The sequence below is a fragment of the Streptomyces beigongshangae genome, assembly GCF_019710745.1.
Taxonomy (GTDB): domain Bacteria; phylum Actinomycetota; class Actinomycetes; order Streptomycetales; family Streptomycetaceae; genus Streptomyces; species Streptomyces beigongshangae.
Map to the genome: position 1 here is coordinate 1 of NZ_JAHKJW010000008.1, position 115343 is coordinate 115343.

General features: G+C 72.9%; 87 protein-coding genes, 1 tRNA gene, 4 pseudogenes and 1 riboswitch (1 of these 93 running past the window's edge). Of the genes and pseudogenes, 63 read left to right on the plus strand and 29 right to left on the minus strand.

Annotated features, from left to right (window positions below):
- Window positions 1-289 precede the first annotated feature (289 nt).
- Window positions 290-2485: an OmpL47-type beta-barrel domain-containing protein gene (locus KM933_RS08085; protein ID WP_221349944.1), complete on the minus strand. Its 2196-nt coding sequence runs from the start codon at window positions 2483-2485 to the stop codon at window positions 290-292.
- A 65-nt stretch (window positions 2486-2550) separates the two neighbouring features.
- Entirely contained in the window at window positions 2551-5058 is a 2508-nt protein-coding gene (locus tag KM933_RS08090; protein ID WP_221349678.1) for a ThuA domain-containing protein, read from the minus strand.
- 314 nt (window positions 5059-5372) lie between these two features.
- On the opposite strand from KM933_RS08090, the gene KM933_RS08095 reads away from it, so the two are divergent.
- Both KM933_RS08095 and KM933_RS08100 read left to right on the plus strand, forming a co-directional pair.
- Window positions 5373-6323 (plus strand): multicopper oxidase domain-containing protein, encoded by a 951-nt coding sequence (locus tag KM933_RS08095; RefSeq protein WP_221349946.1) that lies wholly within the window; start codon window positions 5373-5375, stop codon window positions 6321-6323.
- A gap of 206 nt (window positions 6324-6529) precedes the next feature.
- Entirely contained in the window at window positions 6530-7582 is a 1053-nt protein-coding gene (locus KM933_RS08100; protein WP_221349681.1) for a LacI family DNA-binding transcriptional regulator, read from the plus strand.
- 308 nt (window positions 7583-7890) lie between these two features.
- Here the strand turns inward: KM933_RS08100 and KM933_RS08105 are convergent, their stop codons facing one another.
- Window positions 7891-8793, minus strand: coding sequence for a helix-turn-helix domain-containing protein (locus KM933_RS08105; RefSeq protein ID WP_221349683.1), 903 nt, complete (start codon window positions 8791-8793; stop codon window positions 7891-7893).
- A 66-nt stretch (window positions 8794-8859) separates the two neighbouring features.
- Here KM933_RS08105 and KM933_RS08110 point away from each other — a divergent pair, with 66 nt between their 5' ends.
- Both KM933_RS08110 and KM933_RS08115 read left to right on the plus strand, forming a co-directional pair.
- On the plus strand, window positions 8860-10401 hold the full coding sequence (locus KM933_RS08110) for an alpha/beta hydrolase (RefSeq protein WP_221349685.1): 1542 nt from the start codon (window positions 8860-8862) through the stop codon (window positions 10399-10401).
- A 338-nt stretch (window positions 10402-10739) separates the two neighbouring features.
- Window positions 10740-10985, plus strand: a complete 246-nt coding sequence (locus KM933_RS08115) for a WhiB family transcriptional regulator (protein WP_173894502.1) — start codon at window positions 10740-10742, stop codon at window positions 10983-10985.
- Between the two features lie 148 nt (window positions 10986-11133).
- Here the strand turns inward: KM933_RS08115 and KM933_RS08120 are convergent, their stop codons facing one another.
- From KM933_RS08120 to KM933_RS08130, 3 genes are all read right to left on the minus strand, one after another.
- Entirely contained in the window at window positions 11134-12114 is a 981-nt protein-coding gene (locus tag KM933_RS08120; RefSeq protein ID WP_221349688.1) for an acyl-ACP desaturase, read from the minus strand.
- Window positions 12115-12326: 212 nt separating this feature from the next.
- Window positions 12327-13103: a dimethylargininase gene (gene ddaH / locus KM933_RS08125; protein WP_221349690.1), complete on the minus strand. Its 777-nt coding sequence runs from the start codon at window positions 13101-13103 to the stop codon at window positions 12327-12329.
- Window positions 13104-13449: 346 nt separating this feature from the next.
- Entirely contained in the window at window positions 13450-15084 is a 1635-nt protein-coding gene (locus KM933_RS08130; protein WP_221349692.1) for an ABC-F family ATP-binding cassette domain-containing protein, read from the minus strand.
- A 313-nt stretch (window positions 15085-15397) separates the two neighbouring features.
- On the opposite strand from KM933_RS08130, the gene KM933_RS08135 reads away from it, so the two are divergent.
- Window positions 15398-16066, plus strand: a complete 669-nt coding sequence (locus tag KM933_RS08135) for a GOLPH3/VPS74 family protein (protein WP_221349694.1) — start codon at window positions 15398-15400, stop codon at window positions 16064-16066.
- Window positions 16067-16246: 180 nt separating this feature from the next.
- Here KM933_RS08135 and ssgD read toward each other — a convergent pair whose 3' ends face one another.
- Window positions 16247-16663 (minus strand): spore wall synthesis regulator SsgD, encoded by a 417-nt coding sequence (ssgD, locus tag KM933_RS08140; RefSeq protein ID WP_221349696.1) that lies wholly within the window; start codon window positions 16661-16663, stop codon window positions 16247-16249.
- A gap of 279 nt (window positions 16664-16942) precedes the next feature.
- Between ssgD and KM933_RS08145 the strand changes: the two are divergent.
- From KM933_RS08145 to mmpA, 3 genes and pseudogenes are all read left to right on the plus strand, one after another.
- A pseudogene (locus tag KM933_RS08145) lies at window positions 16943-17271 on the plus strand (beta propeller repeat protein); the annotation flags it as partial.
- A 69-nt stretch (window positions 17272-17340) separates the two neighbouring features.
- Window positions 17341-18030, plus strand: a complete 690-nt coding sequence (locus KM933_RS08150) for an endonuclease V (protein WP_221349698.1) — start codon at window positions 17341-17343, stop codon at window positions 18028-18030.
- A 186-nt stretch (window positions 18031-18216) separates the two neighbouring features.
- Window positions 18217-18366: a morphogenic membrane protein MmpA gene (gene mmpA, locus KM933_RS08155; protein WP_221349700.1), complete on the plus strand. Its 150-nt coding sequence runs from the start codon at window positions 18217-18219 to the stop codon at window positions 18364-18366.
- A 7-nt stretch (window positions 18367-18373) separates the two neighbouring features.
- On the opposite strand, the gene KM933_RS08160 is transcribed toward mmpA, so the two are convergent.
- Window positions 18374-19564 carry a saccharopine dehydrogenase family protein gene (locus KM933_RS08160; RefSeq protein ID WP_221349702.1) on the minus strand — a complete coding sequence of 397 codons (1191 nt, stop codon included), beginning with the start codon at window positions 19562-19564 and terminating at the stop codon, window positions 18374-18376.
- 182 nt (window positions 19565-19746) lie between these two features.
- Here KM933_RS08160 and KM933_RS08165 point away from each other — a divergent pair, with 182 nt between their 5' ends.
- The 5 genes from KM933_RS08165 (at window position 19747) to KM933_RS08185 (ending at window position 26469) form a co-directional block, all read left to right on the plus strand.
- The gene (locus KM933_RS08165; RefSeq protein WP_221349704.1) at window positions 19747-20940 is read left to right on the plus strand and encodes a CaiB/BaiF CoA transferase family protein; all 1194 of its coding nucleotides are present in this window, start codon (window positions 19747-19749) and stop codon (window positions 20938-20940) included.
- Window positions 20937-22079, plus strand: coding sequence for an acyl-CoA dehydrogenase family protein (locus KM933_RS08170; protein WP_221349706.1), 1143 nt, complete (start codon window positions 20937-20939; stop codon window positions 22077-22079). Before KM933_RS08165 ends, KM933_RS08170 begins: the two co-directional genes overlap by 4 nt.
- Window positions 22080-22120: 41 nt before the next feature.
- A complete protein-coding gene (locus KM933_RS08175) occupies window positions 22121-23335 on the plus strand; it encodes an acetyl-CoA C-acetyltransferase (RefSeq protein WP_221349708.1) in 1215 nt (404 codons plus the stop codon).
- A 57-nt stretch (window positions 23336-23392) separates the two neighbouring features.
- Window positions 23393-25594 (plus strand): 3-hydroxyacyl-CoA dehydrogenase NAD-binding domain-containing protein, encoded by a 2202-nt coding sequence (locus tag KM933_RS08180; protein ID WP_221349710.1) that lies wholly within the window; start codon window positions 23393-23395, stop codon window positions 25592-25594.
- A 104-nt stretch (window positions 25595-25698) separates the two neighbouring features.
- A complete protein-coding gene (locus KM933_RS08185) occupies window positions 25699-26469 on the plus strand; it encodes an SDR family NAD(P)-dependent oxidoreductase (RefSeq protein WP_221349712.1) in 771 nt (256 codons plus the stop codon).
- 28 nt (window positions 26470-26497) lie between these two features.
- Here the strand turns inward: KM933_RS08185 and KM933_RS08190 are convergent, their stop codons facing one another.
- A complete protein-coding gene (locus KM933_RS08190; protein WP_221349715.1) occupies window positions 26498-27232 on the minus strand; it encodes a MerR family transcriptional regulator in 735 nt (244 codons plus the stop codon).
- 219 nt (window positions 27233-27451) lie between these two features.
- On the opposite strand from KM933_RS08190, the gene KM933_RS08195 reads away from it, so the two are divergent.
- The 4 genes from KM933_RS08195 (at window position 27452) to KM933_RS08210 (ending at window position 32942) form a co-directional block, all read left to right on the plus strand.
- Entirely contained in the window at window positions 27452-27700 is a 249-nt protein-coding gene (locus KM933_RS08195) for a hypothetical protein (protein WP_221349716.1), read from the plus strand.
- A gap of 91 nt (window positions 27701-27791) precedes the next feature.
- Window positions 27792-29783, plus strand: coding sequence for a Xaa-Pro dipeptidyl-peptidase (locus tag KM933_RS08200; RefSeq protein ID WP_221349718.1), 1992 nt, complete (start codon window positions 27792-27794; stop codon window positions 29781-29783).
- Window positions 29780-31144 carry a M14 family metallopeptidase gene (locus KM933_RS08205; protein WP_221349720.1) on the plus strand — a complete coding sequence of 455 codons (1365 nt, stop codon included), beginning with the start codon at window positions 29780-29782 and terminating at the stop codon, window positions 31142-31144. The genes KM933_RS08200 and KM933_RS08205 overlap by 4 nt, the downstream gene beginning before the upstream one ends.
- An 88-nt stretch (window positions 31145-31232) precedes the next feature.
- Entirely contained in the window at window positions 31233-32942 is a 1710-nt protein-coding gene (locus tag KM933_RS08210) for a BCCT family transporter (RefSeq protein WP_221349723.1), read from the plus strand.
- Window positions 32943-33097: 155 nt separating this feature from the next.
- Here the strand turns inward: KM933_RS08210 and KM933_RS39095 are convergent, their stop codons facing one another.
- Window positions 33098-34066 carry an FAD-dependent oxidoreductase gene (locus tag KM933_RS39095; protein WP_308013305.1) on the minus strand — a complete coding sequence of 323 codons (969 nt, stop codon included), beginning with the start codon at window positions 34064-34066 and terminating at the stop codon, window positions 33098-33100.
- 66 nt (window positions 34067-34132) lie between these two features.
- Between KM933_RS39095 and KM933_RS39100 the strand changes: the two genes are divergently transcribed.
- Both KM933_RS39100 and KM933_RS08220 read left to right on the plus strand, forming a co-directional pair.
- A complete protein-coding gene (locus KM933_RS39100; protein ID WP_260333243.1) occupies window positions 34133-35170 on the plus strand; it encodes an oxidoreductase in 1038 nt (345 codons plus the stop codon).
- 136 nt (window positions 35171-35306) lie between these two features.
- Complete coding sequence (locus KM933_RS08220) at window positions 35307-36947, plus strand: ABC-F family ATP-binding cassette domain-containing protein (protein WP_221349725.1); 1641 nt, start codon at window positions 35307-35309, stop codon at window positions 36945-36947.
- 87 nt (window positions 36948-37034) lie between these two features.
- Here KM933_RS08220 and KM933_RS08225 read toward each other — a convergent pair whose 3' ends face one another.
- Both KM933_RS08225 and KM933_RS08230 read right to left on the minus strand, forming a co-directional pair.
- Window positions 37035-39440, minus strand: a complete 2406-nt coding sequence (locus KM933_RS08225; RefSeq protein ID WP_221349727.1) for a Tex family protein — start codon at window positions 39438-39440, stop codon at window positions 37035-37037.
- An 87-nt stretch (window positions 39441-39527) separates the two neighbouring features.
- Window positions 39528-40289 carry an enoyl-CoA hydratase/isomerase family protein gene (locus KM933_RS08230; RefSeq protein ID WP_221349729.1) on the minus strand — a complete coding sequence of 254 codons (762 nt, stop codon included), beginning with the start codon at window positions 40287-40289 and terminating at the stop codon, window positions 39528-39530.
- Window positions 40290-40387: 98 nt separating this feature from the next.
- Here KM933_RS08230 and KM933_RS08235 point away from each other — a divergent pair, with 98 nt between their 5' ends.
- Together KM933_RS08235 and KM933_RS08240 are read left to right on the plus strand one after the other, a co-directional pair.
- Window positions 40388-41074: an HdeD family acid-resistance protein gene (locus KM933_RS08235; RefSeq protein WP_221349731.1), complete on the plus strand. Its 687-nt coding sequence runs from the start codon at window positions 40388-40390 to the stop codon at window positions 41072-41074.
- Between the two features lie 129 nt (window positions 41075-41203).
- Window positions 41204-41713: an ATP-binding protein gene (locus KM933_RS08240; protein WP_221349950.1), complete on the plus strand. Its 510-nt coding sequence runs from the start codon at window positions 41204-41206 to the stop codon at window positions 41711-41713.
- Between the two features lie 81 nt (window positions 41714-41794).
- Here KM933_RS08240 and idi read toward each other — a convergent pair whose 3' ends face one another.
- Both idi and galE read right to left on the minus strand, forming a co-directional pair.
- On the minus strand, window positions 41795-42388 hold the full coding sequence (gene idi, locus KM933_RS08245; RefSeq protein ID WP_221349733.1) for an isopentenyl-diphosphate Delta-isomerase: 594 nt from the start codon (window positions 42386-42388) through the stop codon (window positions 41795-41797).
- A 356-nt stretch (window positions 42389-42744) separates the two neighbouring features.
- Window positions 42745-43713 carry a UDP-glucose 4-epimerase GalE gene (gene galE, locus KM933_RS08250; RefSeq protein ID WP_221349735.1) on the minus strand — a complete coding sequence of 323 codons (969 nt, stop codon included), beginning with the start codon at window positions 43711-43713 and terminating at the stop codon, window positions 42745-42747.
- A 334-nt stretch (window positions 43714-44047) separates the two neighbouring features.
- On the opposite strand from galE, the gene KM933_RS08255 reads away from it, so the two are divergent.
- From KM933_RS08255 to KM933_RS08350, 20 genes and pseudogenes are all read left to right on the plus strand, one after another.
- The gene (locus tag KM933_RS08255; RefSeq protein ID WP_221349952.1) at window positions 44048-45889 is read left to right on the plus strand and encodes a DUF5941 domain-containing protein; all 1842 of its coding nucleotides are present in this window, start codon (window positions 44048-44050) and stop codon (window positions 45887-45889) included.
- On the plus strand, window positions 45886-46638 hold the full coding sequence (locus tag KM933_RS08260) for a phosphocholine cytidylyltransferase family protein (protein ID WP_221349736.1): 753 nt from the start codon (window positions 45886-45888) through the stop codon (window positions 46636-46638). The genes KM933_RS08255 and KM933_RS08260 overlap by 4 nt, the downstream gene beginning before the upstream one ends.
- On the plus strand, window positions 46626-47687 hold the full coding sequence (locus KM933_RS08265) for an iron-containing alcohol dehydrogenase family protein (protein WP_221349738.1): 1062 nt from the start codon (window positions 46626-46628) through the stop codon (window positions 47685-47687). Before KM933_RS08260 ends, KM933_RS08265 begins: the two co-directional genes overlap by 13 nt.
- Window positions 47665-48444, plus strand: coding sequence for a CDP-alcohol phosphatidyltransferase family protein (locus KM933_RS08270; protein ID WP_221349740.1), 780 nt, complete (start codon window positions 47665-47667; stop codon window positions 48442-48444). The genes KM933_RS08265 and KM933_RS08270 overlap by 23 nt, the downstream gene beginning before the upstream one ends.
- A complete protein-coding gene (locus KM933_RS08275) occupies window positions 48441-49334 on the plus strand; it encodes a glycosyltransferase family 2 protein (RefSeq protein ID WP_221349743.1) in 894 nt (297 codons plus the stop codon). Before KM933_RS08270 ends, KM933_RS08275 begins: the two co-directional genes overlap by 4 nt.
- A 98-nt stretch (window positions 49335-49432) precedes the next feature.
- The gene (locus tag KM933_RS08280; protein WP_221349745.1) at window positions 49433-50362 is read left to right on the plus strand and encodes an ABC transporter permease; all 930 of its coding nucleotides are present in this window, start codon (window positions 49433-49435) and stop codon (window positions 50360-50362) included.
- On the plus strand, window positions 50355-51134 hold the full coding sequence (locus KM933_RS08285) for an ABC transporter ATP-binding protein (protein WP_221349747.1): 780 nt from the start codon (window positions 50355-50357) through the stop codon (window positions 51132-51134). The genes KM933_RS08280 and KM933_RS08285 overlap by 8 nt, the downstream gene beginning before the upstream one ends.
- 392 nt (window positions 51135-51526) lie before the next feature.
- A complete protein-coding gene (hpnC, locus tag KM933_RS08290) occupies window positions 51527-52429 on the plus strand; it encodes a squalene synthase HpnC (protein WP_221349749.1) in 903 nt (300 codons plus the stop codon).
- Entirely contained in the window at window positions 52426-53376 is a 951-nt protein-coding gene (gene hpnD, locus KM933_RS08295) for a presqualene diphosphate synthase HpnD (RefSeq protein WP_221349751.1), read from the plus strand. Before hpnC ends, hpnD begins: the two co-directional genes overlap by 4 nt.
- Entirely contained in the window at window positions 53376-53516 is a 141-nt protein-coding gene (locus KM933_RS40550) for a DUF6380 family protein (RefSeq protein ID WP_221349753.1), read from the plus strand. The genes hpnD and KM933_RS40550 overlap by 1 nt, the downstream gene beginning before the upstream one ends.
- Window positions 53513-54937, plus strand: coding sequence for a hydroxysqualene dehydroxylase HpnE (gene hpnE / locus KM933_RS08305; protein WP_221349755.1), 1425 nt, complete (start codon window positions 53513-53515; stop codon window positions 54935-54937). Before KM933_RS40550 ends, hpnE begins: the two co-directional genes overlap by 4 nt.
- Window positions 54934-56070 carry a polyprenyl synthetase family protein gene (locus tag KM933_RS08310; RefSeq protein ID WP_221349757.1) on the plus strand — a complete coding sequence of 379 codons (1137 nt, stop codon included), beginning with the start codon at window positions 54934-54936 and terminating at the stop codon, window positions 56068-56070. Before hpnE ends, KM933_RS08310 begins: the two co-directional genes overlap by 4 nt.
- Before the next feature lie 110 nt (window positions 56071-56180).
- A complete protein-coding gene (gene shc / locus KM933_RS08315; RefSeq protein ID WP_221349759.1) occupies window positions 56181-58199 on the plus strand; it encodes a squalene--hopene cyclase in 2019 nt (672 codons plus the stop codon).
- Entirely contained in the window at window positions 58199-58843 is a 645-nt protein-coding gene (locus KM933_RS08320) for a phosphorylase family protein (protein WP_221349761.1), read from the plus strand. Before shc ends, KM933_RS08320 begins: the two co-directional genes overlap by 1 nt.
- 5 nt (window positions 58844-58848) lie before the next feature.
- Window positions 58849-59871, plus strand: coding sequence for an adenosyl-hopene transferase HpnH (hpnH, locus tag KM933_RS08325; protein WP_221349763.1), 1023 nt, complete (start codon window positions 58849-58851; stop codon window positions 59869-59871).
- A gap of 4 nt (window positions 59872-59875) precedes the next feature.
- A pseudogene (locus KM933_RS08330) lies at window positions 59876-60076 on the plus strand (flavodoxin-dependent (E)-4-hydroxy-3-methylbut-2-enyl-diphosphate synthase); the annotation flags it as partial.
- Window positions 60077-60204: 128 nt separating this feature from the next.
- Window positions 60205-62082 (plus strand): annotated as a pseudogene (dxs, locus tag KM933_RS08335) (1-deoxy-D-xylulose-5-phosphate synthase); the annotation flags it as partial.
- A gap of 407 nt (window positions 62083-62489) precedes the next feature.
- On the plus strand, window positions 62490-63887 hold the full coding sequence (locus tag KM933_RS08340; protein WP_221349765.1) for an aspartate aminotransferase family protein: 1398 nt from the start codon (window positions 62490-62492) through the stop codon (window positions 63885-63887).
- 95 nt (window positions 63888-63982) lie between these two features.
- Complete coding sequence (locus KM933_RS08345; RefSeq protein ID WP_221349767.1) at window positions 63983-64660, plus strand: helix-turn-helix domain-containing protein; 678 nt, start codon at window positions 63983-63985, stop codon at window positions 64658-64660.
- Window positions 64657-64782 carry a DUF6126 family protein gene (locus KM933_RS08350; protein WP_107019948.1) on the plus strand — a complete coding sequence of 42 codons (126 nt, stop codon included), beginning with the start codon at window positions 64657-64659 and terminating at the stop codon, window positions 64780-64782. Before KM933_RS08345 ends, KM933_RS08350 begins: the two co-directional genes overlap by 4 nt.
- Window positions 64783-64806: 24 nt before the next feature.
- Here the strand turns inward: KM933_RS08350 and KM933_RS08355 are convergent, their stop codons facing one another.
- Window positions 64807-65604, minus strand: coding sequence for a tyrosine-protein phosphatase (locus KM933_RS08355; RefSeq protein WP_221349769.1), 798 nt, complete (start codon window positions 65602-65604; stop codon window positions 64807-64809).
- 167 nt (window positions 65605-65771) lie between these two features.
- Here KM933_RS08355 and KM933_RS08360 point away from each other — a divergent pair, with 167 nt between their 5' ends.
- From KM933_RS08360 to KM933_RS08370, 3 genes are all read left to right on the plus strand, one after another.
- A complete protein-coding gene (locus KM933_RS08360) occupies window positions 65772-67898 on the plus strand; it encodes an alpha-galactosidase (protein ID WP_221349771.1) in 2127 nt (708 codons plus the stop codon).
- Window positions 67899-68200: 302 nt separating this feature from the next.
- Window positions 68201-68357, plus strand: a riboswitch (cyclic di-AMP (ydaO/yuaA leader).
- 4 nt (window positions 68358-68361) lie between these two features.
- Window positions 68362-69414, plus strand: a complete 1053-nt coding sequence (locus KM933_RS08365) for a M23 family metallopeptidase (RefSeq protein WP_221349773.1) — start codon at window positions 68362-68364, stop codon at window positions 69412-69414.
- A 286-nt stretch (window positions 69415-69700) separates the two neighbouring features.
- On the plus strand, window positions 69701-70486 hold the full coding sequence (locus KM933_RS08370; RefSeq protein WP_221349954.1) for an SGNH/GDSL hydrolase family protein: 786 nt from the start codon (window positions 69701-69703) through the stop codon (window positions 70484-70486).
- A gap of 98 nt (window positions 70487-70584) precedes the next feature.
- Here KM933_RS08370 and KM933_RS08375 read toward each other — a convergent pair whose 3' ends face one another.
- Window positions 70585-71193, minus strand: a complete 609-nt coding sequence (locus KM933_RS08375) for a TetR/AcrR family transcriptional regulator (RefSeq protein ID WP_221349776.1) — start codon at window positions 71191-71193, stop codon at window positions 70585-70587.
- Window positions 71194-71519: 326 nt separating this feature from the next.
- Here KM933_RS08375 and KM933_RS08380 point away from each other — a divergent pair, with 326 nt between their 5' ends.
- The 9 genes from KM933_RS08380 (at window position 71520) to KM933_RS08420 (ending at window position 80738) form a co-directional block, all read left to right on the plus strand.
- The gene (locus tag KM933_RS08380; RefSeq protein ID WP_260333244.1) at window positions 71520-72779 is read left to right on the plus strand and encodes an MBL fold metallo-hydrolase; all 1260 of its coding nucleotides are present in this window, start codon (window positions 71520-71522) and stop codon (window positions 72777-72779) included.
- Window positions 72780-73149: 370 nt separating this feature from the next.
- Window positions 73150-75144 (plus strand): sensor histidine kinase, encoded by a 1995-nt coding sequence (locus KM933_RS08385; protein ID WP_221349780.1) that lies wholly within the window; start codon window positions 73150-73152, stop codon window positions 75142-75144.
- 92 nt (window positions 75145-75236) lie between these two features.
- The gene (locus KM933_RS08390) at window positions 75237-75671 is read left to right on the plus strand and encodes a roadblock/LC7 domain-containing protein (RefSeq protein WP_221349782.1); all 435 of its coding nucleotides are present in this window, start codon (window positions 75237-75239) and stop codon (window positions 75669-75671) included.
- Between the two features lie 2 nt (window positions 75672-75673).
- Entirely contained in the window at window positions 75674-76045 is a 372-nt protein-coding gene (locus tag KM933_RS08395) for a DUF742 domain-containing protein (RefSeq protein ID WP_221349784.1), read from the plus strand.
- Window positions 76023-76622, plus strand: a complete 600-nt coding sequence (locus tag KM933_RS08400) for a GTP-binding protein (protein WP_221349786.1) — start codon at window positions 76023-76025, stop codon at window positions 76620-76622. Before KM933_RS08395 ends, KM933_RS08400 begins: the two co-directional genes overlap by 23 nt.
- The gene (locus KM933_RS08405; RefSeq protein WP_221349787.1) at window positions 76619-77227 is read left to right on the plus strand and encodes a GAF domain-containing protein; all 609 of its coding nucleotides are present in this window, start codon (window positions 76619-76621) and stop codon (window positions 77225-77227) included. The genes KM933_RS08400 and KM933_RS08405 overlap by 4 nt, the downstream gene beginning before the upstream one ends.
- A 175-nt stretch (window positions 77228-77402) precedes the next feature.
- A complete protein-coding gene (tdh, locus tag KM933_RS08410) occupies window positions 77403-78431 on the plus strand; it encodes an L-threonine 3-dehydrogenase (protein ID WP_221349789.1) in 1029 nt (342 codons plus the stop codon).
- Window positions 78432-78543: 112 nt separating this feature from the next.
- Entirely contained in the window at window positions 78544-79752 is a 1209-nt protein-coding gene (locus tag KM933_RS08415; protein WP_221349956.1) for a glycine C-acetyltransferase, read from the plus strand.
- Between the two features lie 80 nt (window positions 79753-79832).
- Complete coding sequence (locus tag KM933_RS08420) at window positions 79833-80738, plus strand: LysR family transcriptional regulator (protein ID WP_221349791.1); 906 nt, start codon at window positions 79833-79835, stop codon at window positions 80736-80738.
- Between the two features lie 61 nt (window positions 80739-80799).
- On the opposite strand, the gene KM933_RS08425 is transcribed toward KM933_RS08420, so the two are convergent.
- A complete protein-coding gene (locus KM933_RS08425) occupies window positions 80800-82080 on the minus strand; it encodes a ricin-type beta-trefoil lectin domain protein (RefSeq protein ID WP_221349793.1) in 1281 nt (426 codons plus the stop codon).
- A 177-nt stretch (window positions 82081-82257) separates the two neighbouring features.
- Here KM933_RS08425 and KM933_RS08430 point away from each other — a divergent pair, with 177 nt between their 5' ends.
- Window positions 82258-82617 (plus strand): MmcQ/YjbR family DNA-binding protein, encoded by a 360-nt coding sequence (locus KM933_RS08430; protein ID WP_221349794.1) that lies wholly within the window; start codon window positions 82258-82260, stop codon window positions 82615-82617.
- Window positions 82618-82631: 14 nt separating this feature from the next.
- Here the strand turns inward: KM933_RS08430 and KM933_RS08435 are convergent, their stop codons facing one another.
- Together KM933_RS08435 and KM933_RS08440 are read right to left on the minus strand one after the other, a co-directional pair.
- Window positions 82632-83555, minus strand: a complete 924-nt coding sequence (locus tag KM933_RS08435) for a transketolase family protein (protein ID WP_221349796.1) — start codon at window positions 83553-83555, stop codon at window positions 82632-82634.
- A 63-nt stretch (window positions 83556-83618) separates the two neighbouring features.
- Window positions 83619-84356, minus strand: coding sequence for a transketolase (locus KM933_RS08440; RefSeq protein ID WP_430727292.1), 738 nt, complete (start codon window positions 84354-84356; stop codon window positions 83619-83621).
- A gap of 160 nt (window positions 84357-84516) precedes the next feature.
- On the opposite strand from KM933_RS08440, the gene KM933_RS08445 reads away from it, so the two are divergent.
- Window positions 84517-84590, plus strand: a tRNA-Pro gene (locus tag KM933_RS08445).
- A 210-nt stretch (window positions 84591-84800) separates the two neighbouring features.
- On the opposite strand, the gene KM933_RS08450 is transcribed toward KM933_RS08445, so the two are convergent.
- Window positions 84801-85940 (minus strand): PucR family transcriptional regulator, encoded by a 1140-nt coding sequence (locus KM933_RS08450; RefSeq protein WP_221349798.1) that lies wholly within the window; start codon window positions 85938-85940, stop codon window positions 84801-84803.
- 86 nt (window positions 85941-86026) lie between these two features.
- On the opposite strand from KM933_RS08450, the gene KM933_RS08455 reads away from it, so the two are divergent.
- From KM933_RS08455 to KM933_RS40205, 3 genes are all read left to right on the plus strand, one after another.
- Window positions 86027-87085, plus strand: a complete 1059-nt coding sequence (locus KM933_RS08455; RefSeq protein ID WP_260333246.1) for a ferredoxin reductase — start codon at window positions 86027-86029, stop codon at window positions 87083-87085.
- Window positions 87086-87092: 7 nt separating this feature from the next.
- Window positions 87093-88211 carry a fatty acid desaturase family protein gene (locus KM933_RS08460; protein WP_221349800.1) on the plus strand — a complete coding sequence of 373 codons (1119 nt, stop codon included), beginning with the start codon at window positions 87093-87095 and terminating at the stop codon, window positions 88209-88211.
- 213 nt (window positions 88212-88424) lie between these two features.
- Window positions 88425-89279, plus strand: coding sequence for an ATP-grasp domain-containing protein (locus KM933_RS40205; RefSeq protein WP_308013306.1), 855 nt, complete (start codon window positions 88425-88427; stop codon window positions 89277-89279).
- On the opposite strand, the gene KM933_RS08470 is transcribed toward KM933_RS40205, so the two are convergent.
- Entirely contained in the window at window positions 89183-89647 is a 465-nt protein-coding gene (locus KM933_RS08470) for a winged helix-turn-helix transcriptional regulator (protein ID WP_221349802.1), read from the minus strand. The genes KM933_RS40205 and KM933_RS08470 overlap by 97 nt on opposite strands.
- 87 nt (window positions 89648-89734) lie before the next feature.
- On the opposite strand from KM933_RS08470, the gene KM933_RS08475 reads away from it, so the two are divergent.
- Both KM933_RS08475 and KM933_RS40555 read left to right on the plus strand, forming a co-directional pair.
- Window positions 89735-90991 carry an MFS transporter gene (locus tag KM933_RS08475; RefSeq protein WP_221349803.1) on the plus strand — a complete coding sequence of 419 codons (1257 nt, stop codon included), beginning with the start codon at window positions 89735-89737 and terminating at the stop codon, window positions 90989-90991.
- Window positions 90992-91047: 56 nt separating this feature from the next.
- A pseudogene (locus KM933_RS40555) lies at window positions 91048-91230 on the plus strand (winged helix-turn-helix domain-containing protein); the annotation flags it as partial.
- 104 nt (window positions 91231-91334) lie between these two features.
- Here KM933_RS40555 and KM933_RS08480 read toward each other — a convergent pair.
- The 5 genes from KM933_RS08480 to KM933_RS08500 all read right to left on the minus strand — a co-directional run bounded on the left by KM933_RS08480 (window position 91335) and on the right by KM933_RS08500 (window position 98342).
- Window positions 91335-91862 carry an NUDIX hydrolase family protein gene (locus KM933_RS08480; RefSeq protein ID WP_221349963.1) on the minus strand — a complete coding sequence of 176 codons (528 nt, stop codon included), beginning with the start codon at window positions 91860-91862 and terminating at the stop codon, window positions 91335-91337.
- 139 nt (window positions 91863-92001) lie between these two features.
- Complete coding sequence (locus KM933_RS08485) at window positions 92002-93069, minus strand: iron-siderophore ABC transporter substrate-binding protein (RefSeq protein WP_221349805.1); 1068 nt, start codon at window positions 93067-93069, stop codon at window positions 92002-92004.
- Complete coding sequence (locus KM933_RS08490) at window positions 93069-95054, minus strand: ABC transporter ATP-binding protein (RefSeq protein WP_221349807.1); 1986 nt, start codon at window positions 95052-95054, stop codon at window positions 93069-93071. Before KM933_RS08490 ends, KM933_RS08485 begins: the two co-directional genes overlap by 1 nt.
- Window positions 95051-96745 carry an ABC transporter ATP-binding protein gene (locus KM933_RS08495; RefSeq protein ID WP_221349810.1) on the minus strand — a complete coding sequence of 565 codons (1695 nt, stop codon included), beginning with the start codon at window positions 96743-96745 and terminating at the stop codon, window positions 95051-95053. The genes KM933_RS08490 and KM933_RS08495 overlap by 4 nt, the downstream gene beginning before the upstream one ends.
- A 196-nt stretch (window positions 96746-96941) precedes the next feature.
- Window positions 96942-98342 carry a lysine N(6)-hydroxylase/L-ornithine N(5)-oxygenase family protein gene (locus tag KM933_RS08500; protein ID WP_221349812.1) on the minus strand — a complete coding sequence of 467 codons (1401 nt, stop codon included), beginning with the start codon at window positions 98340-98342 and terminating at the stop codon, window positions 96942-96944.
- Window positions 98343-98427: 85 nt separating this feature from the next.
- Between KM933_RS08500 and KM933_RS08505 the strand changes: the two genes are divergently transcribed.
- Both KM933_RS08505 and argB read left to right on the plus strand, forming a co-directional pair.
- Window positions 98428-99375 carry a methionyl-tRNA formyltransferase gene (locus tag KM933_RS08505; RefSeq protein ID WP_221349814.1) on the plus strand — a complete coding sequence of 316 codons (948 nt, stop codon included), beginning with the start codon at window positions 98428-98430 and terminating at the stop codon, window positions 99373-99375.
- Window positions 99372-100277 (plus strand): acetylglutamate kinase, encoded by a 906-nt coding sequence (argB, locus tag KM933_RS08510; RefSeq protein WP_430727293.1) that lies wholly within the window; start codon window positions 99372-99374, stop codon window positions 100275-100277. The genes KM933_RS08505 and argB overlap by 4 nt, the downstream gene beginning before the upstream one ends.
- Before the next feature lie 91 nt (window positions 100278-100368).
- On the opposite strand, the gene KM933_RS08515 is transcribed toward argB, so the two are convergent.
- The 3 genes from KM933_RS08515 to KM933_RS08525 are packed head-to-tail and all read right to left on the minus strand — an operon-like array spanning window position 100369 to window position 103434.
- Window positions 100369-101283 (minus strand): ABC transporter ATP-binding protein, encoded by a 915-nt coding sequence (locus tag KM933_RS08515; RefSeq protein WP_260333247.1) that lies wholly within the window; start codon window positions 101281-101283, stop codon window positions 100369-100371.
- 4 nt (window positions 101284-101287) lie between these two features.
- Complete coding sequence (locus KM933_RS08520; protein ID WP_430727294.1) at window positions 101288-102394, minus strand: FecCD family ABC transporter permease; 1107 nt, start codon at window positions 102392-102394, stop codon at window positions 101288-101290.
- Window positions 102391-103434 (minus strand): FecCD family ABC transporter permease, encoded by a 1044-nt coding sequence (locus tag KM933_RS08525; protein WP_260333248.1) that lies wholly within the window; start codon window positions 103432-103434, stop codon window positions 102391-102393. The genes KM933_RS08520 and KM933_RS08525 overlap by 4 nt, the downstream gene beginning before the upstream one ends.
- 168 nt (window positions 103435-103602) lie before the next feature.
- Here KM933_RS08525 and KM933_RS08530 point away from each other — a divergent pair, with 168 nt between their 5' ends.
- Window positions 103603-115343, plus strand: the 5' portion of a protein-coding gene (locus tag KM933_RS08530; protein WP_221349818.1) for a non-ribosomal peptide synthetase. The gene runs 7144 nt beyond the window's last position; the window shows 11741 of its 18885 coding nt (coding positions 1-11741); its start codon is at window positions 103603-103605; its stop codon lies beyond the right edge, outside the window.

Consider the following 115343-nt stretch of genomic DNA (forward strand, 5'->3'; position numbering starts at 1 on the left):
GGGCCGGGGACCGCGCGGGCCCGGTTCGCCCGCAAGGGGCAGTCGGGAGGGGCCGTTCGGCCCCGTCGTCAGGTCCCCCCACGGGACCGGCCGCACCCGCCGGCCGCCCGGGGGTGCCGGGCGGGCCGAAGCGGGTACGGCCGGGCAGGGCCGGGGAGGACGGCGACCCTGCGACTGTGCGGGGGCCGTGGTCCCCGGGGGACCACGGCCCCCGGGGAGCCGCGGCCCTCGGGAGCCACGGCCTCCGGGGGAGCCACGACCCCTCACGGGCCGGAGCTCCCCCCGGGGATCACAACTCCTTGATCCGGACGTCCCGGTAGGACACCACGTCCGTCGTGCCGTGCACCTGGAGCCCGATGTAGCCGGAGGCGAACCGCCGCCCGTCCGTGCCCGGGTCGTCCGAGCGGGGCGGGGTGAAGTCCTGGCCACCGGTGTTGTCGAACTCGTTGATCAGCACACCGTTGCGGTAGATCGAGTAGTGCTGGTCCACCACGCGGATCTCGTAGTCGTTCCAGGTGCCCTTCTGGGTGACACCGGCACCGGCCAGGCCCACCCGGTCGAAGCCGTAGACCGAACCGGTCTTGTACATGTCGCCGGTGGGACTGTCGAACTCCTGGATCTCGTGCCCGTACTTGATGGCGACCCACTCCGGCCGCGACTCCTCCGGGTGGCCGTGGACCTGCGGGAACCGCACGAACACACCGGAGTTGGCGTTCGCCGTGCCCGGCGCGTCGTCGCGCCACTGGAGCTTCAGCGAGAAGTCCCCGTACTTGCGCTCCGGGAACCACAGCATGCCCAGACCGGCCCTGGAGGTGCCCGAGGTGATGGACCCGTCGCCGTTCAGGCCGAACGAACCGCCGCCCACGTGCTCCCACTTGTCGAAGGACGCCTGCGTACCGTCGAGGATCGTCCGGTACCCCTCGGTCTGGCCCGGCTCACCGATGCCCGACTGCTTGGCCGCCTGGTTGATCAGCCTGTACTCGCGCTGGACGAGGACACCGTCGTCGAGGAGGGCGTCCAGGACCTTCTTCACGTGCTTGAGGAACAGCGCGTGGGACGTCCACTCCTTCTCGTCCTCGATCAGCTCGTTGATGCGGCACCGGCTGTTGGTGATCCGGTTCGGCACACCCGAGTCGACCGTGCCGACGAAGACCGTCAGCCGCTCGTCGTACTCGGCGCAGTTCGGCGCCGGCACCCCGCCGCCCGGGGCGACGGTGAAGCTCACCGTCCGGGCGTCCGAGGTGTTGCCCGCCTTGTCGCGGGCCCGGTACGCCACCGTGTGCGCGCCCGCGCGGTCGACCACCACGGGGGCGGTGTACGCGAGGTACGGGCCGCCGTCGAGCGAGTACTCGATCGCCGCCACGCCCGAACCGCCGTGCGCCTCGGTGGCGGTCACCGTCACCTTGGCGCTGTTGATGTACGCCCCGGCCGCGTTCTTCGTGCCCTCGACGCTCACGCCGGTCACCGGGGGAGTGGTGTCCTCCACGGGCGGCGGCACGACGGTGAACGACACGGACTTCTCGGCGGCCGCGTTGCCCGCCTTGTCCGTCGCCCGGAACCGCACCTTGTGCGCGCCCGTCTCGTGGACCATCACCGGGGCCGTGTACGGCTGCCAGGCACCGGAGTCGCCGAGCGCGTACTCGATGGTGTTGACGCCGGAGCCGGTGTCGGACGCCGTCACCGTGACGGTCGCCATGGACACGTACTCCCCCTGCGGGTTCCGCTCACCGCTCACCGCGGCCGACGTGTCCGGCGGTGTCCTGTCCTCCGTCGACGGGGCCGCCACCGAGAACTCCTCGGTCTTCTCCGCGGAGAGGTTGCCCGCCTTGTCGAGCGCCCGGTGGCGGACCTTGTGGGCGCCGACCTGGTCGACCACCACGGGCGTGGTGTACGGCTGCCAGGCACCCGCGTCGCCGATCGCGTACTCGACGCGCTCCACGCCCGAACCGGCGTCCGTCGCGCCGATCGTCACGGTCGCCGAACCGACGTACGCGCCCTCGGCGTTCTTCACCCCGCTGACCCGGGCGGAGGTCTCCGGCGCGGTGGTGTCCTCGCCGGTGCCCTCCGTGACCACGAGGATGCCCTGCATCTGACCGTGGCCGGGGATGGTGCAGTAGTAGCGGTACCGGCCCGGGGTGAGCGTCACCTCGGCCGTGTGCCGGCCGCCCTGGTCGTCGTTCGGGTTGGCCAGGATGTTCAGCGGGACGTCGTTCTGGTACTCCGGGTCGGACACGTCGAACGTCAGCGTGTGCGGCATGCCCGTCGTGTTGCCGGTCGCCTCGCTGTTCTCGAAGACGATCGTCGTCGGGCCCGCGACCGCCGTGGCGGGCGCGGACGCGTACTTGTCGATGTCGTTCCCGGCCGTCCAGGTGAGCGTCTGCGCGGCGGCGGCCCTCCCGGACGGGGTGCTGTCGCTCTGGCCGGACGCCGAGGTGGCCGCGAGGCCCAGCACCATCAGCAGGGACGCCAGCAGCGCCGTCCACAGCCGGCCGGTTCTCCGGCTTCCCGGCCTTCCCGGCCTTCCCGGCCTTCCGGTGTTCGCCGTGCTCGTCACTGCGCCTCCCGGGCGAGCTGGTCGGCGGCGGGAGTGGGGCCGCCGCCCTTGTACGTCACCTGCCACAGCGCGGACCTGGAGTCCGAGGTGAAGAAGCCACGGCCGTAGTCGAGGACGTACAGCGTGCCGTCCGGGCCGAACTTCCAGTCCATGAGGTTCTTGATGCCGTCGTTGCCGATGGGCACGATCTTCTTCAGGGACTCGGCGTGCACCGGGATGCCGCCCTGTCCGGTCGTCTTCGGGTCCAGGAGCACGGCGTGGCGCGGCTGGTCGGCGTCGTAGAAGTCGCCGACGAACCACTTGCCGTCCCAGTACGCGGGCCACTTCGCGGCGCTCGCCGAGTTCTCGTCGTACCGGTAGACGGGCCCGTCCATGGCCGCCTGGCCGCCGCCCTTCAGCCACGGCAGCAGGAACTTCTGCTCCGCCGCCTTGTACGACGGGATGCCGTTCGCGTCACGCGGGAAGTCCGGGCCGCCGCCCTGGGGCGAGTACCAGATGGTGTTCGACGTGACCGGCGGCAGGTTCACGAGACCGTCGTTGTTCGGCGACTCGTTCTTCGGCGCGTTGCAGTCGTACCAGCCCAGCGGCTTCGTCGGGTCGGGCAGGTTGCGGTCCCGGTAGGGCTGCTTGTTGCCCATGCAGTACGGCCAGCCGTGGTTGCCCGGCTCGGTGATCGCGGCGAACGTGTCGTACTTCGCCGGGCCCCAGGTCGTCGAGGGCGACCCGGCGTCCGGGCCGACCCAGCCCGCGTACAGGGTGTCCGTCTTCTTGTCGACGGAGATGCGCGCCGGGTTCCTGACGCCCATCACGTAGATCTCGCCGCGCGTCTTGCCGCCGCCCTCGGCGGTCTCCTCGCCCGTGAAGAGGTTCCCCTCGGGCAGGGTGTAGGTGCCGTCCTGCTCCGGGTGGATGCGCAGGATCTTGCCGTTCAGGTTGTTGGTGTTGCCCGCCGTGCGGCGCGCGTCCGCGAAGGAGACGCCCTTGTAGTTCGGCTGCGGGTTGTTGCCCGAGTAGCCGTCGCTGAAGCCGCTGGAGTTGTTGTCACCGGTGGCGATGTACAGGTTGCCCTTGGAGTCCCAGGCCATCCCGCCGCCCGCGTGGCAGCAGCTGTGGATCTGCACCGGCCACTTCAGCAGGACCTTCTCGCTGTTCAGGTCCAGCCTGCTCGTCCGCGAGCTGTACGTGAAGCGGGAGACGTACCGCTCCGCCATCCGCTTGTCGCGGTCGATCCGGGAGTGCGGCGTGTAGTGCAGGTACACCCAGCCGTTCTCCGCGAACCGCGGGTCCAGCTCGATGCCGAGCAGGCCCTCCTCGACCTTGGTCAGCTCGTCGCCGCCGCCCTTGTTGCCGAAGACGTCGAGCGTGCCGGCCAGCGTGACCTTCCTGCTCTTCGGGTCGTAGACGTGGATCTCGCCCCTGCCCTTGCCGATGTCCGGGTCGTTCCAGTCCGTGACGACCGGCTGCGAGGAGTCGGCGCCGCCGCGGCCGATGTAGAACACCCGGCCGTCCGGGGCGGTGACCAGGCCGTGCGGCTCGCCGATCTGGTCGTTCTGTCCCGGCTGGTTGGGCTGGGTCAGCCGCTCCGCCTTGTAGTTCGAGTTGATGGTGGCCTTGCAGTCGGCCTGCGAGATCCGGGTCGTCCAGGCGAGCGCGCCGCGCAGGTGCGAGCGGAACTCCGTCTCGTCGTACGAGGACTCCGTGCCGCCCATGCCGGTGTAGAAGGACCGGCCTCCGTCGTAGTCGCGGCACCAGGAGACGGGGTGGTCGGCGCCGTTCGCGCCGGTGCCCGGCTGGTACGTCGACTCGCGGACCCGGGCCACGGTGTGCACGTCGCCGGACGGGTTCTTGGCCCAGTCCAGCCACCGGTCGGGCCGCTTCCACTGGAGCGGGAGGTCCTGGGTGGCCGGATGCCGCCGGTCCCCGACCTCGACGGTGGCCCGCTGCACGTTCGTCGGGCCGCCGGCCGCGGGACGGGCGCCGACGAGCCCGGTGAACCAGTCCGAGTACGGCTCGGCGCGGGCCGCGTCATGGATGCCGAGGAAGCCGCCGCCCGCCTCCATGTACGCCTCCAGACCGGCCTCCTGCTCCGGTCCGAGGACGTCGCCGCCGCCGGTCAGGAAGACGACGGCGTTGAAGCGGCCGAGGCGCGTCCCGTTGGTGAAGACCGAGGCGTCGTCGGTGGCCGTCACCCTGAACCGTCCGGCCGCGGGACCCGTCTGGCCGATCTCCTCGATCGCCTCGATACCGGCGTTGACGACGGGCGACTCCTCGCCGTCCGCCGCGGACCCGTGGTAGATCAGCACCCGGACGTCGGAACTACCGGGGGGCGACGTGATCGACATCGTTGTCAGCGGTGGCTCGGGCGCCGGGCGCGCGCTGACGGCAGGACCCGACAGCACACCTGCGGCGACGACTCCGGCGGCCACCGCGGCCATCCGGCCTCTGCGTCTGTTTCTGGCCAACTTCCTTACGGGCAGTGGCGTTTGATGCGGTGTGGGCCGCATGTGGTCACCCCATCCTCCTCGGTCACAGCAACAGCGCCATGGAAGCTAGACCTTTTCGCGGAGGTCGCCAATAGCTATGACCGGGATCGCACGAACTTTGTCCTGAGTGTGGATAAACGAAGGCGATGCCACTACCGTCTCACCAGTTCGTCTCCGCCACGCGGTTCCGCCAGATCCGTCAAGTCTGTTGATCGCATTGCAGGTTGGGAGAGTTCGGCATGGGCACCACGGACGACATGGGCGCCACGGGCGCGAAGGGCATCACGGGTGCGGGCGCCGCGGACGCGACGGACCGGCGTGGCTTCAGCCGTCGGATGATGCTGGGCGGGGCTGCCGTGGCCACGGTGGCGACATCGTTGTCACTCGTCGCCGCGAAGGACGCCACGTCCGCCGACAGCGCCGCCGGCGCCGACGGGGCGGCCCGTACCGCCCCCGCGGGCGGCGAGGTCAGGCACCTCAAACTCTACATGGAGAAACTCCCCGACGGCCAGATGGGCTACGGACTCCAGAAGGGCGCGGCCACGATCCCCGGCCCGCTGATCGAGCTCAACGAGGGCGACACGCTGCACATCGAGGTCGAGAACACGATGGACGTGGCGGCGAGCCTGCACGTGCACGGCCTGGACTACGAGGTGTCCAGCGACGGCACGAAGCTCAGCGGGTCGCACGTCGAGCCGGGCGGCACCCACACGTACACCTGGCGCACCCACGCCCCGGGCCGCCGCAAGGACGGCACCTGGCGGGCGGGCAGCGCGGGCTACTGGCACTACCACGACCACGTCGTCGGCACCGAGCACGGCACGGGCGGCATCCGCAAGGGCCTCTACGGTCCGGTGATAGTCCGCCGCAAGGGCGACATCCTCCCCGACAGGACCCACACGATCGTCTTCAACGACATGACGATCAACAACAGACCCGGCCACGACAGCCCCGACTTCGAGGCGACCGTGGGGGACCGGGTCGAGTTCGTCTCGATCACGCACGGCGAGTACTACCACACCTTCCATGTGCACGGTCACCGCTGGGCCGACAACCGCACCGGCATGCTGACCGGCCCCGACGACCCGAGCCAGGTCATCGACAACAAGATCGTCGGACCCGCCGACTCGTTCGGCTTCCAGGTGATCGCGGGGGAGGGTGTCGGTCCCGGCGCGTGGATGTACCACTGCCACGTCCAGAGCCACTCCGACATGGGGATGGCGGGCCTGTTCCTGGTGAAGAAGGCGGACGGCACGATCCCGGGGTACGAGCCGCACGAACACTGAGCCGCTCCACGGGGAACCGCGCCCCGCTTTTCAGGGGTGCGGGGAACGGCGCGCCCGGCCACGGCGCACCCGCACCCGACGTGCAGTCCGTTCCCAGGGGCGTGAGGAACCGCGCACCCCCCTTCCCGCCCGCTCGGGAGCGCTCTCAACGACCGGTCGAACGACGGCTATCCTGATCGGCAACCGCCGCCCTGAGGAGCCCCGAGGTGACCGAGCAGTCGACAGAGCCCCGCCCGACGCTGGAGGCCGTGGCCGCCCGGGCCGGAGTCTCCCGGGCCACCGTGTCGCGCGTCGTCAACGGCGGCGACGGCGTGCGCGAACCCCTGGTCGAGCGGGTCAGGCGCGCGGTCGAGGAACTCGGTTACGTCCCGAACCAGGCAGCCCGCAGCCTCGTCACCCGCCGGCACGACGCGGTCGCCGTGGTGATCGCCGAACCGGAGACCCGGGTCTTCGCGGACCCCTTCTTCGCCCTGCAGCTGCGCGGCATCAGCAAGGAACTCACCGCCCACGACTCCCAGCTCGTACTGCTGCTCACCGAAGGGCGCGACGACCACGCCCGCGTGGCGCGCTACCTCGCCGGCGGCCACGTCGACGGCGCGCTCGTCTTCTCGCTGCACCTCGACGACCCGCTGCCGGGCCTGATCCGCGGGGTGCCCACCGTGTACGGGGGACGCCCCGGCTGGAGGGACGGGTCGCGCGGCGCGGTCTACGTCGACTCCGACAACAGGGGCGGCGCCCGGGAGGCCGTCCGGCACCTCGTCGGACTCGGACGCAGGCGCGTCGCCCACATCACCGGCGCCCTCGACCAGACCTCGGCGGTCGACCGACTCGACGGATACCGCGACGTCATGGTGGACGCCGACCCCGGGCTGACCGTGGAGAGCGACTTCACCCTGGGCGGCGGGGAGCGGGCCATGCGGGAGCTCCTGGACCGCTGCCCCGACCTGGACGCCGTGTTCGCCGCGAACGACCTCACCGCGGCGGGGGCCCTGCGGGTGCTGCGTGAGCGGGGGCGGCGGGTGCCGCAGGACGTCGCCGTGGTCGGCTTCGACGACATGCTGCCGTTCACCGAGCAGGCCGATCCGCCGCTCACGACGGTCCGGCAGGACATAGAGGAGATGGGGCGGCTCATGGCGAGGCTGCTGCTGCGCGGACTGGAGCGCACGGGGGCCGCGTCCGCGCGGGCGGGGGAGGACGTGGCGGAAGCACCTTCCAGCGTCGTGCTGCCCACGACGCTGGTCCGGCGGGCCTCCGCGTAGCGCCCGCCCGGCAGGGACCCGCACCCGGCGCGGGGCGCGGCGCTGCGCTGCGCGCCCACCGGGGCCGTGAAGCGACGGGGACTGCCGTCACGGGCCGCGCCGGAGACGCCGGGCCGGGCGTCGGGACGTACGTCGTCGCAGTCGTACGGGAAGGCGTACCCGACCGGGAAGGCGTACCCGACGGGCGGGGCGGCGTGCACGACACGCGCCCGGTGGTCGGTGGCCGGGTCCGTGCAGCAGGCGGACGTGGCCGTATGCCGACGCCGCAGGAGACGCCCCGCCGCCGGTGGCGGCAGCCCTGCGCAGGCTCAGCCCTCCACCGTGCTCGTGGCCAGTGCCCCGCGCAGCCAGGAGTCCGCCCCGCCGAGGGTCAGGCCGGGCGCCGACTGCCCGGCCAGCTCCCAGTAGCGGGTCATCACGGGGTGGTCCTCCACGGTGAGCCGGGCCGCGAGGTCGCGCCGGAAGGCGGGGCTGTCGTGGGTTCCGGCGGCACGGGCGTGGGCGGTGACGTAGCAGTCCAGCGCCTCACCCGGGCCGGGGGCGCCGCGACCGGCCCGCAGGGCGGCGTCCACCAGCCGGTACGCCTCGTGCAGACCGCCGTAGAGCAGGTCCGGGTGCGCGACGCCGGCGGGCCGGTGGGACACGAGGCAGTGGTCCGTGGCGGCCGTCGCGAGGGCGTGCAGGCGGGCGAAGGCGAGCACCTGGTCCGGAGTCGGGTCGGCCGGCGGCTGCGGGACGGCCGCCTCCGTGACGGCACCGCGCAGCCGGGCGGAGAGACGGACCGGCAGCAGGCGGCGCCAGTAGTGCGCGAGGGCGGAGGTGTCGGGCGGCACACTGACCGCCCCGATCAGTTCCAGGCGTTCCGCGAGCTGTTCCGGCGTGCTGTCCTGGACGGCACGCAGCGCGGCCTCGCGCCAGCGCATGGCGGCGAGTTCGGTCCCGAGACCGGCCAGCCGGCGTGCCACGACGGCCTCCAGGGTGTCCCCGCGGTCGAGGAGCCGCCCGATCTCGGGAACGGGCACGTCGAGCGAGCGCAGCGCGCGGATCATCCGCAGCCGGGCCGGCGCCTCGGGACCGTAACGGCGGTGGCCGCCGGCGCTGCGTGCGGCTTCGGGCAGCAGGCCCTGGTCGGAGTAGAAGCGGACGGTCTTGACCGTGGTCCGCGTCCGCGCCGCCAGTTCGCCGATGCTCAGGGTGCCGTCCGGGGCCAAGGGTTGAACCTCCCTCAGGGGGAGTTCCTAGGTTACCCATGACGAACCCACCCCCTGGAGGTACCGATGTCCGTGTTCATCCTGGTCTCCGGTCCGTTCACCGGCGGACGGATCTGGAACGAGGTGACCGGGCGGTTGCGGGAGGCGGGCGCCGAGGCGCACCCGGTGACGCTGAGCAGGGAGGCCGGAGCCGATCTGGAGACGCATGTCGAGGACGTGGTCCGGCTGATCGACTCCCTGGGGCCCTCGAAGTCGTCCGGGGAATTGGTGCTGGTCGGGCACGACTACGCCATCCATCCGGTACTGGGCGCCGCGGACCGCCGTCCGGAGCGGGTCGCGCGGATCGTCCACCTGGACGCGGGAATGCCGCAGGACGGTGAAGCGGCGCTGGCCCTGGTGCCGGACCCGGCGGTGCACGAACTGCTGCGTGCGGAGGGCGGTCCGGGGCCGGTCCCGCCGCCGGACCCGGCGCAGTGGCAGCGGTGGGGCAGCACGGAAGGCCTGTCGGCCCGGCAGCTGGAACTGCTGAGCCGGCAGGCAGCCCCGCAACCGCCGCGCACACTGACACAACCGCTGCGGCTGACCGGCGCCGCCAGTGCCGTCCCGGTCAGCGGCATCCTGTGCACGGCGGGAGGGACGACCCTGGAACTGGTCGAGGCGCTGGTACGCACCGGTCCGCCGCAGTTCCGGAAGCTGGCCGATCCACGAGTCGGTTTCTTCGAACTGGCCACGGGTCACTGGCCGATGCTGTCCCGCCCGGACGAACTGGGCGCACTGCTGCTGCGCGCGGCGGCGGGCGAAGGGCACCGGCTGACCGCGCCCGAGGGCGAGTCCCCGCTCGCCCGGCCCTTCCTCTTCGACCCCCCGGAGCACCCGCGGGTGCGCACCGGACGCGTGGACCTGCACTTCCCCGAACCGGAACCCGAACCCGAACCCGGATCAGGACCAGGAGCAGCACCGGAAGCGCACGGGCCGTGGCCCGCGGTGCTGTTCGTGCACGGCGGTCCCGTGCCGCCCGACGCCGGTCCCGCGCCGCGCGACTCACCCTTCTACCTCGGTTACGCCCGCTGCACGGCGCAGCTGGGCGCGGTGGGAGCCGTCGTGGCGCACCGACTGCACGGCCTCACCGACTACGCGCGGGCCGCGGACGACGTGGCCGAGGCTCTCGAACTGCTGCGGGCCGACCCGCGCGTGGACGCCCGGCGCGTCGCCCTGTGGATCTTCTCCGGCGCGGGACTGCTCGCCGCGGACTGGATCACCGACCCGCCCCCGTGGCTGCGCTGCCTGGCCCTCACCTATCCGATCCTGGCCCCGCTCCCGGGCTGGGGCGCGGTAGGTCCCCGCTTCGACCCGGTCGGCGCGCTCCGGGCCGGCGCCGGGACGCCGCCACCGCTGGTGCTGACCCGGGCGGGCCTGGAGACACCGCAGATCGCCGCCACGGTGGAGGAGTTCATGACAGCGGCGGAGGAGACGAAGACCCCGGTCCGGACGATCGACGTCCCGCACGGCCGGCACGGCTTCGAGACGCACGGACCGACGGACGAGTCCCGCGAGGCCGTCTCCCGGGCTCTGCGTACGGTGCTGACGCAGCTGCGTCAGCCGCTGTGATCCGGTCCGCGTGGACGCCGAGTGGCGGACGGCGGACGGCGGCCGGTCGGTCGGGGGGCCGGCCGGTCGGGTGGCCGGTCGGCCGGACGGTCCGGAGCGACGGCTGTGGATCCGCAGCGCATCACCGTGTGTCACGTCACCTCAGCGCACCTCACCGCACATCGCATCACGTCGCGGCGCGCCGCTGTGCGCCCGCCCGGCGCCGCGGGCATCATCGGGTCCGGTGGCACCCCGGACCGCGGACCGGCGCAGGCCCCGGCGTACGGGAGCCGGCGGGGCGGGCACGCGTTGATGCGGCGTTGATCGAACGTTTTTCGACACGCGGCACGATCGCCGGCATGCGCAATGACACCACCGCCGCAGCCGACCTCTCCTGGCAGGAACAGGCGCTGTGCGCCCAGACCGGATCCGAGTTCTTCTTCCCCGAGCCGGGCAGCTCGGTGCGGGAGGCGAAGCAGATCTGCGGAATGTGCGAGATGCGCTCCGCGTGTCTGGAGTACGCGCTCAGCCATGACGAACGCTTCGGTGTCTGGGGCGGCCTGTCGGAGAAGGAGCGACTCGTGCTCCGGCGCGCCCAGCACTGAGGCGCCGCCGGCCGGTGGCCGGTGTCGGTGACACGACGCGGGCCCGGATGACGGCGCACGAGGGACGCAGACGCCCTGCCCGGGCGCGCGGCATGCACGGCATGCACGGCATGCACGACACCGGGGCAGGGCGCGACGCGGAGCGGGGTTACATCGCGGCGGCGCGGGCCGCCATGCGGGCCTTGCGGGTCGCGAGCTTCTCGTCGAACTTGAGGGCCTCGGCGTCCAGGCCGTTCATGTAGAGGCCGAGCTCCTCCTGGGCCTTGAGTCCCTCGGGGCCCAGACCGTCGAACTCCAGGACCTTGAGGTGACGCAGCACCGGCATCAGCACGTCGTCGTGGTGGATGCGCATGTTGTAGACCTCGCCGATCGCCATCTGGGCGGCGGCGCGCTCGAAGCCGGGCATGCCGTGTCCGGGCATCCGGAAGTTGACGATGACGTCCCGCACGGCCTGCATGGTCAGGTCGGGGGCGAGCTCGAACGCGGCCTTGAGCAGGTTGCGGTAGAAGACCATGTGCAGGTTCTCGTCGGTCGCGATGCGCGCCAGCATGCGGTCGCAGACCGGGTCGCCCGACTGGTGCCCGGTGTTGCGGTGCGAGACGCGGGTCGCGAGCTCCTGGAAGGCGACGTACGCCACGGAGTGCAGCATCGAGTGGCGGTTGTCCGACTCGAAGCCCTCACTCATGTGCTGCATGCGGAAGGCTTCCAGCTGGTCCGGGTCCACGGCGCGCGACGCGAGCAGGTAGTCGCGCATCACGATGCCGTGCCGGCCCTCCTCGGCGGTCCAGCGGTGCACCCAGGTGCCCCAGGCGCCGTCGCGGCCGAACAGGGAAGCGATCTCGTGGTGGTAGCTGGGCAGGTTGTCCTCGGTCAGGAGGTTCACTACCAGCGCGATGCGGCCGAGCTCGGTGACCTTGGACTGCTCCTTGCCCCATGCCTCGCCGTCCTCGAAGAATCCGGGGAAGTTGCGACCGTCGGACCAGGGCACGTACTCGTGCGGCATCCAGTCCTTGGCGACCTTCAGATGACGGTTGAGTTCGGTCTCCACCACTTCTTCCAGCGCGTACAGCAGGCGGGCGTCGGTCCAGTCGGAGGACGGGCTGCCGAGATGGGGAGAAGTGATCGTCACGGTTGCTCCAGGGGGACGGAAATGCTGAGCGGCAATACAAACCTACGGCATCGTAGGCTACGTACCCGTAGGTTACGATGCCGTAGGTTAAGCGCGCCGTAAGGAAGGCTGATCGGCAGAGATCTCTCCGCAAAGCCCCATGCCATGCATACGGGCCCGTTCCTCAGGCGGACGCGCAGGTCCCGGGGCCGTACGGGCGGTCCGCCGGGGTGTCAGTCGTACAGCTCCCGCAACCGTACCGAGAGGCATGTCACACAGCCTTCGAGCTTCTCGAACTCGCTGATGTCCACGAGGACGGGTTCGAGACCGAGGCCGGCGAACAGGTCGGCGGTCCTGGGCGCGCTCGCCGCCATCAGGAGCTTGCCGCCGCCCAGCAGGACGACGTGCGAGCCGGACTCCTCCGGCACCGCCAGGAAGCGCGGGAACAGCGAGGGCGTGTCCACCAGCGGCCCGTACCCGACGACCGTGCCGTCCGGCAGGGCGGTGACGGCCGACTTCAGGTGCAGCACCCGGCTCACCGGCACGGCGACGACGCGGGCGCCGAGCGGTTCGAACGCGGCCCTCAGCTGCTGGATGCCGGCTCCGTTGGTGCGCCCGCCGAGACCCGCGTAGACCGTGTCGCCGACCTTGAGGACGTCGCCGCCCTCGAGGGTGCCCGGTTCCCACACCCAGTTCACCGAGCAGCCGAGCCGCGCGACCGCCTCCTCGACCCCGGCGGTCTCCTCGCGCCGGGACTCCGCGCCGGGGCGGCCGATCAGGGCCACGTTGCGGAAGACGACCACCGCGTCCTCGACGAACACGGAGTCGGGGAGGTCGTCGGCGGGCTCCACCTCGACGGTCTCCCAGCCGTGGGTGCGCAGCGCCTGCGCGTACGCCTCCCACTGCTCGGCCGCCAGGGCGGCGTCGACGGGAGTGCGCTCCAGGTGCGTGACGAGACCTTCGGCCAGGCGGGGACCGGGACGGCGGACGAGGGCTTTCCGGCTGGGCACGTACGGGTCTCCGTCTCGGCAGGGTGTGTTCCCGCACATCATGCAGCCCGCGCCGGGTGGGCGACAGCCTTTCGCGGTGCGGGGGAGGAGAGGGGATCGTGGCGGACGCGCCCGCATCCGCCCCGTGGTGGCGCCTGCGGGTGCGTGGCGGGAGGGTGAGGGTGCGCGCGGGCCGGCCGCGCGGTTCCCCGCGCCCCTTCAGGGGCGCCCCACGAACCGCCGCAGGTGCTCCGCCGTGAACGACCCCCGCGCCCCCAGCAGCTCCCGGGGCGTCCCCGCGAAGACGACCCGGCCTCCGGCCCGGCCCCCGGCCCCGTGCCGCTCCGGGGGGCGAGCGCCGCCTCGTTCAGCAGCCGGGATGCCCGACAGCCTCCGGCGTGATTTCCCGCAGTTCCCCCTCCAGCAGCAGCCAGCGCGTGATCCCGATCGACTCCAGGAACGGGATGTCGTGGCTGGCCACGATCAGCGCTCCCTCGTACGACTCCAGCGCCGTGGTCAGCTGCCGCACGCTCGCCATGTCGAGGTTGTTGGTCGGCTCGTCGAGCATGAGGAGCTGCGGCGCCGGCTCGGCGAGCATCAGCGCGGCCAGCGCCGCCCGGAAGCGTTCGCCGCCGGAGAGCGTCGCCGCGGGCCGGTCGGCCCGGGTGCCCCGGAACAGGAAGCGCGCGAGCCGCGCCCGGACCCGGTTGTTGGTGGCGCCCGGCGAGAACCGGGCCACGTTCTCGGCGACCGTCAGCCCGTCGTCGAGCACGTCGAGGCGCTGGGGCAGGAAGCGCATCGGCACATGGGTCCGCGCCTCCCCGGAAACGGGTTCCAGCTCCCCGGCGACCGTCCGCAGCAGCGTCGTCTTGCCCGCGCCGTTGCGGCCGACCAGCGCGACCCGCTCGGGCCCGCGCAGATCGAAGGAGCCCACCGCGCCCGCCCCGTACGCCAGTCGCAGGTCCAGGAGCGTGAGGACCGTACGACCCGGCGGCACGGCCGTGTACGGCAGGTCGACGCGGATCTCGTCGTCGTCCCGCACGGCGTCCACGGCGTCGTCGAGCCGCTCCTTCGCCTCGGCGAGCTTCTCCTCGTGCATGATGCGGTGCTTGCCCGCGGACTCCTGGGCCGAACGTTTGCGGGCCCCCATCACGATCTTCGGCTCGCGCTTCTGCTCGAACATCTTCTGGCCGTACCGCTTGCGGCGGGCCAGCTTGACCTGCGCGTCGGCCAGCTCGCGCTTCTGCTTGCGCAGATCGGACCCGGCGACGCGGACCATGCGCTCGGCCGCCTCCTGCTCGGTGGCGAGGGCCTCCTGGTACGCCGAGTAGTTGCCGCCGTACCAGGTGACCTCGCCGGAGCGCAGGTCGGCGACCTGATCGACCAGGTCCAGCAGTTCGCGGTCGTGGCTGACCACGACCAGGACGCCGGGCCAGGCCTCGACGGCCGCGTACAGCCGCCGGCGCGCGTACAGGTCGAGGTTGTTGGTGGGTTCGTCGAGGAGCAGCACGTCGGGCCGGCGCAGCAGCAGCGCGGCCAGGCGCAGCAGGACCGACTCGCCGCCGGAGACCTCGCCGGTCGTGCGGTCCAGGCCGATGTGGCCCAGGCCCAGTTCGCCGAGCGTCGCCAGGGCGCGCTCCTCGACGTCCCAGTCGTCGCCCACGACGTCGAAGTGCTCCTCGGACACGTCACCCGCCTCGATGGCGTGCAGCGCGGCGCGCCTGGCGGCGATGCCGAGGACCTCGTCGACCCGGAGCCCGGTGTCGAGCGTGACGTTCTGCGGCAGCCGGCCCACCTCGCCCGTGACGCGGACGGTGCCGCCGGTGGGGGTGAGCTCCCCCGCGATCAGCTTCAGGAGGGTCGACTTCCCCGATCCGTTGACGCCGACGAGTCCGGTCCTGCCGGGACCGAACGCCACCTGGAGGTCGTCGAGGACGGGAGTGCCGTCGGGCCAGGCGAAGGACAGGGAGGTGCAGGTGACGGAAGTGGGGGCACTAGACATACGGGCCTCGCAGTGCTGGATGCGGTCAGGACGACACGTATCGAGACACCGTGGGGCGGCGACGGCCGGAAGGACGGAGTCCTCCGGGGCTTTCGCGGGACGGGGAGAAGCCCTGTTCCGCGGGACGGCTCGGAGCCGAGGTCGCACGCTGCGCCCACACGGATACGTGTGCGACGCGGTGTCTCATGACCTCAGACGAGCAACGTCCTTCTCCAATCGGCGGCGACAGGACCGCTCCAAACCGTAGGAGGGGGCCGTGTCGCTGTCAACGGATTAACCTGCCCCCCGATCCCGACCGCCCGAAGGAGACTCTGTGCTCAACGGTCCGCTCTCGCTGCCCGCCCGTCTCTACCTGCTGGCGTGGGACACGACGAAAGGCAAGGTCACCGCCGCTTCCCAGGTGCCGCACCTGGTACGGGCCGGTGCCCTCACCGAGCTGGCGCAGCGCGGGCTGCTGGCCGACGCGGACGGCGTCGCCACGCCCACCACCCCCGACGGCCGGACCGGGGACCCGGCCCTCGACGGGCTCCTGGAACTCGTCGAGGAGTCCCGGCCGCACAAGTGGAAGACCTGGGTCACTCTGCGGGCCCGCATCACCCTGGACGCCGTGGAGGCGCAGCTCGCCGCCGACGGCTATCTGCGCGCGGAGAAGACACGGGTGCTCGGCGTCTTCCCGTCCGTGGACTACGAGATCGACCGCGTGGCCGTCGTGGAGGGGCTGCGCGAGGAGGCGCGCCTGGCGCTGACGGGACCGGTGCCGGTGGAGGAGGTGTCCGCGCGGGACGCGGCACTCGTCTCCCTGGCCGCCGCGGCCGAACTCCGCACGCTCCTGTCGGCCGAGGAGCGGCGGCGGTACGAGGCCCGCGTCGCGGCCCTGGCCGAGCGCAGCGGACCGGCGGCCCCGACCCTGCACCAGGCGGTCCAGGAGGTCAGATCGGCGGTGGCGGCGGCGGTGACGATGACGGCGCCGCCGGGGGACTGACCGCCGCGGCGGCCGCGTCTCCGCGCCGGTCGACCGCGCCGCTCCCCGTGCCGGACGGGAGCTGCCGGGCACGGGCACGTACGAGCCGCCGACCCGCGCAGACCCCCCGACCCGCGGCTTCGCCCGAGCCGATCGAGCCGACCGCGTAGGCCGCGTGGGTCGCTTCGGCCGCGTCGGACGTCAGCAGGGGTCGCGCAGCAGTTCGGCCAGGTCGTGGTCCAGGTCCTGGTGCAGGTGCTCCAGACCGACCGGCACCAGCTCCGTCGAGCTGTCCAGGAAGTGCCGCAGTTCACCGGCGCGCACATGGATCACCGCGGTGCCCTCCGGAGCGTGGAACTCCAGGACGATGCGGTCGTACCCGTACGGCCGCACCCGCACGTCCCCGTGTCCCACCTCCTCCTCCAGACCCGAGGCGAGCAGCTCGCGGGCGAAGGTCCAGCACACCTCCACGCCTTCGAGCGTGGACGGGGCCGGGAAGGACATGCGGACGGCGAAGGGATCGCGCGGGTCGTAGCCGAGTGTCGCGGGAATGCTCGGCATCCGCGGCGCGGCGGCGACGAGGCGGGCCTCAACGGGCTGCTCGATAACGGTGGACAACGCCTTGCTCCCTTGTGACAGACGGACGAACTGCGGACGGATGAGCCGGGCACTTGTAGAGACGCCGGAACGGGCCGATCCGTGCCTGCGAACGCGCATGAACTCCGAGTGACCTCTGTCACCGCCTTTCAATCACAGGAGTGATCGCTGATTTCCCGGTGACCACCGGAGTCCTCCGGGGCGTCCGGACGTCACCGGGGGAGTGGGCCAGCTTCGCCCGCCATGAGGGGCACGGGGAAGACGCGACGCACGAAACGCAAGGAATTCATGTGCACGACCTTCCTCGGCCGGAGGCACGGCATCGCGGTGGGCGGTGACCACCGCGCCGGCCGGGCATCGCCCCGGGCGGCCGCGACCAGCGGCGACGGCGGCCGCACCTGGACCGCGGCCGCCACCCCGTCGCCGGCCCACCGCTCCGGTGTCACCTGGCTCCCGCACAGCCGCGCCGCCGCCCTCGCGGTCGGCCCCACCGGCACCGACCTCACCACGGACGGCGGCCGGACCTGGCGCACGCTGGACACCGGCTCGTACGACACCGTGGACTGCGCCCCGACCGGGCCTGCTGGGCCTCCGGCGAGAAGGGCCGGGTGGCACGCCTGAAGCGCTGACACGGCCACGCCACCCGCGCCGCCTCGGTCGCCGGGCGTCCCGGCGGCCGGTCTAGGCTCGACGCCATCATGACGACCGTACGCATCCCGGCGGGCTGGCCCGCCACCGAGGAACGGGCCCGGGCCGTGCAGGACGAGTTGCGGGGGAGGGTGGTCCTCGACGAGCCGGGACCGCCGCCGGGCACCGGCCGGGTGACCGGGGTCGACGTGGCGTACGACGACGAGCGCGACGTCGTCGCGGCCGCGGCCGTCGTGCTCGACGCGGCGACCCTCGACGTGGTCGCCGGGTCGACGGCCGTCGGCCGGGTGCCCTTCCCGTACGTCCCCGGGCTCCTGGCGTTCCGGGAGATCCCGGCCGTCCTGGCCGCCCTCGAAGGGCTGCCGTGCGCACCGGGCCTGGTGGTCTGCGACGGCTACGGGCTCGCCCACCCCCGCCGCTTCGGTCTGGCGAGCCACCTCGGCGTCCTCACCGGCCTCCCGACGATCGGGGTCGCCAAGACCCCGTTCGCCTTCGCGTACGAGGAGCCGGGCGCCCCGCGCGGTTCCTCCTCCCCGCTGCGCGCGGGCGAGGAGGAGGTCGGCCGGGCGCTGCGCACCCGGGCGGGGGTCAAGCCGGTCTTCGTCTCGGTCGGCCACCGGGTGACGCTGGACACCGCCTGCGCCCACACGCTCCGTCTCGCCCCGGACTTCCGTCTGCCGGAGACGACCCGGCACGCGGACGCGCTGTGCCGCCGGGCGCTGAAGGAGGCGGCGGCGTGAGCGGGTGCGGACCTGCGGCCGGCCCGTGCTCCGCTGCGGGCTCCCCGACCGCGTCGGAAGCCGGGCGGGACCGCGTTCCGGGCCGGTGACCGCGTCCGGCGGTGTACCGGCCCGGTCCCCGCTGAGTAGGTGTCCTGAGTATCCGTACGGATGCCGGACCCGGCCCCGACCGGCAGGCTGGGCCGCATGACGACGACACACCGTGCCCCGAAGCCCGCCGCCGGCCCCGGCCGGCCCGTCGGACGTGCCGTGACGGCCGGCCTGGTCCTCTCGGTGGTCACCGGGATCGCCTGGACGGCGGGGATGGTCCACACGGTCATCGGGTGGCGGCTCTGAGCAGCCCCTACCGCTCCGCGGCGACCCGGAAACCGATCCCCGCCGACCGCAGCCGCCCGATCAGCGACTCGCCCATGGCGACGGCCGTCGTCACCTGCCCCGAGGCGGCGGGGAGGTCGTCGAGGGCGAGACACAGCGCGGACTCGGCCAGCATCTTCGCCGTGTCGCCGTAGCCGGGGTCCCCGCCGGACACCTCGGTGAAGACCCGCTTGCCGCCCCCCTCGCCGACGAACCGCACCGAGAACCAGCTCCTCGCCCGCCTCTCCTCGTCCGGCCCGTCCCCGGGCCCGATCCGGTCCGACAGCCGGCGCCGCACGGGCGGCACCTGCGCCGCGGCGAGGAGCGCCCCGGTCGCGGCCGCCGCGCCGAGGGCCGAGGGCAGGGTCCGGACCGCCGCGTAGTGCCGGTAACGGAAGTCGGGTCCGTACCGTTCCAGCGCCCGCGCGGAACCCCGTACGATCCGCGCGTCGACGGTGGGCAGCGGCAGCGCCCACGCGCCGACCTCCCCGGCGTAGCGCGGAGCGCCCGGCGACGCGTGCACCCGGCGCCCCACCAGCCGCGGCTCGTGCCGCTCGCGGTCGCGTGCGGCGGCGAGCAGCCGCCGTCCGCGCGCGAACTGGTTGAGGGCGGAGGCGAAGGTGCCGCCCGAGAACATCGCCCCGACCCGCACGAACCCGTCCACGGTCAGCGGCACCCCTTCGGGGAGCTGCCGGACGGTGTAGTAGGCGCCCAGGTCGTGGGGGACGGAGTCGAAGCCGGCGGCGTGCACCAGCCGGGCACCGGTCTCCCGCGCGCGTGCGTCGTGGCGCACGTACATGAGGTCCACGAACTCGGGCTCGCCGCAGAGGTCCAGGTAGTCGGTGCCGGCGTCCGCGCAGGCGGCGACCAGTTCCTCGCCGTGCTCCAGGTAGGGGCCGACGGTCGTGGCCACCACGCGTGTGCGGTCCGCGAGCTCCCGCAGGGAGGCCGGATCGGTGACGTCGGCCCGCAGGACGGGCAGCCCGGCGCAGGCGGGGTCGATCTCCGCCAGCCGCTCCCGCAGCCGTTCCAGCTTCGCGGTGTCGCGGGCCGCGACCGCCCAGCGGAGCCCCCGGGGGGCGTGGGCGGCGAGGTACTCCGCGGTGAGCGCTCCGACGAACCCCGTGGCCCCGAAGAGCACGACGTCGTACGCGCGCTCCGTCCTGTACTGCCTGCTCATGGCACCTCTCAGCCGTCCGGCCCGCGCCGTTGCGGGTGGCCGAGGCTAGCGTGAGGCGGAAGGAGGGGGAGCGGGGGCCCCGCAATCGGCCGAGCGCCTGCCCGCCGAGGGCTTGTGCGGAGTGGAACACGTTCTTAACATCACTGATGTTACATCAGTTGTGTCACAGTGCTGGGGGCTTGATGGCAGCGGCGGAGACGGCGGGGCACGGCCCGCTGACCGGGGTGCGCGTGGTCGAGCTCGCGGGCATCGGGCCGGGCCCGTTCGCCGCCATGCTGCTGGCCGATCTGGGCGCGGACGTCGTCCGCGTGGACCGGCCGGGCGGCGCGGGACTCGCGATCGATCCCGCCCTCGACCTCACCAACCGCAACAAGCGCTCGGTGGTCGTCGACCTCAAGGCGCCCGGCGGTGCCGAGCGGGTCCTCGGCCTCGCCGAGCGCGCCGACGTCCTCGTCGAGGGCTACCGCCCCGGCGTCGCCGAGCGCCTGGGCGTCGGGCCCGCCGACTGCCACGCCCGCAATCCGGCGCTCGTCTACGGCCGGATGACCGGCTGGGGCCAGGACGGGCCGCTCGCCCCGCGCGCCGGGCACGACATCGCCTACATCGCGCTGACCGGCACCCTCGGCATGATCGGCGCCCCCGACGGGCCGCCCGCCGTCCCCGCCAACCTCGTCGGGGACTACGCGGGCGGCTCGCTCTACCTCGTCGTCGGCGTCCTCGCCGCCCTCCACCACGCGCGCGCCACCGGCACCGGACAGGTCGTGGACGCGGCGATCGTGGACGGCACGGCCCACCTCGCCTCGATGATCCACGGCATGCTGGCCGCCGGCGGCTGGCAGGACCGGCGCGGCGCCAACCTCCTGGACGGCGGCTGCCCCTACTACGGGACGTACGAGGCGGCCGACGGCCGGTACCTGGCGGTCGGCGCGCTGGAGGAGCGGTTCTACGCGGAGTTCACCGAGCTCCTCGGCCTCGGGGGGTACGCCTCGGCGCACCGGGACCCCGCCCGCTGGGACGAGCTGCGCGAGGCGGTCGCGGCCCGCTTCAGGACCCGTACGCGCGACGAGTGGACCGCGCTCTTCGAGGGGTCCGACGCGTGCGTGGCACCCGTGCTGTCCCTGCGCGAGGCGCCGCACCACCCGCACCTCGCGGCGCGCGGCACCTTCACCGAGCACGGCGGCGTCACCCAGCCCGCCCCCGCGCCGCGGTTCTCCGCCACCCCCACCGCCGTCCGCCGCGGGCCCGCCCTGCCGGGCACCGGCACCGCGGAGGTGGCCCGCGACTGGGACGTACCGGATCTCCTGAAGGGCGCCCCGGGGCCGGAGAACGCCTCCGGACCGGAGGGCACCCGCGAACCGAAGGGCACCCCCGGATGAAGCGGCAGATCTTCACGTCCGAGCACGAGGCGTTCCGCGGGACCGTCCGCACCTTCCTCGCCAAGGAGGTGCTCCCGCACCACGCGCAGTGGGAGGCGGACGGCATCGTCCCGCGCGAGGTGTGGCTGGCGGCGGGCCGGCAGGGGCTGCTCGGCCTCGCCGTCCCCGAGGAGTACGGGGGAGGGGGCGACGCGGACTTCCGCCACAGTGCCGTCCTCACCGAGGAGTTCACCCGGGCCGGCGCCGCCGGGCCCGCGCTCGGGCTGCACAACGACGTCATCGGGCCCTATCTGACGGGCCTCGGCACCGAGGAGCAGAAGCGGCGCTGGCTGCCCGGCTTCTGCGACGGCTCCCTGATCACCGCCATCGCCATGACCGAGCCCGGCGCCGGCTCCGACCTCCAGGGCATCAGGACGCGCGCCGAGGACCGGGGCGACCACTGGCTGCTCAACGGCGCCAAGACCTTCATCTCCAACGGCATCCTGGCCGACCTCGTCGTCGTCGTCGCCAGGACCACGCCCGAGGGCGGCGCGAAGGGTCTCTCCCTGCTGGTCGTCGAGCGCGGCACGGAGGGCTTCGAGCGCGGCCGCAACCTCGACAAGATCGGCCAGAAGGCGCAGGACACCGCCGAGCTGTTCTTCCACGACGTACGCGTGCCCAAGGCGAACCTGCTGGGTGAGCTGAACGGCGCCTTCGTGCACCTGATGACGAACCTCGCGCAGGAGCGGCTGGGCATCGCCGTGGCGGGGATCGCCGCCGCCGAACACCTGCTGGAGATCACCACGGAGTACGTCAGGAAGCGCGAGGCATTCGGACGGCCCCTGTCCAAGCTCCAGCACATCCGCTTCGAGGTGGCGGAGATGGCCACCGAGTGCGCGGTCACCCGGACCTTCGTCGACCGCTGCATCGCCGACCACACGGCCGGCGAACTGGACGCGGTGCACGCCTCGATGGCCAAGTGGTGGGCCACCGAACTGCAGAAACGCGTCGCGGACCGCTGCCTCCAGCTGCACGGCGGCTACGGCTACATGACGGAGTACCGCGTCGCCAAGGCGTTCACGGACGGCCGCATCCAGACCATCTACGGCGGGACGACCGAGATCATGAAGGAGATCATCGGCCGTTCCCTGCTCGGCTGACCGCCCCGTTCCCCTCCGGGCCCCTCCCGAAAGGTTCACGAGTGACCACCGAAGCGTACGTGTACGACGCGATCCGCACCCCGCGTGGCCGCGGCAAGGCGAACGGCGCCCTGCACGGCACCAAGCCCGTCGACCTGGTCGTCGGGCTGATCCACGAGCTCCGGGCCCGCTTCCCGGGGCTCGACCCGGCCGCGATCGACGACATCGTGCTCGGTGTCGTCGGACCGGTCGGCGACCAGGGCTCCGACATCGCCCGTATCGCGGCCATCGCCGCCGGACTGCCGGACACCGTGGCCGGCGTCCAGGAGAACCGCTTCTGTGCCTCGGGCCTGGAAGCCGTCAACCTGGCCGCGATGAAGGTCCGCTCGGGCTGGGAGGACCTCGTCCTCGCGGGCGGCGTCGAGTCGATGTCCCGGGTGCCGATGGCCTCCGACGGCGGCGCCTGGTTCGCCGACCCGATGACCAACCTCGCCACGGACTTCGTACCGCAGGGCATCGGCGCCGACCTCATCGCCACCGTCGAGGGCTTCTCCCGCCGCGACGTCGACGAGTACGCGGCGCTGTCCCAGGAGCGCGCCGCCGCGGCGCAGAAGGACGGCCGGTTCGCGAGGTCGGTCGTCCCCGTGCGCGACCGCAACGGCCTCGTCGTCCTCGACCACGACGAACACCCGCGCCCCGGCACCACGGCCGACTCCCTGGCCAGGCTCAAGCCGTCCTTCGCGGACATCGGCGACCTGGGCGGCTTCGACGCCGTGGCGCTGCAGAAGTACCACTGGGTGGAGCGGATCGACCACGTCCACCACGCCGGCAACTCCTCCGGGATCGTGGACGGCGCCTCGCTCGTCGCCGTCGGCTCCCGGGAGGTCGGCGAGCGGTACGGGATCACCCCCCGCGCGCGGATCGTCTCCGCGGCCGTCTCCGGCTCCGAGCCCACCATCATGCTGACCGGCCCCGCCCCCGCCACCCGCAAGGCGCTCGCCAAGGCCGGGCTGACCATCGACGACATCGACCTCGTCGAGATCAACGAGGCATTCGCGGCGGTCGTCCTGCGCTTCGCGAAGGACATGGGCCTGTCCCTGGACAAGGTCAACGTCAACGGCGGCGCCATCGCCCTCGGACACCCGCTGGGTGCGACCGGCGCGATGATCCTCGGCACGCTCGTCGACGAACTGGAGCGCCAGGACAAGCGGTTCGGCCTCGCCACGCTGTGCGTGGGCGGCGGCATGGGCATCGCGACGATCATCGAACGTCTGTAACCCCCGGTGGAGCACCGGACTTCTGTGGACCCCCGGACCTCGACGGAGAAGAACCCCATGACCGAGAGCACCACCATCCGCTGGGAGCAGGACGGGACCGGGGTCGTCACCCTGGTCCTCGACGACCCCGACCAGTCCGCGAACACCATGAACCAGGCGTTCAGGCGGTCGCTCACCGCGGTCGCCGACCGCCTGGAGGCAGCGGTCCGGGACGACCCGCGGTCCGTGCGCGGTGTCATCCTCACCTCCGCCAAGAAGACCTTCTTCGCGGGGGGCGACCTGCGCGACCTCATCAGGGTCACCCCGGAGACGGCACGGCAGCTCTTCGAGGGCGGCCTCGCCGTCAAGCGCGACCTGCGCCGCATCGAGACCCTCGGCAAGCCCGTCGTCGCCGCCCTGAACGGCGCGGCCCTGGGCGGCGGGTACGAGCTCGCGCTGGCCTGCCACCACCGGATCGCCCTCGACGCGCCCGGCTCGAAGATCGGCTGCCCCGAGGTCACCCTCGGCCTGCTGCCCGGAGGCGGCGGCGTCGTCAGGACCGTACGCCTCCTCGGCATCGCCGACGCCCTCCTCAAGGTGCTGCTCCAGGGCACCCAGTACAGCCCCAGGCGCGCACTGGAGAACGGCCTCGTGCACGAAGTGGCCGCCACCCGCGAGGAGATGCTGGAGCGGGCCCGCGCCTTCATCGACGCCCACCCCGAGTCGAGCCAGCCCTGGGACAGGCCCGGCTACCGCATCCCCGGCGGCACCCCCTCCAGCCCGAAGTTCGCGGCGAACCTGCCCTCCTTCCCGGCCAACCTGCGCAAGCAGACGGGCGGCGCGCCCTACCCGGCGCCGCGCAACATCCTCGCGGCGGCCGTGGAGGGCTCCCAGGTCGACTTCGAGACCGCGCAGGTCGTCGAGGCGCGCTACTTCGTGGAGCTGGCCGCCGGACAGACCGCCAAGAACATGATCCAGGCGTTCTTCTTCGACCTCCAGGCCGTCAACTCCGGGGCCAACCGCCCCCGGGGCGTCGAACCGCGCCAGGTCCGCAGGGTCGCCGTCCTGGGCGCCGGGATGATGGGCGCCGGCATCGCGTACGCGTGCGCCCGCGCCGGCCTCGACGTCGTCCTCAAGGACGTGTCCGCCGAGGCCGCCACCAAGGGCAAGGGCTACTCCGAGAAGCTCTGCGCCAAGGCCGTCTCCCGCGGCCGTACGAGCCGGGAGAAGGCCGACGCCCTGCTCGCCCGCATCACGCCCACCGCCGACCCGGACGACCTGGCGGGCTGCGACGCCGTCATCGAGGCCGTCTTCGAGGACCCGGAGCTCAAGCACAAGGTGTTCCAGGAGATCCAGCACGTCGTCGAGCCGGACGCGCTGCTGTGCTCCAACACCTCGACCCTGCCGATCACCGCGCTCGCCGAGGGCGTCGAGCGGCAGGCCGACTTCGTCGGACTGCACTTCTTCTCGCCCGTCGACAAGATGCCGCTCGTCGAGATCGTCAAGGGGGAGCGGACCGGCGACGAGGCCCTGGCGCGCGCCTTCGACCTCGTACGGCAGATCAGGAAGACCCCGATCGTCGTCAACGACTCGCGGGGCTTCTTCACCTCCCGGGTCATCGGGCGCTTCCTCGACGAGGGCGTGGCGATGGTCGGGGAGGGCGTCGAGCCCGCCTCCGTCGAGCAGGCCGCCGCCCAGGCCGGTTACCCGGCCAAGGTGCTCTCGCTGATGGACGAGCTGACGCTCACCCTGCCCCGCAGGATCCGCGCCGAGTCGAGGCGGGCCGTCGAGGCGGCGGGCGGCACCTGGACGCCGCACCCCGCCGAGGCCGTCGTCGACCGCATGGTCGACGAGTTCGGCCGCACCGGCCGCAGCGGCGGCGCGGGCTTCTACGAGTACGGGGAGGACGGCGGCCGGGCCGGGCTGTGGCCCGGACTGCGGGAGCACTTCACCCGTCCGGGCGCGGAGATCCCGTTCCGGGACATGCAGGAACGCATGCTGTTCAGTGAGGCGCTGGACACCGTCCGGCTCCTGGAGGAGGGCGTCCTGACGTCGGTCGCCGACGCGAACATCGGGTCCCTCTTCGGGATCGGCTTCCCCGGCTGGACGGGCGGCGTCCTGCAGTACGTCAACGGGTACGAGGGGGGCGACGGGACGGTCGGGCCGGCTGCGTTCGTGGTCCGCGCGCGGGAGCTGGCCGAGCGCTACGGGGAGCGGTTCGCGCCGCCCGCGCTGCTCGTGGAGAAGGCGGAGAGGGGTGAGCGGTTCACCGACGGGTGACCCCGCCGGTGAACCGGGGTCCGGCTGCGGCGCCGCCGCAGCCGTTCCGGAGACCGGAAACGCCCCCTTGCCGCCCTTCCGCCGGTTCCGCACACTCTCACCCCATGGAGACGCGCACCGCCCTGGTGACCGGCGCGGCACAGGGCCTCGGGCAGGAGTTCGCCGTCGCCCTCGCGGGGCGGGGCTACCGGGTCGCGGGACTCGACCTGGTCCCGCAGCGGGAGACGGCCGGCCGCATCCTGGACTACGTGGAGCTGGTCGCCGACACCACGGACGAGGCGCAGATCCACGGGGCCCTGGAGCAGGTGCTGGAGCGGTTCGGCACCCTGCACGTCCTGGTCAACAACGTCAACAACGTCGGCGACGCGGGTGTCCGCTCCCCGTCGGCCTTCGAGGACATCACGCCCGAGGAGTGGCGGCGGATCATGCGCGTCAACCTGGAGGCACCGTTCCTGATGGTCCGTGCGGTGCTGCCGTACCTGAGGGCGGCGGGCTGGGGCCGCATCGTGAACATCGTCCCGGCCGCGGTCCGCACCGCCCCGCCCACGATGGTGGCGCGCACGGCCTCGGAGGCCGGACTGATCGGCTTCACCCGCTCGCTGGCCTCGGCGCTTGGTCCCTGCGGCATCACCGTCAACGCGATCGCGCCGGGCCTGGTCCGTACGGAGACCGCGGAGACCGCGGAGACCGGAGAGCGCACGGAGCACACGGCCGGTGCGAACGGCGGTTCCGGGCAGGTCCGCGCGCGGCAGGCCGTTCCGGGAACCCAGGAGCCCGCCGATCTCGTCTCGACCCTCCTGTACGTGGTCGACGAGGGCAGCGGTTTCCTCACGGGCCAGACGCTCGACGTGGCGGGGGGTCCGGTCCGTGCGTAGGCCGGCGGCCGGGTGGGCGGGCCCGCGTTCAGGGATTGCCCAGCCACTCCCGCAGCTCCTCGTTGAGACTGCGCTGGAAGGTCGTCAGCAGGGCCTGCACCACCAGTGGCTGCATGTGCGCGGAGAGGTTTTTCACGGCCTCGACCGAGTCGTGCCCGGACACCTCCTCCCGGAACAGCAGGGAGAGCTCGTGGGCCGCGGCGCGGGTGTGCTCCACCATGACCGTGCGCGCGGCGAGTATCGTCTCGTGCGCCATGGGCACGTCGAGCAGCTGGACGCCGAGCCGCAGCAGCCCCAGATCCACGCGGTACGCGTCCGGTCCGGTCGTCCCTCCTTCGGCCGTCCCTCCTCCCGCCGTCTCCCGCAGGACGCCCATCGCGGCGAGCCGGTCCAGGTCCTCCTCGCCGAGCGGACGCCCCGCCCTGCGCTCCAGCTCCGCCCGGTCCAGCACCTCGGCGGCGTCGGGCGCCCAGGAGGCCACCACGGCCCGGTGGATGGCCAGGTCGTGGGCGCTGAGCCCGTCCGGCAGCTGCCGCAGATAGCGCTCGATACCGGCCAGCGTCATCCCCTGCTGCTGCAACTCCTCGATGAGCGCGAGGCGGGACAGGTGCTCCTGCCCGTAGTGCCCCACCCGGCGCGGCCCGATCACGGGGGGCGGCAGCAGCCCCCTGGTGCTGTAGAAGCGGACCGTCCGCACGGTGACGCCCGCCCGCGCGGCCAGCTCGTCGACGGTGAGTGCCGTTCCCCCGATGTCCGTCGCCATGCCTGCTCCTCCGGGTACCGCGTCCACCGCCTGACGCCATCTGGTGCGGTGCAACAGTATTGCTGTCTCACCTGTCCTGTGAAAGATCTCCGGCCTCGTGGGGGATCTCCGGGGGGAGCACCGTACGCAAAGGGGCCGGGAGGCGGCCAGGATCTGCTTCCGGTCAATGTCGGCGCATATGCGCGTTGCCGCATGCGGAGGAACGGGTAAGTAGTGTCCATGGACCTCATTCCTTACCCTGGCTCATCCCGCCCGGAGATCCCGGACCCCGCCCCCGCGGCGGGACGGGCCGAGGGCATCCGCGCACGGGACGCCATCCTGGCCGAGGGCCGGATCCGCAGGGAGGCCCACTGCGCCACGGCCGAGACGGAACTCCGCATCGCGATCTCGGAACTGGCCTCGAACCTGGCGGGCAGGGCGCTGGAGGAGCACGCCCCGACCCCGCCCGGCGAACGCGCGCGGGAGTAGGCCCCGTCCACCGCTCCCGCCCCGCACCACCCGTCCTCCGTTCCCGAAGGACCCCTGTCGCGCGGGCAGTTGACCGGAGTACCTTCCGCCCATGCGGACACCTGTGCGCCCTCTGCGCCCCCTCATCCGGAGATCGCTCGCGACGGCGGCCACCGCCGCCCTGGCGGCCGCTCTCCTGACCCCGGCCGCCTCGGCCGCCCCGCCCGCCCCGCCCGGCGCCCACAGCGCTCCGCGCGAGAGCACCCCGGTCCACTCGTACGACGACGCGATCCGTGAGTCCGTCTGGGTGGACACCCGGCTGGACAGCGACGCCGACGGAAGGACCGACCGCGTCGCCGTCGACATCGTGCGTCCCCGCGAACCCGCCCGGCAGGGCCGCAAGATCCCCGTGATCATGGACGCCAGCCCGTACTACTCCTGCTGCGGACGCGGCAACGAGAGCCAGCGCAAGACCTACGACGCCGACGGCGACATCGTCCAGATGCCGCTGTACTACGACAACTACTTCGTACCGCGCGGCTACGCCTTCGTGGCCGTGGACCTCGCCGGCACCAACCGCTCCGACGGCTGCGTGGACGTCGGCGGCCGCTCCGACGTCCGGTCCGCGAAGGCCGTCGTCGACTGGCTGAACGGCCGCGGCAAGGGCTACACCTCCCGTACGGGGAGCACGAAGGCCGCGGCCGGCTGGACCAACGGCAGAACCGGCATGATCGGCAAGAGCTACGACGGCACGATCGCCAACGGCGTCGCCGCCACCGGCGTCGAGGGCCTGGAGACGATCGTCCCCATCGCCGCCATCTCCTCCTGGTACGACTACTACTTCGCCCAGGGCGCCCCCCTCTACGACTCCGGCCCGGAGTGGCTGTCGGACTACGTGGAGAGTCCCGAGGCCCGCGCCAGGTGCGCCGCCGTCCAGCGGGAGATCGTCGAGGGCGCCCCGCGCACCGGCGACCGGACGAAGTTCTGGACCGAGCGCGACTACGTGAAGGACGTCCACAAGGTCGACGCCAGCGTCTTCGTCATCCACGGCATGCAGGACCTCAACGTCCGCCCGAAACACTTCGGCCAGTGGTGGGACGGCCTCGCGGAGAACGGCGTCGACCGCAAGATCTGGCTGTCCCAGACCGGCCACGTCGACCCCTTCGACTTCCGCCGCGCCGAGTGGGCCGACACCCTGCACCGCTGGTTCGACCACGAACTCCTCGGCTACGACAACGGCGTCGACGACGAACCCATGGCCGACATCGAGCGCGCCCCCGACCGGTGGGTCACCTCCGACGTCTGGCCGCCGCGCGCCACCGGTACCGTGACCCTGCGCCCGGACAAGGGCGGGCAGGCGGGCGTCGGCACCCTCGGACTGCGTACCGGATCGGGCACCGAGACCTTCACCGACGACCCGGGCCAGGACGAGGGCGACTGGGCGGCCGGGATCGACCGCCCCACGTCCGCCAAGGCCGGCTTCGTCACCCGGCCGCTCACCCGCGACGTCCGCCTGTCCGGCTCGTCCAGGGTGACCGTCACCGCCACGCCGACCACGTCGAGCGCGCACCTGTCCGCCGTCCTGGTCGACCTCGGCCCCGACACCATCAGGGACTACGCCGCCACCGGCGAGGGCATCACGACCCTCGCCGAGCGCACCTGCTGGGGACCGAGCACCCCCGGCGACAGCTCCTGCTTCAGGGAGACCGCCGCCAGGACCACCGCCGTCGAGCACACGGTGTTCAGCCGCGGCTGGGCCGACCTGGGCAACCACGCGTCCGCCGGGAAGGGCGAACCGCTCACCCCGGGCAAGCGGTACACCATCACCCTCGACCTGCACGCGAGCGACCACGTCGTCCCGAAGGGCCACCGGCTCGCGCTGATCGTCGCCGGCACCGACCAGGGTCTCATCGACCCGCCGTCGAGCACCCCGACCCTCACGCTCGACCTGTCCCGTACGTCGGCCCGTGTCCCGCTCGTCGGGGGCACCGCCGCCTTCGCCCGTGCCACCTCGGGATCCCCGCACATCACACCCGACGCGATCCTCGACGGAGTCGACGGACCCCGCGCCACCCACCGCGTCCCCGCAGGCGGCAGCCGATGACACCACGGACGACACGACGGATGGCACAACGAATGGCACGACGGCCGGCACGACCCACCGCACGACCGGTGACACGGGCGGTGGCGGCAGGCCGTACCGCGGTCCTCGCCCTGACGGCGGCGGTGCTCGCCGCCCCCCTCCTGACCGCGCCCGCCCACGCGGCCGAACGCCCGCCGCGCACCGGGTTCGAGCGGACCGGCGGAGCACGCTGGACGACCCAGGACGAGGAGCATGCCTTCCTCACCGCCGTGGACCGGGCGAGCGACAGGGTCTCGCTCAGCCGCATAGGCACCACGAAGCAGGACCGCCCCGTCCAGCTCGTACGCGTCGGCAGCCGGCACGCCGCCACCACCGTGCTGCTCGTCTGCAGCCAGCACGGCGACGAGCCGTCCGGGCGCGAGGCGTGCCTCTCCGCCGTCCGCGACCTCGCCCACGCGAAGGACCCGCGCACCCGCGGGTTCCTCGACCGCACCACGGTGCTCGTCGTGCCCACCGCCAACCCGGACGGCCGGGCCGCCGGTACCCGCGGCAACAGCGACGGCGTCGACATCAACCGCGACCATCTCGCGCTGCGGACGGCCGAGGGCCGCGCCCTGGCCGCCGTCGTCCGCGACCGCGGGCCCGACGTGGTCTACGACCTGCACGAGTACGGGGCCACACCCCCGTACTACGACAAGGACCTCTTCGACCTCTGGCCGCGCAACCTCAACACCCACCCCGCCGTGCACGACGAGGCGCGGAGACTGTCGGGGGCGTACGTACGGCCCGCGGCCCGCGCCGCCGGCCACTCGATCGGCACGTACGGCATCTGGACCGACCCGGTGACCGGCGACCCGGTCCAGCAGGTGGCGGGCGACGGGCAGGAGCGGATCCTGCGGAACATGTCCGGCGTCAAACACGGCGTCGGGCTGCTGATCGAGAGCCGCGTCGACCCCCTGACCGAGGCGGAGAAGGCCGACGGGGCGTTCAACAACCGGCGCCGCGTCCACTCCCAACTGGCGGCGCTGAAGGGCCTGTTCGACTTCACGGCCGAGCGGCGCGGCCGGGTCGCGGCGGCCACCTCGGCGGCCCGCCTGGCCGGTCACCGGGACACCGGACCGGTCTACACGGGAGGCGCGGACAACGACCCGGCCGAGCCGTCCGAGACCATCGGCGACCCGCCCTGCGCCTACCGGCTGACGGCGGATCAATACGCGGACGTAGGGGACGAACTGACCCTGCACGGCGTCAGGGTGCGCCAGGAGGCGTCCGGCGGCGCGGTCGTCCCGCTGCGCCAGTCCCTGCGCTCTCTCGTCCCGCTGCTGCTCGACGAACGCGCCCCGTACCACCTGACGACCGCGGAGCCCGACACCCGCTGCTGAGGCGGTTGCTATCGGCGGCACCTGTGGTAGGTCCTAGGCACACAAAAAGATATGTGTGGCCGAAAGCTTTCCAGGGAAGGTGGCGCCGATGACCGAAGATCTCAAGGACAGGGGAGGCCGGGGCGATCCGTCGGGCGTTCCCGGCGGCCCCGGCCACCCTCAAACCGACCGCGTGGTGTTCGGTGTCACAGCCGCGCTCACCGTGGCCTTCGTGATCTGGGGATCGGTGGCCACCGACTCCCTGGAGAGCGCCTCCTCGAAAATGCTCAACGGCCTGATCCACAACGGCGGATGGGCGTTCATGCTCGCCGCCTCGGGGTTCGTGGTCTTCGCCCTGTGGCTCGCGGTCAGCCGTTACGGAAGGATCCACCTCGGCGCGGAGGGCGAGGAGCCCGAGTTCCGCACCGTCTCCTGGGTGGCGATGATGTTCAGCGCCGGCATGGGCATCGGTCTGATGTTCTACGGCGTGAGCGAGCCCCTCTCGCACTACTCGACGCCCCCGCCGGGCACCGACCCCGCCGACTCCGCGGAACGCATGGAGACGGCGATGGCCACCACCCTCTTCCACTGGACGCTGCACCCCTGGGCGATCTACGCGGTGGTCGGTCTCGCCATCGCCTACAGCGCCTACCGCAAACGGCGCCGCCAGACCATCAGCGCGGTCTTCACCCCGCTCATCGGCGAGAAGCACGCGAACGGCTCGGCGGGCCGGGCGATCGACATCCTCGCCATCATCGCCACGATCTTCGGGTCGGCCGCCTCACTGGGACTGGGCGCCCTGCAGATCGGCTCCGGCTTCACGGAGCTGGACTGGATGGACGAGGTCAGCGACGGTCTGCTCGTCGCCATCATCGCCGTGCTGACCGTGGCGTTCGTCGCCTCGGCCGTCTCCGGCATCGAGAGGGGCATCCAGTGGCTGTCCAACACCAACATGGTGCTGGCCCTGGTGCTCGCGCTGTTCGTGTTCGTCGCGGGTCCCACGATCATCGTCCTGGACCTGCTGCCGACCTCGTTCTTCTCCTACCTCGGTGACCTGCCCCAGCTGGCGGGGCGCACCGAGGCCAGCGGCGGCGAGGGCGTCGCGGACTGGCTCGGCAGCTGGACCGTCTTCTACTGGGCGTGGTGGATCTCCTGGACGCCCTTCGTCGGCATGTTCATCGCCCGCATCAGCCGCGGCCGCACCATCCGGCAGTTCGTCGGCGGTGTCATCCTGGTGCCCAGCACGGTCAGCCTCGTCTGGTTCGCGGTCTTCGGCGGTTCGGCGATGAAGCTGAAGGAGGGCGGCGCGCTCGGCGACGAGTCGACCGCCGAGGGACAGCTCTTCGGTGTCCTGCAGGAGTTCCCCATCGCGACCGCCACCAGCCTGCTCGTGATGATCCTCGTCGGCATCTTCTTCGTCTCGGGCGCCGACGCCGCGTCCATCGTGATGGGCACGCTCTCCCAGAAGGGCGCCCTCGAACCCGGCCGCCTCGTGGTGGTGTTCTGGGGCGTGGTGACCGGAGCGGTCGCCGCCATCATGCTGCTGGTCGGCACGGAGGGCAACGCGCTCACCGGCCTGCAGAACCTCACCATCCTGGCCGCCGCGCCCTTCGTCCTCGTGATGATCGGCATGTGTGTCGCCCTCATGCGCGACCTGCGCAGGGACCCGGTCATCGTCCGCAACGAGATGGGCTCCGAAGCGGTGGAACTGGCCGTGATCGAGGGCCACCGCAAGTACGACGGCGACTTCGAGATCAGGGTGGGCCCGGGAGCCGGCACGGAGACGGAGGGCGACCCCCTGGGCCACGACCACACCTGACCGCCCCGCGCCACGACAGGGGCGCCCCACCTTTCCAGGCACGGGGCGCCCCACACCCCCAGGGGCGCGGGGAACTGCGCGACCGGCCACGACGCACCCGCGCCCGGCACACGACCGTACCCACCCCCCCCACCCTTCTCCGACCCTCCGCACCCTCACCCGCCGACGAGCCCCAGAACGACCTCCGCACACCCCCACGCCACAGTGACCCCCGCCCCACCGTGCCCGTAGTTGTGCACCAGCACCCCGGCCCCGCCCCCGCCGTCCGGGGCTACCCGTTCGAGCCGCACGGCCCCCCGCACGGGCCGCAACCCCACCCGGTGACCCAGCACCCGCGCCCCCGCGACCTCCGGCCGCAGCGCCGCGCACCGCTCGACGATCCCCGCGGCCACCGAGGGGTCCGGGACCGAAGACCACTCGTCCGGGTCCGTGGTCCCGCCCAGCACCAGCCGCCCCGGCTGCGGGAACAGGTACGTCGTCGTCCCGGCGGACGCGTCGGTCGACACCAGCCACGTCCGGATCCCCGGGTTCTCCACGATCACCAACTGCCCCCGCACGGGCCGGACCGCCGGGTCCCCCACGAGCTCCCGGGCCCCGAGCCCGGTGCAGTTGACGACCACCCCCGCCCGCGCCGCCGGCTCGGCGAGGTCCGTCACGGTGCGGGCCTCGACCGTCCCGCCCGCCCGCAGGAACCGCGACCGCAGCCACCCCAGGTGCACCGGCATGTCGATCAGCGGCAGCCGCGCCCACAGCCCCGGGCCCGCGTACTCCTCGGCCGTGGACTCCCGCAGCCCCGGCAGCCGGGCGGCGGCCCACGCCCGCTGCTCGTCCAGCCGCTCCTCGCCCATGACGCCCTCGACCAGGCGTACGCCCGTCTCCCCGGGGCGCGCCGCCAGCTCCTCGTACACGGACAGCGACCGCAGCGCCCACCGGCGCGCGAGCCCCGTCGGCTCGATGGCGTACGGCCACCACAGCGCGCCCGCGACCGCCGAGGTGGTCCGCTCGGCGGGATCCCGCGTCCAGATCCGGACGCGCCGGCCGCTCTCGGCGAGCACGACGGCCGTCGTGAGTCCTATGACCCCGCTGCCGACCACGATCACGTCACCGCTTCGATCTTCCGCCACGCGGGGACCGTAGCGGAATACGTCATGCCGTGCTCGGAGTCCGCCCGATCCGGGAATACTCACAGCATGTCTGCCGAGTACACGACCTTCGGCCTGGCACCGGCGATGCGTGCCGGTGGAGTACTGCCCAACGGTGACTACCGGGCGCACCGGGACTTCGTGGACTTCATAGTCGACGGACGTCCGCTGCTGTACGAGCTCTCCGACCTCGACGCCGTCTCCCCCCTCGCCTCCGACGTACCACCCGCGATCTTCACCGCCCAGGTGCGCAGCCTGCTGCTGGAAGCGGACCCTCCGCTGCCGGGAGGCCGGTACGTCGTCTACGGCTGCCCGGAGTGCGAGGACCTCGCCTGCGGCGCCGTGACCGCCGTGATCGACCGGCACGGCGACGACTTCGTGTGGCGCGACTTCGCCTGGCAGACCGGTGAACTCCCGGACCTGGAACGGAACGGCTACCACGGCATCGGCCCCTTCCGCTTCCGCGGCGACGAGTACCGTGCCGCCCTCGGTCCCCTGCTCGCCGGTCCCGCGGGGCTGGGCGGTGCTGCGGGCGAACGCCGCCGGGTCCTGCTCATCGGCGCCCGGGCCGCCGTCCTGGCCAAGCTCGCCGCCGCCCTGCGCATCATCGGCATCGGCGCCGACATCACCCGGGACGCCACCGCGGTCCCCGCCGACGAACTGCGCACCTACGGCGCCGTCGCCTTCGGCCGCGCCGTCTCCGAGCAGGAACGTGCCGCCGTACGCCGGTCCTTCGACGACGCCGGGGCCGACGTGGTGTACGTCGAGGAGCTGGCCCCGATCGTCCCGCTCCTGGTGGCCCAGATAGAGAACGCCCTGGACCGCAGCCCCCGTGGCCGGCGCCGGCTGGTCCGGCTGGTCGCCGCCGACGGCGAGGCGGGCGTCGAGGTCACCTCGCCCTGCCGGGTCCAGCTGACCGCGTACCGCCTGGACCGTCTCTACCGCACCCATGCGCACGAGGTCTTCGACGGCGTCCTGGAGGCGGGCCGTCACCGGCTCGCGCTGGACGGGAGGGCGACGAGGGGGGAGTCGTTCATCGTGGCGCGGACGTCCGGGAGCGTCCTGGTGGAGGCGATGGCCCGCTGACACCCGCCGGCATCCGCCGCCACCTGCTGGTACCCGCCGGCACCCGTGCGCCGGCGGGCGGCGGGGAGCCCTCCGGCGCACGGGACGGAAACCCCGGCGCGGGCGTGCGGGCCCGGCGATTAGGATCGGCCTCCTGATGACTGCCACCCTCGTCGCCAAGAACCTCGCCGCCGGCCACGGCGACCGCACGCTCTTCGCCGAACTCGACCTCGTCGTCGCGCCCGGCGACGTGATCGGACTCGTCGGCGCCAACGGCGCGGGCAAGTCCACCCTGCTGCGCATGCTCGCCGGTCTGGTCAAGCCCGACGAGGGAGAGCTGCGGCTCTCCCCGCCCGCCGCGTCCGTCGGCCATCTGCCGCAGGAGCCGGAGCGGCGTCCGGGCGAGACCGTGGGGGAGTTCCTGGCGCGCCGCACCGGCGTGGCCGAGGCCCAGCGCCTGATGGACGAGGCCACGCAGGCACTCGTCGACGGGGCGCCGGGCGCGGACGACGCGTACGCGGACACCCTGGAGCGCTGGCTCGCGCTCGGCGGCGCCGACCTCGACGAGCGGGCCGAGGAGGTGGCCGGGCAGCTCGGCCTCGCCGTCGGCCTCGACCAGCCGATGACCTCGCTCTCCGGCGGCCAGGCGGCCCGCGCCGGACTCGCCTCGCTGCTCCTGTCCCGCTACGACGTGTTCCTGCTCGACGAGCCGACCAACGACCTCGACCTGGACGGCCTGGAGCGCCTCGAACGCTTCGTCGCGGGCCTGCGCGCGGGCACGGTCGTCGTCAGCCACGACCGCGAGTTCCTCACCCGCACGGTCACCAAGGTCCTCGAACTCGACCTGGCCCAGCAGCAGATCACCCTGTACGGCGGCGGCTACGAGGCGTACCTGGAGGAGCGGGAGGTGGCCCGCCGGCACACCCGCGAGGGATACGAGGAGTACGCCGACAAGCGGTCCGCCCTGAAGGGCCGCGCCCAGATGCAGCGCTCCTGGATGGACAAGGGCGTCAAGAACGCCCGGCGCAAGGCGAACAACGACAACGACAAGATCGGCCGCAAGTTCCGCAGCGAGGCCAGCGAGAAGCAGGCCGCGAAGGCCCGGCAGACGCAGCGCATGATCGAGCGGCTCGACGTGGTGGAGGAGCCCCGCAAGGAGTGGGAGCTGCGGATGGAGATCGCGGCGGCCCCGCGGTCGGGTTCCGTGGTCGCCACCCTGCGCGACGCCGAGGTCCGGCGCGGCGACTTCACCTTCGGCCCGGCCACGCTCCAGATCGACTGGGCCGACCGGGTGGCCGTCACCGGCGCGAACGGCGCGGGCAAGTCCACGCTGCTCGGCGCGCTGCTCGGCCGGGTGCCCCTGGACGCGGGCCACGCCTCGCTCGGCTCGGGCGTGGTCGTCGGCGAGGTCGACCAGGCGCGCAAGCTGTTCCACGGCACCGAGGCCCTGCTCGACGCGTTCTGCGCGGCCGTCCCCGACACCGAGCCGGCCGAGGTGCGCACGCTGCTGGCCAAGTTCGGCCTCAAGGCGGACCACGTGCTGCGCCCGGCCGCGAGCCTCTCCCCGGGCGAGCGCACCCGCTCGGCGCTGGCCCTCCTCCAGGGCCGCGGCGTCAACCTCCTGGTCCTCGACGAGCCGACCAACCACCTGGACCTCCCGGCGATCGAGCAGCTGGAATCGGCCCTCGACTCCTACGCGGGCACCCTGCTCCTGGTGACCCACGACCGCCGCATGCTGAACGCGGTCCGCACGACCCGCCGCCTGGAGGTCACAGCAGGAGAGGTGACAGAACACTAGGCGCCCCCGTCAGGGGCGCGGGGAACCGCGCGGCCGGCCCCCACCGGGCCCGCACCCGACAACGGCCCGGACCCGGCAGGCCGAACGTCACCCCCGCCCCTTACGCCCCTTCGGATCGACGAGCCCCGCCCGCCGCAGGGCATCAGCCATCGCACTGTTCCCGGGCGCGGGCACGGGCGCGGCACCCTTGCGTGCCGCCGGGCCCCCCGCCCCGCCGCCGGAACGGCCCCGCTGCCGAGGAGGTCGCCCGCCACCGCGCTGGGGGCGCCCGGAGTCACCCTCCTGTCCCGCCGGCGACGCCTCGTCGTCCAGCCGCAGGCTCAAAGAGATCCGCTTGCGCGGAATGTCGACCTCCAGCACCTTCACCCGCACGATGTCCCCGGACTTCACCACGTCCCGGGGGTCCTTGACGAACGTCTTCGACATCGCCGACACGTGCACCAGACCGTCCTGGTGCACGCCGACGTCCACGAAGGCGCCGAAGGCGGCCACGTTCGTGACGACCCCTTCGAGGACCATCCCCGGCTCCAGGTCGGCGATCTTCTCGACGCCGTCCTTGAAGGTGGCGGTCTTGAAGGCGGGCCGCGGGTCGCGTCCCGGCTTCTCCAGCTCCCGCAGGATGTCCGTCACCGTCGGCAGACCGAACTTCTCGTCGACGAAATCGGCCGGCCGCAGCGAGCGCAGCACCGTCGTGTTGCCGATCAGCGAGCCGACCTCGCTCCCCGCGGTCTTCACCATCCGGCGCACCACGGGGTACGCCTCGGGGTGCACGGACGACGCGTCCAGCGGGTCGTCGCCGCCGCGGATCCGCAGGAAGCCCGCGCACTGCTCGTACGCCTTCGGGCCGAGCCGCGCCACCTTCTTCAGCGCCGTGCGCGACGTGAACGGGCCGTTCGCGTCGCGGTGCGCCACGATGTTCTCGGCGAGTCCGGAGGTGATGCCGGAGACCCGGGCGAGCAGGGGCGTCGACGCCGTGTTCACGTCCACGCCGACACCGTTCACACAGTCCTCGACGACCGCGTCCAGGGAGCGCGAGAGCTTGACCTCGGACAGGTCGTGCTGGTACTGGCCGACACCGATCGACTTGGGGTCGATCTTCACCAGCTCGGCGAGCGGGTCCTGCAGACGCCGGGCGATGGAGACGGCGCCGCGCAGCGACACGTCCATGCCGGGCAGTTCCTGCGACGCGAACGCCGACGCGGAGTACACGGACGCGCCCGCCTCGGACACCATCACCTTGGTGAGGTTCAGTTCCGGGTGCTTCGCGATCAGTTCGCCGGCGAGTCTGTCCGTCTCGCGGGACGCCGTGCCGTTGCCGATCGCGATCAGCTCGACCTTGTGCTCCTTCGCGAGGCGGGCGAGCTTCGCGACGGCCTCGTCCCACCTGTTCGCCGGGACATGCGGGTGGATGACGTCCGTGGCGACGGCCTTGCCGGTCGCGTCGACCACGGCCACCTTCACCCCCGTGCGGAAGCCGGGGTCGAGGCCCAGCGTCGTGCGCGTGCCCGCCGGGGCGGCCAGCAGCAGGTCGCGCAGGTTCGCCGCGAAGACGTCGACGGCCTCGTCCTCGGCGGCCGTGCGCAGGCGCAGCCGCAGGTCGATGCCGAGGTGGACGAGCAGCCGGGTGCGCCAGGCCCAGCGGACCGTGTCCGTCAGCCACTTGTCGGCGGGGCGGCCGCGGTCGGCGATGCCGAAGCGCTGCGCGACGATTCCCTCGTACGAGGACGGGCCGGGCTGCTCCGAAGGCTCCTCGGGCTCCAGGACGAGGTCCAGGACCTCCTCCTTCTCGCCGCGCAGCATGGCGAGGACCCGGTGCGAGGGCAGGTCCTTGAAGGGCTCGGCGAAGTCGAAGTAGTCGGCGAACTTGGCGCCCGCCTCCTCCTTGCCCTCCTTCACCCTGGCGGCCAGCCGCCCGCGCGTCCACATGCGCTCGCGCAACTCGCCGATCAGGTCGGCGTCCTCCGAGAACCGCTCGGTGAGGATCGCGCGGGCGCCGTCCAGGGCGGCCTGCGGGTCGGCGACCCCCTTGCCGGCGTCGACGAAGGCCGCGGCCGCGGCGGCCGGATCGACGGACGGGTCCCCGAGGAGTCCTTCGGCGAGCGGCTCCAGGCCCGCCTCCCGCGCGATCTGCGCCTTCGTGCGCCGCTTCGGCTTGAACGGCAGGTAGATGTCCTCCAGCCGCGCCTTGGTCTCCGCGGCCCGGATCCGCGCCGCCAGTTCGTCGGTGAGCTTGCCCTGCTCGCGCACCGAGTCGAGGACCGCCGAGCGCCGCTCCTCCAGCTCCCGCAGGTAGCGCAGCCGCTCCTCGAGCGTGCGCAGCTGCGCGTCGTCGAGCATCTCGGTCGCTTCCTTGCGGTAGCGGGCGATGAAGGGCACCGTCGAACCGCCGTCGAGCAAGTCGACGGCCGCCTTGACCTGCCGCTCCCGTACGCCGAGCTCCTCGGCGATCCTGCCTTCGATGGACCCCGCGAGGGGTGGCAGCTCTGTGGTCACGATTCCCGTACCGCCTTCTTCACTGAGGTTGCGCGGCAATTGTGGCAGGTGGCACCGACAACGGGGGATCAAGGGCCGCCGGCCCCCTCATCCCCTCCCGGCGGCCGGCGCCGTCCACGTGAAGGCGGCCGGCCGGCGCTCCAGGAAGGCGGCCACGCCCTCCGCGGTGTCGCCGGCGTCCCGCGCCTGCCGTGTCCAGTAGGCGTCGCGGTCGGTGCGGCCGTCGGCGAACTCCTTCGCCGCGGCCTGCGTCAGCTGCGAGCGGGACACCAGGATCCGCCCGAACTCCGCGACCCGCCCGTCCAGGTCGCCGACCGGCAGCACCTCGTCCGCCAGACCGGTGCGCAGCGCGCGTTCCGCGCCGATCAACTCGCCCGAGAACAGCAGGTACTTGGCGGTGGCCGGTCCGACCAGGGACACCAGCCGCCGGGTGGAGGAGGCCGCGTAGACGATCCCCAGCTTCGCCGGAGTGATCCCGAAGGACGCCCCCTCGTCCGCGAACCGCAGGTCGCACGCCGCCGCGAGCTGGCACCCGCCCCCCACGCAGTGGCCGCGTACGGCGGCCAGCGTCGGCTTCGGGAACGCGGCGAGCGCCTCCTCCGCCCCCACGGCGAGGCCCTGCGCCTCCACGGCCGAACCCCGCAGCGAGGAGATGTCGGCGCCGGCGCAGAACGTCCCGCCCTCCCCGGTCAGCACCAGCACCCGGACGGCCGGGTCGGCGGCCAGCGCGTCGAGCAGGGGAGGCAGCGCCCGCCACATGTCCGCCGTCATGGCGTTGCGCTTCGCCGGGTGGTGGATGACGACGGTGGCGACCCCGTCGGCGACGCTGTGCAGCAGCTGCGGCTCCATGGCCGGATGCTATCCGTCCCGCGCGAACGTACGATCAAGAAGGGGGCGGGTAGGCGTGAGGGCACCGGGGGCAGGCACGCAGGTCCGAGGAGGCGCTGATGGCCAGGTTCAGGCTCAGATCCGCAGACAGGTCCGTGGACGGGTCCGCAGAGAAGTCCGCACCGGCCACGCCCGAGGACGAGGCCGCGAAGCTCAGCCGCGGCTTCGGCTGGCTCGCCGCGCTCGGGGTGGTCCTGGTGCTCGCCGGCCTGGTGGGTCTCCTCTACACGGGATTCGCCACCCTGACCTCGATGCTGCTGTTCGGCTGGCTGCTGCTGATCGGCGGCGTGGTCGGCCTGCTGCACGCGGTGCAGGCCCGCGCCTCCAATTTCTTCTGGCTCGGGGTCGTGGTGGCGGCCCTGAACATCGCGGCCGGCATCGTGATCGTCACCAAGCCCGGGGCGGCAGCCGAGGCACTGACCATGTTCGCCGCGCTGCTCTTCCTGACCGGTGGCGTCTTCCGGCTGGTGGGCAGCATGGTGGTGCGCGGCCCGCAGTTCGGCTGGTCCCTCGTCCAAGGGGCCTTCGGCCTGCTGCTGGGCATCCTCGTGCTCGCGTCCTGGCCGAGCAGCAGCAAGTACGCCATCGGCACGTTCTTCTCGCTCGCGCTGCTCTTCGACGGGCTGGGCCTGGTGGCGACCGGGTACGGCGGCCGGCGCATCGTGAGTCTCGTCTCGGACCAAACCCGTACAACCGGAAGAGTTCCGGAATCGACACAAGACGGACATGGTTCGCCGCCCAGTTGACGATGTCTTTCGTGGGCGATCAAAAACCGGCGATATCCGCTGACTTCTGCTCAGTTATCCGGTATGGACCAGCGCGTTGCCAACACTCGACGTGTGGTGACAATCGAGCGCAAGGGCGGCGACCGGACGATGGACGACCAGGGGCGGGGGCCGGGCCCCCGTCCGGAGGACGGCGGGGGGCCGCCCCCCGAGGGGAGACCACCAGGCCCACTGCCGTACGAGGGGGTCTGGCGGTTCACCGCCCCCGCCGTCGACGCCTCGGTGCCGCAGGCCCGGCACGCGGTCCGTGACCTGCTGGCCCGCCAGGGCGTACCCGTCCCGGAGGACATCGTGCAGGGACTGCTGCTGATCGTCTCCGAGCTGGTGACCAACGCGGTGCGGCACGCGGCGGTGCTCTCCCCGACGCTCGCCGTCGAGGTCGCCGTCGGCGCCGAGTGGGTACGGGTCTCCGTCGAGGACGACCACCCCTACCGCCCGACGGCCCTGGAGACCGATCACGGCCGGACCGGCGGACGCGGCCTCCTCCTGGTCCGGGAGATCACGCACGAGGCGGGCGGGGTGTGCGACGTGGAGCACACGGCGTCGGGCGGCAAGGTGATCTGGTCGGCCCTGCCCCTCACCGCCGCGCGGGTGCGCTGAACCGCCGCGCGGGTGCGCTGAGGACCGGCGGAGGACGAGCCGCGCCCCGCCGCGACGGATCCGCGGCTCACGGACGGGCCCTCACCAGCCCGCGGCGTCCCCGGTCAGCTCCCGGATCGCCGGGCGGGCCGCGTCCAGCACGGTCATGAACCACGCGGAGAACGGCTCCCGCGCATGCCGCTCCGCCAGCTCGGCCGCGGACACGAAGGCCGTCGACCCGACCTCTTCGGGGTCCGGCCGCAGGACCGACTGCACCATCCCGACGAAGAGGTGGTTGAACTCCTGCTCCACCAGTCCCGACTCCGGGTCCGGGTGGTTGTAGCGGACCGTGCCCGCCTCGGCGAGGAGCGTCGGCGAGACGCCCAGCTCCTCGGACGTCCGGCGCGCGGCCGCCGCGAAGGGCGCCTCGCCGGGGTACGGGTGCCCGCAGCAGGTGTTGGACCACACGCCGGGGGAGTGGTACTTGCCCAGCGCCCGCCGCTGGAGCAGCAGCCGGCCCCGCTCGTCGAAGAGGAAGACGGAGAACGCCCGGTGCAGCTGCCCGGGCGGCTGGTGGGCCGTGAGCTTCTCCGCCGTGCCGATCGTGGCGCCGTCCTCGTCGACCAGTTCGAGCAAGATGGCTTCGGCGGCGCCGTTCGGCGAACTGTGCGTCGCGGTGGCAGGAGTGATCGGCATACCCATCCTTCGCATCGGTCTTCGAGCCCCAAGTCTGCCGTACCGGGCCGGCACTCCCGGCATCACGTGGAGCCCCGCCCGCCCGGTTCCGCCGAGCGGCCGAGCCGGGCATCACGTCCCTCACCGGCCGGACACCGGAAGGGCCCGGACACCTCATCGTTCCCGCCGCTACCGGTAGGGAACCCCCCAGAACGGGATCGATCGCCCTTTCGAGTGCCGTGGGGGCCGGGCCGTACGCCGTGGCCCGCAGGCGGTGCCCGGACCCGGCGGACCGGCCCGCACCCGCACGGGACCCCTCCGCCACCGGGCGTACGCCGGCCCCGTCCGCGGGCCCGCGGGGCTCCCGCCGGGCCGGCTCACCCGCGGTGCAGCAGCCAGCCCCGCCACGCGGACTCGACCATCTCGCGCACCCCGCGCCGCGCGCTCCAGTCCAGTTCCCGTGCGGCGCGTGCGGCCGAGGCGACCGCGCGCGGGGCGTCGCCGGGACGGCGCGGCCCGACGAGCGCCGGGCGGGCGTCACCGGTGACCTCGCCGATGAGCGTCACGAGCTCACGCACCGAGACCCCCTCGCCGCGGCCGATGTTCACCGTCAGGTCACCCGGCGCGTCCGCCGGGGCCAGCCGCCGGGCCGCCGCGAGATGAGCCTCGGCGAGGTCGGCGACATGGATGTAGTCGCGCACGCACGTGCCGTCCGGCGTCGGGTGGTCGTCGCCGAAGATCCGCGGGGACTCCCCGCGGGTGAGCCGGTCGAAGACCATGGGGACGACGTTGAAGACGCCGGTGTCCGCGAGTTCCGGCGCGGCGGCGCCCGCCACGTTGAAGTACCGCAGGCACACCGTCCCGATGCCGTGCGCGCGGCCCGCGGCCCGCACCAGCCACTCGCCCGCCAGCTTCGTCTCGCCGTAGGGGCTCAGCGGCGCGCACGGGGTGTCCTCGGTGATGAGGTCCACGTCCGGGTTGCCGTAGACGGCCGCGGACGAGGAGAAGACGAAACGCCGCACACCCGCCCCGGCCACCGCGTCCAGGAGCGTGGCGAGCCCGCCGACGTTCTCCTGGTAGTAGCGCGCGGGCTGGGACACGGACTCGCCGACCTGCTTGCGGGCGGCCAGGTGCACCACGCCCGTCACCGCGTGTTCGGCGAGGACCCGCTTCAGCAACTCCCCGTCCAGGGACGACCCCTGGACGAGCGGGATGCCCTCGGGCAGCCGCGCCGGAACGCCGGCCGAGAGGTCGTCGAGCGCGAGCACGCGCTCCCCGGCCCCGGCCATGGTCCGCGCCACATGTGCCCCGATGTACCCGGCCCCGCCGGTGATCAGCCATGTCATGGAGGCACACCTTATGCCGGTCCGGTCACGGCCCGGCCCGGGTCCGCCTTCGGCCCGTCCCGGCCCGGCTCCTCCGCGGCCCGGGTGGCTATGCCGGTAATTGCGCCGGAATGGTCCGTGGTTTGTGGGCCGGGCCCGGGATCCACGATGATGATCTCGGCGGACGCGCCGATCAGAACCTGTTGATCGGACCGTGAACGGGCGGTGAACGGCCGCTTCCCATCATCCGATAGCCTCTGCCGACATGCCGCCCGGCCGTCCCAGGCCCGGGGCGCACCCCCACCACGCACCCGCCCGGCGTCCCGCACGCCGGAACCCAGAGGAGTGAGTTCGTCTGCCGACCGCCATCCTCACCGGACAGCCGGTACCCGGATCGTCGCTGGAGGGCGATCTGCGGTCGCTCGGCTTCGACGTGCGGGCCGCCGTCGACGCGGCCGACGCCGAGACCCTCCTCGCCGCCGTCCCCGCGGACCAGCGGGTCGCCGTGGTCGACGCCCGCTTCGTGGGACACGTCCACGCGCTGCGGCTCGGCCTGACGGACCCCCGCTTCGAGGCCGCCGCGATCCCCGGCGCCGTCACCGCCCGGCCCGCGGCGCGTCCGGCGCTGGCCGGGGCGCTGCGCACCGCCTCCTCGGACGCGTCGAACGGCTCCGTGGTGGTCGGCATCGTCACCGACCGCGTCGCCGAACTCCTCGGCACCGGTCTGCACCGCCCCGAGCTGGGCGAGCTCGTCGCCGCGGTCCCCAGGGACCCCCAGGCCCGCAACGAGGCCCGGCAGGCCGTCGACGCCGTGGACGACGAGGCGATCCGGCTGCGTACGGCCGTGAAGTCCCGCGACGGCTTCTTCACCACGTACTGCGTCAGCCCCTACTCCCGCCACCTGGCCCGCTGGTGCGCCCGCCGGGGCCTGACCCCGAACCAGGTCACCACGGCCTCGCTGGTCACCGCGCTGATCGCGGCCGGCTGCGCGGCGACCGGCACCCGGGGCGGCTTCGTCGCCGCGGGGCTGCTGCTCCTCCTCTCCTTCGTCCTCGACTGCGCGGACGGCCAGCTCGCCCGCTACTCCCTGCAGTACTCCACGCTCGGCGCCTGGCTCGACGCGACCTTCGACCGCGCCAAGGAGTACGCCTACTACGCCGGCCTCGCCCTCGGCGCGGCCCGTGGCGGGGACGACGTGTGGGCGCTGGCCCTCGGCGCGATGGTCCTGCAGACCTGCCGGCACGTCGTCGACTTCTCCTTCAACGAGGCGAACGCCGGCAGCGCGGCCGCCGCCACCGGTCCCACCGCCGCCCTTTCGGGCAAGCTCGACAGCGTCGGCTGGACGGTCTGGCTGCGCCGCATGATCGTCCTGCCGATCGGCGAGCGCTGGGCGATGATCGCCGTGCTCACCGCCCTCACCACGCCCCGCACCACCTTCTGCGTGCTGCTGATCGGCTGCGCCTTCGCCGCGTGCTACACCACCGCCGGCCGGGTGCTGAGGTCGGTGACCCGCAGGGCGGTGGGGGTCCCCCCGGGCGTTCAGCGCCGGGGGCGGAGCGACCGGGCCGTCCGGGCACTGGCGGACCTCACCGACTCGGGCCCCCTCGCGCGGGCCTGCGCGGCGCTGCTCGGCCGGCTCCCGGCCAGGCCGCCGTTCGGTTCGCGCCTGCTGATCGCGCTGCCGGGCGCCGTGCTCCTCGTCGTCGCGGCCCGGACCTCCGGCCATGGCAGCTGGTGGCCCGTCCTCGCCGCGGCGCTGTACGTCCTCACCTCCGGCGCCGCCGTCGCGCGGCCCCTCGGGGGAGCGCTCGACTGGCTCGTCCCGCCGGTACTGCGCGCCGCCGAGTACGGCACCGTGCTGATCCTGGCGGCCGAAGCGGAGGTGAACGGCGCCCTTCCGGCGGCTTTCGGGCTGGTGGCCGCCGTCGCCTACCATCACTACGACACGGTGTACCGCATCCGCGGCGACGCCGGCGCGCCGCCGCACTGGCTGGTGCGGGCGATCGGCGGGCACGAAGGCAGGACACTGCTGGTCACCGTCCTGGCCGCGCTGCTCGCCGCCGAAGATTTCACGGTCGCGCTCACGGCTCTCGCCGTGGCCGTGGCACTGCTGGTGCTCTTCGAGAGCATCCGCTTCTGGGTGACCGCCCACAGGCGCGGCGCACCCGCCGTACACGATGAAGGAGAACCCGCATGATCGGCCTCGTGCTGGCTGCCGGCGCCGGACGGCGTCTGCGCCCCTACACCGACACGCTGCCCAAGGCCCTGGTGCCGGTCGGACCCGAAGGCGAGGAGGACGGCATCACCGTGCTCGACCTCACCCTCGGCAACTTCGCCGAGATCGGCCTGACCGAGGTCGCGATCATCGTCGGGTACCGCAAGGAAGCCGTCTACGAGCGGCGCGAGGCGCTGGAGCGGAAGTACGGCGTCAAGATCACGCTGATCGACAACGACAAGGCCGAGGAGTGGAACAACGCCTACTCCCTGTGGTGCGGCCGTGACGCCATCAAGCACTCGGTGATCCTCGCCAACGGCGACACCGTGCACCCGGTCTCCGTCGAGAAGACCCTGCTCGCCGCCCGCGGCGACGGCAGGAAGATCATCCTGGCCCTCGACACGGTGAAGTCCCTCGCCGACGAGGAGATGAAGGTCGTCGTCGGCCCCGAGGGCTCCATGACGAAGATCACCAAGCTGATGGACCCCGCGGAGGCGACCGGTGAGTACATCGGTGTGACCCTCATCGAGGGCGACGCCGCCGACGAGCTGGCCGACGCGCTGAAGACGGTCTTCGAGACGGACCCGCAGCAGTTCTACGAGCACGGCTACCAGGAGCTCGTGAACCGCGGCTTCCGGATCGACGTGGCCCCCATCGGCGACGTCAAGTGGGTCGAGATCGACAACCACGACGACCTCGCCAAGGGACGTGAGATCGCGTGCCAGTACTGACGAGGCTCATCCCCTCGCCGGTCGTCGTCGACATCCGTCCGGGCGCCCTGGACGACCTGGCGGCGGTCCTCGCCGACCAGCGCATCTCGCACTCCGGCAAGCTGGCCGTCGCGATCAGCGGCGGCTCGGGCGCCGTGCTGCGCGACCGGCTGGCCCCGGCGATGCCGGGCGCCGACTGGTTCGAGGTCGGGGGCGGCACCCTGGACGACGCGATCAAGCTCGGCGACGCCATGAAGAGGGGGCGCTACGACGCGGTCGTGGGCCTCGGCGGCGGCAAGATCATCGACTGCGCGAAGTTCGCCGCGGCCCGGATCGGCCTCCCGCTGGTCGCCGTCGCCACGAACCTCTCGCACGACGGCCTGTGCTCCCCGGTCGCGACCCTCGACAACGACGCGGGCCGCGGCTCCTACGGTGTGCCGAACCCGATCGCCGTGGTCATCGACCTCGACGTGATCCGGGAGGCCCCGGTCCGCTTCGTCCGCTCCGGTATCGGCGACGCCCTGTCCAACATCTCCGCGGTCGCGGACTGGGAGCTGGCCAACCGTGAGAAGGGCGAGCAGATCGACGGCCTCGCCGCCGCGATGGCCCGCCAGGCCGGCGAGGCCGTGCTGCGGCACCCGGGCGGCGTCGGCGACGACGGCTTCCTCCAGGTGCTGGCCGAGGGCCTGGTCCTCACCGGCATCTCGATGTCGGTGGCGGGCGACTCCCGCCCGGCGTCCGGCGCCTGCCACGAGATCAACCACGCCTTCGACCTGCTCTTCCCCAAGCGCGCCGCCAGCCACGGCGAGCAGTGCGGCCTGGGCGCCGCCTTCGCGATGCACCTGCGCGGTGCCCGCGAGGAGTCGGCGTACATGGCGGAGGTCCTGCGGCGCCACGGACTGCCCGTGCTGCCCGAGGAGATCGGCTTCACCCCGAACGAGTTCGTCCAGGTCGTGGAGTTCGCCCCGACGACCCGGCCGGGCCGCTTCACGATCCTCGAACACCTCGACCTGTCCACCGACCAGATCAGGGACGCATACGCCGACTATGCAAAAGCCATCGGTAGCTGAGCTCCGCCCGGTCGTCCACCCCCCGGGGGTCAAGGACCGGCGCAGCGGTGAGCACTGGGGAGGCCGGCTCTACATGCGCGAGATCTCGCTGCGCATCGACCGCCACTTGGTGAACACCCGGGTCACGCCCAACCAGCTGACCTACGTGATGACCGTCTTCGGCGTGCTCGCCGCCCCGGCCCTGCTGGTGCCGGGCATCCCGGGCGCCCTGCTCGGCGTGCTGATGGTCCAGCTGTACCTGCTGTTCGACTGCGTGGACGGCGAGATCGCCCGCTGGCGCAAGCAGTACTCGATGACCGGGGTGTACGTCGACCGCGTCGCCGCCTACCTGTGCGACGCCGCGGTCCTGGTCGGCTTCGGCCTGCGCGCCGCGGACCTGTGGGGCACCGGGCGGATCGACTGGCTGTGGGCGTTCCTCGGCACCCTGGCCGCCCTCGGCGCCGTCCTGATCAAGTCCGAGACCGACCTCGTCGGGGTCGCCCGCCACCAGACCGGGAAGGCACCGGTCCAGGAGTCGGCGTCCGAGCCGCGCTCCTCCGGCATGGCGCTGGCCCGCCGGGCCGCCGCCGCGCTGAAGTTCCACCGGCTCGTCCTGGGCATAGAGGCATCCCTGCTGATCCTGGTCCTCGCCGTCCTGGACACGGTCCGGGACGACCTGTTCTTCTCGCGGCTCGGCGTCGCGGTCCTGGCCGGCATCGCGCTGCTGCAGACCGTGCTGCACCTGGTGTCGATCCTCGCCTCCAGCAGGCTGAAGTGAGCACCGCCATGAAGGTCGGCGCGGTGATCATCACCATGGGCAACCGCCCCGACGAACTCCGCGCCCTCCTCGACTCGGTCGCCAAGCAGGACGGCGACCCGGTCGAGGTGGTCGTGGTCGGCAACGGCTCGCCCGTCCCCGACGTCACCGGGGCGATACCGAACGTCCGTACGGTCGAGCTGCCGGAGAACCTCGGCATCCCCGGCGGCCGCAACGTCGGCATCGAGGCGTTCGGCCCCGGCGGCACCGACGTGGACGTCCTGCTCTTCCTCGACGACGACGGCCTCCTCGCGCGCCACGACACCGCCGAGCTCTGCCGGCGGGCCTTCGCGGCCGACCCGGAGCTCGGCATCATCAGCTTCCGCATCGCCGACCCAGAGACCGGGATCACCCAGCGCCGCCACGTGCCGCGGCTGCGCGCCTCCGACCCGATGCGCGACTCCCGCGTCACCACCTTCCTCGGCGGCGCCAATGCGGTCCGCACGAAGGTGCTCGCCGAGGTCGGCGGGCTGCCCGACGAGTTCTTCTACGCCCACGAGGAGACCGACCTCGCCTGGCGGGCCCTGGACGCGGGCTGGATGATCGACTACCGCTCGGACATGGTGCTGAACCACCCCACGACCGCGCCCTCCCGGCACGCGGTCTACCACCGGATGGTCGCCCGCAACCGCGTCTGGCTGGCCCGCCGGAACCTGCCTGCCCCGCTGGTCCCCGTGTACCTCGGCGTGTGGATGCTGCTCACCCTCGCCCGCCGCCCCTCGGGGCCGGCCCTGAAGGCATGGTTCGGCGGTTTCAAGGAGGGCTGGACCAGCCCTTGCGGCCCCCGGCGGCCGATGAAGTGGCGTACGGTATGGCGCCTGACCCGTCTGGGCCGGCCACCGGTCATCTGACATGCTCGATGTCTGAGAGCATTCGGGCCGTACCCCGGTCCCTGTCTTTGGTCTGTGCCCCACCAGGCCGCGCATCTTGAGGACGAAAGTTTCCACTTGTGAGTGAGACAACGCATGACGGCGGCGTCGCGGTGAGCGCCCCCCCGTCCCCCGACGACGGGCTCTCCGCGGCGGACCTCGCCGCCAAGTACGGGCTGGCCGTGAGCGGTGCCCGGCCCGGGCTCGTCGACTACGTCCGCCAGCTCTGGGGACGGCGTCACTTCATCCTCGCCTTCTCGCAGGCGAAGCTCACCGCCCAGTACAGCCAGGCCAAGCTCGGCCAGCTGTGGCAGGTGGCCACACCGCTGCTGAACGCGGCCGTGTACTTCCTGATCTTCGGCCTGATCCTGAAGGCCGACCGCGGCATGGAGCGGGAGGTCTACATCCCGTTCCTGGTGACGGGTGTCTTCGTCTTCACCTTCACCCAGAGCTCGGTGATGGCGGGCGTGCGCGCGATCTCCGGCAACCTCGGCCTGGTCCGGGCACTGCACTTCCCGCGCGCCGCGCTGCCGATCTCGTTCTCGCTGCAGCAGCTCCAGCAGCTGCTCTTCTCGATGATCGTCCTGTTCGTCGTGGCGGTCGGCTTCGGCAGCTACCCGAGGCCGTCCTGGCTGCTGATCGTGCCGGTGCTGGTCCTGCAGTTCCTCTTCAACACCGGCCTGGCCATGATCATGGCCAGGATGGGCTCCAAGACCCCGGACCTGGCCCAGCTCATGCCGTTCGTGATGCGCACGTGGATGTACGCGTCCGGCGTCATGTTCTCGATCCCCGTGATGCTCGACGAGCACCCCGACTGGATCGCCGACATCCTCCAGTGGAACCCGGCCGCCATCTACATGGACCTGATGCGCTTCGCGCTCATCGACGGCTACGGCTCCGAGAACCTGCCGCCGCACGTGTGGGCGGTCGCGGGCGGCTGGGCCCTCCTCGTCGCCCTCGGCGGCTTCGTGTATTTCTGGAAGGCTGAGGAGCGCTACGGCCGTGGCTGAGCAGAACACCGGGAGCCCGATCCCGACCGTCATCGCGGACGAGCTGCACATCGTCTACCGGGTCAACGGCGCCAGGACCGGCAAGGGCAGCGCCACCGCAGCCCTCAGCCGCATAATCAAGCGCGGCGAGGAGCGGGGCGTGCGCAAGGTGCACGCCGTCCGCGGTGTCTCCTTCACGGCCTACCGCGGTGAGGCCATCGGCCTGATCGGTTCCAACGGCTCGGGCAAGTCCACCCTGCTGCGGGCCATCGCCGGACTGCTCCCCGCCGAGAGGGGCCACGTCTACACCGACGGCCAGCCCTCGCTCCTCGGCGTCAACGCGGCCCTGATGAACGACCTGACCGGCGAGCGCAACGTCATCCTCGGCGGACTGGCCATGGGCATGTCCCGGGAACAGATCAAGGAGCGCTACCAGGACATCGTCGAGTTCTCGGGCATCAACGAGAAGGGCGACTTCATCACCCTGCCGATGCGCACCTACTCCTCCGGCATGGCCGCCCGGCTGCGCTTCTCCATCGCGGCGGCCAAGGACCACGACGTCCTGATGATCGACGAGGCCCTCGCCACCGGCGACCGCAATTTCCAGAAGCGCTCCGAGGCCCGGATCCGGGAGCTGCGCAAGGAGGCCGGCACGGTCTTCCTCGTCAGCCACAACAACAAGTCGATCCGTGACACGTGCGACCGCGTCCTGTGGCTGGAACGCGGCGAGCTCCGCCTGGACGGCCCGACCGACGAGGTCATCAAGGAGTACGAGAAGTTCACGGGCAGGTAACCCGTGCCGCCGAGCAGGACGCAGGGCCCCGCCGGAACGGTTCGGCGGGGCCCTGCGTCTGCCAAGAAAACGTCAACTCCCCACGCCCGTAGGAATCTTGACGCCAATCGGTGTGTTCTTGTGATGTGCGGGACACCCCGGCGGAGCGTGGTGGGTTGTACAACGTAAGCTGTACCGGTGCTGATTCGCGGCAAGTGGGGCGATAGCGCACGACACCCGGCATAGGGCCCGCCGTGCGAACAGCCGGGTGGCCGGGCGGCGTGTCCGAAAGAGGCACCAATGGGTCAGCAGTGTAGAACGGGAGATATGACGGCAATGGCTACGGAAGGTCTCCGGCTCCGCCGTGCGTGTGCCGTCTGCGGGTGTGCCGCCCCCGGCCCGGGCGGCGGACGGTGACGCCAGTCGGGACGGTGCGCACGGGCGACCCGGAGCGCAGCACCCTCGACAAGGCCGCGGACGAGAACTTTCCCGTGGCGCCGTTCTTCCTGCCCAGGGCCTGGCGCGCCGACCTCGTGGCGGTCTACGGCTTCGCCCGGCTCGTCGACGACATCGGCGACGGGGACCTGGCCCCCGGCGGCGCGGACGCCCGCCTCCTCGGTGTGCCGCCCGAGGAGGCCGGGGACCGGGTCGTGCTGCTCGACGCCTTCGAGGCGGACCTGCGCAGGGTCTTCGACTCGACACCCGGCCACCCGCTCCTGCGCCGCCTCCAGCCGACGGTCCGCCGCGCCGGCCTGACCCCCGAGCCCTTCCTCGCCCTGATCGCGGCCAACCGCCAGGACCAGCTCGTCCGGCGGTACGCGACCTACGGCGACCTCCTCGCCTACTGCGAGCTGTCCGCCAACCCGGTCGGCCGTCTCGTCCTGTCCGTCACCGGCGCCTCGACCCCCGAACGGGTCCGCCGCTCCGACGCGATCTGCACGGCCCTGCAGATCGTCGAGCACCTCCAGGACGTCGCCGAGGACCTCGGCCGCGACCGCGTCTACCTCCCCGCCGAGGACATGGAGCGCTTCCACGTCCGGGAGGCGGACCTCGCCGCACCCACGGCAGGCGCATCGGTGCGCGCGCTGGTCGCGTACGAAGCAGAACGCGCCCGCGGTCTCCTGAATGAAGGCACCCCCCTCGTGGGTAGCGTCCACGGCAGGCTGAGGCTGCTGCTCGCGGGGTTCGTGGCAGGGGGCGGGGCGGCGATCCGGGCGATCACCGCCGCCGAGTTCGACGTACTTCCCGGCCCGCCGAAGCCCGGCAAGCTCCAGTTGCTGCGCGAGGTGGGAGTGACCCTGCGAGGAAAGGGGTGATCCGGACCGTGGAGCCGCAACCGCACCTGTCCGCACCGGTACTCGCCGCATACGGCTACTGCGAGGCGATCACCGGGCGGCAGGCCCGCAACTTCGCGTACGGCATCCGGCTGCTGCCGGCGCCCAAGCGCCGTGCCATGTCCGCGCTGTACGCGTTCTCACGGCGCGTCGACGACATCGGCGACGGCACGCTCGCACCCGACGTCAAGGCCAAGCGGCTGGAGGAGACCCGGACCCTGCTCACCCGGGTCCGCGAACGGTCGGTGGACGACGACGACACCGACCCGGTCGCCGTCGCGCTGCGGCACACGGCGGACCACTTCCCGGTGCCGCTCGACGGCCTCGACGAACTCATCGACGGCGTCCTGATGGACGTCCGCGGCGAGACGTACGAGACCTGGGACGACCTCAGGGTCTACTGCCGCTGCGTCGCCGGGGCCATCGGCCGGCTCTCGCTCGGCGTCTTCGGCACGGAACCGGGGGCGCGCGGGGCCGAGCGGGCCCCCGAGTACGCGGACACGCTCGGCCTTGCCCTGCAGCTCACCAACATCCTCAGGGACGTCCGGGAGGACGCCGGGGACGGCCGGACCTATCTGCCCGCGGACGACCTCGCGAAGTTCGGCTGCTCGGCCGGGTTCGGCGGGCCGCGCCCGCCGGAGGGCTCCGACTTCGCGGGCCTCGTGCACTTCGAGGTGCGGCGGGCCCGCGCGCTGTTCGCGGAGGGCTACCGGCTGCTGCCGATGCTGGACCGGCGCAGCGGCGCCTGCGTGGCCGCGATGGCCGGCATCTACCGCCGCCTCCTGGACCGCATCGAGCGCGAACCGGAGGCCGTCCTGCGCGGCCGGGTCTCGCTGCCCGGCCGTGAGAAGGCGTACGTCGCCGTGCGGGGCCTGTCCGGTCTCGACGCCCGGCACGTCTCGCGCCGGACCGTCAGGAGGCGGGCCTGATGGACACTCCGTCCCAGGACGACGCAAGTCCCTGGAAACGGGACGCAACCCTCCGGTCGCGGACGGCGTCCCTGACTGCGACGGCCGGCCGCGCCCCGTTCCACCGGCACGGCGGAGCCGCGGGGGAAGGTGCGCGATGAACGACACCACGCAGGACGAAGGGCCCGCCGCCGGCGCGTCGGACCGCCCCGCGACGGCCGTGGTGGTCGGCGGGGGGCTCGCGGGAACGACCTCGGCCCTCGCGCTGGCCGACGCGGGAGTCCGGGTGACGCTGCTCGAAGGCCGGCCCCGCCTCGGCGGACTCGCCTTCTCCTTCCGGCGCGGCGACCTCACGGTGGACAACGGCCAGCACGTCTACCTGCGCTGCTGCACGGCCTACCGCTGGTTCCTCGACCGCGTCGGGGCGGCGGACCTCGCGCCGCTGCAGGAACGTCTCGACGTCCCCGTCCTCGACGCCGGGGCGCGGCCGGGGCGCCGGCTCGGCAGGATCGGCCGCACGGCGCTGCCCGTGCCGCTGCATCTCGCGCGCAGCCTCGCGGCCTACCCGCATCTGTCGCTCGCCGAGCGTGCCCGGGTGGGCCGTGCCGCCTGGGCGCTCAGGAAGCTCGATCCCGCCGACCCCGCGCTCGACACGCGCAGCTTCGGCAGCTGGCTGGCCGCGCACGGCCAGTCGGACCGGGCCGTCGAGGCACTGTGGGACCTCGTGGGGGTCGCCACCCTCAACGCGGTGGCCGGCGACGCCTCGCTCGGGCTCGCCGCGATGGTGTTCAGGACCGGGCTGCTCTCCGCCCCGGGCGCCGCCGACATCGGCTGGGCACACGTCCCGCTGGGAGAACTGCACGACCGGCTGGCCCGCAAGGCGCTCGACTCCGCGGGCGTCCGTACCGAAGTCCGTACCCGTGTCACCTCCGTCTCCCGCCAGGAGAACGGCCGCTGGCGCGTCCGGGTGCCCGGCGGGACGCTGGAGACCGACGCCGTCGTGCTCGCCGTACCGCAGCGCGAGGCCCACGACCTGCTGCCGCAGGGCGCGCTCGACGCCCCGGGGCGGCTGCTGGAGATCGGCACGGCGCCGATCCTCAACATCCACGTCGTGTACGACCGCACGGTGCTCGCCCGGCCGTTCTTCGCCGCGCTCGGCTCCCCGGTGCAGTGGGTCTTCGACCGGACCGCGGCCTCCGGGCTGCGGGAGGGCCAGTACCTCGCGCTGTCGCAGTCGGCCGCGCAGGACGAGATCGACACACCCGTCGCGACGCTGCGCGAGCGCTACCTGCCCGAGCTGGAGCGGCTGCTGCCCCGCACCCGGGACGCCCGGGTCCGGGACTTCTTCGTGACCAGGGAGCGGACGGCGACGTTCGCCCCGGCCCCCGGCGTCGGCCGGCTGCGGCCCGGCGCCCGCACCGGGGTCCCCGGCCTGTACCTGGCCGGCGCGTGGACCGCCACGGGGTGGCCCGCGACCATGGAGGGCGCGGTCCGCAGCGGGGTGAGCGCGGCCGACGCCGCGCTGAGCGCCCTGGGCCGGCCCCGCGACCACCTCGCCGAGCTGTTCGAGGAGGCGGCATGACGCCCGGCCGGAGCGCGGCCGCCACCGGCTCCCGCAGCCCCAGTACCGCCAATGGAGGAGAGACTGTGCCCACTGTGCCCCCGGCATCGAAGACTGCCGACGCGGTGGACGTGACCGCGCTCCTGGAGCGCGGCCGGACCCTGGCCTCACCGGTGCTGCGGGCGGCCATCGACCGCCTCGCCCCGCCCATGGACACGGTCGCCGCCTACCACTTCGGCTGGATCGACGCCGCCGGCAACCCCGCCGAGGGCGACGGGGGCAAGGCCGTCCGGCCCGCCCTGGCCGTGCTGTCCGCCGAGGCCGCCGGCGCCGCCCCCGAGGTGGGCGTGCCGGGCGCGGTCGCCGTGGAACTGGTGCACAACTTCTCGCTCCTGCACGACGACCTGATGGACGGCGACGAGCAGCGCCGCCACCGTGACACCGTCTGGAAGGTGCACGGCCCCGCCCAGGCGATCCTCGTGGGCGACGCGCTGTTCGCGCTGGCCAACGAACTGCTCCTCGAACTCGGCACGGTCGAGGCGGGCCGCGCCACCCGCCGGCTGACCACCGCCACGCGCGCGCTGATCGACGGCCAGGCGCAGGACATCTCCTACGAGCACCGCGACCGGGTCAGCGTCGAGGAGTGCCTGGAGATGGAGGGCAACAAGACCGGCGCCCTGCTCGCCTGCGCCTGCTCCATCGGTGCGGTCCTCGGCGGCGCCGACGACCGCACGGCCGACACCCTGGAGAAGTACGGCTACCACCTCGGCCTCGCCTTCCAGGCCGTCGACGACCTGCTCGGCATCTGGGGCGACCCGGTGGCCACCGGCAAGCAGACCTGGAGCGACCTGCGCCAGCGCAAGAAGTCCCTGCCGGTCGTGGCCGCGCTCGCGGCGGGCGGCCCGGCCTCCGTGCGACTCGGCGAACTGCTCGCCGCGGACGCCGGCCGGAGCGACTTCGAGAACTTCTCCGAGGAGGAGTTCGCCGCGCGCGCCGCGCTCATCGAGGAGGCCGGCGGCCGCGAGTGGACCGCCCAGGAGGCGCGCCGCCAGCACACCGTCGCCGTCGAGGCGCTCGACACGATCCGCATGCCGGACCGGGTGCGGGCCCAGTTCGTGGAGCTGGCCGACTTCGTCGTCGTACGGAAGAGATGAGCCCCATCGGTCGGACAGCCCTCGCGTAGTCGCCGGCCGGTGCCGCGGAACCACACGTACCGGCCGACGGCGGACCCACAGCAGAGACACCACTGCACGAAGGGGAAGCCATGACAGCGACGACCGACGGAAGCCCCGGGGCCCTGCCGCCCCGTGCAACCTCGGCCAGCGACATCCGGACGGAACCGACCCCCGCGGCGGCCGGGCCGGCCGGTGTGCGGGACGCCGCCGCGCACGCGATGCGGCGCGCCACCGAATTCCTGCTCGCCGCACAGGACGCCCAGGGCTGGTGGAAGGGCGACCTGGAGACCAACGTCACGATGGACGCGGAGGACCTGCTGCTCCGCCGGTTCCTGGGCATCGAGGACCACGGGACCACGCAGGCCGCCGCCCTGTTCATCCGCGGTGAACAGCGCGAGGACGGCACCTGGGCCTCCTTCTACGGCGGACCGGGCGAACTCTCCACGACCATCGAGGCGTACGTCGCCCTGCGGCTGGCCGGTGACGCACCGGAGGACCCGCACATGGCGCGGGCGGCCGCGTGGATCCGCGGACAGGGGGGCATCGCCGCCGCCCGTGTCTTCACCCGGATCTGGCTGGCCCTGTTCGGCTGGTGGAAGTGGGACGACCTCCCCGAACTCCCGCCGGAGCTCATCTGGTTCCCCAGGTGGGCACCGCTCAACATCTACGACTTCGGCTGCTGGGCCCGGCAGACCATAGTGCCGCTCACCGTCGTCTCGGCCAAGCGCCCGGTGCGTCCCGCGCCCTTCGCCCTGGACGAGCTGCACACCGACCCCCGTCGTCCCCGCCCGGCCCGGCCGCGGGCCGGACTGGCCAGCTGGGACGGGGTGTTCCAGCGGCTCGACCGGGCCCTGCACGCCTACCGCAGGGTCGCCCCGCGCCGGCTGCGCGGGGCCGCGATGAACAGCGCCGCCCGCTGGATCATCGAGCGCCAGGAGAACGACGGGTGCTGGGGAGGCATCCAGCCGCCCGCCGTCTACTCGGTCATCGCCCTGTACCTGCTCGGCTACGACCTCGACCACCCCGTGATGCGCGAGGGACTCGCCTCCCTGGACCGCTTCGCCGTGTGGCGCGAGGACGGGGCCCGCATGATCGAGGCATGCCAGTCACCGGTGTGGGACACCTGCCTGGCGACCATCGCGCTCGCCGACGCGGGCGTGCCCGCCGACCATCCGCAGCTGGTGCGGGCGGCGGACTGGATGCTCGGCGAGGAGATCGTCCGTCCCGGCGACTGGGCGGTCAAACGGCCCGGACTCCCGCCCGGCGGCTGGGCCTTCGAGTTCCACAACGACAACTACCCCGACATCGACGACACCGCCGAGGTGGTCCTCGCGCTGCGCCGCGTCGAGCACCACGACCCGGAGCGCGTGGAGAAGGCCATCGGGCGCGGGGTGCGCTGGAACCTCGGCATGCAGTCGAGGAACGGCGCGTGGGGCGCCTTCGACGTCGACAACACCAGTCCCTTACCCAACCGGCTGCCGTTCTGCGACTTCGGCGAGGTCATCGACCCGCCGTCCGCCGACGTCACCGCGCACGTCGTGGAGATGCTCGCGGTCGAGGGCCTCGCCCACGACCCGCGCACCCGCCGGGGCATCGAGTGGCTGCTCGCCGAACAGGAGGAGAACGGCTCCTGGTTCGGCCGCTGGGGCGTCAACTACGTGTACGGGACCGGGTCGGTGGTGCCCGCGCTGGCCGCCGCCGGGCTGCCCGGCTCGCACCCCGCGATCCGCCGGGCGGTGACCTGGCTGGAGACCGTGCAGAACGACGACGGCGGGTGGGGCGAGGACCTGCGCTCCTACCGGGACGCCGCCGGGTGGGGCGGACGGGGCGTCTCGACCGCCTCCCAGACCGCGTGGGCGCTGCTGGCGCTGCTCGCGGCGGGGGAGCGGGACTCCAGGGCCGTCGAGCGCGGCATCGCCTGGCTCGCCCGGACCCAGCTGGCGGACGGCTCCTGGGACGAGCCGTACTTCACCGGCACCGGGTTCCCGTGGGACTTCTCCATCAACTACCACCTCTACCGGCAGGTCTTCCCGCTGACCGCGCTCGGCCGGTACGTCAACGGCGAACCGTTCGCCGCCCCGCGGCACTCCTCGCGCAGGGCGCACTGATGGGCGGGGCACCGCGCGCCGCCCCGCTGCTGATCGCCTGCGCACTGGGCATCGAGCGGCTCGCCCTGCGCACCGGCGGCGACCGCGGCGGCGCCGCGGGACCGGTCACCGTGGTGCGCACCGGCATGGGGGCGCCGGCCGCCCGGCGGGCGGTCGGCAGGGCGCTGGCCGGACCCGCGATGAGCGGGGCGGCCGTCCTGGCCACGGGCTTCTGCGCCGGTCTCGCCCCCGGTATGCGTCCGGGAGACCTGGTCGTCGCCGAGGAGACCCGGGACCCGCACGGAGTCACCCCGTGCGTGGGCACCGGCCTGCTCGTCGGGGAACTGAAGCGCGCCGTTCCCGGGCGCGCCGTCCACACGGGACCGCTCACCGGTTCCGATCACATCGTCCGCGGCCACGAACGGCCGCGGCTGCTCGCGACCGGGGCGATCGCGGTCGACATGGAGTCGGCTGCCACGCTCCACACGGCCGTCGGCACGGGAGAGCGTCCGGTTGCCGCCGTACGGGTGGTCGTGGACGCTCCCGCATATGAACTCGTCCGGATCGGCACGCTGCGCGGTGGAATATCGGCTTTCCGCGTCCTCCGTGCCATCCTTCCCGTTTTTCATGAATGGCACCGTTCTCCGCTGCTCCCCAGGAGGTGAGCCAGATGGCCATGCCGCTCCGCCAGACCATCAAGGTCGCGACGTATCTCCTCGAACAGAAACTGCGCGGGCGGGACAAGTTCCCGCTGATCGTCGAACTGGAACCGCTGTACGCCTGCAACCTGAAGTGCGAGGGCTGCGGCAAGATCCAGCACCCGGCCGGAGTCCTCAAGCAGCGCATGCCGGTGGCGCAGGCCGTGGGGGCGGTGCTCGAATCGGGCGCGCCGATGGTGTCCATCGCCGGCGGCGAACCCCTGATGCACCCGCACATCGACGAGATCGTCCGGCAGCTGGTGGCCCGGAGGAAGTACGTCTTCCTGTGCACCAACGCGGTGCTGCTGCGCAAGAAACTGGACAGGTTCACCCCCTCGCCGTACTTCGCGTTCACCGTGCACATCGACGGCCTGCGGGAGCGGCACGACGCGTCCGTCGCCAAGGAGGGGGTGTTCGACGAGGCGGTCGAGGCCATCAAGGAGGCCAAGAGGCGCGGCTTCCGGGTGACCACCAACTCGACCTTCTTCAACACCGACACCCCCCAGACCATCGTCGAGGTGCTCGACTTCCTCAACGACGACCTGGCCGTGGACGAGATGATGATCTCGCCCGCCTACGCCTACGAGAAGGCGCCCGACCAGGAGCACTTCCTCGGGGTGGAGCAGACCCGCGAGCTGTTCAGGAAGGCATTCGCGGGCGGCAACCGGCTGCGCTGGCGCCTCAACCACTCCCCGCTCTTCCTGGACTTCCTGGAGGGCCGGGCCGACTTCCCCTGCACGGCCTGGGCGATCCCCAACTACTCGCTCTTCGGCTGGCAGCGGCCCTGCTACCTGATGAGCGACGGGTACGTCACGACGTACAAGGAGCTGATCGAGGAGACCGACTGGGACGCCTACGGCCGCGGCAAGGACCCGCGGTGCGCCAACTGCATGGCGCACTGCGGCTACGAGCCGACCGCGGTCATGGCCACCATGGGCTCCCTCAGGGAGTCCCTGCGGGCCGCCCGCGAGACCGTCTCGGCGAACCGCGGGTGACGACATGACCGCCGTCTCCCTGGGCCTCCCCGAGGTGCCGGTCCGGCCGGTCGCGCAGCGCCGTGCCTCACGGCGCCTCCAGGTCGGACCGGTGGCGGTCGGGGGCGGGGCGCCCGTCTCGGTGCAGTCGATGACGACGACCCGTACGTCGGACGTCGGTGCCACGCTCCAGCAGATCGCCGAGCTGACCGCGGCCGGCTGCGAGGAGGCGACGGGGCTCGCCGAGCGGATGCGGGCCGACGGCGTCGCGCCGGGCGCGCCGGAGGTCACGGCGGCGGGGGCACCCGTCGGCACGGTGGGGTAGCTGCAGCACGGACCGAGAGGGGGCCCGACGTGACGATTCTGGAGACCATCCGGGGACCGCGCGACCTGAAGGCGCTGTCCGAGGCCGGGACCGGCCGGGTGGCCGAGGAGATCCGGGAGTTCCTGGTGCACGCCGTCGCCAGGACCGGGGGACATCTGGGACCCAATCTGGGGGTGGTGGAACTGTCCATCGCGCTCCACCGGGTCTTCGAGTCACCCGTCGACCGCATCCTGTGGGACACCGGCCACCAGAGCTATGTGCACAAGTTGCTGACCGGGCGTCAGGACTTCTCCAAGCTGCGCGGCAAGGGCGGCCTGTCCGGCTACCCCTCGCGCGAGGAGTCCGAGCACGACGTCATCGAGAACAGCCACGCGTCCACCGCGCTCGGCTGGGCCGACGGGCTCGCCAAGGCCCGTCAGGTGCGGGGGGAGAAGGGGCACGTCGTCGCGGTCGTCGGCGACGGCGCGCTCACCGGCGGCATGGCCTGGGAGGCGCTCAACAACATCGCCGCCGCCAAGGACCGGCCGTTGATCATCGTCGTCAACGACAACGAGCGCTCGTACGCGCCCACCATCGGCGGCCTCGCCGACCACCTGGCGGCCCTGCGCACCACCGACGGCTACGAGAAGGCACTGGCATGGGGCAAGGACGTCCTGCTGCGCACCCCCGTCGTCGGCGGCACGCTCTACGAGTCGCTGCACGGCGCCAAGAAGGGGTTCAAGGACGCGTTCGCCCCGCAGGGCATGTTCGAGGACCTCGGGCTGAAGTACGTCGGGCCGATCGACGGGCACGACACGGGCGCGGTCGAGTCGGCCCTGCGGCGCGCGAAACGCTTCCACGGGCCCGTGCTCGTCCACTGCCTGACGGAGAAGGGACGCGGTTACGAGCCCGCGCTGGCGCACGAGGAGGACCACTTCCACACGGTCGGTGCGATGGACCCGCTCACCTGCGAGCCGCTCGCACCCCCCGGCGGTCCGTCCTGGACCTCCGTGTTCGGCGACGAGATCGTGCGCATCGGGGAGGAGCGCGACGACGTCGTGGCGATCACGGCGGCCATGCTGCACCCGGTGGGGCTCACGAAGTTCGCCGAGAGGTTCCCCGGACGGGTGTGGGACGTCGGTATCGCCGAGCAGCACGCGGCGGTGTCCGCGGCGGGGCTCGCGACCGGCGGGCTGCACCCGGTCGTCGCCGTGTACGCGACCTTCCTCAACCGCGCCTTCGACCAGCTCCTCATGGACGTCGCCCTGCACCGCTGCGGGGTGACGTTCGTGCTGGACCGGGCCGGTGTGACGGGCGCCGACGGGGCGTCGCACAACGGCATGTGGGACCTGTCGGTCCTCCAGGTCGTGCCGGGGCTCAGGATCGCCGCGCCGCGGGACGCCGGCCAGCTCCGTGCCCAGCTGCGCGAGGCGGTCGCCGTGGACGACGCCCCCACGCTGCTCCGCTTCCCCAAGGAGTCGGTGGGCCCGGACGTCCCGGCGGTCGACCGGGTGGGCGGCGTCGACGTCCTGCACCGCGGTGAGCGGGCCGACGTGCTCCTGGTCGCCGTCGGCGTGATGGCACCGGTGTGCCTGCGCGCGGCCGGACTGCTGGAGGCCCGGGGGATCGGCTGCACGGTCGTGGACCCCCGCTGGGTCAAACCCGTCGACCCCGCGCTGCCCCCGCTGGCCGCCGGTCACCGCATGGTCGCGGTCGTCGAGGACAACAGCCGGGCCGCCGGTGTGGGCGCGGCGGTCGCGCTCGCGCTGGGGGACGCCGAGGTCGACGTACCCGTACGGCGGTTCGGCATCCCCGAGCAGTTCCTCGCGCACGCCAAGCGGAGCGAGGTGCTCGCCGACATCGGGCTGACGCCCGTCGAGATCGCGGGCCGGATCAGCGCGAGCCTGGCCCTGCGGGACGCAGCCGGGTCTCCCCGGCGGCGGCCGGCCACGAAGCGCGCCCGGCCGGCGCCGGCCGGGCGGGGGGCTCCCGGGGCGCGGGAGACCGACCCCGCGGCCGGGACACCGACCCCCGGCGAGCGGGCGGTCACGGAACGGGCGCCCCGGAAGGCCCCGCCCGCCCGGAGGCACACCGCCGGGCGGGCGGCCACCGGCGAACAGGCGGCCACCGAGGCGCGGGAGGGCGCCGGGGCGCCGACGGGCGCCGGGAAACCGGCAACCGCCGGAGAACGGACGGTCGCCGGGAAACGGGCGGCGGCCGGGGAACGGACGGCCGACGGGGAACAGGCGGTCGACGGACCACCGGCGGCCGCCGGGGAGCGGCGGGTCGCCGGTGGGCCCGTCGCCAAGACGCACGTGTCCGAGGAGAAGCAGGGATGACCACCAGCGGACCCCAGGAGTTCGACCTCGCCGGCCTCCTCGCCGAGCGCGGGGCCGAGCGCTACGAGCTGCACGCCAAGTACCTGAACCACCAGCTGCCGCGCATGCTGCACACCATCGGCTTCGACAAGGTCTACGAACGGGCCGAGGGCGCCCACTTCTGGGACGCGGACGGCAACGACCACCTGGACATGCTCGCCGGGTTCGGGGTGATGGGCCTGGGCCGCCACCACCCCGTCGTCCGCAAGGCCCTGCACGACGTCCTGGACGCCGGGCTCGCCGACCTGACCCGCTTCGACTGCCAGCCGCTGCCCGGACTGCTGGCGGAGAGGCTGCTCGCCCACAGCCCGCACCTGGACCGGGTGTTCTTCGGCAACAGCGGTACGGAGGCCGTGGAGACCGCGCTGAAGTTCGCCCGGTACGCCACCGGGAAGCCGCGCGTGCTGTACTGCGCGCACTCCTTCCACGGCCTGACCACCGGCTCCCTGTCCGTGAACGGCGAGGACGCCTTCCGGGACGGTTTCGCCCCGCTGCTGCCCGACACGGCGGTCCCGCTCGGCGACCTCGACGTCCTGGCGGCGGAGCTGCGGAAGGGCGACGTCGCCGCGCTGATCGTCGAGCCGATCCAGGGCAAGGGCGTGCACGAGTCGCCGCCCGGCTACCTGCGCGCCGCCCAGGAGGTGCTGCACCGGAACGGCGCGCTGCTCATCGCGGACGAGGTCCAGACCGGGCTCGGCCGGACCGGGGACTTCTACGCCTACCAGCACGAGGACGGGGTCGAGCCGGACCTGGTCTGCGTGGCGAAGGCGCTGTCGGGCGGTTATGTGCCCGTGAGCGCGACCCTCGGCAAGGACTGGATCTTCAAGAAGGTCTACTCGTCCATGGACCGCGTCCTCGTGCACTCCGCGAGTTTCGGGGCCAACGCGCAGGCCATGGCGGCCGGGCTCGCAGTCCTGTCGGTCATGGAGAACGAGCAGGTCGTGGCCAACGCCCGTGCCACGGGCGAGCTGCTGAAGTCCCGGCTCACGGCGCTCGTCGACACGTACGAGCTGCTGAGCGACGTACGCGGCCGGGGACTGATGATCGGCATCGAGTTCGGCCGGCCGAGGTCGCTGAAGCTGCGCGGCCGCTGGACCATGCTCCAGACCGCGCGCAAGGGGCTCTTCGCGCAGATGGTGGTCGTGCCGCTGCTCCAGCGCCACCGGATCCTCACCCAGGTCTCCGGCGACCACCTGGAGGTGATCAAGCTGATCCCGCCGCTGGTGATCGGCGAACAGGACGTGGACCGGTTCGTGGACGCGTTCACCGCCGTGATGGACGACGCGCACAGCGGGGGCGGGCTGATGTGGGACTTCGGGAAGACCCTGGTCAAACAGGCGGTCGCCAACAGGTAGGGCACCCGCCACGGACGGGAACTGCGGGCACGGGCTCTTTTTGCCTCTGTGGCAATGAATTTGCCTCGGAGGCAAGCCTGCGGCTCAATGGACCCATGAACCCCGCCAAGGGTACGGGCCCCGCCGAGCCGGAGACGGCCGGGGACCCGCTGCCCGCCGTCGCCCCCCGGCTGCGCGCGCTGCGGCGCCGCGCGGCCCTCACCCTGGAGTCCGCGGCCCGCGCCGCCGGCCTCTCGCCCGCCCACCTCTCCCGGCTGGAGACCGGGCAGCGCCAGCCCTCGCTGCCGATGCTGCTCGCACTGGCCCGGATCTACGCCACCACCGTGTCGGACCTGCTCGGTGAGACGGTCACCGGGCGGGACGCGGTCGTGCGCCGCGCCGACATGGAGCCCACCCTGGCCGGCGGCTGGACCTACTGGCAGGCCGGCGCCGCCGGACGCGGCATGCAGTCCCTGCGGGTGCGCGTCCCGTACGGGGCACAGGGCGACATCGTGCGGGTCCACCCCGGCGAGGAGTGGCTGTACGTCCTCCAGGGGAGGCTGCGGCTGCGCCTCGGGGACACCGCGCACGTCCTCGCACCCGGCGACAGCGCGCACTTCGACTCGCTGACCCCGCACCGGATCGCCGCCGCGGACCGGGACGGGACCGAACTCCTCTTCGTGCACACCCTGCTGCAGAGTCCGACGGCCGCTCTGTGCCTCGGCCCGACGGCGACCACCGTGACCTCAGCGACCTCTGCGACCTCGACGACGATCCCAGGAGAAGACTCATGAAGGACATCGAGGAGAAGTTCCCGCGCGCGCTGTGGGTGCGGCTCATCATCTACGTGGCGGTCGGGCACGTCTTCGCCGCCTTCATCTACCTGCTGTTCACGCTCGGGGCGCAGAACCAGTAGGCCGGGACCGGGACCCGGACCGGGTCAGTCGAGGAGCCGCTCCCGCAGCCGCTCCCGTATCGCGGGAGTGACGCCGAGCGCCCGCTCCAGGTACGCGTCGGTCCCGCCCCACGTCTCCTCGATCGTGTCGAACGCCGCCGTCAGGTACTCGGCGCGCGCGTCGAAGAGCGGACCGAGCAGCTCCATCACCTCGGGTGTGTACGCCGAGGCGGCGGAACCGCTGCGGCGGACCTTGTAGCGGCGGTGCCCGGCGTTCGACTCCAGGTAGTCCGCCATGACGGCGTCGCGCTCGACGTCCAGGGCGAGGAGCGTGACGGCGACGGAGAGGCCGGCACGGTCCTTGCCGGCCGCGCAGTGCATCAGGGCCGGGACGCTGTCCTCGGCCAGCGCGTGCAGCACCTGACGGTGCTCGGCCGTGCGCTCCTTGATGATCGTGCGGTACGACACGATCATGCGGTTCGCCGCCCGGCCGTCCGCGAGCAGCCCGCGCAGCTGGTCCAGGTCCCCGTCGCGGACCATCCTCCAGAACTCGGCGCCGTCGGCGGGGTCCGTCAGCGGCAGGTTCACGTTCCGTACCCCGGGCAGCTCGACGTCGGCGCCCTCCAGCCGCTGGTCCGCCGCGTTGCGGAAGTCGAAGACCGTGTGCAGGCCCAGGGAGGCGAGGAACGCGGCGTCCGAGGCCGTCGCGTGCGCGAGGTGGCCGCTGCGGAACAGCCGTCCGTACGCCACCCGCCTGCCGTCGGCCGTCGGCAGGCCGCCCACGTCACGGAAGTTGCGCACTCCGGCCAGCTCGGGCTCGGTCGAGGGGACCTGCTGCGTCACGGGAGCTCCTCCGTCCGCTGCCGACGCGGCTCGTCGGCGAGGTGCGCATCCGACGATACGACATCCGTTCGTGGGCCAACGAGTTGTCCACAGACGTTGCCGGAAGGGCACGCGGGCCCTGATGATGTCGGGACTTGAGCGTGCCTGTTCGAATATGTGAGGGCTTGATGGTGGAGATCGGCGCAGACGGCCGTACGTGGCTTCTTTCGGGGCCCACGAGCAGCTACGGCCTACGGCTCGGTGACGAGGACGAGCTGCTGCACCTGCACTGGGGTCCGAGGATCGCCCTCGCCGACGCCGAGGCGCTCGCCGCGGGTCCCGGTCCGGAGTACTGGCCGTTCGAGGCCACCCTCGACGGCCACGAGGAGTACCCGGTCGAGGGCGGCCCCCGCTTCGTGCGGCCCGCGCTCTCCGTGCGCACGCCGGACGGGCGCGGCACCGAATGGCGCTTCGGGGGCTACGAGACCGGCGCGGACGGCGGATCAGGTACGGACGGCGGGGCCGACGGCGACGAGCTGCGGCTGCGGTTCTCCGACGGCGGGCTCGGCATCACCCTGCACTACCGGATGCGGTCCGGCTCCGACGTCGTGGAGCGCTGGGTGACCCTCGCCAACGAAGGGAACGAGGGACCGGCCCTGGAGGTGCTGCGCGCCGACTCCGCGACCTGGACGCTGCCGCCGCGCGACGGATGGCGGCTGTCCCAGCTGCACGGCCGGTGGGCGGCCGAGTCCCGGCTGGTGCGCTCCGCACTCACCTACGGCGAGAAGGTCATCGGCAGCCGGCGCGGGCACACCGGGCACCAGCACCTGCCGTGGGTCGCCCTGGACGCCGACGGCACGGCGACCGAGGAGCTCGGCGAGGTCTACGGGTGCGCGCTCGCCTGGTCGGGGACCTGGCGGATCGCGGTGGCCCAGCTGCCCGACGCGCGCGTGCAGATCACCGGCGGGGCCGGGTACGACGACTCGGGCCTGCTGCGGCTGGAGCCGGGGGAGAGCTTCGTCACCCCGGTCTTCGCGGGGCTGTGGAGCGACGGCGGTTTCGGCGGGGCGAGCCGCGCCTGGCACGCGTACCAGCGCGCGCACGTGATCCCGGACGCGGACCGGGACCGGCCCGTGCTCTACAACTCGTGGGAGGCGACCGAGTTCGACATCTCCGAGGAGCAGCAGCGGGCGCTCGCCCGCCGGGCCGCCGGCCTGGGGGTCGAGCTGTTCGTGGTCGACGACGGCTGGTTCGGGGCGCGCACCAGCGACCGGGCCGGGCTCGGTGACTGGACCCCCAACCGGGACCGCTTCCCCGGCGGCCTGAAGCCGCTGGGCGACTACGTGCACGGGCTCGGGATGCGGTTCGGGATCTGGGTCGAGCCCGAGATGGTCAACCCGGACAGCGAGCTGTACCGCGCGCACCCCGACTGGGTGCAGTTCCAGACCGGACGCAGGCGTACGGAGCTGCGCAACCAGCTCGTCCTGAACCTCGCCCGCGAGGACGTCCGGGAGTACCTGTGGGAGCAGCTCGACACCCTGCTCTCCAGTGCGCCGATCGACTACGTGAAGTGGGACTTCAACCGCTGCTTCACCGACGCGGGATGGCCCGGCGAGGCGTACCCGCAGCGGCTGTGGGTGGACCATGTGCACGCCCTGTACGACCTGGTGGACCGCTTGCGGGCGGCGCACCCGCACGTCGCCTTCGAGTCCTGCTCGGGCGGCGGCGGCCGGATCGACCTCGGGATCATGGCCCGTACGGACCAGGTGTGGACCTCGGACAACACGGACCCGCTCGACCGGCTCGCCATCCAGCACGGGTTCAGCCAGGTGCACCCCGCGCGGGCCATGGCCGCCTGGGTCACCGACAGCCCGAACACGCAGCTCAACGGACGCGTCAGTTCGCTGCGGTTCCGTTTCGTCAGCGCGATGGCCGGTGTGCTCGGAGTCGGCGGCGACCTCACCCGGTGGACCGAGGAGGAACTGGCGGAGGCGCGGACCTGGGTGAAGCTCTACCAGGAGATCCGGCCCGTGGTGCAGGGCGGTGACCTGCACCGTCTGCGGGCGCCCGAGGGCGGGCTGAGCGCCGTCCAGTACCTCCGCGAGGACCAGGTCGTCGTGCTCGCCTGGCTCCAGGCCCAGCACTACGGGGAGCCGGTGCCGCCGGTGAGGCTGCGGGGCCTGGACCCGTCCGCCTCGTACGAATGCCTTGAAACGGGCGAAGTGCACCGAGGTGCGGTGCTGTTGCACCACGGCGTGCGGACGGGACTGCGGGGAGACCTGGATGCGGCAGTAATCCGCATGCGTCGCATGTGACCGATGTGTCCGCAATGAAGCCTTTGCGGCAACTCGCGTCGGAATAAAGGCTCCTGGGGCGGCGGTGCGTGAGCAGCGTCATATCCGTGACGTTCCGCTGTCGCCATGCTCACGCAATTCGGGTTCTTCCTCAGGGATTCGACGGGCGGGCGCACGCCTTTATCACGCACGGTGACCGGCTTTTCGCCCGCGGATCAAGGGAACAGGACGCACAGGAAACCCAAAAGGTTGTTCTGGTGTCTCCGCGTCGCTTACGTTCACCTCCAATCCGGACGGACGCCCAATCCTGCCGCCGCCCGGGGACCGCACACTCACCCGTACGAGGCAGGAGCGGGGGACCCACAGGTACGACGCCTGTTCCGGTCTCCGGAACGGCTAGGGGTCAAGCCGTGCGCGAGCACGGCCGGGCATCTCCAGCCCGCACCCGACAGCTCACCTCGCAGGCGCCGGAGAGGAACTCGTCATGCCCGCGAAGGGTAAGCACCGCCGCCCCAAGTCCCAGCGCCTCACCCGGTCCATGGCAGCCGCCGGAACCGGGGGCGCCGCGCTCGCCCTTCCGCTCCTCGGAGCGGCCGGAGCGCACGCCGCGCCCGCGCAGTCCGCCGCCGACTCGGTGGCGAGTACCCCGAACGCCGCGGACCAGGCCCCCGAATCCGCTCCGGTGGCCGTGCAGGTCAAGGCGGAGGAGTCCGGGACCGGGAAGGTCACCACCAGGACGTACGCCGTGCGGTCGGGCGACTCCCTCTCGAAGATCGCCGACACGCAGGACGTCGGCGGCGGCTGGCAGCGGCTGTACTCGGACAACCGTGCGTCGGTCGGCGCCGACCCGTCGCTCATCCACCCGGGCCTGAAGCTCACGCTCGGCGGCAAGGCCGCGGCCGCCCCGGGCTCCGGGTCGGGCACTTCCGGCGCGGACCGCGCGGACCGGTCCGCGGAGAAGAAGTCGACGTCGAGCCGGCAGTCGACGCCGAGCCGGAAGACGGCGCCGAGCGAGCAGTCGACCGGGGGCAGGCAGTCGACCGGGAACAACCGGTCGACGGGGAGCCAGCAGTCGACCGAGAGCCGGAAGACGGCTACGGCGCCCAAGCCGGCGACCCCCTCGACCGCCACCGGCTTCGCGTCGCCGGTCGCCAGCCCGACGGTCGGCACCCCGTACCGGATGTCCGGCAGCATGTGGTCCAGCGGCTACCACACCGGTGTCGACTTCGTGGTCCCCACCGGTACCTCTCTCAGGTCCGTCGGCGCGGGCACGGTCGTCTCCGCCGGCTGGGGCGGCGCGTACGGCAACCAGGTCGTCGTCCGGCTCGCCGACGGCCACTACGCCCAGTACGCCCACCTGTCCTCCCTCTCCGTCATCGCCGGGCAGACCGTGACGGGGGGCCAGCAGGTCGGCCTCTCCGGCGCGACGGGCAACGTCACCGGCCCGCACCTGCACTTCGAGATCCGTACCGGCGCGGGCTACGGCTCGGACGTGGACCCGCTGGCGTACCTGCGCGCCAAGGGCGTCTCCCTCTGACACCCGGCCCGCATCCGCGGGCCCGCACCACCCGGCTCGTCACCGAAGGCCGGACCCCGTCGTCCCGGGGTCCGGCCTTCGGCGTGCGACACCCTCTCCGGCAAGGGGACTCCGGCCTGGAAGCTGCGGCAACGTCCCCCACCGGACCCCTATTCCGGGGTTGGCCAACACTTTACGCGTGGCTTATCTCACCGTGCGTCACCCCTTCCCTACGGTCGCGTAGCTCACATCCCGGGGTGAATCATGGGCCGACGTGGCAGACGATGCGAAGAACGACAACAGACCGGTGATCAGGTCGTACGTGGCGGTGGGGGACAGCTTCACCGAGGGCGTCGGCGACCCCGGCCCGGACGGGACGTACGTCGGCTGGGCCGACCGTTTCGCGGTGCTGCTCGCGGACCGGCGCCCCGAGGGCGACTTCACGTACACCAACCTCGCGGTCCGCGGGAAACTGCTCGACCAGATCGTCGGGCACCAGCTGCAGCGGGCCCGGGAACTCGCGCCGGACCTCGTCTCCTTCTGCGCGGGCGGCAACGACATCATCCGGCCCGGCACCGACCCCGACGAGGTCGCGGAGCGCTACGAGCGCGCCGTCGCGGACCTCACGTCGGCCGTCGGCACGGTCCTCGTGACCACCGGCTTCGACACGCGTGACGTACCCGTGCTCCGGCACATGCGCGGCAAGATCGCCACGTACAACCTCCATCTGCGGGCCATCGCCGACCGGTACGGCTGCCCGGTGCTCGACCTGTGGTCCCTGAGGACCGTCCAGGACCGGCGGGCCTGGGACGGCGACCGGCTCCACCTGTCGCCCGAGGGGCACACCAGGGTCGCCCTGCGCGCCGGTCAGGTCCTCGGCCTGGAGGTGCCCGCCGACCCGGACCAGCCCTGGCCGGTGCTCCCGCCGCGCGGCTCGTCGGAGACACGGCGGGACAACATCCAGTGGGCGCGCGAGTACCTGGTGCCGTGGATCGGCCGACGGCTGCGCGGGGAGTCCTCGGGCGACCGGGTGGTGGCGAAGGGAAGCCTGTCACCGGGTGACATCAAGTCCTGGATCGAGGCGGTGGCCTGAAGGTCCGGAGAGGGTCCGGAGAGGTATCCGGGACCGGCGCGGAACCGTGCGGGACCGGTGCGGGGCGCCCGGCGTCCGCGGTGCCGCACCTCGGTGCCTCACCTCAGCGCCTCGCGTTCGAGACCCAGCTCCCGGGCCAGGGCCTCGTCCGCCCACCGCTGGGTACGGGCGCGTGACACCGCGCCCGGGTACGCCGTCATCTGTACGGCGAGCCCGTCCAGCAGGGCGGTGAGCCGCAGGGCCGTCCCCGACGGATCCGGGCACCGGAACTCGCCCCCGGCCACCCCTTCGGCGATCACCCCGGTGAGCGCGGCCTTCCACTGCCGGTCCAGGTCACGGGTGACGTCCCGCAGCGCGGGTTCGCGCAGCGCCACCGCCCAGCCCTCGATCCACAGCCGCCAGCCCTTGGCCTGCCCGGTCGGCGCGTACCACCGCACGGCGGCGCGCAGCCGCCGCAGCGCGGTCGTCCGGCGGCCGAGCAGTCTGCGCAGGCGGGCGAGGTCGTCCTCGGCGGCGTGGGCGAACGCGGAGGCGACGAGTTTCTCCTTCGTGGAGAAGTGGTAGAGCACCAAGGCGCTGCTCACGCCGAGCGTGTTCGCCACGTCGGCGATCCGTACCGCGGACACCCCGCGCTCCTCGATCTGCCCGATGGCGGCCCGCAGCAGTTCCTCGCGCCGCGCCGCCACACTCAACCGCACTCTCGCCACCGGGCAACCCTATGGCCCGGCCGGCGGCACCGCCGCCGAAGGGACGGTTACCGGCCGCCCGGGACAGGCGTGTTGGCCGCTCCGGTGCCCAACACGCGGTGATCCGCGCCCGGTCCGCCGGTCCGCCGGTCCGCAGGCCCGCCGGTCCGCAGGCCCACCGGTCCTCCCGGGAACAGAGATCGGCTTCGGAACGTTTGACCGGCCGGGAGCCGGGTCACCGGTCCGGTGGCCGCCCGGCGGGACTCCGGACGGCACCCCGGCCGTGTCCGGTACGGACACCGCCCCGTCACACGCCCGCCCCGGCGCTGTCGGAGGCGCCGACCATAATGAGAATTCAGACCGATCCACCTGGAGGTGCCGTGACCGGTTCCCGTTTCCCGAGCTCCGGGCTCCGTGCTCTGCGCCCCGCCGCGTTCGGCGCGGATCCCAGTGGTGAGCGCATGGAGCGCATCCGCAGGTCCCCGAACTACGCGGACGGTGTCTTCCGCAATCCCGAGGGCGCCCCCCGCCCGGACGGCGCCATGCTCGAATTCGCCCGGAGCTTCTTCCGCAGGGAGGAGCGCGCGCGTGCGGTTCCGGCGGGCGTCGTGCCCGTGCACGCCACGACCGTCGCCGACCTCGCCAGGCCGCCGGTCTCGGGGCTGCGGCTGACGTGGATGGGCCACTCCAGCGTGCTCGCCGAGATCGACGGGCACCGGGTGCTCTTCGACCCCGTCTGGGGCGAGAGGTGCTCCCCGTTCACCTTCGCGGGGCCCAAGCGGCTGCACCCCGTGCCCGTGCCGCTGGCCGCGCTCGGGCCGGTCGACGTGGTCGTCATCTCGCACGACCACTACGACCACCTCGACCTGCCCACGATCAAGGCCCTGGCCACCACGGACACGGTGTTCGCGGTGCCCCTCGGCATCGGTGCCCACCTGGAGCACTGGGGCGTCCCGGCGGACCGGCTGCGCGAGCTGGACTGGCACGAGACGACGAAGGTCGGCGGCATCTCCCTCACCGCCACGCCCGCCCGGCACTTCTGCGGCCGCGGCCTGCGCAACACGCAGCACACCCTCTGGGCCTCCTGGGCGGTGGCGGGCGACGAGCACCGGATCTACCACAGCGGCGACACCGGGTACTTCGAGGGCTTCAAGGACATCGGCGCCGCGTACGGCCCCTTCGACGCCACCATGATCCAGATCGGCGCGTACAGCGAGTTCTGGCCCGACATCCACATGACGCCGGAGGAGGGCATGCGGGCCCACCTCGACCTCCAGGGCGGCAGCCCCTCCGGTGTGATGCTGCCGATCCACTGGGCCACGTTCAACCTCGCGACCCACCCCTGGGCCGAGCCGGGCGAGGGCACCGTCACCGCCGCACGCGAGGCGGGCGCCCGCATCGCACTGCCCCGCCCCGGCGAGCCCTTCGAGCCGACGGCCGGGACCGTTCCGTCCGAGCCCTGGTGGCGGGGCGTGGCCCTGCCCCCACGAGGTGGCCGGCCCGCGGCAGGGGAGACGGCTTCCGACGCAGCCCCCGACACGGCGCGTGACACGCCCCGTGACAGGACGGCGGACACGGGAGACCCGGAGTCGGTCCCGGCCGGGTGACACGGACGGGCCGGAAGGCAGTCGGCGAGGGCCGGGGAGCGTGCTGCTCCCCGGCCCTCGCCGTTTTTTGTTGAACGGTTCTGACCAGGTGTGATCGATCCCTTGGGGTGTACGAGCGTGTGTTAGCGGGGCTAATCGGTCTGTCGTACGAACACTCACACCAAGGCGGGACGTCGGCCGCCGGACTTCGTCGACTGCCCACCACGCGTGGGACGGAGGCGACTACTGTGAGTGTCCGCCAGGTGGCACCGGGGGAGAGACGTCGGCTCCTCCCGCCCGGCGCGGCGAGGCGTACGCCCCAGCCGGCGCACGCCTCGGTCGCAGACCGGGGGAGCCCCCACCGCCCCGACACACCAGTACGAGGACGTCGATGTCTCACCTCCGCGCACCGGCCCCACGCGCAGACCGCCGCGAGGGCGGACGGCACGGGCGACCGGCCCCCCGCGCCACCCCCACGCTGCCCGAGACCCACATACGGCCCCAACTGCTCCGTCTCGCGGTCCTGCCGCCCCTGGCCGTGGCCCTCAGCGCGAGCGCCGCGGTGCTCTTCACCGTCCGCTCGACCGGTGCCCGTCCCGGCCCCGCCCTGTGGACCGTGCTCGCCGGAGCCGGCGCGGTCGCCCTCGCCGGCATCCTGATCGCCACCGTGGCCGCCGACCGGGCCGCCCGGTCGGTGCACGACCGCATCGGCACCCTGCGCCGCACCAGCGCCCGCGGCCTCGCCGAGCTGCGCACCCTCGTCGAGACGCTGCGCCGCGGGGACGCGCCGCCCGCCCGCGGACCGCGCGGTCGGCCCGCCCCGGCCGCCGACGACTTCGACCTGCTCGCCGAGGACCTGGCGTCCGCCCAGGACGGCGCGGTCGCCGCGGTGGTCCAGGCGTCCCGGCTCTCCAGCCGCGCCGGCAGCGAGCAGAAGGTCGAGGTCTTCGTCAATCTGGCCCGGCGGCTCCAGTCCCTCGTGCACCGCGAGATCTCGCTCCTCGACGAGCTGGAGAACGAGATCGAGGACCCCGACCTGCTCAAGGGCCTCTTCCACGTCGACCACCTCGCCACCCGCATCCGGCGCCACGCCGAGAACCTCGCCGTGCTCGGTGGCGCCGTCTCGCGCCGGCAGTGGAGCAACCCGGTTCCCATGACCGAGGTGTTGCGTTCCGCGACCGCCGAGGTCGAGCAGTACTCACGGGTCAAGCTCGTCCCGCCGGTCGACGGGACCGTGCGCGGGCACGCCGTGGCCGATGTGATCCATCTGCTGGCCGAACTCGTCGAGAACGCCACGGTGTTCTCGGCCCCCCACACACAGGTGCTGCTGCGAGCCGATGTCGTCACCTCCGGGCTCGCCGTCGAGGTGGAGGACCGCGGGCTCGGCATGCCGCCGGCCGAGCAGCACAGGATGAACGCGCTGCTGGCCGACCCGGACCAGGTGAACGTCGCGAGTCTGCTCCAGGACGGCCGGATCGGGTTGTTCGTGGTCTCCCAGCTCGCGCGCCGGCACGGGATCGCCGTCCGGCTGCAGACCAACATCTACGGTGGCGTACAGGCCGTACTGGTCGTACCGCAGGCGCTGCTGGGGGCGGAGGACGAGACACAGGGAGGCGGGCGGGGGACGCCCGGTCCTGCGGCGGCTCCCGCCCATGCGGCTCCCGCCCGTGCGGCTCCCGCCCGTGCGGCTCCCGTCCCTCATGGGGCGCCGACGCGGGGGGCGTACGTGTCCGGTGCCCGTGGGCACGGTGGCGGACCGGAGACAGCCGCGCCCGTGCTCCCGTCCGCGCAGCCGCAGCCGCAGCCGCAGCCGCAGCCGCAGCCGCAGCCGCCGCCGCAGCCGTCGCCACAGTCGCCTTCGCCTTCGCCTTCGCCTTCGCGGGACGGTGGGTCGGGCGGACCGAGCGGGCCGACCGCCGTCGACGCCGCGGGAGGGCCCGCCCCGCTGCCCGTGCGCCGTGCCGGGACCAGTGCCACCCCGGCGGAGGCCGTTCCCGGCATCCGGCCCGACGACCGGCGGGCCGTCGACGAGCACACGGTCGCGCCGCCCACCCCGCGGGGCGGCGCGGTGCGCGGCAGCATGAGCCGGCCCCGGCTGCCCAAGCGGCGGGCCCAGGAGCACCTCGTGCCAGAACTGCGCGGCGGGCCCGTACCCCGGCAGGAGCCCGAGGTCCCCGTCGGGCACGACCCCGGCCTGATGGCGGCGTTCCAGCGCGGCATCGGTCTCGCCGAGGCCCGGTACACCGAGGCCCGGTACGGGGAGGCGGAGCCCCTCGCCCCGGCCCTCGTGGAGCCCGCGCACAGAGGGGCCGATCACCTGGAAGGGCCGTCCCTGCCAGGACACGACCTCACGGCCCGGCACGACGGGAGCGCGCCGGCCGGATGAACCACGCCACTCCCACCCGAGCCACCCCCGTCCCCACCACTCCCACCTCCTCCGCTCCCGCAGACCTTCGTACCCCAAGGAGTCGATCCACCATGGCGAGCGATGCGCCGACCGGCCATGCGTCCGACCTCGACTGGCTGATGAGCGGCTTGGTGCAGCGTGTGCCGCACACCAGGAGCGCGGTCCTGCTCTCCTGCGACGGCCTCGTGAAGTCGGTGCACGGACTCGACCCCGACAGCGCCGACCACATGGCCGCCCTGGCCTCCGGGCTCTACTCCCTGGGGCGCAGCGCGGGCGTCCGCTTCGGCGACGGCGGCGACGTGCGGCAGGTCGTCGTCGAACTGGACTCCACGCTGCTGTTCGTGTCCACGGCCGGTTCCGGCACCTGTCTCGCCGTGCTCGCCGGACGCGACGCCGACGCGGCCGTACTCGGCTACGAGATGGCGATGCTGGTGAAGAGCGTCCGCCCGTACCTGATGACCGCCCCGCGGCAGCACTCCGTCGAACCGCCGGCGATGAGGCATTGAGCGTGGCCGCGGCCGGTGACGGGCCCTGGCTCGATGGCGCGGCCGGACGCCTCGTACGTCCCTACCAGGTCAGCAACGGGAGGACCCGGCCGAGCACCGCGCTCGACCTCCTCTCCCATGTGATGGCCACCGGTGTCACCCCCCTCGGCTATCTCGGTCCCGAGCACACGCAGGCACTCGAACTGTGCCGGGACCCCGTGTCGGTGGCCGAGGTCGCGGCGCACCTGAAACTGCCGGCGGCGGTGACCAAGGTGCTGCTCTCCGACCTCGTCGACTGCGGAGCACTCTCCACGAAGCCCCCCACGTTCCACCACAACCCCACTGACCGGTCTCTTCTGGAGGCAGTGCTCGATGGACTACGACGACAGCTCTGACCCCTTCCCCACCGCGTTGAAGATCCTGGTGGCGGGAGGCTTCGGAGTGGGCAAGACCACCTTCGTCGGCGCGGTGAGCGAGATCGCGCCGCTCAGCACGGAGGAACTGCTGACCACGGCCGGCACCGCGACCGACAACCTCGACGGCATCGAGAACAAGGTCGAGACGACCGTCGCGATGGACTTCGGACGCATCACGCTCGACCCGGAACACGTCCTGTACCTGTTCGGCACCCCCGGCCAGGAACGGTTCTGGTTCATGTGGGACGAACTCTCCGAAGGCGCGCTCGGCGCGGTCGTCCTCGCCGACACCCGGCGCCTGGAGGAGTGCTTCGCCGCCGTCGACTTCTTCGAACAGCGCGGCCTCGGATTCGTCGTCGCCGTCAACGAGTTCGACGGCGGCTTCCGCTACGACCCGGAGGAGGTGCGGGCGGCCATCGACCTCGACCCGGGCGTACCGGTCGTCCGCTGCGACGCACGGATCTCCAGCTCGGGCGTGCAGACCCTGCTCACCCTCGTACGCCATCTGCTCGCCCATGCGCCCTCGCGCGCCCCGAGCCACGGAGCACACACATGAGCTACGACCCGCCCCGCCCGGCCGGTCGACTGCTGCTCACGCCCGAGGACAGGGAGGCGCCCGCCCGGACGCGCCGACTGCGGGTGCTGGGCCTGGGGGAACACGCGGAACCGGCCTTCGACGCGTTCGCGCGGCGACTCGCCGAACTGGCCGCGGCGCCGTACGCGATGGTCAACTTCATCGGCGAGGAAGGGCAGTTCTTCGCGGGGCTGCACACCCGGCACACCGGTGACGGGAGCGCGGACGGGAACAGGCAGGGGAGCGGAGAGGGGAGCGGGGACGGTGCGGGGGGCGCGCGGTTCGGGCTCGGCCGCCGGATGGCCCGTGACCACGGGTTCTGTCCCCATGTGGTGGTCCGCCGCAAGGCGCTGGTCCTGGAGGACGTCCGGGACTACCCGCGCTTCGCCGGCAACCCGGTCGTCGACGAGTTCGGCATCCGGTCCTACCTCGGCGCGCCCCTCCTCGACCGTACGGGTATCGCACTGGGCACGGTGTGCGTCACCGATGTCGAGCCCAGGGCGTGGGGGAGGTCCGGCCTGGAGACCATCAAGGCGACGGCGGCGGAACTGGCGGAGCGGATCGCGCTGCGGGAGGGCGGCTTCTGACCGGGGCGGTACGGCCGCCCGTCCCGGTGTGAAGGAAAGCTGCGGCGGCGGTTAAGAAAACCTCGATGGACCCGGGGTGCCGTCGTACGGCAGATTGCTGGGCGAATCCACTCTCTCCCCGGTGCGGGTGTCCCTCGGCATACCTGGATCCGGGACCTCATGCACGGGAGCCCCGTTGAAGGCGCTGGTCAAGGAGAAGGCGGAGCCCGGACTGCGGCTCATGGACGTACCGGAGCCGGCAGTCGGTCACGGCGATGTGCTGATCAAGGTCCTCAGGACCGGGATCTGCGGCACCGACCTGCACATCCGCAACTGGGACGGCTGGGCGCGGCAGACCGTCGAGGCGCCGCTCGTGCTCGGCCACGAGTTCGTGGGCGAGGTCGTGGGGACCGGCCGTGACGTCGTCGACATCGCCGTGGGCGACCGGGTCAGCGGCGAGGGCCACCTCGTCTGCGGGAAGTGCCGCAACTGCCAGGCCGGCCGGCGCCACCTGTGCCGCGCGACGGTGGGTCTCGGGGTCGGCCGGGACGGCGCGTTCGCCGAGTACGTGGCGCTGCCCGCGTCCAACGTCTGGGTGCACCGCGTACCCGTCGACCTCGACGTGGCCGCGATCTTCGATCCGTTCGGCAACGCCGTGCACACCGCGCTGTCGTTCCCGCTGGTCGGGGAGGACGTGCTGATCACCGGCGCGGGTCCCATCGGCCTGATGGCCGCCGCCGTCGCCCGGCACGCCGGCGCCCGGCACGTCGTGATCACCGACGTCAGCGAGGACCGTCTGGACCTGGCCCGCAAGATCGGCGTCAGCCTCGCGCTGAACGTCGCCGAGTCGGGCATCGCCGACGGCCAGCGCGCCCTCGGTCTGCGCGAGGGCTTCGACATCGGCCTGGAGATGTCCGGCAACCCGGTCGCGATGCGGGACATGCTCGCCAACATGACGCACGGCGGCAGGATCGCCATGCTCGGGCTGCCGTCCCAGGAGTTCGCCGTCGACTGGGCCCGGATCGTCACCTCGATGATCACGATCAAGGGCATCTACGGCCGTGAGATGTTCGAGACCTGGTACGCGATGTCGGTGCTTCTCGAAGGCGGCCTCGACCTCGCGCCCGTCATCACCGGCCGCTACGGCCACCGCGACTTCGAGGCGGCCTTCGAGGACGCGGCGAGCGGCCGCGGCGGCAAGGTCGTCCTCGACTGGACCGCGTAGACCTTGGACCGCGTAGACCTTGGACCGCGTAGACCCTGGACCGCGTAGATCCTGGATTCTGTTGGGACCCGGAGCCCTCAAGGCTCCGGACTCTGTTCTGTGAGGACTGATGATGTTCGACTCCGTACGCGACGACCTCCGCACCACCCTCGACGAGATCCGTGCCGCGGGACTGCACAAGCCCGAGCGCGTCATCGGCACCCCGCAGTCCGCGACCGTCAACGTCACCGCGGGCGGGCGGCCCGGTGAGGTCCTCAACTTCTGCGCCAACAACTACCTCGGCCTCGCCGACCACCCGGAGGTCGTCGCCGCCGCCCACGAGGCGCTCGACCGCTGGGGCTACGGCATGGCCTCCGTGCGCTTCATCTGCGGTACGCAGGAGGTGCACAAGGAGCTGGAGGGGCGCCTGTCCGCGTTCCTCGGCCAGGAGGACACGATCCTCTACTCGTCGTGCTTCGACGCCAACGGCGGAGTTTTCGAGACCCTGCTCGGCGCGGAGGACGCGGTGATCTCCGACGCCCTGAACCACGCGTCGATCATCGACGGCATCCGGCTGTCCAAGGCCCGCCGGTTCCGTTACGCGAACCGCGATCTCGCCGATCTGGAACAGCAGCTGAAGGAGGCCGCGGGCGCCCGCCGCCGGCTGATCGTCACCGACGGCGTCTTCTCCATGGACGGTTACGTGGCCCCGCTGCGCGAGATCTGCGACCTCGCGGACCGCTACGACGCCATGGTGATGGTCGACGACTCGCACGCCGTCGGCTTCGTCGGCCCCGGCGGACGCGGCACCCCCGAACTGCACGGCGTCATGGACCGCGTGGACATCATCACGGGCACCCTCGGCAAGGCCCTCGGCGGCGCGTCGGGCGGTTACGTCGCCGCCCGCGCCGAGATCGTCGCGCTGCTGCGCCAGCGTTCACGCCCGTACCTGTTCTCGAACACCCTCGCCCCGGTGATCGCCGCCGCCTCGCTCAAGGTCCTCGACCTGCTGGAGTCGGCGGACGACCTGCGGGAGCGGCTCGCCGCGAACACCGCGCTGTTCCGCTCGCGGATGACCGAGGAGGGCTTCGACATCCTTCCCGGAGACCACGCCATCGCCCCGGTGATGATCGGTGACGCGACCGTCGCCGGACGGATGGCCGAGCTGCTCCTGGAACGCGGCGTGTACGTGATCGGCTTCTCGTACCCCGTGGTCCCGCAGGGCATGGCCCGGATCCGCGTACAGCTGTCCGCCGCGCATTCCACCGCGGACGTGAACCGCGCCGTGGACGCGTTCGTGGCGGCGCGCACGGAGCTGGCGGGGGAGACCGAGGACGCGTAGGGGATCAAGGAGGCCGGGGAGACCGGGGAGGCGGGAGAGGCCGGGGCCGGGCGGCGTGGACGTTTGAGAGAATCAGCCGCATGATCGAGGCGCGGCGGCTGCACATCCTCCGGGCGGTCGCGGACCACCGCACGGTGACGGCGGCCGCCGCCGCGCTCTACCTCACCCCCTCCGCGGTCTCCCAGCAGCTGACGGCCCTGGAGCAGGAGACGGGTCACCGCCTGGTCGAGCGCGGTGCCCGGGGCGTACGGCTGACGCCCGCGGGCGAGATCCTGCTCGGCCACACCAACGCGGTCCTCGCCCAGCTGGAGCGGGCCGAGGCGGAGCTGGCCGCCTACAGCGCGGGTTCGGCCGGCACGGTCACCCTCGCCTCCTTCGCCACCGGTATCGGCCTCGTCGTCGCGCCCGCCCTGGCCCGGCTCGCCCGCACGGCGCCCGGCATCCGTATCCGCGTCCAGGACGCCGAGGGCGACGCGAGCCTGCCGATGCTGCTCGACCGGCAGGTCGACGTGGCGGTCGCCGTCGAGTACCGGGGCGCCCCGGACGCCGACGACCCCCGGCTCGCGCACATCCCGCTGTACGCCGAGCCCTTCGACGCCGTCGTGCCGCAGAACCACCGTCTCGCCGACGTCACGGAGGTGCCGCTCGCGGAGCTGGCCAAGGACCCGTGGATCGGCCCGTACCCGGGCAACCCCTGCCACGACGTGGTGGTCCTGGCCTGCGAGCACGCCGGTTTCCAGCCGCGACTGGAGCACTCCTCGGACGACTTCCGCGCGGTCGTCGCGCTCGCCTCGGCGGACGCGGGGGTCGCCCTGGTGCCGCGCTCGGCCCTGCACGGCATGGACCTCGCGGGGGTGGTCGTGCGTCCGGTCGACGGCGCCGCCCCCACCCGCAGGGTCTTCGCCGCGGTACGCCGGGGCGCCGAGGCCCACCCGCTGATCCGGCCGGTGCTGGAGGCACTGGCGGGGGTCGCCCCCGTGGGATGACGGCACCGAGCCCCGCCCCGGCTCGCCCCTGCCCGGCCCGGGCGGGTCAGGTCAGGTCAGGTCAGGAGCGTGTGAAGATCCACTCGTGGTTGTTCCGGCCCTCCGGAGCGCAGAGCCAGACGATCAGGTCGCGCGTCCGGTCGTCGACGCCGTAGGAGTCCAGGCACTGGTTGTTGCTGGCCGCGTTGCGTATCCAGAACTTTCCGTCGGACTGCTTGTCCAGCCACCACAGCTGGTTGTCGTTCGTGCTGCCGTCGCACGGGAACTCCGTGACCTTCGTCGCGCCCCCGACGCCCTGGTAACCGGGCAGATCCAGGCACATGCCGTCCATGACGTTGCGGATCTGGAAGAGCGGCACCCCGCCGGGTCCGGCCGCGGGGTAACGCTGCTCGACGTTCCACAGCTGGTTGTCGTCGGTGTTGCTGTTGCACGTCGCGTGCGTCACCGGCCCGTCCTGCCGGCCACTGGTGAAGCCGGGGACGTCCACACAGGTGTGGTTGGTGTTGTTCTTGATCAGCACCCGGGTCAGGACGGCCGGCAGGGTGTTCGTGGCCTTCTTGGCCACAGCGGCCTTCTCCTCGTCCTTCTCTTCCTCCTCCGCCTTCGCCTTCTTCTTCCGGCTCGGCGAAGGGCTCGGTTCCGCGGACGGTGCGGCGGCGGCCTTCTCCGCCGGCGGTGCCGCGGACTGCGCCTTCTTCTTCTCCTTCCCGGGCGCGCTCTTCGAGGGGGAGGGCGACTGGGTCGCGAAGACACCGGCCGGGCCGTCGACCTCGTTCAGCACGGTGTCGGCGGCCGTGCTGTCGACGGTCTTCCTCTCCTCGTCCCGGCCGGCCACCGTGATCAGCAGTGGCACGGCGACCAGGACGGCGCCCGCCAGCGCGGCACCGGCGAGCACCGGCTTGCGGGGCCGGCCGACCGCGCTCACGGTGGCGCCGGTCGCGCCCTTGCCGGCCGCGGCGGTCGCGACGGCCCGGTGGTGCTCCCCGGCCGCCGCCGCGGAGAGCGCCCGCGCGCCGCCCTTGTCGTCCGTGGCGCCCTCGCCCCCAGGGTTCTCACCGGCGCCCTTCGCGTCCTTGCCGGCCTTCTCGTTCTCGTCGGCCTTCTCGTCGGCTTTCTCACCGGCGCGCTCGCCGTCGGGTGCCTCCCCCGAGCCGTCCGCTTCGTCCGCGGTGCCGGTGCCGGTGCCGGTGCCGGTGCTGTCTGTCCCGGTGTCCTTCGGCGCGGAGGCGGTCCGGGGCTTCTCGGCACCGGCGGGGCGGGCCGCGACGGCTTCGGCGCCGGGCGTGGGGGCGGCCGCTCCGGGGACGGGGGACTCTCCCGATGCCTGCTGCTGGTCGGACATCTGCTTCCATACCTTTCTTCCGGGTCAACCGGTAAGTTCGCGCGGGCTCGACCCGGGATGTGCGGGCACGTGTGATACGGCTGAGGCCAGAGTAATTGGTGTTGTTGCGATGACCCAGCCCGGAACCCCCGGCCGGAACGGCTGTCGTTGTCAGTGCCGTTGGCTACGGTGCCTGCCATGCAGGATGCCGATGACGTACGCCGAATCTGTCTCTCTCTGCCGGACACCGAGGAGAAGACCGCCTGGAGCATGCCCACCTTCAGGGTGGCGGGCAAGATGTTCGCCACCCTGCCCGAGGAGGAGACCTCCATGGCCGTGCGCTGCCCGAAGGCGGAGCGCGACGAACTGGTCCTCGCGGAACCCGGGAAGTTCTGGGTCGCCGACCACGAGGCCGGCTCCGCGTGGGTACGGGTACGGCTGGCGGCCCTTGAGGACGCGGACGAGTTGCGCGACATCCTCGCGGACTCCTGGCGGCAGGCGGCGCCGCCCCGGTTGCTGGAGTCCCACCCGGAGTTGGGGGTCGTGGTGAACGGCTGAGGGGTCCGGGTGGTTCAGACCTGCGTGCGCGCACGGCCGACATGGCCGAGGAACCCGTCGATCCGCTCCCGCAGGGACTCCGCGTCCAGGCCGTGCGCGGCCATGTGTTCCTCGACGAGGCCGTAACGGCGCAACTCCCGGCGGCCGACGCCCAGGCCGAGCACGCGGTGCGGGAGATCCGCGAGGGCGTCGTTCACGGCGGACGCCGACGTCCCGGCCAGGTACGGCTCGACCAGGACCACATCGGTGCCGGCCGTCGCCGTGGCACGGCGCAGCGCCGCCGCGTCGAACGGCCGCACGGTCGTCGCGTACAGCACGGTGACGTCGAGTCCCTCCGTCGCGTCGAGCACCGGGTCGAGCAGCGGACCGACCGCGACGACGACACCGGCCCGCCCCTCCCGCACGGTGAGGAACCGGGTGCCGTCGACGGGCAGACCCCGGGCGTTCGACTGTTCGGACAGCCGTACGTACACCTTGTCGTCGTCCGCCGCGACGGCGTGCCGCAGCAGCGTCTCGGCCTCGTCCGGATGGCCCGGCACGTGCACGGTCCAGCCGTCCAGGGTGTCGAGCAGGGCGACGTCACCGGGGGACATGTGGGTGTAGCCGCCCGCCGGCCAGTCGAACGACGCGGCCGCGCTGACCAGCACCGCGCCCACGTCCTGATGGCCGAGGTCCAGCTTGATCTGCTCGAAGGGCCGCTCGACGAGGAAACTGGCGAACGTGTGCACCACGGGCCGCAGTCCGGTCAGCGCCAGGCCCGCGCCCGCGCCGACCAGCAACTGCTCACGGATGCCGACGTTGATCACACGGTCCGGGTGGCGGCGGCGGGCCTCCTCGAAACCGGCCAGACCGATCTCGGCGAGGACGACGGCGACACGCGGATCCTCGTCGAGCAGCCGCGAGACGACGGGGGCGAACCGCTCACGCATGGAGTCCATGGGAAACCTTTCAGAGGCTCAGAGGTCGGGAAGGGTGGGGGAAATGCGGGGCCGGGCGGCAGCTCACGCGCTCTTCGGCTCGACCCGCGCGACGACCACACGCGGACGCCCCGGATGAGGTGCCGTGAACGCGGCGAACAGGGCCTCGTGGTCCCGGCCGTCGACGGTCGCGGCCGACCAGCCCGCCGCCTCGAACCGCGCGGCGATCCCGCCGGGCAGCGCCCAGCTCGCGGAGGAGTTGTCGATCACGACGGTGTGCAGGCGGTCGAGCCCGGCCGGACCCGCGTAGGCGATGGCCTCGTGGTTGCTGCCCTCGTCCAGTTCGGCGTCCCCGACGAGCACCCACACCCGCGGGTCGTGGAGCCCCTGGGCCCGTAGTCCCAGTGCCGTACCGACCGCGAGCGGCAGCCCGTGCCCGAGTGAGCCGCTGCCGATCTCGGCGCCCGGCACGAGCACGCGGTCGGGATGGTGGCCGAGCGGCGAGTCGTACGAGCCGAAGCCCGCGAGCCAGTCGACCGGCACGAAGCCCTTGGCGGCCAGCACCGCGTAGTAGGCCATCGGGCCGTGGCCCTTGGAGAGCAGGAACCTGTCGCGCCCGGGGTCGTCCGCCCGCCCGGGGCCGACCCGCAGCACCCGGTCGTAGAGCACCCAGAGCGCGTCGAGCGTGGACGTCGCCGCCGGCCCGTGTTTCTCGTCCCCGCTCATCAGCTCCATCAGGCCGGTCAGCGCCTCGTACCTGTCGATGTCGTGCCTGTGCCCGTCTCCGGGCCCGTATCGGTGTTCCGTCGCTGTTGTCGTCATACGGACGATCGTGCAACCTCAAGCAAAGTTGAGGTCAAGTGGCGGGTGCGGGCACGCCGCGCGGCGGTCGCGGGGCAAAGGCGTGCGCGACCACCGACCCGAGTGCGGTATTGTTGCGGTGCGCGTCAGGCCGGGGGAAACCCCAGGTCACGACGGGCACCGGGACGTGGCGCAGCTTGGTAGCGCACTTGACTGGGGGTCAAGGGGTCGCAGGTTCAAATCCTGTCGTCCCGACTTAATAAGTCGCAGGTCAGAGGCTATTTCAGAGGAGATCTGAAGTGGCCTCTGATTGTTCTCGGGGATTGTTCTCGGGGACCACCGGATCCCGTTCCCGACGCCCCACCGGCGGCGGACGATCCGGACGGCCCGCACCGCCTGCGGGAACGCGACCGCGGTGAGGGCGGCGGTCTCGATCGACGCACCGGTGGACGGTCGAAGTGCGCGTCAGTCGGCCTGAAGACCGACTGCCAGCGTCAGTTCGAGGACTTTGTGCGGCGATGCGAGATCCGGAAACAGCTCGCGCAGCTGCGACATCCGGTACCGGACGGTCTGGGGATGGACGAACAACGCCGCCGCCACCTCGTCCCGCCTGCCCTGGTGCAGCAGCCATGCCCGCAACGTCTCCTCCAGCCGCCGTGCGGTCGCGACGGGCAAGGTCCGCAACGGTGCGAGGGCGCGGACACGCAGGTCTGCGAACGCGTCCATGTCGGCGCTCAGCACCAACTCGGGCAGGTGGTCCTCGGTGTCGCGAATGCCGGAGGAGAGGGAGCGCGCGCGTATGGCCCGTGCGTACGAGGCGGACGCGCGAGTCCACGGCCGGGCCGGGCCGACCACGGCGGTGCGGTCGGTCAGCTGCCGCAGGAGACGTGACCGGTCGGCGTCGGGGACGAGCAGCACACCGGTGGCGTCCGGCAGATCGTCGAGGACCAGGGTGCTCGGGTCGAGCGCGCGGTAGGCCGGCCGGGCCTGGGCGGCGGGCAGCAGGACCGCGGTCAGTGAGACCGGAGGCTGCCACCCGGCCCGTTGCGCAGAGGTCAGCAGCACATCCGGGCCCGTACCGGCGAGGAGGTCGCGGGCCAGGTGTTCCAGGTGGCGCTCGTGGGCCCTGCCCCGGGCGGCCAGTTCGTCGGCGTGGCCCGCGGCGCTCGCGGCCGAGAGCTCGTCGATGTAAGCGAAGGTCAGCTCGGCGAACTTGGCGACCTCGGTGGCGGGCAGGCCTGCGGGTACGGCACCCGCCGCCAGGCACCGCCAGGCCACGCGGGCGCCGACGCGGTAGGCGCTGAGCAGGGCGTCCATCGAACGGCCGTCGCGGACCTCGCCGCGGCCCAGTTCGTAGGCCGCGTCACCGGCGTCGCCGGCGGTGGCGTTCCCGCTCGCGAGGTCCAGGTAGTGTCCCAGGGCGGTGCGGACGGCTCGGCGGATGGTGCCGCCCATGCGGCCCGAAAGGGCGTTGGCGTAGGGAGGGACCTCGTCGATGATCGCCTGGACGACTTCGTCGGCGGTGGTCCTCAGCGCGGTCCGAAGCGCGGTGACCGTCGTCTCGTCGAGGGCCAGTTCGCTGGCCTTCCGGATTGTATGATTCACGTTTTGTTCCCTGCGAACAATTCAGCCGACCGGATTCACGTCCTGCGGTCAGGACTTTACGCCTTGAGGCGTAGCAAGCTGGAGTCATGACGAGTACAGCCCTCCGCGGCAGGGCGTGGAAACTGCTGGAGATGGCCACGACGCCACTGCTGCCGTCGGACTACCTCGACCTGGTCAGCCCGCTGCGTGCGGGCGCGGACCTGCGTGGGCGCATCGAGGCCGTGCACCCCGAGACGGGTGACGCCGCGACCGTCGTGATCAGGCCGGGGCGGGGGTGGCGCGGCCACACGGCCGGTCAGTACGTGCGGATCGGGGTCGATGTCGACGGGGTGCGCCTGTGGCGTGCCTACTCCATCACCTCGCCGACGAACCGCCAGGACGGCCGCGTCACGATCACCGTGAAGGCGATCCCGGACGGCAAGGTCAGCAACCACCTGGTCCGCAGGGCGAAACCGGGCACGCTGATCCAGCTCGATCAGCCGACCGGTGACTTCGTGCTGCCACAGGTCAAACCCGCCAAGGTGTTCTACCTGACGGCCGGCAGCGGGATCACGCCCGTGATGGGCATGCTGCGCGACGGCGAGTTCGACGACGTCGTCATGGTCCACTGCGCGCCACGGCCGCAAGACGTGATCTTCCGCGACGAACTGCACGACCTGGTCGCGGACGGGAAGCTGCGGCTCGTCGAGGTGCACACCGACACGGACGGCGTGCTCGACATCGCCCGTCTCGGCGACCTCGTGCCCGACTGGGCCGAGCGCGAGACCTGGGCCTGCGGGCCCGCGGGCCTGCTCGACGCCGCCGAAGAGCACTGGACCGAGCACGGTGTACGGGAGCGCCTGCACACCGAACGCTTCCGCCCCGGCGTCGTCGTCGCCGGCGACGGCGGCGGCGAGGTCACGTTCAGCGCCACCGGCAGGACCGTCGACGCGGACGGCGCCACGCCGCTGCTGGACGTCGGCGAGGAGGCCGGCGTGCTCATGCCCTCCGGGTGCCGCATGGGCATCTGCTTCGGCTGCGTCACGCCGCTGAAGGCGGGCGCCGTCCGCGACCTGCGCACCGGCGAGATCACCGAGGCCGAGCCGGGCGTCCTCATCCAGACCTGCGTGTCCGCCGCGGCGGGCCCCTGTGACATCGAACGGTAGGAGCACCTTGACCGCCATCGACCCCACCGCCCACCTGACCGCGGAGCAGATCGAGGAACTCGGCCGCGAGCTGGACGCGATCCGCGACGAGGTGATCGCCGACCGCGGTGAGAAGGACGCCGCCTACATCCGTAAGGTCATCTCGGCGCAGCGCAAGCTCGAACTGGTCAGCAGGGGCGTGCTGCTGTTCTCGATCTTCCCGCCCGCGTGGCTGCTCGGCACCGCCGGTCTGTCCGTGGCGAAGATCATGGACAACATGGAGATCGGCCACAACGTCCTGCACGGCCAGTGGGACTGGATGCGGGACCCGAAGATCCACTCCACCACCTGGGAGTGGGATCACGTCTCCCCCTCCGAGCAGTGGAAGCACTCGCACAACGAGCTGCACCACACGTACACCAACGTGATCGGCAAGGACAACGACCTCGGCTACGGCATCATGCGCGTGGACGAGGACCAGAAGTGGTACCCGTTCCACCTCGGCCAGCCGCTGTGGAACTTCATCAACGCCTGCTTCTTCGAGTACGGCATCGCGGCGTACGACCTGGAGCTCGGCAAGAACCTGCACAAGCGCCGCCGCAAGGACCCGGAGTTCCGCGCGCGGGCCAGGGCCGTGGGCCGCAAGATCCGCAAGCAGGTGCTCAAGGACTACGTGATCCACCCGCTGCTGTCGGGCCCGTCGTTCCTCAACACGCTCGCCGCCACGTTCACCGCGAACCTGGTCCGCAACCTCTGGTCCCACTCGGTGATCATGTGTGGGCACTTCCCCGAGGGCGTGCAGGTCTTCGAGCGCCGGTCGATCAAGGGCGAGACGCGCGGCCAGTGGTATCTGCGCCAGATGATGGGCTCGGCGAACATCAGCGGCAGCAAGGCCATGCACTTCATGACCGGCAACCTGTCGCACCAGATCGAGCACCACCTGTTTCCGGACCTGCCGAGCAACCGGTACGCCGAGGTCGCGGTGAAGGTGCGCGCACTGTTCGAGAAGTACGAGCTGGAGTACGTCACCGGGCCACTGCCCAAGCAGGTGGCCTCGGCGTGGCGCAAGGTCTTCCGGCTCTCGCTGCCGAACAAGAGGCCCGAGGCCAGGACACCGGATCGCGAGCAGGAGCTCGTCGCGGCCTGATTCCCGGGAGCGGTCCGGATCGGGGCAGGCGTCGACGAGCTGGTCCCGCGGGACGCGACCAGCTCGTCGGGCGAAGGGCTTCAAGGACCCGGAGGACCGCGCCCAGCCCGTGATGACGACCAGGGGCGCTGCAGTATGCGCACGTGGCGCCGGACACCGGGGTCCCATGGCGCTCGTCGAAGGGCTGTGATCGCTGGTCGCGTACCGGTCCTCATGAAAGAGGCAGTCGCCCGCGCCGGACTACGCGTCCCGCGCTTCCTGCCCGTCCGCGACCTCCTCGACCACGCCGCCCGCGGCCGCGTCCCCTGGCAGGGCCGTACCGTCCTCAAACCCCACCGGGGCGCCTCCGGCGAAGGCGCCCTCGTCCTCGACACCCCGGCCGCCGCCGCGCAAGCCCTGACCGACCGCACCACCGGAGTCCCCGCCCTCGACGACCCGGCCGCCCCCGCCCTGGACGACTTCCAGGCCGAGGGGTTCCTCACCGGCCCCGTCCGCCACTACGACGGCCTCGGCCAGGACGGCAGGGCCCTGCTGCTGACGGCCAGCCAGTACGTCGGCACCTGCCTGGAATACGCCCAGGACAGCCCGATGGGTTCCTTCCGGATCCGCCACATCCCCGAGGTCCGCGACTGGGTGTCCCGTGCCCTGGCCGCCGTGTGCATCGAGGACGGCAGCTTCCACCTGGAGGCCATCGCCCACGACGGCGAAACCGTCTTCCTGGAGGTCGGCGACCGCGTCGGTGGCGCCGACGTGGTCGCCGCCACCGAACACGCCACCAGAGTCCACCTGCCCTCCCGGGAACTGTGCATCCCCCTCGGCGAGCGGGCCTGGCTGGAGATCAGGGAGGCGGCCGGCCGCCGGGAGGGCGCCGCCTTCGACCTGAAGACCTTCCACGCCCGCGCCCTCGGCCTCGCCCTCGGCCCCATGGGGCTGGACCTCCCGCGCACCGAACTCACCCGTCGTACGGAGCCTCAGCGCTCGACCTTGCGCACGGAGGTGGTCTCCACGCTCAGCGGCGCCCCGTCCGCGCCCGCCGGGGCCACTTCCGGCACGGGCACCCCGTGCTGATCGACAAGGACCGAGTGCGGCTCACCGGGCAGGAAGGCATGCCGCTCGCCCCACTGCCGCAACGTGAGGATCACCGGGAAGAGGTCCTTCCCGGCCCCGGTCAGCACGTACTCCTGTCGGCGGCCCGAAGGCGCCGTGCGCTGGGCGAGAACCCCGTGGGCGACCAGCTTGCGCAGCCTGTCCGCGAGGATGTTCCGGGCGATGCCGGTGCGCCGCTGGAACTCGGTGAACGACCGGGCCCCGTCCATGGCGTCCCGCACCACGAGAAGGCTCCACCGGTCGGCGATCAGATCGACCGTGCGCGCGACAGGGCAGTCCGGATCGGTCCACCCGGGTCCCTGGCCGCGTTCGGTGCTGCCGGGCGACATGACAACCTCCCGATGAGTTGCGGATTGAAACCATGATGCCGTACTCTCAAATTGGTTGCAATTTGCTATTGATTGGATCGGGGTCCGATGGGCGCATGGCGGCGGCTGCTCCTCGCGGTGGTGTGCGGAGTCGCTGTGGCGAGCATCTATGCCGCACAGCCCATCCTGGAGCCCATGGGGCAGGACCTCGGCGTCTCCGCCGAGCTGACCGGATGGATCGTGGCGACCGGCCAGTTCGGCTATCTGGCCGGGCTGGTGCTGCTGGTGCCGCTCGGCGACATCGCCGACCGGCGCCGCCTCATCGCCGTCCATCTCGCGGTCACCGCGGCGGGCATGCTGCTGACGGCCGCCGCGCCGGCCGCCTGGATGGCGTTCGCGGGCCTCGCGGCAGCAGGCGTCTTCGCCGTGGTCGTCCAGACCACCGTCGCCTACGCCGCCTCCGTCTCACCCCCCGGCGAGCGGGGCCGCACCATCGGCGTCGTCACCTCCGGAGTCGTCGTCGGCATCCTCGGCGCCCGTGTCGTCACCGGCGCCCTCGCCGAACTGTGGGGCTGGCGCAGTGTCTACGCCGTCCTCGCCGCCCTCTCCCTGGCGCTCGCCGCCCTGGTCATGACCGCGCTCCCCGCCGACGAGCGTCCACGGACCACCATCGGCTACGGACAGGCGCTGGTCTCCCTGCGCTCCCTCTTCACCGAGCGCGCCTTCCTCACCCGCGGCATGATCGCCTTCTTCCTCTTCGCCTCCTTCGGCACCCTGTGGAGCGGCCTCTCCCTGCCCCTCGCGGACGACCCCTGGGAACTGACGGAAAGCCAGATCGGCCTCTTCGGCATCGCCGGGCTCTTCGGTGCCCTCGGTGCCGCCCGCGCCGGACGCTGGGCGGACGCGGGCCGCGCCGTCCCCGTCACCGGACTCGCGCTCGCCCTGCTGATCACCTCCTGGGCGGCCATCGGCCAGCTGCCGAACTCCCTGTGGCTGCTCGCGATCGGCGTCATCGTCCTCGACTTCGCCGTGCAGGCCGTGCATGTGAGCAACCAGCACCTGCTCACCACCGCCCACCCCGACCGCACCAGCAGCGCCATCGGCAGCTACATGGTCTTCTACTCCCTGGGCTCCGCCCTCGGCGCCGCCGCCACCACCGCGCTCTACGGTGCCCACGGCTGGAAGGCGTCCAGCCTGCTCGGCGCCGCGTCCGCCGCCTGCGCCCTCGCCGTGTGGGCCACCGGCCGGCGCGACCGCACCGTACCCCTCCCCGCACCGCAGGAGCCCCTGACCCGCCCGCTCCGGATGAACCCCGGGAAGCCGCCCACGGCGGCACGGCGGGGAACACCCCCCGGGGCGCACTGAACCGCGCCCCGTCCTCGGCGGCCGACCGGGATCGGGCGCTCCTCCTCCCCCCGGGAGTGCCCCGGTCCCGCCGCGTCGGCAGAGACGGCCGCGCCCGCCCCGTCGGCATCCTCCGGCGCCGTGAAAAGGCCCTCGCCCTGCTCTCCGAACAACCCGGCATCACCCTCCGTGAAGTAGCCGAACAGGTGGGCATGTCCATCAGCACGGTCCACCGCATGCGGCAGAGACTCCGCCAGTCGTCGCACAGCGGCCGGCGGTCCGCCCGGTGCCGGGCGGGCCGCCGGCGCCCGGGACGGTCCCTGTTCGAGGTCGCCGGCCGTCCGCGGACGGCCGGCGACCGTGCTCAGAGCAGGTGGCCCACGTGCGCCAGGGCCTGCTTGAGCAGGGCGCCGTGGCCGCCCGGCATCTCGTTCAGGACCATGGGGGAGGCCGCCTCCTCGGGGCTGAACCAGACCAGGTCGAGGGCGTCCTGGCGGGGGCGGCAGTCGCCGCTCACCGGGACGATGTAGGCCAGGGACACCGCGTGCTGACGCGGGTCGTGGAACGGCGTGGCCCCGAGCGTCGGGAAGTACTCGGCGACGGTGAAGGGCTGCAGCGAGGCCGGGACCCTGGGCAGCGCGACCGGCCCGAGGTCCTTCTCCAGATGGCGCAGGAGGGCGTCCCTGACCTTCTCGTGGTGCAGCACCCGGCCGGAGACGAGCGCACGGCTGACCGCCCCGCCGGACCCCATGCGGAGCAGCAGTCCGATGCTGGTCACTTCGCCGCTGTCGTCGACGCGCACCGGCACGGCTTCGACATAGAGGATCGGCATGCGGGCGCGCGCCTGCTCCAGCTCGTCGTGAGGCAGCCAGCCGGGCGTGGTCTCAGTCATGTCAGACATTGGGTGATCATACTTTCAGCCTCTGGTGTGGCGAGCGTGTCGCCCGACACAGCGGGTCCGGGGGGTACGGATGATCCGTACCCCCCGGATCTTCTGTCCGGTCGGCCCGGCCGCAACCGTGAGGTCACTCTCAGGAGGCCGGATCGGCCACCTTCGTGGCGGCGTCGCCGTCGACGGCGGCGGCCAGCTGCGGGACCAGCCGCTCCAGCATGTACGGCAGGCTCAGCACCGAGACGAAGGAGATGGAGTTGCCGTAGTCGCCGCTCTCCTCGACGAAGACCTCGCGCCCCTCCTTCACCACGTCCAGGTCGCCGTAGAGGGCGTTCTTGTGGAGCTCGGGCTCGTTTTTCTTCCGGTCCGAGACGATCCAGACGGCGGCGTCGGTGTTCAGCAGGTCGGTGCGCTCCTTGCTGATGTTGGCGCCGAACTCGTCGCCGATGACCTTGTCCAGGTCCTTCGGCAGCTCGAACCCGAGGTCGGTCAGGATCCGGGAGCGCGGGTCCTGGCTGCCGAAGACGAAGATGCCCTCGTACGGCGTCGCCATCACACCGGTGGATCCGGCGAACTCGGGGTTGTCCTTCGCCGCGGTCGCGAACTCGGACTCGACGCCCTCGACCAGTTCCTTCGCCTCGGACTCCTGGCCGAGTGCCTTGCCGATGATCTCGGTCTGCCGCTGCCACGGCACGCCGAAGTCGTTGAACTCCTTCGGCTGGGCCACGACCGGGGCGAACTTCGACAGGGTCGTGTACTGCTCCTTCGTCAGACCGCCGTAGACCGCGAGGATCAGGTCGGGCCTGAGCGCGGCGATCTTCTCCGTCTGCGGACCCGTGCCGGTGTCCTTCAGCACGGTCGGGGCCTTCGCGCCGCCCAGCTTGCCGGTGGCCCAGGGGCCGATGGCGCCCTTGTAGCCGCCGAGCCACTCGGTGGTCCCGACGGGCACCTTGCCGAGGGCGAGCACGGGGTCCTGGTCGGTCAGCCCGACCGTGACGATCCGCTTCGGCTCGGACTCGACGGTCGTGCTGCCGTACTTGTGGGCGAGGGTCACCGGGAAGGCGCTGTCCGCGGACGCGGACCTGTCCGCGCCCGCCGAGTCGGAGTCCGAGTCGTCGTCGGAGCCGCAGGCCGCCGCGGTGGTGAACAGGAGGAGCGCGGAGGCGAGCGTCGCGACGAGGCGTGCGCCTCTGGAGGAGCCGGGCATCAGTGGTCCTTCACGGTGGTGGTGTCAGGGCTGTGGTGGTGCGTGCTGCTGTTGCGGTGGTGCGTACCGCGGTGGTGCGTGGGGGTCGGGTGGGCCGTGCGGGTGCCGGACCACGCCTCCCACAGGGAGGCGTAGGAACCGGCCGCGGCGCACAGCTCGTCGTGGGTACCGCTCTCCACGATCCGGCCGCCGTCCATGACGACGATCCGGTCCGCGGTGGCGGCCTGGGTGAGGCGGTGGGCGACGATCAGCGCCGTGCGGCCCTCGACCGCCCGGTCGGCCGCCTGCTCCAGGAGCCGGGCGCCCGTGCTGCCGGCCTCGGCGGTGGCCTCGTCCAGCACGGCCACCGGTGGATCGGCCAGCACCAGGCGGGCCAGGGCGAGTTGCTGTACCTGCGCGGAGGTGAGCCGGTGGCCGCCGTCGCCGACGACCGTGTCCAGGCCGTCCGGCAGTGCCGTCGCCCAGGCGAGGGCGTCCACCGCGGCCAGTGCCGTACGCAGGTCGCCGTCGGTGGCGCCGGGCCGCGCGAGCCGCAGATCGTCCGCGAGCGGCCCGGCGAAGACGTGTGTCTCCTGGGTGACCAGGGCGACCGTGAGGCCGTCCCCGGGCACCGCGCCGCCGGTCGTCACACGGACCGAGCCGGCGGTCGGGCGGTGGACGCCCGCGATGAGTCTGGCGAGCGTCGTCTTGCCCGCGCCGCTCACGCCGACCAGGGCCACCCGCTCACCGGCGCGGAGCGTGAGGTCCACGTCGTGCAGGACGGGACGGCCCGGCTCGTAGGCGTGACGGAGGCCGGTCACCGTCACGGTGGCGGCGGGGGTGGCGTTCACGGCGGCGGTGGTGGCGTGCGGGGCCGGTGGCCGGTGGGGGTCCCCGGCCCGCGGATCGCCGGCGCCGGACCGCTCGTCCTGCCCGGACGGTGACGGCGGCCGGTCGGGCGACGGCTGGTCGGCGACGCCCACGAGGCGGGCGAGCGCGGCCGTCGCCGACTGCGCGTCGTCCAGGAGGACCAGCGCCGAGTTGACCGGCGTGAACAGGCTGTGGAAGTACAGCGCGGCGGCCGTGGCCGTGCCGATGGACACCGATCCGCCGCGCACCAGCAGGAATCCGGTGACGAGGACCGCCGCGAGCCCGGCGTACTCGGCCACGTGCAGCCGGTTGTAGAAGTCCAGCACCAGCCGTACGCCGCGCAGCGTCAGGCCGGCCGCCGCCGACGAACGCCGCTCCACCCGGGTGGTGTGCTCCTCCTCCAGCCGGAACGCCCGTACCGTGCCCGCGCCCGAGACGGTGTCCAGCAACTGCTGCTGCTGGGCCCCCGTCGCGATCCGCTGTTCGGCGTAGAGCGGCACGGCGTTGCGCACGTACCAGCGGGCGGTGGACGCCTGGACCGGTACCGCGATGAGCGCCGCCAGGAAGAACCGCCAGTCCAGCGCGGCCATCGCGACCAGGGTCAGCGCGATGGCCAGCAGGGAACGGGCCAGTTCGGGCAGGGCGGAGCGCACCGCCTCGCCCACCACCGAGACGTCCCGGGTGACCCGCGCGGTCAGGTCGCCGGCCCCCGCCTTCTCCACCTGCTCCAGGGGCAGCCCCAGGGCCCTCTCGACGAACCGCTCGCGCAACTGTGCCAGGACGGTCTCGCCGAGACGGGCCACCAGCGACAGCCCCGCCGTGGTGGCCGCCCCCTGCACGAGGGCGACCAGCACCAGCAGGACGACCGGCAGGGTGATGCTTCCCGGCGGGTGCCGGTCGGCGACCAGGTCCACGATCCGGCCCAGCAGGGGCTGGACCAGCAGTCCGACGGCGGTGGCCGCCACCATCACGGCGAACCCGCCGGCCGCCAGGCGGCGGTGCGGCCGGACCAGCTCGCGTACGGCGGCGCGGGTACGGGCCCGGGTCGCGGTGGGCAGCAGCTCCCGGCCGTCCGGGACCTGGGCGGGCGGGCCGGCCGAGGCGCCCGGTGCCCGGTCGGGGGACGTGTCGCTCATGCCAGCACCGCGGCTCTGTAGGTCTCGTGACGGCTGATCAGCTCCGCGTGCGAGGCCGTGTCGACGACCCGGCCGCCGTCGAGCAGCACCACGCGGTCGGTCACGGAGAGCAGCGCGGGACTGGTGGTCACCAGCACCGTGGTGCGCCCCTCGCGGACCTCGCGCAGACCGGCCGCGATGCCCGCCTCGGTCACCGCGTCGACCGCCGTGGTCGGATCGTGGACCACCAGGACGGGGCGGTCGGCCGCCAGCGCACGGGCGAGCGCGACCCGTTGGCGCTGTCCGCCGGAGAGCGAGCGGCCGCGCTCGCTGACCGCCGTGTCCTCGCCCCGGGGCAGCGTCCGTACGACCTGGGTCACCCCGGCCGCCGCCATGGCGGGACCGGGGTCGCCGGACGCGGGGGCGGCGGCCGTGACGTTGTCGCGGACGGTGCCCTCGAAGAGGTCCGCGTCGTGCTCGGCCACCAGCACCGCCGTACGCAGTTCGGCCGGGTCCAGGTCCCGCAGGGGCACCCCGTCCAGTTCCACCGTGCCGGTGTCGGGGTCGGCCCGCCGGGCCAGGCAGCGCAGCAGATCGGTGGCGTGGGCGGGGTCGGTCGCGACCACGCCCAGCAGTTCACCGGGCGCGATGTCCAGGTCCACCCCGCGCAGCCCGCCGTGGCCGACGCCGGCCAGCCGTACCGCGCCCCGCACCCGAGGGGGCAGGCCCCGTCCACCGGCGGTGACGCCGTGCGCGCTCGCCAGGACCTCGGCGACCCGCCCGGCGGAGGCCCGGCCCTGGGCGAACTCGGCGTTGGCCCAGGCGAGTGTTTCGAGGGGGCCGAGCAGGAAGAGCGCGAGCCCGACCGCCGACACCAGCTGGCCCAGGGTGATGCCTCCTCCGGCGGCCAGCCGTCCGCCGACCAGGGCGACGACGGCGATCAGGCAGCCGGTCAGGGACAGCACCATGCCGCTCTGGAACGCCTGCGCGCGGGCGGCCCGCAGGGTGGCCCGCAGGGAGTCGCGGCTGGTGGTGCGGTAGCGGGCGACGGCCGCCGGCTCACCGCCGATGCCCTTGAGGACCCTGAGGCCGGCCACCAGGTCGGCGGCGACGGCGGAGGCGTGCGCCGCACGCTCCTGCTCGGCCCCGCTGCGGGTCTCCAGGGGCTTGCTCAGCAGATGCCCGAGCCAGAGCAGTACGGGGGTGCCCAGCAGGACGACCAGGCCCAGCGGCACCGACATGCGCAGCAGGACGACGGCACAGGTGAGGATGCCGACCAGGGCCGAGATGCCGTACATGAGTGCCGTGTTGACGCCGCCGACCCGTTTGGCGTCCTCGGTCGCGATGTTGGCCAGGGCGCCGGGCAGCCGTCCCTCCTCGGCCCCGCCGCCGGGATGCAGCACCCGGCGGACGAGGGCGACGCGCAGGGTGTGCTCGGAGCGGACCGCGGACCGGTCGCCCGCCCAGGCGCCGAAGCGGAAGGACAGCGCCAGCGCCACGTAGAGCACGGCGAGGACGCCGAGCCACCGGAACAGGGCGCCGGTGTCGGATCCGGTGACGGCCCGGTCGATGACCACACCGATCAGAACCGGAACCAGGGCTTCCCCCATCTGGTGCCCGGAACCCAGCAGCGAGCCGAGAGCGATGTCCCGGCGCTGCCCCCCGACCGACTCCCGCAGGACGTCGCGTCCCGAAGGACGTGTAGGACTCACCCGTAATCCCTCCGGGATCGGACGAAGACAACTTAGGTGAGGCTACTCTAAGTTGCTGACCAGAGTAATGTCCGGCGAAGGCGCATTGTGCCGCGGACGCCCACGCGGGGCAGGGGAACGCGGGATGCGGGATGCGGGATGCGACGGCACGGGCTGCCGTGGCGTCACATCCCGTACCGGTCCGCCCTCCGGCCCCTCAGCCGGCTCGCACGGCCACGCCCGCAGCGTCGGCCATGCCCGCCGTGCCCGCCGTACCCGTCGTCCCCGCCACGCCCGCCAGGTCGCCCGTCCGGTGGGCGAGCAGGGAGTCGAGGATCTCGCCGGACCTGACCGCCGTGGTGGACAGCAGGGTCGAGGTGAGGCCGTGCGTGTGCTCGGTCGCGCCCTGGAGGTAGATGCCCGCCGTGACGCCGGGGGCGAGTTCGAGCCGGTGGTCGCGCCCGACGCGCACGGCGTCGTTGTCGTCCCGCAGGCAGAGCTTGGCGGCTCTGCCCAGCAGGCCGTCGAGGTCCCTGGGGCGGTAACCGGTCGCGTGGACCAGCAGGTCCGCGGAGAGCACCTCCCGTTCCCCGGTGGGGAGGTACTCGACGGTGACCTCCAGGTGGTCGTCGAAGGTGCGCACGTCGCGGATGCGGGAGACGTTGCGCAGGCGCAGCCGCTCCCGGCCCTGGACCTTCTCGCGGTACATCGTCGCGTACAGCGACTCGATGAGGTCCATGTCGACCACCGAGTAGTTGGTGCTGCGGTGGTAGTCGACCAGGGACTGCTTCACCTCCGGCGTGGACCGGAAGTAGACGTCCACGGCCTCCGGGTCGAAGATCCGGTTGGCGAACGGGCTGTCGTCGGCGGGCGTGTACCCGTACTTCGCGAAGATCGCGCAGATCTCCGCCCCGGGGAAGGACCGGTGCAGGTAGTCGAGGGCCTCCGCGCCGCTCTGGCCCGCACCGAGCACCAGGACGCGGCCCACCGCCCCGCCCGTGGCGTTCACCTCGTGCACGCGCGGCACGAGCTGGCTGTTGTGCCAGACGCGGTCCGACAGGGCCGTCCCCGGGGGCAGGTGCGGCTCCAGGCCGACGGCCACCGAGATGTTCCGGGCCCTGCGGGTGACGGTCCGCTCCGGCGTGCCGGGCACCCGGCTGACGACGTCCAGCCAGCGGACCTCCCCGTCCGGTCCCGTCACCGGGTCGACGGACACGACCTCGTCCGAGTAGTCGACGAGGTGCGCCACCCGCGCGGCCGCCCACTCGAAGTACTCGTGGAACTCGATCCGCAGCGGGAAGAGCGTCTTCGCGTTGAGGAAGTCCACCATCCTGCCGCGCTCCCGCAGGAAGCACAGGAAGCTGAAGTCGCTGGTCGGGTTGCGCATGGTGACCAGGTCCTTGAGAAAGGAGACCTGCATCGTGGCGTCCTCGATGAGCATTCCCCGGTGCCAGCCGAACGACGGCTGGCGCTCCAGGAATCCCGCGCGGATCCGGTCCTCCGGAGCCGCTTGGGCGTTGTGTTCCTCCACCGCGATGGCAAGTGCGAGATTTGACGGCCCGAAACCTATACCGAGCACGTCAAGGATGGCGTCCGGTTCGTCGTGCAGTGCGTTCACCGCAACTTCCCTTCCCCTAGGCGCCACTGATGTTAAATAAGGTTAGCCTTACCTTGCAATGGGGTGTCCTAGGAGAGGATCGACTATGCGGGTCGTCATGTTCGGTTATCAGACCTGGGGGCACCGCACCCTCCGGGCTCTGCTGGAGTCCGGCCACGAGGTGGTCCTGGCCGTGACCCACCCCAGGAGCGACCATGCGTACGAGAAGATCTGGGACGACTCGGTGGCCGACCTGGCCGGGAAGCACGGGGTGCCGGTACTGCTGCGCAACCGGCCCGACGACCCCGAGCTGCTCGCCGCACTGAAGGAAGCGGAACCGGACCTGATCGTCGCCAACAACTGGCGCACCGTGCTGCCCCCGGAGGTCTTCGACCTGCCGCCCCACGGCACGCTCAACATCCATGACTCGCTGCTCCCCGCGTACGCGGGCTTCTCCCCGCTGATCTGGGCGCTCATCAACGGCGAGCGGGAGGTCGGGGTCACCGCGCACCGGATGAACGCCGAACTCGACGCGGGCGACGTCCTGTTGCAGCGGGCCGTACCGGTCGGCGCGGCCGACACCGTCACCGACCTCTTCCACCGCACGGTCGACCTGATCGGCCCGGTCGTCGACGAGTCGCTCGACCTCATCGCCTCGGGCCGCGCCCGGTGGATACCGCAGGACCGCAGCCGGGCGAGCTTCTTCCACAAGCGGTCCCTGGAGGACAGCCGCATCGACTGGACCTGGCCGGCCGAGGACATCGAGCGGCTCGTACGGGCCCAGTGCGACCCGTACCCGAACGCCTTCACCCACCACCGCGGACAGCGGATCAGGATCGTCGAGTCCGCGGTGTCGCAGGGCTGCTACGGCGGCACCCCGGGACGCATCTTCATCCGCGAGGGCGACGGAGTGGTCGTCGTCGCGGGCGCGCAGGCCAGGAGCGGCCGGCTGCGCGGGCTGGTCGTCAAGCGCGTACGCACCGAGGACGGGGCGGAGCACGCGGCGACCGACTACTTCCGCACGATGGGCGGCTACCTCACGGCGCGCCCGTGAGCGACACGGCTCCCGCCGACGGGGCGCCGGGCGGCTCCGGTGCCCCGACCGTCGGTCCCGGCGGGCGTTCCGGGGCGATCGAGGCCCTGCGCGGGCACACGGTCGTCGTCAAGTACGGCGGTCACGCCATGACCGACGACGCGCTCCGGCGGGCCTTCGCGCAGGACGTCCTCGCCCTGCGGGGCGCGGGTGTCCGGCCGGTCGTGGTGCACGGCGGCGGCCCGCAGATCGCCGCCCAGCTGGCCCGGCTGGGGATCGGGTCCGACTTCCTCGGCGGGCTGCGGGTCACCACCCCCGAGACCATGGAGGTCGTACGGATGGTGCTGTCCGGCCAGGTCCAGAAGGACCTGGTCGGGCTGCTGAACGAGCACGGCCCGCACGCGGTCGGCCTCAGCGGCGAGGACGGGCACACCCTCACAGCGGTCAAGCGGTACGCCGAAGTGGCCGGTGAGCGCGTGGACATCGGCCTGGTCGGGGACGTGGCACGGGTCAACACCGCGGTCGTGCGCCTCCTGCTGGACAGCGGCCACGTCCCGGTGGTCTCCTCCGTCGGCCGGGGCGAGGACGGGCAGGTCTACAACGTCAACGCGGACACGGCGGCGGGCGCGCTCGCCGCCGCGCTGGGGACGCGGATCCTGGTCGTCCTCACCGACGTGCCCGGGCTGTACGCCGACTGGCCCCGCAGCCGGCGGGTCGTGGACCGGATCGGCGCGGGGGAGCTGGAGAGGCTGCTGCCGGGGCTGGACGGCGGCATGGGGCCCAAGATGGAGGCGTGCCTGCGGGCCGTCAGGGGCGGGGTGGGGGTGGCCCGGGTGCTGGACGGGCGTGCGCCGCACGCGCTGTTCGACGGGCTGGTCGATGCGGGGATCGGCACGACGGTCGTGCCTGATGCCGCCGGGTGAACGCCGCTCGTGGTTCGTCTGCGGGAGTGCGGGGGCTGGTCGCGCAGTTCCCCGCGCCCCGAGGGGGCGTCGCCCCCTCGGGGGCGCCTCCTCAGTCGGCCGGTTCCAGGGCCGGGGCTCCGTGGTGGCGGCCCATCGGGATGACCAGGGGTGTGTGACTGACCGGGTCCATCGTGATCCGGCAGGCCAGGTCGAAGACGTCCTCGACGGTCTCGGCGGTGATGACCTCGGCCGGGCTCCCCTCGGCGACGATCCTGCCGGACTTCATGGCGACGACGTGATCGGCGTACCGGCAGGCCTGGTTGAGGTCGTGGAGCACCATCACGACCGTGCGGTTCTCCCGGCGGTTGAGGTCGGTGACCAGGTCCAGGACGTCGATCTGGTGGGCCAGGTCGAGGTACGTCGTCGGCTCGTCGAGCAGCAGGACGGGCGTGCCCTGGGCGACCGCCATGGCGATCCAGGCGCGCTGCCGCTGGCCGCCGGACAGCTCGTCGACGGGCCGGTCGGCGAGGTCCGTCATGTTGGTGGCGGCCAGCGCCCGGTGCACGGCCCGCTCGTCCGCCTTGGACCACTGCCGCCACCAGGTCTGGTGCGGCGAACGCCCGCGGTTGACCAGGTCGACGACGGTCAGCCCCTCGGGCGCGACCGGGCTCTGCGGCAGGATGCCCAGGCGCTGGGCGAGTTCCCTGCTCGGGATGGACTGCAGGGCCCGGCCGTCGAGGTGGACGGCGCCCTCCTCGGGCGCCAGCAGCCGGGCGAGCGCCCGCAGCAGGGTGGACTTGCCGCACGCGTTGGCGCCGACGATGGCCGTGATCCGCCCGGGCGGCACCGCCAGGTCCAGACCGTCGACCACCACCCGCTTGTCGTAGGCGAGACGCAGACCGCGGGCCCGCAGATCGGGGTCGGGGCGGGGGGCGGGATCGAGGACGGGGCCGGAGGCCGGCGCGGGGGCGGTGGACACGGAGCCGTCCGGCGCGCGGCCGGTCGACAGGGGATCAGCCGACATGGGATCAACCTCCTGAACCCGCGCGGTTGGCGCGGACGAGCAGCCAGAGCAGGACCGGTGCGCCGAGCACACCGGTGACGATGCCGACCGGCAGTTCCGTGCCGGGGACGAGCGTACGGGCGATGAGGTCGCCGCCCAGGACCACCAGTGCCCCGGTCAGCCCCGAGGCGACCGTGGGCGGCCAGGCCGTGCCCGCCAGCCGCTGCGCGATCTGCGGGGCGGCGAGCGCCACGAAGGCCACGGGCCCCGCGGACGCGGTGGCGAAGGCGATCAGGCCGACACCGGTGAGCAGGATGGCCAGGCGTACGGGCTGGACGCGGGTACCGAGGCCGGTGGCCACGTCGTCGCCGAGCTGGAGGGTGCGCAGCAGGCGGCCGAGCAGCAGGGCCGCCGGCAGCAGTACGGCCAGCGCGAGGGCGAGCGGTCCGACCTGGCCCCAGGTGCGGCCGTTGAGGTTGCCGACCAGCCAGCCGAGCGCGGCCTGCGCCTGGAAGCGGCCACCTCTGGCGACGAGGTAGTCCGTGGCGCTCGTGCAGATCCAGGCCACCCCGATGCCGACCAGGATGATGCGGTACCCGGTGGTGCCGCGCCGCCAGGCCAGGGCGTAGACGGTCAGGGCGGTGACCAGGGCGCCCAGCAGCCCGAGCGCCTGGGTGCCCAGGCCGCCGTCCCAGCCCAGCACGATGCCCGCGACGACGGCGGTGCCCGCGCCCTGGGTGAGGCCGATCATGTCCGGGCTCGCCAGCGGATTGCGCGTCATGGTCTGGAACAGCGCGCCGGAGACCCCGAAGGCGATCCCGGCGAGCAGCCCGACCAGGGCCCGGGGCAGGCGCAGTTCCTCGACCACGAGGACGGTGCCGGGGTCGCCGGAGCCCACCAGGGCGCGTACGGCCTCGGTGAAGCCGATGGGGTAGTCGCCGGTCGTCAGGCCCCAGCAGAACACCACGAAGGTGCCCGCGGCGAGGAGCACGGACAGGCCCACCAGCCGGGGCCGGAGGACACCGGAGACGGGCGGCAGCGCCAGCCGGTAGGCGCGGAAGTGCGCGGACCCCGCCGGACGGGTGCCGGCCGCGGGGGACTCGGGGGCGGTTCTCGGGTTCGGCACGCTCACACCTCCGCCAGGTTGCGCCGGCGGACCATGGCGATGAAGAACGGGCCGCCGACGAAGGCGACCAGTACACCCGCCTGGATCTCGGTGGGCCGTGCCACGAGGCGGCCGAGGACGTCCGCGGCGAGCAGCAGGATGGGCGCCAGCACCGCCGACAGCGGCAGCAGCCAGCGCTGGTCGGGGCCGATGCCCGCCGACTGGGCCAGCACGCGGGCCACATGGGGCACCACCAGGCCGATGAAGACGACCGGGCCGATGACCGCGACCGCGGCCCCCGTCAGCAGGGTGATCGAGGCGACGCCCGCCAGCCGGACCAGACCGAGGCGCCGGCCGAGCGAGGCCGCGACGTCGTCGCCCAGAGCCAGGCTGTTGAGCGCCGGTGCGCAGGCCAGCGCCAGCGCCCCGCCGAGGACCAGGAAGGGCAGCACCCGCCAGACCGTGCCGTCGTCCGCCTCCGCGAGCGAACCGGCGGACCAGAAGCGGAACTTGTTGAGCGCGTCCACGTCGGTCAGCACGATGGCCTGGGTGAACGACCACAGCATCGAGGTGACGGCGATGCCCGCGAGCGCCAGCTTCACGGGGGTCATCCCGGACCGCCCGAGACCGCCCAGCAGATAGACGGCCACCGTGGCGATCAGCGCCCCGGCGAACGCGAACCACACGTACCCGTAGAGCGAGTTGATGCCGAGCACCCCGACGGCCAGCACGATGGCGAAGGAGGCGCCGGCGCTGACGCCCAGCACCCCGGGGTCGGCGAGCGGGTTGCGGGTCAGGGCCTGCATCAGCGCCCCGGCCAGCCCGAGGGCCGCGCCGGCCGTGATCCCGAGCGCGGTGCGGGGCATGCGCGCGGACCAGACGACGTTGTCCACGAAGCGGCTCGGCGGGTCGCCGAGCAGGGCCCGGATCACCTGGTCCGGCGGGACGCTGGCCGCGCCGAGCGCCAGTGACAGCAGGCAGAGGACGGCCAGGACGGTACCCAGCAGCGTCACGAGAAGGACAGGGCGCACCCTCTTGCCCGTCACCTTGCGGTCTCCAACGGCCAACTCCCTTAGGTTAGGCAGACCTTAATCGTAGTGGGGATCACGTGACCCGCAGAGTCGGGGCTCTTTTGGTTAGGTAATCCTTACCTTAGTATGACCTGCGATCCTCCGGCCGAGCCGGTTCCGCACACCCTGGAGGCACGGTCAGCTGTGTCCGGTTTCGAAACGCGTGTGTCCGGTCTCGACGAAGGTGACGTGACGGCGTACTGGCGCCGACGGCTCGACCCCCTCCCGCAGGAGGCGGTGCTCCCCGTCGACTTCCCCTATCCGGCGGCGCCCGGCGGGGAGTCGGACACCGTCAGCCGCACGCTGGACGCGGCGGCCGACGAGATCACCCTCCTGTCCGCCTTCGTGGCCCTGCTGCACCGCTACGGCGGCGCCCACGACATCACCGTCGGGTACGGCGGGCTGCCGCTCCGGGTGGCCCTGGACGGCGGGACCGGGTTCGCCGAGCTGGTGCGGCGGGTGGCGCTGGCGTGCGAGGAGGCCGCGGCCCACCCGGTCGAGATCGGCACGCTGGTCGCCCGGTTGGGCCCGGAGCCCACACGGGGCGGCGGGCTGCTGTTCAACACCGCGTTCGGGGCACCGGCCGGCGGCGCGGACGGCCGTCCGCTCGACGGGCCGTCCGGCGGCCTGCTCGACGGGTTTTCCGGCGGCACGCTCGACCTCGCGCTCGAAGTCCGCGCCGGCGAGGTACGGCTGACGTACCGCCGGGACCTGTTCCGGCCCGGTACCGCGCACCGGGCGGCGGGCCACTACGCCACCCTGCTGGCCGACGCGCTCGCCCGGCCGCACACCCCCGTCGGCGAACTCGGCCTGCTGGACGCCGCGGAACGCCACCGCGTCCTGGTGGAGTGGAACGACACCGAGCACGACGTCCCCCCGCGCACCTGGCCGCAGATGTTCGCCGAGCAGGTCCGGCGGCGGCCGGACGAGACCGCGCTGGTCTTCGGGGACACCCGGCTGACCTACGCGGAGCTGGACGCACGCGCCAACCGGCTGGCCCACGCCCTCGCCGCGCGCGGCGCCGGACCCGAACGCGTGGTGGCCCTCGCGGTGCCCCGCTCGGCCGAACTGATCGTCGCCGAGGTCGCCGTGCTGAAGTCCGGCGCGGCCTACCTGCCGGTGGACACCGACTACCCGGCCGACCGCGTCTCCTACATGCTGGCCGACGCCCGGCCCGCCTGCCTGGTCACCACCGCCGAGGCCGCGCGGGACATCCCGCCGTGCGAGGGCGTGGACGTCGTGGTCCTGGACGCGCCCGGCACCGTACGCGAGCTGGCGCGGCGGCCGTCGACGGCGCCCGACCTCGGCTCCCTCTCCGTCGGCAACGCCGCCTACGTCATCTACACCTCCGGCTCCACGGGCCGCCCCAAGGGCGTGGTGCTCTCCCACACCGGCGTCGCCAAGCTGGTCGCCACGCAGACCGAGCGGTTCGGGATCGGACCGCACAGCCGGGTCCTGCAGTTCGCCTCGCCGAGCTTCGACGTGGCGTTCTGGGACCTGTGCCTCGGACTGCTCTCCGGCGGCCGGCTCGTCGTCGTCCCCGCCGAGCTGCGGGTGCCCGGCGCGCCGCTCGCCGACTACGCGCACGCCCACGGCATCACCTTCATGATCCTCCCGCCGGCCCTGCTCGCCGCGATGCCCGAGGACGTCGAACTGCCGCCCGCCACGCTGCTCGCCGGCACCGAGCGGGTCTCGCCCGAACTGGTCGGCCGGTACGCCCGCGGCCGGATGATGTTCAACGCGTACGGCCCCACCGAGGCGACCACCAACTCCACGCTCGGCCTGTGCGACCCCGACACCCCCGCCGGCACGATCGTGCCCATCGGCGTCCCCGACCCCGGCACCCGGGCCCATGTGCTCGACGCCCGGCTCCAGCCCGTACCGGCCGGTGTGCCGGGCGAGCTGTACCTCGGCGGCGCCGGACTCGCCCGCGGCTACCTGGGGCGGCCCGACCTGACGGCCGAGCGGTTCGTCGCCGACCCGTTCGGGGCACCCGGCGAGCGGCTGTACCGCACCGGCGACCTGGTGCGCTGGAAGGACGACGGCAGGCTGGAGTTCCTCGGCCGCGCCGACGCGCAGGTGAAGATCCGCGGCTTCCGCATCGAGCCCGGTGAGATCGAGTCCGTGCTGCGCGCCCACCCGGCCGTGGAGCAGGCCGCGGTCCTGGTGCGCGAGGACCGCCCCGGCGACCGCCGGCTCGCCGCCTACGTCGTCCCCTCGCTGGACGCGGACCGGGACTTCGGCGAACAGGTCCAGGAGTGGAAGGACCTGCACGAACTCCTCTACTCGGCGGCGGGATCCGAAGGCGGGCAGGACGGCTCCGAAGACCCCCGGGGCTCCCGGGGCTTCAGGGAGAACTTCGCCGGCTGGAACAGCATGTACGACGGTCTGCCCATCCCCGTGGCGCAGATGCGGGAGTGGCGCGAGGCGACCCTCGCCCGTATCGCGGACCTCGCGCCCCGCCGCGTGCTGGAGATCGGCGTCGGCAGCGGCCTGCTCCTCTCCCGGATCGCCCCCGGCTGCGAGGAGTACTGGGGCACCGACCTCTCCGAGGAGGCGGTACGGGCCCTGCGCGCCCAGGTCGACACGGTGCCGGAACTGGCCGGGCGCGTGCACCTGAGCGCGCGGCCCGCCCACGACACCGAAGGGCTTCCCCACGCCCATTTCGACACGGTCGTCCTCAACTCCGTCGCCCAGTACTTCCCGGACGCCGGCTACCTCACCGACGTCATCGGCGCCGCCGCCGGGCTGCTGGCCCCCGGGGGACGGCTGTTCGTCGGCGACGTGCGCAACGCCCGGCTGCTGCGCTGCCTGCGCGCCGCCGTCGAGACGCGCCGCGCGGCCGACCCGGAGGACAAGCAGGCACTGCGGGCCGCCGTGGAGCGGTCGCTCGCCTGGGAGGGCGAACTGCTCCTGGACCCCGACTACTTCGCGGCGCTCGACGGCTTCGACGCCGACATCCGCGTCAAGCGGGGCGGCCACCACAACGAGCTGACGCGCTACCGGTACGACGTGGTGCTGCGCAAGCGCACATCGGCACCGGCACCGGCACCGGCACCGGCCGAGGGCGACGAGGTCGCCTGGGCCGATCTGGTCGGCGACGGCGACCCCGCGGACGGCCGGCGCGGCCCGGACGCACTCGGCGTCCTGCTCGCCGGGCGTGCGACCCCGCTCCGCGTCACCGGTCTGCCCAACGTCCGCCTCGCCGAGGACCTCGCCGCGCTGTCCGCGCTCGACGACAGCAGCCGCGCCGTGTCCCCCGCCGACGCGCCGGACCCGGAGGAACTGCACGCCCTCGCCGCCCGGCACGGTCTGGAGGCGGTCGTCACCTGGAACGGGGGTGCCGACGACGGCAGCCTCGACGTGGTGTTCGGCCCCGCCGGAGCGACCGGGACGGCCCTGCCGTACCGGCCCTCCGGCACCGTCCCCCACGCCAACCGCCCCGCGCCCTTCCGGGACGTGAACTCCCTGATGAAGGCCCTGCGTTCGTACGCGGCCGAACAGCTTCCGGAGTACATGGTCCCCTCCGCCGTCGTCCCCCTCGACCGGCTCCCGGTCACTCCCAGCGGCAAACTCGACGGCGCCGCGCTCCCGGTGCCCGACTACGGGGCCCTGAGCTCCGGCCGCCCGCCGCGCGACGCCCGCGAGGAAGTGCTGTGCGCGGCCTACGCCGAGGTGCTCGGCCTGCGGTCGGCGACCATCGACGACGACTTCTTCGCGCTCGGCGGCGACAGCATCACCGCCATCCGGCTGCTGGTCCACGCCCGCAGGGCCGGACTGCGGCTCAGCTCCCGCGACGTCTTCCGGCACCGGACGGTCGCGGCCCTCGCCGGGGCCGCGGACGTACGCGCCGACGCGGACGCGGGTCCTCCGGCAAGGGGGACCACCGGCGACGGGACCCCCCTCGTACGGCTCACCGAGGCCGAACTCGCCGCGCTGCAGAGCGAGTACCCGGTCACCGTCCAGGAACTGCTGCCGCTCAGCCCGCTCCAGGAGGGCTTCTACTTCCACTCGCTCGTCGACGGCGCGGGCCGCGACGCCTATGTGGTCCAGCAGGCCCTCGAACTGTCCGGGCCGGTCGACGCCGGGGCACTGCGCCGGGCCGCCCAGCGCGTCCTGGACCGGCACGCCCCGCTGCGGGCCTGCTTCCGCCCGCTCCCCGACGGGCGCCCCGTGCAGATCATCGCCGACGGGCTCGAACTGCCCTGGCGCGAGGTGGACCTGACCCGGCCCCGGGGTGGGGCTCCCACCGCCGACGCGGTCGCCGCAGAGGAGCGGGCCCACCGCTTCGACCTCGCCCGCCCGCCCCTGCTGCGCTGCGCCTTCGTCCGGCTCGGCGCGGACCGCGGCCGGCTCCTGCTCACGTTCCACCACGGTGTCGCCGACGGCTGGTCGCTCCCCGTCCTGCACCGCGAACTGCTGGCCTGCTACGGCGAGAGCCCCGCCCCGCTGCCCGAGGTCACCCCGTACCGCACGTACCTGCGTGCGCTCGCGACCGCCGACCGCGACGCCGCACGCGGGACCTGGCGCGGGGCGCTCGCCGGGGTCGAGGAGCCCACCCGCCTCGTCGAGGCGCCCGCCGACGACGGCCCGATCACCCCCGCCCAGGTCCGCGTCGAGCTGTCCGAGCAGGTCACGGCCCGTCTGTCGGCCCGTGCCCGGGAACTCGGCGTGACCCTGGGCACGGTGGTCCAGAGCGCCTGGGGTCTGCTGCTCGGGCGGCTGACCGGCCGCCAGGACGTGCTGTTCGGCACCACCGTCTCCGGCCGGGACGCCGAGGTCGAGGGCATCGAGTCCATGGTCGGGCTGTTCATCAACACCCTGCCCACCCGCTTCCGCTGGAAGCCCGCGGACACCTTCGCCGGTCTCCTCGGGCGGCTCCAGGACGAGCAGGCCGCGCTGCTGGACCACCAGCACCTCGGTCTCGCCGAGATCCAGCGGGTCGCCGGGCCCGCGGGCGGCGGCGAGCTGTTCGACACCCTCGTCGTCTTCGAGAACTACCCGGCCGCCACCGGCCTCGCCGACCCCTCCGGCCGGATCCGTGTCACGGGCCACGAGTTCCACGACACCGTCCACTATCCGCTCGCCCTGATCGTGAAGCCGGGCCGCCGTCTCGACCTGCGGCTCAAGCACCACGCCCGGCGGCTCGACGCCGACGCCGTGCGCCGCGTCGCGGACCGCCTCACCCGGATCCTGCACGCCCTGGCCGCGGACCCAGGGCAGCGGGTCGCCGCCCTGGAGCTGCTCTCGCCCGCGGAGCTGTCCCACGCCCACCCGGCCGGTGAGCGGCGGGAGGTGCCCGCGACCACCCTCGCCGCGGCCTTCGGGGCACAGACCGCCCGCACCCCGCACGCCACCGCGGTCGTGCACGAGGACGGGACCCTGACGTACGCCGAACTCGACGCCCGCGCCGAGGAGCTGGCGCGGCGGGTCCGGGCACGGGGCGCCGGTCCCGGCACGGTCGTCGCGGTCGCCGTGCCGCGCTCCGCGGACCTCATGACCGCCCTGCTCGGCGTGCTCAAGTCCGGCGCCGCCTACCTCCCGGTCGACGTGGACTACCCGGCCGACCGGGTGGCCCACATGCTCGCCGACTCCGGGGCGGCGACGGTCGTCACCACCGCCCGCACCGCGTCCCGACTGCCCGAAGTCCCGGGGCTCGTCCCCCTGCTGGTGGACGGCCCGGCCGAGCAGCCGCCCGGAACCGCCCCCGATCCCGTCCCGGCCGGACCCGACGACCCCGCCTACCTGATCTACACCTCCGGCTCCACCGGCCTGCCCAAGGGCGTCGTCGTCACCCACCGCGCCGTCGTCAACCGGCTCGCCTGGATGCAGGGCGCGTACGGACTGACCGCCGGCGACCGGGTGCTGCAGAAGACCCCGGCCAGCTTCGACGTCAGCGTGTGGGAGTTCTTCTGGGCGCTGTGCGAGGGCGCCGCGGTGGTGCTCGCCCGCCCGGACGGACACCGCGACCCCGCCTATCTCGCCGGACTGATCCGCGATCAGCGGGTCACCACCCTGCACTTCGTGCCGTCGATGCTCGAAGCCTTCCTGCGGTCGCAGGAGATCACCGCAGACCCCGCCTGGGCCGCCTCCCTGCGGCACGTCTTCAGCAGCGGCGAGGCCCTGCCCGGCGCCGCGGCGGCCCGCTGGCTGGAGCTCACCGGGGTACCGCTGCACAACCTGTACGGCCCCACCGAGGCCGCCGTGGACGTCACCCACCACGCGTACGACGGCGCGCCCGGCACCACCGTGCCCATCGGCCGCCCGGTGTGGAACACCGGCCTGCGCGTCCTGGACCCCTGCCTGCGCCCGGTCCCCGCGGGCGTGCCCGGCGAGCTGTACCTGACCGGCGTCCAGCTCGCCCGCGGCTACCACGCCCGGCCCGGCCTGACCGCCGGGCGGTTCGTCGCCGACCCGTACGGCGGGCCCGGCGAGCGCATGTACCGCACCGGCGACCTGGTACGCCGCCGCGCCGACGGGGTCGTCGAGTACCTCGGCCGCACCGACCGCCAGGTCAAGATCCGCGGCAACCGGATCGAACCCGGCGAGATCGAGGCCGCGCTGACCCGGCAGGCGTCCGTCGCGCAGGCCGCCGTCACCGTCGCGGACGGCGCCCTGGTCGCGTACGTGGTCCCCGCGCGCGGCGCCCGCCCGGAGCCCGCCGGGCTCCGGGCCGCACTGGACGGGACGCTGCCCGCCCCCATGGTCCCCGGTGCCTACGTCGTCCTCGACGCCCTCCCGCTGACCCCCAGCGGCAAGCTCGACCGGGCCGCCCTGCCCGCCCCGCAGGCGGTGCGCGCCGGGGCGCGCGCGCCCCGCGACGAGCGCGAGCGGGTGCTCACCGAGATCTTCGCCGGGGTGCTGAAGCTCGACGGGGTCGGCGCCGACGACGACTTCTTCATGCTCGGCGGCGACAGCATCACCTCCATCGGCGTCTCCAGCCGCGCCCGCCGGGCCGGCCTGGACCTGAACCCCCGTGACGTCTTCGAGCACCGCACCCCCGCGGCCCTGGCCGCCGCGGCCACCCCGGTCACCGAGGTGCGCGCCCCGCGCTCCGGGTTCGCCCTCACCGCCGAGGAGACCGAGCGCGTCCACCGCCTCAGCCCCGGCCCGGTGGACGACATCTGGCCCCTCGCCCCGCTCCAGGAAGGGCTGTTCTTCCACTCCACGTACGACGCCGGGACCCTGGACGTCTACACCGTCCACGAGTCCTTCGACCTCGCCGTCCCGCTCGACACGGACCGCCTGCGCACCGCCGTGCGGGTCCTGCTGGAGCGTACGCCGGGCCTGCGCGCCGGGTTCACCAGCGAAGGGCTGCGCCAGCCGGTGCAGTTCATCGTCCGCGACCCGGAGATCCCGCTCGAAGAGGTCGACCTGTCCGGGCTGCCCGCCGGGGAACAGGACGTACGGCTGCGGGAGCTGACGGACGCCGAGCGCTCCCGCCGCTTCGACCTGACCCGCCCGCTGCTCTTCCGCATCCTCCTCGTGCGCCTGGGCGCGGAACGCGGCGACCGCCTGATCGTCGGACGCCACCTGCTCCTGTGGGACGGCTGGTCCGCCTGGCTCTTCCTCGACCAGCTCTTCGCCCTGTACGAGTCCGGCGGCGACCCGGCCGGTCTCGCCGCGCCCGGTTCGTACCGCGACTACCTGACCTGGCTGGAGGCGCAGGACACGGCCGTCGCCACCGGCGCCTGGCGCACCGCCCTCGCGGGGCTCGACGAGCCCACCCTGCTCGCCGCCGCCGACCAGGGCCTGGAACCGGACATCCCGGAGAGCCTGGACGCCGTCGTCCCGGACGAGGTGGGGACCCGGCTGCGGGACCTCGGCCGCCGGCACGGACTGACCCTCAACACCGTGCTCAACGCCGCGTGGGGCCTGACCCTGGCGAGCGCGACGGGGCGCACCGACGTCGTCTTCGGCACGACCGTCGCGGGCCGGCCGAGCGAGGTGCCGGAGATCGAGAACGTCATCGGCATGTTCCTCAACACGGTCCCCGCCCGCATCGCCTACGACCCGGCCGAACCCGTGCGCGCACTGCTGCGCCGCGTCCAGGACGAGCGGCTGGCCGTCATGCCGTACGAGTACCTGGGCCTCGGTGTGCTGCAGGCCGAGACCGGGCACCGGCGGCTCTTCGACACCCTCTTCGTGCTGCGCAACAGCGACACCGAGGAGCGGCTCGCCGAACTGGGCGAACGGCACGGGGCCACCGCCGTCGCCAACGTCGACGCCACGCACTACCCCGTCAACCTCGTCGTCACCCCGGGCCGCGCCGTCCGGGTCACCCTGACCCACCGGGCCGACGTCGTCGCGCGCCCGCGCGCCCAGGACCTGCTCGACCGGTTCGTGCTGCTCCTGGACCGCCTCACCCGCGACCTCGACACCCCCGTGGGCCGCGTCGACGCCCGGCTCCCGGCCGAGCGGCGGGAACTGGAGCGCGAGCGGGCCGCGGGGCGGGTGCCCGAACCCGAGGACACCGTCGCGGACCTGCTGGCAGACAGGGCCGCGGCCACGCCGGACACCACCGCCCTGGTCTTCGGCGACGAGACCCTCACGTACGCCGAACTCGACGCCCGCGTCAACCGCACGGCCCGCCTGCTGCTCGACCGCGGCGCCGCCCCCGAACGGGTCGTCGCGCTCGGCCTGCCCCGCTCGCCCGACATGGTCGTCGCGCTGTTCGCCGTGCTGCGCACGGGCGCCGCGTACCTGCCCCTGGAGCTGGATTACCCGGACGACCGCCTGGTGGCGATGCTCCGGGACGCCCGGCCCGCGCTGCTGCTGTCCAACTCCGCCGTCTCCGAGCGGCTGGCGGCGGCCGACACGCCCCGCGCCCTGCTGGACGACCCGGCGGTCGTCGCCGAACTCGCGGCGTACCCCGCCCACCTGGAGCGGCGGCGCTTCAGCCTGGAGCACCCGGCGTACGTCATCTACACCTCCGGGTCCACCGGCCGGCCCAAGGGCGTCGTCACGCCCTACCGCGGCCTGACCAACATGCAGCTCAACCACCAGCGGGAGATCTTCGAGCCCGCCGTCGCCTCGGCGGGCGGGCGGGCACTGCGCATCGCCCACACGGTGTCGTTCGCCTTCGACATGTCCTGGGAGGAGCTGCTGTGGCTCGTCGAAGGACATGAGGTGCACATCTGCGACGAGGAGCTGCGGCGCGACGCCGAGGCCCTGGTCGCGTACTGCGAGACCCACCGCGTCGACGTGATCAACGTGACGCCCACCTACGCGCACCTGCTGATCGAGCAGGGCCTGCTGGAGGGCCACCGGCCGCCGCTCGTGCTGCTCGGCGGCGAGGCCGTCCCCGAGACGGTGTGGAACCGGCTGCGCGACACCGAGGGCACCTACGGCTACAACCTCTACGGGCCCACCGAGTACACCATCAACACCCTCGGCGGCGGCACCCCCGACAGCGCCACCCCGACCGTCGGACGTCCGATCCGCGGAACCCGCGCCCACATCCTGGACGCCTGGCTGCGCCCGGTGCCCGAGGGCGTGCCCGGCGAGCTGTACATCGCGGGCATCGGCCTGGCCCGCGGCTACCTCGACCGGCCGGCCCTGACCGCCGAGCGGTTCGTCGCCGACCCCTTCGGCGAACCCGGCGAGCGCATGTACCGCACCGGGGACCTCGTGCGCCGGCGTCCCGACGGCAACCTCGACTTCCTCGGCCGCACCGACGACCAGGTCAAGATCCGCGGCTACCGCGTGGAGCTCGGCGAGATCGGGGCCGCCCTCTCCCGCCACCCGCAGGTCGCGCACGCCGCCGTCGTCGTCCGCGACGAACGGCTCGTCGGCTACGTCGTCCCGGCCCCCCTCACCGGCGACGACCGCGACGGCGCCGAACGCGAGCAGGTCGGCGAGTGGCAGGAGATCTACTCCGACGAGTACGAGGAGATCAGCACCGCCGTCTTCACCGAGGACTACGCCGGCTGGGACTCCTCGTACGACGGGCGGCCCATCCCCTTCGAGGAGATGCGGGAGTGGCGCGAGGCCACCGTCGAGCGGATCCGCTCACTGCGCCCGCGCCGCGTCCTGGAGATCGGCGTCGGCTCCGGCCTGCTGCTGTCGAAGCTGGCCCCGGAGGCCGAGGCGTACTGGGCCACCGACTTCGCCGCGCCCGTCATCCGCAAGATCGGCGAGGAGCTGGCGCGGGACCCGGAGCTGGCCGCGCGCGTCACCCTGCGCGCCCAGCCCGCCGACGACCTGACCGGCCTGCCCGCCGACGGCTTCTTCGACACGGTCGTCATCAACTCCGTCATCCAGTACTTCCCGAGCGCCGACTACCTGACGACGGTGATCCGGGGGGCGATGTCACTCCTGGCGCCCGGCGGCGCGCTGTTCGTCGGCGACGTACGCAACCTGCGCCTGGCGCGGACCTTTCAGCGGGAGATCCAGCGGGCCAGGGGCGTCACGGGGGAGGCGCTGGAGCGCGCCGTCGAGCGCGGACTGCGCCTGGAGAAGGAACTCCTGGTCGACCCGGATTACTTCACCACCCTCGGCCACCGCGTCGACCTGCGCACCAAACGGGGACGCCACCACAACGAACTGACCCGCCACCGCTACGACGCCGTCCTGTACACCGGTGACCCGGACCTCGTCCTGGAGCGGATCCCGTCGGTCGACTGGACCGGCGGGCACGACGTGGCGGACCTCGTCCGCGCGGTCACCCCGCTGCGGTTCACCGCCGTCCCGGACGCCCGCGTCGGCACCGCCGGGGGAGTGGACCCCGAGACCCTGCACGACCTCGCCGCCCCGCTCGGCCGCCGGGTCCTGACGACCTGGTCCCGCGAACCCGGCACGTACGACGCCGTGTTCGTCGCCGCGACCGGCTCGGGCGACGCGACCGGCTCCGGCGGCGTCCCCGGCCGCACCGCGGGGCTGTACCTCCCCGGGGGCGGCGAGGCGCCCTACGCCAACGAGCCCACCGCCGCCCGCGGCGCGAACAGCCTGGTGCGGCGGCTGCGCGACGACCTCAAGCAGCACCTGCCCGACTACATGGTCCCGGCCGCGTTCGTCACCCTCGACCGGCTGCCCATGAACGACAACGGCAAGCTCGACGTGCGCGCCCTGCCCGACGCCGAACCGGCCGTCGCGCTCGGCACCGGCCGCGGACCGCGCACCCCGCGGGAAGAGGTGCTCTGCCGGCTCTTCGCCGAGGTCCTCGGCCTGCCCGAGGTCGGCGCGGAGGACGGGTTCTTCGACCTGGGCGGCCACTCCCTGCTCGCCACCCGCCTGATCAGCCGCGCCCGCACCGAGCTGGGCGCCGAGCTGGCGATCCGCGACCTCTTCGAGGCGCCGACACCGGAACTGCTCGCCGCGCGGGCCGGCACCGGACGCCCCGCCCGGCCCGCCGTCACCCCCGCCGAACGGCCCGCCCGCATCCCGCTCTCACCGGCCCAGCGCCGTCTGTGGCTGGTCGAGCGGATCACCGGCAGCGGGGTCGCGTACAACTTCCCGCTGGTCTTCCGGCTGCGCGGCGCACTCGACCTCGACGCGCTGCGCACCGCCCTGCACGACGTGGCGGGGCGGCACGAGGCGCTGCGCACGGTGTTCCCCGAGCACGACGGAGAGCCGTACCAGCACATCCTGCCCGCCGCGCAGGCCGCGCCCGCCCTCACCGTGACGGACTGCGCCGAGGACGAGCTGGCCGGACTCGTCGGGTCGGCGCAGCGCCGCCCCTTCGACCTGGCCCGCGAACTCCCGATGCGCTGCGAGGTGTTCAGGATCGGCCCGGCCGACCACGTGGTGGCCGTCGTGCTGCACCACATCACCACCGACGAGTGGTCCGACCGGCCGTTCCTGGCCGACCTGGACCGCGCGTACGCGGCACGGGCGACGGGCGCGGAACCGGACCTGACCCCCCTGCCGGTCCAGTACGCCGACCACACCCTTTGGCAGGACCGCCT

What these genes read in the sequence shown, in the direction of transcription:
- KM933_RS08230 (WP_221349729.1), bottom strand. Translation starts at nt 40,289, where the DNA reads ATGGAGCCGCAGCTGCTGCACAGCGTCGCCGACGGGGTCGCCACCGTC.
- KM933_RS08360 (WP_221349771.1), top strand. Translation starts at nt 65,772, where the DNA reads ATGGTGGAGATCGGCGCAGACGGCCGTACGTGGCTTCTTTCGGGGCCC.
- KM933_RS08345 (WP_221349767.1), top strand. Translation starts at nt 63,983, where the DNA reads ATGAACCCCGCCAAGGGTACGGGCCCCGCCGAGCCGGAGACGGCCGGG.
- KM933_RS08400 (WP_221349786.1), top strand. Translation starts at nt 76,023, where the DNA reads ATGGACTACGACGACAGCTCTGACCCCTTCCCCACCGCGTTGAAGATC.
- KM933_RS08270 (WP_221349740.1), top strand. Translation starts at nt 47,665, where the DNA reads ATGCAAAAGCCATCGGTAGCTGAGCTCCGCCCGGTCGTCCACCCCCCG.
- galE (WP_221349735.1), bottom strand. Translation starts at nt 43,713, where the DNA reads ATGACATGGCTGATCACCGGCGGGGCCGGGTACATCGGGGCACATGTG.
- KM933_RS08195 (WP_221349716.1), top strand. Translation starts at nt 27,452, where the DNA reads ATGGACCTCATTCCTTACCCTGGCTCATCCCGCCCGGAGATCCCGGAC.
- KM933_RS08405 (WP_221349787.1), top strand. Translation starts at nt 76,619, where the DNA reads ATGAGCTACGACCCGCCCCGCCCGGCCGGTCGACTGCTGCTCACGCCC.
- KM933_RS08320 (WP_221349761.1), top strand. Translation starts at nt 58,199, where the DNA reads ATGGGCGGGGCACCGCGCGCCGCCCCGCTGCTGATCGCCTGCGCACTG.
- KM933_RS08310 (WP_221349757.1), top strand. Translation starts at nt 54,934, where the DNA reads ATGACGCCCGGCCGGAGCGCGGCCGCCACCGGCTCCCGCAGCCCCAGT.
- KM933_RS08170 (WP_221349706.1), top strand. Translation starts at nt 20,937, where the DNA reads ATGAAGCGGCAGATCTTCACGTCCGAGCACGAGGCGTTCCGCGGGACC.
- KM933_RS08110 (WP_221349685.1), top strand. Translation starts at nt 8,860, where the DNA reads ATGTCCGTGTTCATCCTGGTCTCCGGTCCGTTCACCGGCGGACGGATC.
- KM933_RS08150 (WP_221349698.1), top strand. Translation starts at nt 17,341, where the DNA reads ATGACGACCGTACGCATCCCGGCGGGCTGGCCCGCCACCGAGGAACGG.
- KM933_RS08490 (WP_221349807.1), bottom strand. Translation starts at nt 95,054, where the DNA reads ATGAGCGACACGTCCCCCGACCGGGCACCGGGCGCCTCGGCCGGCCCG.
- KM933_RS08095 (WP_221349946.1), top strand. Translation starts at nt 5,373, where the DNA reads ATGATGCTGGGCGGGGCTGCCGTGGCCACGGTGGCGACATCGTTGTCA.
- KM933_RS08365 (WP_221349773.1), top strand. Translation starts at nt 68,362, where the DNA reads ATGCCCGCGAAGGGTAAGCACCGCCGCCCCAAGTCCCAGCGCCTCACC.
- KM933_RS08480 (WP_221349963.1), bottom strand. Translation starts at nt 91,862, where the DNA reads ATGACTGAGACCACGCCCGGCTGGCTGCCTCACGACGAGCTGGAGCAG.
- KM933_RS08180 (WP_221349710.1), top strand. Translation starts at nt 23,393, where the DNA reads ATGACCGAGAGCACCACCATCCGCTGGGAGCAGGACGGGACCGGGGTC.
- mmpA (WP_221349700.1), top strand. Translation starts at nt 18,217, where the DNA reads ATGACGACGACACACCGTGCCCCGAAGCCCGCCGCCGGCCCCGGCCGG.
- KM933_RS08240 (WP_221349950.1), top strand. Translation starts at nt 41,204, where the DNA reads ATGGACGACCAGGGGCGGGGGCCGGGCCCCCGTCCGGAGGACGGCGGG.
- KM933_RS08390 (WP_221349782.1), top strand. Translation starts at nt 75,237, where the DNA reads ATGGCGAGCGATGCGCCGACCGGCCATGCGTCCGACCTCGACTGGCTG.
- hpnE (WP_221349755.1), top strand. Translation starts at nt 53,513, where the DNA reads ATGAACGACACCACGCAGGACGAAGGGCCCGCCGCCGGCGCGTCGGAC.
- KM933_RS40205 (WP_308013306.1), top strand. Translation starts at nt 88,425, where the DNA reads ATGAAAGAGGCAGTCGCCCGCGCCGGACTACGCGTCCCGCGCTTCCTG.
- KM933_RS08455 (WP_260333246.1), top strand. Translation starts at nt 86,027, where the DNA reads ATGACGAGTACAGCCCTCCGCGGCAGGGCGTGGAAACTGCTGGAGATG.
- KM933_RS08440 (WP_430727292.1), bottom strand. Translation starts at nt 84,356, where the DNA reads ATGACGACAACAGCGACGGAACACCGATACGGGCCCGGAGACGGGCAC.
- KM933_RS08505 (WP_221349814.1), top strand. Translation starts at nt 98,428, where the DNA reads ATGCGGGTCGTCATGTTCGGTTATCAGACCTGGGGGCACCGCACCCTC.
- KM933_RS08475 (WP_221349803.1), top strand. Translation starts at nt 89,735, where the DNA reads ATGGGCGCATGGCGGCGGCTGCTCCTCGCGGTGGTGTGCGGAGTCGCT.
- KM933_RS08200 (WP_221349718.1), top strand. Translation starts at nt 27,792, where the DNA reads ATGCGGACACCTGTGCGCCCTCTGCGCCCCCTCATCCGGAGATCGCTC.
- KM933_RS08435 (WP_221349796.1), bottom strand. Translation starts at nt 83,555, where the DNA reads ATGGACTCCATGCGTGAGCGGTTCGCCCCCGTCGTCTCGCGGCTGCTC.
- KM933_RS08425 (WP_221349793.1), bottom strand. Translation starts at nt 82,080, where the DNA reads ATGTCCGACCAGCAGCAGGCATCGGGAGAGTCCCCCGTCCCCGGAGCG.
- shc (WP_221349759.1), top strand. Translation starts at nt 56,181, where the DNA reads ATGACAGCGACGACCGACGGAAGCCCCGGGGCCCTGCCGCCCCGTGCA.
- KM933_RS40550 (WP_221349753.1), top strand. Translation starts at nt 53,376, where the DNA reads ATGGACACTCCGTCCCAGGACGACGCAAGTCCCTGGAAACGGGACGCA.
- KM933_RS08260 (WP_221349736.1), top strand. Translation starts at nt 45,886, where the DNA reads ATGATCGGCCTCGTGCTGGCTGCCGGCGCCGGACGGCGTCTGCGCCCC.
- KM933_RS08115 (WP_173894502.1), top strand. Translation starts at nt 10,740, where the DNA reads ATGCGCAATGACACCACCGCCGCAGCCGACCTCTCCTGGCAGGAACAG.
- KM933_RS08420 (WP_221349791.1), top strand. Translation starts at nt 79,833, where the DNA reads ATGATCGAGGCGCGGCGGCTGCACATCCTCCGGGCGGTCGCGGACCAC.
- KM933_RS08160 (WP_221349702.1), bottom strand. Translation starts at nt 19,564, where the DNA reads ATGAGCAGGCAGTACAGGACGGAGCGCGCGTACGACGTCGTGCTCTTC.
- KM933_RS08380 (WP_260333244.1), top strand. Translation starts at nt 71,520, where the DNA reads ATGAGAATTCAGACCGATCCACCTGGAGGTGCCGTGACCGGTTCCCGT.
- KM933_RS08470 (WP_221349802.1), bottom strand. Translation starts at nt 89,647, where the DNA reads ATGTCGCCCGGCAGCACCGAACGCGGCCAGGGACCCGGGTGGACCGAT.
- hpnH (WP_221349763.1), top strand. Translation starts at nt 58,849, where the DNA reads ATGGCCATGCCGCTCCGCCAGACCATCAAGGTCGCGACGTATCTCCTC.
- KM933_RS08235 (WP_221349731.1), top strand. Translation starts at nt 40,388, where the DNA reads ATGGCCAGGTTCAGGCTCAGATCCGCAGACAGGTCCGTGGACGGGTCC.
- KM933_RS08430 (WP_221349794.1), top strand. Translation starts at nt 82,258, where the DNA reads ATGCAGGATGCCGATGACGTACGCCGAATCTGTCTCTCTCTGCCGGAC.
- KM933_RS08185 (WP_221349712.1), top strand. Translation starts at nt 25,699, where the DNA reads ATGGAGACGCGCACCGCCCTGGTGACCGGCGCGGCACAGGGCCTCGGG.
- KM933_RS08515 (WP_260333247.1), bottom strand. Translation starts at nt 101,283, where the DNA reads ATGTCGGCTGATCCCCTGTCGACCGGCCGCGCGCCGGACGGCTCCGTG.
- KM933_RS08190 (WP_221349715.1), bottom strand. Translation starts at nt 27,232, where the DNA reads ATGGCGACGGACATCGGGGGAACGGCACTCACCGTCGACGAGCTGGCC.
- KM933_RS08385 (WP_221349780.1), top strand. Translation starts at nt 73,150, where the DNA reads ATGTCTCACCTCCGCGCACCGGCCCCACGCGCAGACCGCCGCGAGGGC.
- KM933_RS08485 (WP_221349805.1), bottom strand. Translation starts at nt 93,069, where the DNA reads ATGCCCGGCTCCTCCAGAGGCGCACGCCTCGTCGCGACGCTCGCCTCC.
- KM933_RS08350 (WP_107019948.1), top strand. Translation starts at nt 64,657, where the DNA reads ATGAAGGACATCGAGGAGAAGTTCCCGCGCGCGCTGTGGGTGCGGCTC.
- KM933_RS08165 (WP_221349704.1), top strand. Translation starts at nt 19,747, where the DNA reads ATGGCAGCGGCGGAGACGGCGGGGCACGGCCCGCTGACCGGGGTGCGC.
- KM933_RS08090 (WP_221349678.1), bottom strand. Translation starts at nt 5,058, where the DNA reads ATGCGGCCCACACCGCATCAAACGCCACTGCCCGTAAGGAAGTTGGCC.
- idi (WP_221349733.1), bottom strand. Translation starts at nt 42,388, where the DNA reads ATGCCGATCACTCCTGCCACCGCGACGCACAGTTCGCCGAACGGCGCC.
- KM933_RS08130 (WP_221349692.1), bottom strand. Translation starts at nt 15,084, where the DNA reads ATGTCTAGTGCCCCCACTTCCGTCACCTGCACCTCCCTGTCCTTCGCC.
- KM933_RS08210 (WP_221349723.1), top strand. Translation starts at nt 31,233, where the DNA reads ATGACCGAAGATCTCAAGGACAGGGGAGGCCGGGGCGATCCGTCGGGC.
- KM933_RS08415 (WP_221349956.1), top strand. Translation starts at nt 78,544, where the DNA reads ATGTTCGACTCCGTACGCGACGACCTCCGCACCACCCTCGACGAGATC.
- KM933_RS08220 (WP_221349725.1), top strand. Translation starts at nt 35,307, where the DNA reads ATGACTGCCACCCTCGTCGCCAAGAACCTCGCCGCCGGCCACGGCGAC.
- KM933_RS39100 (WP_260333243.1), top strand. Translation starts at nt 34,133, where the DNA reads ATGTCTGCCGAGTACACGACCTTCGGCCTGGCACCGGCGATGCGTGCC.
- KM933_RS08205 (WP_221349720.1), top strand. Translation starts at nt 29,780, where the DNA reads ATGACACCACGGACGACACGACGGATGGCACAACGAATGGCACGACGG.
- KM933_RS08340 (WP_221349765.1), top strand. Translation starts at nt 62,490, where the DNA reads ATGACCACCAGCGGACCCCAGGAGTTCGACCTCGCCGGCCTCCTCGCC.